Annotated in this window: 100 protein-coding genes and 1 pseudogene (2 of these 101 only partly in view); 62 read left to right on the top strand and 39 right to left on the bottom strand. The window is 68.4% G+C overall.

Features of this window, described 5'->3' with window-relative positions; all coding sequences use genetic code 11:
* Positions 1–445 carry the 5' portion of a nuclear transport factor 2 family protein gene (locus ACJMK0_RS11460; protein ID WP_405238524.1) on the bottom strand. It extends 17 nt beyond the left edge of the window, so the window shows 445 of its 462 coding nt (coding positions 1–445); the start codon lies at positions 443–445; the stop codon falls past the left edge of the window.
* A gap of 180 nt (positions 446–625) precedes the next feature.
* Here ACJMK0_RS11460 and ACJMK0_RS11455 point away from each other — a divergent pair, with 180 nt between their 5' ends.
* On the top strand, positions 626–1,996 hold the full coding sequence (locus ACJMK0_RS11455; RefSeq protein WP_405238522.1) for a spinster family MFS transporter: 1,371 nt from the start codon (positions 626–628) through the stop codon (positions 1,994–1,996).
* Between the two features lie 13 nt (positions 1,997–2,009).
* On the opposite strand, the gene ACJMK0_RS11450 is transcribed toward ACJMK0_RS11455, so the two are convergent.
* Positions 2,010–2,330, bottom strand: coding sequence for a winged helix-turn-helix transcriptional regulator (locus ACJMK0_RS11450; RefSeq protein WP_405238520.1), 321 nt, complete (start codon positions 2,328–2,330; stop codon positions 2,010–2,012).
* A 61-nt stretch (positions 2,331–2,391) separates the two neighbouring features.
* On the opposite strand from ACJMK0_RS11450, the gene ACJMK0_RS11445 reads away from it, so the two are divergent.
* The 3 genes from ACJMK0_RS11445 to ACJMK0_RS11435 are packed head-to-tail and all read left to right on the top strand — an operon-like array spanning position 2,392 to position 5,015.
* Complete coding sequence (locus ACJMK0_RS11445) at positions 2,392–2,961, top strand: carboxymuconolactone decarboxylase family protein (RefSeq protein WP_405238518.1); 570 nt, start codon at positions 2,392–2,394, stop codon at positions 2,959–2,961.
* Positions 2,962–3,009: 48 nt separating this feature from the next.
* The gene (locus tag ACJMK0_RS11440) at positions 3,010–3,276 is read left to right on the top strand and encodes a DksA/TraR family C4-type zinc finger protein (protein ID WP_405238516.1); all 267 of its coding nucleotides are present in this window, start codon (positions 3,010–3,012) and stop codon (positions 3,274–3,276) included.
* Positions 3,273–5,015 (top strand): 1-acyl-sn-glycerol-3-phosphate acyltransferase, encoded by a 1,743-nt coding sequence (locus ACJMK0_RS11435; RefSeq protein WP_405238514.1) that lies wholly within the window; start codon positions 3,273–3,275, stop codon positions 5,013–5,015. Before ACJMK0_RS11440 ends, ACJMK0_RS11435 begins: the two co-directional genes overlap by 4 nt.
* A gap of 109 nt (positions 5,016–5,124) precedes the next feature.
* Here ACJMK0_RS11435 and ACJMK0_RS11430 read toward each other — a convergent pair whose 3' ends face one another.
* Complete coding sequence (locus ACJMK0_RS11430) at positions 5,125–7,455, bottom strand: TonB-dependent receptor (protein WP_405238512.1); 2,331 nt, start codon at positions 7,453–7,455, stop codon at positions 5,125–5,127.
* 454 nt (positions 7,456–7,909) lie between these two features.
* Between ACJMK0_RS11430 and ACJMK0_RS11425 the strand changes: the two genes are divergently transcribed.
* Together ACJMK0_RS11425 and ACJMK0_RS11420 are read left to right on the top strand one after the other, a co-directional pair.
* Complete coding sequence (locus tag ACJMK0_RS11425; RefSeq protein WP_405238510.1) at positions 7,910–8,929, top strand: efflux RND transporter periplasmic adaptor subunit; 1,020 nt, start codon at positions 7,910–7,912, stop codon at positions 8,927–8,929.
* Positions 8,926–11,973 carry an efflux RND transporter permease subunit gene (locus tag ACJMK0_RS11420; protein ID WP_405238508.1) on the top strand — a complete coding sequence of 1,016 codons (3,048 nt, stop codon included), beginning with the start codon at positions 8,926–8,928 and terminating at the stop codon, positions 11,971–11,973. The genes ACJMK0_RS11425 and ACJMK0_RS11420 overlap by 4 nt, the downstream gene beginning before the upstream one ends.
* A 103-nt stretch (positions 11,974–12,076) precedes the next feature.
* Here ACJMK0_RS11420 and ACJMK0_RS11415 read toward each other — a convergent pair whose 3' ends face one another.
* From ACJMK0_RS11415 to ACJMK0_RS11405, 3 genes are read right to left on the bottom strand one after another with little or no spacing between them, the layout of a single operon-like run.
* Positions 12,077–12,463, bottom strand: a complete 387-nt coding sequence (locus ACJMK0_RS11415) for a nuclear transport factor 2 family protein (protein WP_405238506.1) — start codon at positions 12,461–12,463, stop codon at positions 12,077–12,079.
* On the bottom strand, positions 12,463–12,843 hold the full coding sequence (locus ACJMK0_RS11410) for a nuclear transport factor 2 family protein (protein WP_405238504.1): 381 nt from the start codon (positions 12,841–12,843) through the stop codon (positions 12,463–12,465). The genes ACJMK0_RS11415 and ACJMK0_RS11410 overlap by 1 nt, the downstream gene beginning before the upstream one ends.
* 42 nt (positions 12,844–12,885) lie before the next feature.
* Positions 12,886–14,070: an acyl-CoA dehydrogenase family protein gene (locus ACJMK0_RS11405; protein ID WP_405238502.1), complete on the bottom strand. Its 1,185-nt coding sequence runs from the start codon at positions 14,068–14,070 to the stop codon at positions 12,886–12,888.
* A 165-nt stretch (positions 14,071–14,235) separates the two neighbouring features.
* On the opposite strand from ACJMK0_RS11405, the gene ACJMK0_RS11400 reads away from it, so the two are divergent.
* The 3 genes from ACJMK0_RS11400 to ACJMK0_RS11390 are packed head-to-tail and all read left to right on the top strand — an operon-like array spanning position 14,236 to position 15,979.
* On the top strand, positions 14,236–15,030 hold the full coding sequence (locus tag ACJMK0_RS11400; RefSeq protein ID WP_405238500.1) for a DUF1295 domain-containing protein: 795 nt from the start codon (positions 14,236–14,238) through the stop codon (positions 15,028–15,030).
* A 35-nt stretch (positions 15,031–15,065) separates the two neighbouring features.
* On the top strand, positions 15,066–15,599 hold the full coding sequence (locus ACJMK0_RS11395) for a nuclear transport factor 2 family protein (RefSeq protein ID WP_405238498.1): 534 nt from the start codon (positions 15,066–15,068) through the stop codon (positions 15,597–15,599).
* An 11-nt stretch (positions 15,600–15,610) separates the two neighbouring features.
* Positions 15,611–15,979 (top strand): nuclear transport factor 2 family protein, encoded by a 369-nt coding sequence (locus ACJMK0_RS11390; RefSeq protein ID WP_405238496.1) that lies wholly within the window; start codon positions 15,611–15,613, stop codon positions 15,977–15,979.
* Between the two features lie 254 nt (positions 15,980–16,233).
* On the opposite strand, the gene ACJMK0_RS11385 is transcribed toward ACJMK0_RS11390, so the two are convergent.
* Entirely contained in the window at positions 16,234–17,925 is a 1,692-nt protein-coding gene (locus tag ACJMK0_RS11385; RefSeq protein ID WP_405238494.1) for a class I adenylate-forming enzyme family protein, read from the bottom strand.
* Positions 17,926–18,122: 197 nt separating this feature from the next.
* Between ACJMK0_RS11385 and ACJMK0_RS11380 the strand changes: the two genes are divergently transcribed.
* From ACJMK0_RS11380 to ACJMK0_RS11330, 11 genes are all read left to right on the top strand, one after another.
* Positions 18,123–19,973, top strand: a complete 1,851-nt coding sequence (locus ACJMK0_RS11380; protein WP_405238492.1) for a feruloyl-CoA synthase — start codon at positions 18,123–18,125, stop codon at positions 19,971–19,973.
* A gap of 79 nt (positions 19,974–20,052) precedes the next feature.
* Positions 20,053–20,811 (top strand): SDR family oxidoreductase, encoded by a 759-nt coding sequence (locus ACJMK0_RS11375; RefSeq protein ID WP_405238490.1) that lies wholly within the window; start codon positions 20,053–20,055, stop codon positions 20,809–20,811.
* A 251-nt stretch (positions 20,812–21,062) separates the two neighbouring features.
* On the top strand, positions 21,063–22,157 hold the full coding sequence (locus ACJMK0_RS11370; RefSeq protein WP_405238488.1) for a hydrogenase small subunit: 1,095 nt from the start codon (positions 21,063–21,065) through the stop codon (positions 22,155–22,157).
* Entirely contained in the window at positions 22,150–23,946 is a 1,797-nt protein-coding gene (locus ACJMK0_RS11365) for a nickel-dependent hydrogenase large subunit (RefSeq protein WP_405238486.1), read from the top strand. Before ACJMK0_RS11370 ends, ACJMK0_RS11365 begins: the two co-directional genes overlap by 8 nt.
* 39 nt (positions 23,947–23,985) lie before the next feature.
* Complete coding sequence (cybH, locus tag ACJMK0_RS11360) at positions 23,986–24,711, top strand: Ni/Fe-hydrogenase, b-type cytochrome subunit (protein WP_405238484.1); 726 nt, start codon at positions 23,986–23,988, stop codon at positions 24,709–24,711.
* On the top strand, positions 24,708–25,334 hold the full coding sequence (hybD, locus tag ACJMK0_RS11355) for a HyaD/HybD family hydrogenase maturation endopeptidase (RefSeq protein WP_405238482.1): 627 nt from the start codon (positions 24,708–24,710) through the stop codon (positions 25,332–25,334). Before cybH ends, hybD begins: the two co-directional genes overlap by 4 nt.
* Positions 25,335–25,337: 3 nt before the next feature.
* Complete coding sequence (locus ACJMK0_RS11350; protein ID WP_405238480.1) at positions 25,338–25,760, top strand: thioredoxin domain-containing protein; 423 nt, start codon at positions 25,338–25,340, stop codon at positions 25,758–25,760.
* Between the two features lie 31 nt (positions 25,761–25,791).
* Positions 25,792–26,658: a hydrogenase expression/formation protein gene (locus ACJMK0_RS11345; RefSeq protein ID WP_405238478.1), complete on the top strand. Its 867-nt coding sequence runs from the start codon at positions 25,792–25,794 to the stop codon at positions 26,656–26,658.
* Between the two features lie 27 nt (positions 26,659–26,685).
* On the top strand, positions 26,686–26,883 hold the full coding sequence (locus tag ACJMK0_RS11340; RefSeq protein ID WP_405238476.1) for a rubredoxin: 198 nt from the start codon (positions 26,686–26,688) through the stop codon (positions 26,881–26,883).
* Positions 26,884–26,895: 12 nt separating this feature from the next.
* On the top strand, positions 26,896–27,381 hold the full coding sequence (gene hybE / locus ACJMK0_RS11335) for a [NiFe]-hydrogenase assembly chaperone HybE (protein WP_405238475.1): 486 nt from the start codon (positions 26,896–26,898) through the stop codon (positions 27,379–27,381).
* A gap of 177 nt (positions 27,382–27,558) precedes the next feature.
* A complete protein-coding gene (locus tag ACJMK0_RS11330) occupies positions 27,559–28,068 on the top strand; it encodes an Hsp20/alpha crystallin family protein (protein ID WP_405238473.1) in 510 nt (169 codons plus the stop codon).
* A 50-nt stretch (positions 28,069–28,118) separates the two neighbouring features.
* On the opposite strand, the gene ACJMK0_RS11325 is transcribed toward ACJMK0_RS11330, so the two are convergent.
* The 4 genes from ACJMK0_RS11325 to ACJMK0_RS11310 form a co-directional block, all read right to left on the bottom strand.
* Complete coding sequence (locus ACJMK0_RS11325; protein ID WP_405238471.1) at positions 28,119–29,747, bottom strand: alkaline phosphatase family protein; 1,629 nt, start codon at positions 29,745–29,747, stop codon at positions 28,119–28,121.
* 109 nt (positions 29,748–29,856) lie between these two features.
* Positions 29,857–30,858, bottom strand: a complete 1,002-nt coding sequence (locus ACJMK0_RS11320; protein ID WP_405238469.1) for a dihydroorotate dehydrogenase-like protein — start codon at positions 30,856–30,858, stop codon at positions 29,857–29,859.
* Complete coding sequence (nifJ, locus tag ACJMK0_RS11315) at positions 30,855–34,475, bottom strand: pyruvate:ferredoxin (flavodoxin) oxidoreductase (RefSeq protein ID WP_405238467.1); 3,621 nt, start codon at positions 34,473–34,475, stop codon at positions 30,855–30,857. The genes ACJMK0_RS11320 and nifJ overlap by 4 nt, the downstream gene beginning before the upstream one ends.
* Positions 34,465–36,105 carry an NAD(P)-binding protein gene (locus tag ACJMK0_RS11310; protein ID WP_405238465.1) on the bottom strand — a complete coding sequence of 547 codons (1,641 nt, stop codon included), beginning with the start codon at positions 36,103–36,105 and terminating at the stop codon, positions 34,465–34,467. Before ACJMK0_RS11310 ends, nifJ begins: the two co-directional genes overlap by 11 nt.
* Before the next feature lie 207 nt (positions 36,106–36,312).
* Here ACJMK0_RS11310 and ACJMK0_RS11305 point away from each other — a divergent pair, with 207 nt between their 5' ends.
* From ACJMK0_RS11305 to ACJMK0_RS11290, 4 genes are all read left to right on the top strand, one after another.
* A complete protein-coding gene (locus tag ACJMK0_RS11305) occupies positions 36,313–38,487 on the top strand; it encodes a putative bifunctional diguanylate cyclase/phosphodiesterase (RefSeq protein ID WP_405238463.1) in 2,175 nt (724 codons plus the stop codon).
* Positions 38,488–38,510: 23 nt separating this feature from the next.
* Positions 38,511–39,434 carry a GGDEF domain-containing protein gene (locus tag ACJMK0_RS11300; RefSeq protein WP_405238461.1) on the top strand — a complete coding sequence of 308 codons (924 nt, stop codon included), beginning with the start codon at positions 38,511–38,513 and terminating at the stop codon, positions 39,432–39,434.
* A 78-nt stretch (positions 39,435–39,512) separates the two neighbouring features.
* A complete protein-coding gene (locus tag ACJMK0_RS11295; RefSeq protein ID WP_405238459.1) occupies positions 39,513–40,445 on the top strand; it encodes a cation diffusion facilitator family transporter in 933 nt (310 codons plus the stop codon).
* 318 nt (positions 40,446–40,763) lie between these two features.
* Positions 40,764–41,408 (top strand): hypothetical protein, encoded by a 645-nt coding sequence (locus ACJMK0_RS11290; RefSeq protein WP_405238457.1) that lies wholly within the window; start codon positions 40,764–40,766, stop codon positions 41,406–41,408.
* A gap of 54 nt (positions 41,409–41,462) precedes the next feature.
* Here the strand turns inward: ACJMK0_RS11290 and fghA are convergent, their stop codons facing one another.
* Complete coding sequence (gene fghA / locus ACJMK0_RS11285; protein ID WP_405238455.1) at positions 41,463–42,317, bottom strand: S-formylglutathione hydrolase; 855 nt, start codon at positions 42,315–42,317, stop codon at positions 41,463–41,465.
* Positions 42,318–42,470: 153 nt separating this feature from the next.
* Here fghA and ACJMK0_RS11280 point away from each other — a divergent pair, with 153 nt between their 5' ends.
* The gene (locus ACJMK0_RS11280) at positions 42,471–43,391 is read left to right on the top strand and encodes a calcium/sodium antiporter (protein ID WP_405238453.1); all 921 of its coding nucleotides are present in this window, start codon (positions 42,471–42,473) and stop codon (positions 43,389–43,391) included.
* 24 nt (positions 43,392–43,415) lie between these two features.
* Here the strand turns inward: ACJMK0_RS11280 and ACJMK0_RS11275 are convergent, their stop codons facing one another.
* Complete coding sequence (locus ACJMK0_RS11275; protein ID WP_405238451.1) at positions 43,416–44,921, bottom strand: DUF3336 domain-containing protein; 1,506 nt, start codon at positions 44,919–44,921, stop codon at positions 43,416–43,418.
* 253 nt (positions 44,922–45,174) lie between these two features.
* On the opposite strand from ACJMK0_RS11275, the gene ACJMK0_RS11270 reads away from it, so the two are divergent.
* The 4 genes from ACJMK0_RS11270 to ACJMK0_RS11255 are packed head-to-tail and all read left to right on the top strand — an operon-like array spanning position 45,175 to position 50,322.
* Positions 45,175–46,575, top strand: coding sequence for an MBL fold metallo-hydrolase RNA specificity domain-containing protein (locus tag ACJMK0_RS11270; protein ID WP_405238449.1), 1,401 nt, complete (start codon positions 45,175–45,177; stop codon positions 46,573–46,575).
* Complete coding sequence (locus ACJMK0_RS11265) at positions 46,572–48,092, top strand: thymidine phosphorylase family protein (RefSeq protein ID WP_405238447.1); 1,521 nt, start codon at positions 46,572–46,574, stop codon at positions 48,090–48,092. The genes ACJMK0_RS11270 and ACJMK0_RS11265 overlap by 4 nt, the downstream gene beginning before the upstream one ends.
* Positions 48,089–49,048: a ribose-phosphate diphosphokinase gene (locus ACJMK0_RS11260; RefSeq protein ID WP_405238445.1), complete on the top strand. Its 960-nt coding sequence runs from the start codon at positions 48,089–48,091 to the stop codon at positions 49,046–49,048. The genes ACJMK0_RS11265 and ACJMK0_RS11260 overlap by 4 nt, the downstream gene beginning before the upstream one ends.
* A complete protein-coding gene (locus tag ACJMK0_RS11255) occupies positions 49,045–50,322 on the top strand; it encodes an MFS transporter (protein WP_405238443.1) in 1,278 nt (425 codons plus the stop codon). The genes ACJMK0_RS11260 and ACJMK0_RS11255 overlap by 4 nt, the downstream gene beginning before the upstream one ends.
* 35 nt (positions 50,323–50,357) lie before the next feature.
* On the opposite strand, the gene ACJMK0_RS11250 is transcribed toward ACJMK0_RS11255, so the two are convergent.
* From ACJMK0_RS11250 to ccoN, 10 genes are all read right to left on the bottom strand, one after another.
* A complete protein-coding gene (locus ACJMK0_RS11250) occupies positions 50,358–51,107 on the bottom strand; it encodes a sulfite exporter TauE/SafE family protein (protein ID WP_405238441.1) in 750 nt (249 codons plus the stop codon).
* Entirely contained in the window at positions 51,097–51,279 is a 183-nt protein-coding gene (gene ccoS / locus ACJMK0_RS11245; RefSeq protein ID WP_405238439.1) for a cbb3-type cytochrome oxidase assembly protein CcoS, read from the bottom strand. The genes ACJMK0_RS11250 and ccoS overlap by 11 nt, the downstream gene beginning before the upstream one ends.
* Positions 51,276–53,807: a heavy metal translocating P-type ATPase gene (locus ACJMK0_RS11240; protein WP_405238437.1), complete on the bottom strand. Its 2,532-nt coding sequence runs from the start codon at positions 53,805–53,807 to the stop codon at positions 51,276–51,278. The genes ccoS and ACJMK0_RS11240 overlap by 4 nt, the downstream gene beginning before the upstream one ends.
* The gene (locus tag ACJMK0_RS11235) at positions 53,800–54,369 is read right to left on the bottom strand and encodes a FixH family protein (protein ID WP_405238435.1); all 570 of its coding nucleotides are present in this window, start codon (positions 54,367–54,369) and stop codon (positions 53,800–53,802) included. The genes ACJMK0_RS11240 and ACJMK0_RS11235 overlap by 8 nt, the downstream gene beginning before the upstream one ends.
* Positions 54,370–54,444: 75 nt before the next feature.
* Positions 54,445–55,839, bottom strand: coding sequence for a cytochrome c oxidase accessory protein CcoG (ccoG, locus tag ACJMK0_RS11230; protein ID WP_405238433.1), 1,395 nt, complete (start codon positions 55,837–55,839; stop codon positions 54,445–54,447).
* Positions 55,839–56,162, bottom strand: a complete 324-nt coding sequence (locus ACJMK0_RS11225; protein ID WP_405238431.1) for a hypothetical protein — start codon at positions 56,160–56,162, stop codon at positions 55,839–55,841. Before ACJMK0_RS11225 ends, ccoG begins: the two co-directional genes overlap by 1 nt.
* Positions 56,159–57,079, bottom strand: coding sequence for a cytochrome-c oxidase, cbb3-type subunit III (gene ccoP, locus ACJMK0_RS11220; protein ID WP_405238429.1), 921 nt, complete (start codon positions 57,077–57,079; stop codon positions 56,159–56,161). Before ccoP ends, ACJMK0_RS11225 begins: the two co-directional genes overlap by 4 nt.
* Positions 57,079–57,249: a cbb3-type cytochrome oxidase subunit 3 gene (locus tag ACJMK0_RS11215; protein ID WP_405238427.1), complete on the bottom strand. Its 171-nt coding sequence runs from the start codon at positions 57,247–57,249 to the stop codon at positions 57,079–57,081. The genes ccoP and ACJMK0_RS11215 overlap by 1 nt, the downstream gene beginning before the upstream one ends.
* A 34-nt stretch (positions 57,250–57,283) precedes the next feature.
* A complete protein-coding gene (ccoO, locus tag ACJMK0_RS11210; RefSeq protein ID WP_405238425.1) occupies positions 57,284–57,895 on the bottom strand; it encodes a cytochrome-c oxidase, cbb3-type subunit II in 612 nt (203 codons plus the stop codon).
* An 18-nt stretch (positions 57,896–57,913) separates the two neighbouring features.
* Positions 57,914–59,329, bottom strand: a complete 1,416-nt coding sequence (gene ccoN / locus ACJMK0_RS11205; RefSeq protein WP_405238423.1) for a cytochrome-c oxidase, cbb3-type subunit I — start codon at positions 59,327–59,329, stop codon at positions 57,914–57,916.
* 382 nt (positions 59,330–59,711) lie between these two features.
* Here ccoN and ACJMK0_RS11200 point away from each other — a divergent pair, with 382 nt between their 5' ends.
* Both ACJMK0_RS11200 and ACJMK0_RS11195 read left to right on the top strand, forming a co-directional pair.
* Positions 59,712–60,674 (top strand): universal stress protein, encoded by a 963-nt coding sequence (locus tag ACJMK0_RS11200; RefSeq protein ID WP_405238421.1) that lies wholly within the window; start codon positions 59,712–59,714, stop codon positions 60,672–60,674.
* 371 nt (positions 60,675–61,045) lie between these two features.
* Complete coding sequence (locus tag ACJMK0_RS11195; protein WP_405238419.1) at positions 61,046–61,519, top strand: host attachment protein; 474 nt, start codon at positions 61,046–61,048, stop codon at positions 61,517–61,519.
* Between the two features lie 19 nt (positions 61,520–61,538).
* Here the strand turns inward: ACJMK0_RS11195 and ACJMK0_RS11190 are convergent, their stop codons facing one another.
* Both ACJMK0_RS11190 and ACJMK0_RS11185 read right to left on the bottom strand, forming a co-directional pair.
* The gene (locus ACJMK0_RS11190) at positions 61,539–61,904 is read right to left on the bottom strand and encodes a TraR/DksA family transcriptional regulator (protein ID WP_405238417.1); all 366 of its coding nucleotides are present in this window, start codon (positions 61,902–61,904) and stop codon (positions 61,539–61,541) included.
* Between the two features lie 163 nt (positions 61,905–62,067).
* Positions 62,068–62,982: a cation diffusion facilitator family transporter gene (locus ACJMK0_RS11185; RefSeq protein ID WP_405238415.1), complete on the bottom strand. Its 915-nt coding sequence runs from the start codon at positions 62,980–62,982 to the stop codon at positions 62,068–62,070.
* Positions 62,983–63,244: 262 nt separating this feature from the next.
* On the opposite strand from ACJMK0_RS11185, the gene ACJMK0_RS11180 reads away from it, so the two are divergent.
* From ACJMK0_RS11180 to ACJMK0_RS11130, 11 genes are all read left to right on the top strand, one after another.
* Entirely contained in the window at positions 63,245–64,213 is a 969-nt protein-coding gene (locus ACJMK0_RS11180) for a universal stress protein (RefSeq protein ID WP_405238413.1), read from the top strand.
* A gap of 90 nt (positions 64,214–64,303) precedes the next feature.
* On the top strand, positions 64,304–64,756 hold the full coding sequence (locus ACJMK0_RS11175) for a CBS domain-containing protein (protein ID WP_405238411.1): 453 nt from the start codon (positions 64,304–64,306) through the stop codon (positions 64,754–64,756).
* A gap of 111 nt (positions 64,757–64,867) precedes the next feature.
* Positions 64,868–66,592, top strand: coding sequence for a PAS domain-containing sensor histidine kinase (locus tag ACJMK0_RS11170; RefSeq protein ID WP_405238409.1), 1,725 nt, complete (start codon positions 64,868–64,870; stop codon positions 66,590–66,592).
* The gene (gene fixJ / locus ACJMK0_RS11165) at positions 66,576–67,226 is read left to right on the top strand and encodes a response regulator FixJ (protein ID WP_405238407.1); all 651 of its coding nucleotides are present in this window, start codon (positions 66,576–66,578) and stop codon (positions 67,224–67,226) included. Before ACJMK0_RS11170 ends, fixJ begins: the two co-directional genes overlap by 17 nt.
* A 258-nt stretch (positions 67,227–67,484) precedes the next feature.
* Positions 67,485–67,838, top strand: a complete 354-nt coding sequence (locus ACJMK0_RS11160) for a response regulator transcription factor (RefSeq protein ID WP_405238405.1) — start codon at positions 67,485–67,487, stop codon at positions 67,836–67,838.
* A gap of 63 nt (positions 67,839–67,901) precedes the next feature.
* Positions 67,902–68,672, top strand: a complete 771-nt coding sequence (locus ACJMK0_RS11155) for an ABC transporter ATP-binding protein (protein WP_405238403.1) — start codon at positions 67,902–67,904, stop codon at positions 68,670–68,672.
* 4 nt (positions 68,673–68,676) lie between these two features.
* Positions 68,677–71,043 carry an ABC transporter permease gene (locus ACJMK0_RS11150; RefSeq protein ID WP_405238401.1) on the top strand — a complete coding sequence of 789 codons (2,367 nt, stop codon included), beginning with the start codon at positions 68,677–68,679 and terminating at the stop codon, positions 71,041–71,043.
* A gap of 3 nt (positions 71,044–71,046) precedes the next feature.
* Positions 71,047–72,240 carry an efflux RND transporter periplasmic adaptor subunit gene (locus ACJMK0_RS11145; protein WP_405238399.1) on the top strand — a complete coding sequence of 398 codons (1,194 nt, stop codon included), beginning with the start codon at positions 71,047–71,049 and terminating at the stop codon, positions 72,238–72,240.
* Between the two features lie 73 nt (positions 72,241–72,313).
* A complete protein-coding gene (locus ACJMK0_RS11140) occupies positions 72,314–73,762 on the top strand; it encodes a circularly permuted type 2 ATP-grasp protein (protein WP_405238397.1) in 1,449 nt (482 codons plus the stop codon).
* Positions 73,762–74,697, top strand: coding sequence for an alpha-E domain-containing protein (locus tag ACJMK0_RS11135; RefSeq protein ID WP_405238395.1), 936 nt, complete (start codon positions 73,762–73,764; stop codon positions 74,695–74,697). The genes ACJMK0_RS11140 and ACJMK0_RS11135 overlap by 1 nt, the downstream gene beginning before the upstream one ends.
* A complete protein-coding gene (locus tag ACJMK0_RS11130) occupies positions 74,694–75,698 on the top strand; it encodes a zinc-binding metallopeptidase family protein (protein WP_405238394.1) in 1,005 nt (334 codons plus the stop codon). Before ACJMK0_RS11135 ends, ACJMK0_RS11130 begins: the two co-directional genes overlap by 4 nt.
* Here the strand turns inward: ACJMK0_RS11130 and ACJMK0_RS11125 are convergent.
* Positions 75,658–76,413, bottom strand: coding sequence for a peptidase (locus tag ACJMK0_RS11125; protein WP_405238392.1), 756 nt, complete (start codon positions 76,411–76,413; stop codon positions 75,658–75,660). The two genes, ACJMK0_RS11130 and ACJMK0_RS11125, sit on opposite strands and share 41 nt — an antisense overlap.
* Before the next feature lie 91 nt (positions 76,414–76,504).
* On the bottom strand, positions 76,505–77,524 hold the full coding sequence (locus ACJMK0_RS11120; RefSeq protein ID WP_405238391.1) for a helix-turn-helix domain-containing protein: 1,020 nt from the start codon (positions 77,522–77,524) through the stop codon (positions 76,505–76,507).
* Between the two features lie 146 nt (positions 77,525–77,670).
* On the opposite strand from ACJMK0_RS11120, the gene ACJMK0_RS11115 reads away from it, so the two are divergent.
* The 7 genes and pseudogenes from ACJMK0_RS11115 (at position 77,671) to ACJMK0_RS11085 (ending at position 82,592) form a co-directional block, all read left to right on the top strand.
* Positions 77,671–78,870: an alkane 1-monooxygenase gene (locus ACJMK0_RS11115; RefSeq protein ID WP_405238389.1), complete on the top strand. Its 1,200-nt coding sequence runs from the start codon at positions 77,671–77,673 to the stop codon at positions 78,868–78,870.
* Positions 78,867–79,052 (top strand): rubredoxin, encoded by a 186-nt coding sequence (locus tag ACJMK0_RS11110; protein WP_405238387.1) that lies wholly within the window; start codon positions 78,867–78,869, stop codon positions 79,050–79,052. Before ACJMK0_RS11115 ends, ACJMK0_RS11110 begins: the two co-directional genes overlap by 4 nt.
* Positions 79,053–79,124: 72 nt before the next feature.
* Positions 79,125–80,030, top strand: a complete 906-nt coding sequence (locus tag ACJMK0_RS11105; RefSeq protein ID WP_405238385.1) for a DUF3014 domain-containing protein — start codon at positions 79,125–79,127, stop codon at positions 80,028–80,030.
* 149 nt (positions 80,031–80,179) lie between these two features.
* The gene (locus ACJMK0_RS11100) at positions 80,180–81,253 is read left to right on the top strand and encodes an MBL fold metallo-hydrolase (RefSeq protein WP_405238383.1); all 1,074 of its coding nucleotides are present in this window, start codon (positions 80,180–80,182) and stop codon (positions 81,251–81,253) included.
* A gap of 19 nt (positions 81,254–81,272) precedes the next feature.
* Complete coding sequence (locus ACJMK0_RS11095; protein ID WP_405238381.1) at positions 81,273–81,740, top strand: methyltransferase family protein; 468 nt, start codon at positions 81,273–81,275, stop codon at positions 81,738–81,740.
* A gap of 12 nt (positions 81,741–81,752) precedes the next feature.
* Positions 81,753–82,097: pseudogene (locus ACJMK0_RS11090) on the top strand (GFA family protein); the annotation flags it as partial.
* Between the two features lie 129 nt (positions 82,098–82,226).
* Entirely contained in the window at positions 82,227–82,592 is a 366-nt protein-coding gene (locus ACJMK0_RS11085) for a nuclear transport factor 2 family protein (RefSeq protein ID WP_405238538.1), read from the top strand.
* 16 nt (positions 82,593–82,608) lie between these two features.
* Here ACJMK0_RS11085 and ACJMK0_RS11080 read toward each other — a convergent pair whose 3' ends face one another.
* The gene (locus tag ACJMK0_RS11080; RefSeq protein ID WP_405238379.1) at positions 82,609–82,809 is read right to left on the bottom strand and encodes a DUF2905 domain-containing protein; all 201 of its coding nucleotides are present in this window, start codon (positions 82,807–82,809) and stop codon (positions 82,609–82,611) included.
* 75 nt (positions 82,810–82,884) lie between these two features.
* Between ACJMK0_RS11080 and ACJMK0_RS11075 the strand changes: the two genes are divergently transcribed.
* Positions 82,885–83,730: an amidohydrolase family protein gene (locus ACJMK0_RS11075; protein ID WP_405238377.1), complete on the top strand. Its 846-nt coding sequence runs from the start codon at positions 82,885–82,887 to the stop codon at positions 83,728–83,730.
* 37 nt (positions 83,731–83,767) lie between these two features.
* Here the strand turns inward: ACJMK0_RS11075 and ACJMK0_RS11070 are convergent, their stop codons facing one another.
* The 9 genes from ACJMK0_RS11070 to ACJMK0_RS11030 are packed head-to-tail and all read right to left on the bottom strand — an operon-like array spanning position 83,768 to position 96,949.
* Complete coding sequence (locus ACJMK0_RS11070; protein ID WP_405238375.1) at positions 83,768–84,682, bottom strand: PhzF family phenazine biosynthesis protein; 915 nt, start codon at positions 84,680–84,682, stop codon at positions 83,768–83,770.
* Between the two features lie 11 nt (positions 84,683–84,693).
* On the bottom strand, positions 84,694–85,881 hold the full coding sequence (locus ACJMK0_RS11065) for an aminomethyltransferase family protein (protein ID WP_405238373.1): 1,188 nt from the start codon (positions 85,879–85,881) through the stop codon (positions 84,694–84,696).
* Entirely contained in the window at positions 85,878–87,452 is a 1,575-nt protein-coding gene (locus ACJMK0_RS11060) for a phytoene desaturase family protein (protein ID WP_405238372.1), read from the bottom strand. Before ACJMK0_RS11060 ends, ACJMK0_RS11065 begins: the two co-directional genes overlap by 4 nt.
* Positions 87,445–89,061 (bottom strand): phytoene desaturase family protein, encoded by a 1,617-nt coding sequence (locus tag ACJMK0_RS11055; protein ID WP_405238370.1) that lies wholly within the window; start codon positions 89,059–89,061, stop codon positions 87,445–87,447. The genes ACJMK0_RS11060 and ACJMK0_RS11055 overlap by 8 nt, the downstream gene beginning before the upstream one ends.
* 30 nt (positions 89,062–89,091) lie before the next feature.
* Entirely contained in the window at positions 89,092–90,492 is a 1,401-nt protein-coding gene (locus ACJMK0_RS11050; protein WP_405238368.1) for an MATE family efflux transporter, read from the bottom strand.
* A 24-nt stretch (positions 90,493–90,516) separates the two neighbouring features.
* Positions 90,517–91,893, bottom strand: a complete 1,377-nt coding sequence (locus ACJMK0_RS11045) for a glutamine synthetase family protein (protein WP_405238366.1) — start codon at positions 91,891–91,893, stop codon at positions 90,517–90,519.
* A gap of 41 nt (positions 91,894–91,934) precedes the next feature.
* Entirely contained in the window at positions 91,935–93,455 is a 1,521-nt protein-coding gene (locus tag ACJMK0_RS11040) for an aldehyde dehydrogenase (RefSeq protein ID WP_405238364.1), read from the bottom strand.
* A complete protein-coding gene (locus tag ACJMK0_RS11035) occupies positions 93,452–95,587 on the bottom strand; it encodes an acetate--CoA ligase family protein (protein WP_405238362.1) in 2,136 nt (711 codons plus the stop codon). Before ACJMK0_RS11035 ends, ACJMK0_RS11040 begins: the two co-directional genes overlap by 4 nt.
* Positions 95,588–95,605: 18 nt before the next feature.
* On the bottom strand, positions 95,606–96,949 hold the full coding sequence (locus ACJMK0_RS11030) for an aspartate aminotransferase family protein (RefSeq protein ID WP_405238360.1): 1,344 nt from the start codon (positions 96,947–96,949) through the stop codon (positions 95,606–95,608).
* An 89-nt stretch (positions 96,950–97,038) separates the two neighbouring features.
* Here ACJMK0_RS11030 and betI point away from each other — a divergent pair, with 89 nt between their 5' ends.
* The 6 genes from betI to ACJMK0_RS11000 all read left to right on the top strand — a co-directional run bounded on the left by betI (position 97,039) and on the right by ACJMK0_RS11000 (position 102,945).
* Positions 97,039–97,671: a transcriptional regulator BetI gene (gene betI / locus ACJMK0_RS11025; protein WP_405238358.1), complete on the top strand. Its 633-nt coding sequence runs from the start codon at positions 97,039–97,041 to the stop codon at positions 97,669–97,671.
* Positions 97,672–97,697: 26 nt separating this feature from the next.
* Positions 97,698–98,858 (top strand): acyl-CoA dehydrogenase family protein, encoded by a 1,161-nt coding sequence (locus ACJMK0_RS11020; RefSeq protein ID WP_405238356.1) that lies wholly within the window; start codon positions 97,698–97,700, stop codon positions 98,856–98,858.
* Between the two features lie 70 nt (positions 98,859–98,928).
* On the top strand, positions 98,929–100,071 hold the full coding sequence (locus ACJMK0_RS11015; RefSeq protein WP_405238354.1) for a polyamine ABC transporter substrate-binding protein: 1,143 nt from the start codon (positions 98,929–98,931) through the stop codon (positions 100,069–100,071).
* Complete coding sequence (locus tag ACJMK0_RS11010) at positions 100,071–101,234, top strand: ABC transporter ATP-binding protein (protein ID WP_405238352.1); 1,164 nt, start codon at positions 100,071–100,073, stop codon at positions 101,232–101,234. Before ACJMK0_RS11015 ends, ACJMK0_RS11010 begins: the two co-directional genes overlap by 1 nt.
* 5 nt (positions 101,235–101,239) lie before the next feature.
* Positions 101,240–102,136: an ABC transporter permease subunit gene (locus tag ACJMK0_RS11005; protein ID WP_405238350.1), complete on the top strand. Its 897-nt coding sequence runs from the start codon at positions 101,240–101,242 to the stop codon at positions 102,134–102,136.
* A complete protein-coding gene (locus tag ACJMK0_RS11000) occupies positions 102,133–102,945 on the top strand; it encodes an ABC transporter permease subunit (protein WP_405238349.1) in 813 nt (270 codons plus the stop codon). The genes ACJMK0_RS11005 and ACJMK0_RS11000 overlap by 4 nt, the downstream gene beginning before the upstream one ends.
* A 5-nt stretch (positions 102,946–102,950) precedes the next feature.
* Here the strand turns inward: ACJMK0_RS11000 and ACJMK0_RS10995 are convergent, their stop codons facing one another.
* Positions 102,951–103,985, bottom strand: coding sequence for a sodium:calcium antiporter (locus ACJMK0_RS10995; RefSeq protein ID WP_405238347.1), 1,035 nt, complete (start codon positions 103,983–103,985; stop codon positions 102,951–102,953).
* Positions 103,986–104,181: 196 nt separating this feature from the next.
* Between ACJMK0_RS10995 and ACJMK0_RS10990 the strand changes: the two genes are divergently transcribed.
* Positions 104,182–105,759 carry a long-chain-fatty-acid--CoA ligase gene (locus tag ACJMK0_RS10990; RefSeq protein ID WP_405238345.1) on the top strand — a complete coding sequence of 526 codons (1,578 nt, stop codon included), beginning with the start codon at positions 104,182–104,184 and terminating at the stop codon, positions 105,757–105,759.
* A gap of 41 nt (positions 105,760–105,800) precedes the next feature.
* Here ACJMK0_RS10990 and ald read toward each other — a convergent pair whose 3' ends face one another.
* Positions 105,801–106,922: an alanine dehydrogenase gene (gene ald, locus ACJMK0_RS10985; RefSeq protein ID WP_405238343.1), complete on the bottom strand. Its 1,122-nt coding sequence runs from the start codon at positions 106,920–106,922 to the stop codon at positions 105,801–105,803.
* Positions 106,923–107,064: 142 nt separating this feature from the next.
* Between ald and ACJMK0_RS10980 the strand changes: the two genes are divergently transcribed.
* From ACJMK0_RS10980 to ACJMK0_RS10960, 5 genes are all read left to right on the top strand, one after another.
* The gene (locus tag ACJMK0_RS10980; protein ID WP_405238341.1) at positions 107,065–107,526 is read left to right on the top strand and encodes an Lrp/AsnC family transcriptional regulator; all 462 of its coding nucleotides are present in this window, start codon (positions 107,065–107,067) and stop codon (positions 107,524–107,526) included.
* A 146-nt stretch (positions 107,527–107,672) separates the two neighbouring features.
* A complete protein-coding gene (locus tag ACJMK0_RS10975) occupies positions 107,673–108,281 on the top strand; it encodes a flavin reductase family protein (protein ID WP_405238339.1) in 609 nt (202 codons plus the stop codon).
* 3 nt (positions 108,282–108,284) lie between these two features.
* On the top strand, positions 108,285–109,460 hold the full coding sequence (locus ACJMK0_RS10970; protein ID WP_405238337.1) for a M20 family metallopeptidase: 1,176 nt from the start codon (positions 108,285–108,287) through the stop codon (positions 109,458–109,460).
* On the top strand, positions 109,457–110,473 hold the full coding sequence (locus tag ACJMK0_RS10965; protein WP_405238335.1) for a hypothetical protein: 1,017 nt from the start codon (positions 109,457–109,459) through the stop codon (positions 110,471–110,473). Before ACJMK0_RS10970 ends, ACJMK0_RS10965 begins: the two co-directional genes overlap by 4 nt.
* Positions 110,474–110,564: 91 nt before the next feature.
* On the top strand, positions 110,565–113,720 hold the 5' portion of the coding sequence (locus tag ACJMK0_RS10960) for a VPS10 domain-containing protein (protein ID WP_452233286.1). Its footprint extends 135 nt past the window's final position; only the first 3,156 of its 3,291 coding nucleotides appear in the window; its start codon is at positions 110,565–110,567; its stop codon lies off the right edge, out of view.

The following is a 113,720-nucleotide window of genomic DNA, read 5'->3' as shown; positions in this document are numbered from 1 at the left end:
GCGCCTCCTCGAGCTGCGCCCAGTCGTAGTAGTCGCGCCACGCCTGCACCTCGCCGTCGGCGATCTCCAGCACGCCGACGACGGGGATACGCGAATGCTTGCCCTTGTAGACGAAGTCGTCGACCCGCTCGAGGAACACGACGTTGCCGTTGATCGCCATATTGCGGATCTGCAGCTCGATGCGCTCTATCCCGTCCACCAGCGCGAGGAAGCGCGGGCGGATGGTCTCGCGGCCGACCACCGGTTCCTTCATCATGCTCTGGAACACGGCGTCCTCGGCGAAGAGGCCGATCATGCGATCCCATTCCATGGTGTTCCAGGCGTCGACCATCTTCATCGCGACCGCCTCCGCTTCGGCTTCGACAGGGTCGGTGCCGGCATGATCGTCTGCCTGCGGGGCCAGCGGAACAAGCAGCAGCGACAGCAGTAGAACGTGCATTCTCATAGGACGAGTCTCCCCCTGAAAGTGAATCTCACGTGCCCGCCCGATACGCCGGAGCCGGGCGGAAGCACAAACTTGCGTAATTAGACTAGGACAGTCTAAGCTAGCCGTCGGTCGCAGGCAATCCGGTCACCGGCGGGGTGCGCGGGTGCCGCAACCGGGCAGCAGCGGGGGAGAGAACGCATGCAGCAGACGCAGACCGTCGGCGCGGACGCTCACGACGAAGACGGCGAATGGCCGAATCCGGTCTACTCCTGGTACGTGGTCGGCGTGCTCATGCTCGCCTACACCAACTCCTTCATCGACCGCCAGATCCTGAGCCTGCTCATCGAGCCGATCCGGGCGGATCTCGCCATCAGCGATACCCAGGTGAGCCTGCTCGCCGGCCTCGCCTTCTCCATCTTCTACACGCTGATGGGCGTGCCGATCGCGCGGCTCGCCGATCAGAAGAACCGCAAGGTCATCATCGCCTTCGGCGTCGCCTTCTGGAGTGCGATGACGGCGCTGTGCGGCGCGGCGCGCAACTTCTGGCAGCTGTTCGCCGCCCGGGTCGGGGTGGGCGTCGGCGAGGCCACGCTGTCGCCGGCCGCCTTCTCGATCATGGCGGACTACTTCCCGAAGCATAAGCTCGCCCGTGCCTTCAGCGTCTATTCCATGGGCGTCTATTTCGGCGCGGGACTGGCGATGATCATCGGCGGCATCGTCGTGCGCATGGTGATGAACGCCGGCGTGGTGACGATGCCGGTGCTGGGCGACGTCCGTCCCTGGCAGATGACGTTCTTTTTCGTCGGCGTCCTCGGCCTGCCGATATTCCTGCTCGTGCTGACGATCCGGGAACCGGTGCGCCGCGGTCTGAAGGCGGCAGGCGTGCCGCAGGAAGGGAATGCGAGTTCGCTGCCGGTGCTGCTGGCCTTCCTGAAGGTGAACGCCCTCACGGTGGCGTTCCACTTCCTCGCCTTCTCGATGATCGGCATCGCCATCGCGGGCTACATGGTCTGGACGCCGACCCTGTTCATCCGCACCTGGGGCTGGGAAGCCTCCACGATAGGACTCGCCTACGGCGGCATCATGTTCGTGCTCGGCACGGCGGGCGTCTACGCGGGCGGTTACGTGGCCGACTGGCTGGAGCGGCGGGGACGCCGCGACGCCATCCTGCGCGCGGCCTTCTATGGCGGTGTGATCACGGTACCGTTCGCGGTGGCGACGCCGCTGATGCCGAACGGCGGCCTCGCGCTGGCCTGCCTGGCAGTGACCAGCTTCTTGCTGGCCTTCCCCCAGGGTCTGCCCGCCGCCGCACTGCAGGTGATCACGCCCAATCCCCTGCGCGCCCAGATGACGGCGCTGTACTTCCTGGTAGGCAACCTGATCGCGCTCGGCTTCGGTCCCACCCTCGTGGCGCTGGTGACGGACTTCGGCTTCGACGACCCGATGAAGCTCCGGTACTCGATGGCCGTGGTGAGCGCCACGGTGATACCGGTGGGTGTTCTCCTGAGCTACCTGGCGCTGCGGCCCTATCGGGCCAGCCGGCAGCGCGCGGAGGTGCCGCAGGGCTAGCCCCGCGCGGCCGTCAGGTGCGTTCGGCGTGCCACGCCCGCGACCACTCGCTGAGGTCCATCAGGCGCTCGCCCAATTCGCGGCCCCGCTGCGTATAACCGTAACCCTCGTTCTCCAGGTCCACGAGGCCGGCCTCGCGCAGTTCGCGGAGTCTGCGGTTGAGACTGGTCGGCGAGACGTTGTCGCACCGCTCGCGCAGCTGCCGGAAAGACAGCCGCTCGTCGCGAAGCTCCCAGAGTATGCGGAGGGTCCAGCGCCGGCCCAGCAGGTCCAGGAGCGCCATGATGGGCCGTCGGGCTGACCCGCGGCTCTTGTCGCCTGTATTCGTAGTCATGTTGACACTACAGTTTCTGTAGCAGTAAGCTGTGCTACAAATACTGTAGCACAGGAGCCGCATGATGAGAGAGGTTCTCGCCCCCGTGGAGTCGCCGTGGCCGGAGGACGTGGCCGCCGCGTTCGAGTCGTACCCGAAGCGGGACGGCTACGTCCTGAAGTTATTCCGCGTGTTCGCCAACAGCCTGCGCTTCCTGCGGGGCAAGGGTGTGGTGAACCTGCTGGATCGGGACGGTCCGCTGTCGCTCAGGGAACGTGAACTCGTGATTCTGCGCACCTGCGCGCAACGCAATTGCGAGTACGAGTGGGGCGTGCACGCCGCCGCATTCGGCGCCGCGGCGGCGCTGGGCCCGGAGCAGATCCGGGCGACCCGGCTGTCGCCGCCCGACGCTCCTTGCTGGACGGACGCCGAGGCGGTTCTGCTGCGGGTGGTCGACGGACTCTGCGCCGACGGCCGTCCGGACCCGGCCACGCTCGATGCGTTCCGCGAACTCTGGGACCGCGAGCAGCAACTCGAGATTCTTGCACTGTGCGGCAACTACCATACCGTCAGTTTCGTCGCCAATGCGAGCGCCCTGGAACCCGAGGCGTTCGCGATCGCTTTTCCGGGCGACGGCCGAAGCGCGTGCTGATTTGCTATGCTCGTCCCCATTGGCGCAGACCCCTAATCGGAGGATGCCATGGCCGGTGGCTGGGCCCGCGACGGGGCCGTCCAGGAACAGATAGATGCCAGCGTCGAAGACGCCGTGCAACGCGCCCGTGGCCGGTTGCCCCGGGGCCCTTCCCTGACCCATTGCGAGGAATGCGGCGACGAGATCCCGGCCGCGCGGCGCGAGGCCGTCCCCGGCGTGCGCCGCTGCCTCGGCTGCCAGGCCGAGCTGGACGAGAAAGGGCGGGGCGAAGCCCTCTACAACCGCCGCGGCAGCAAGGACAGCCAGCTGCGGTGACGCGTTCCCGCCAGCGGCTCGAGCAGGCGCTGCGGGAGCTGGCGCCGACGATCGGCCGCGATCCGGCCCGGTTGGCCGGGGAGGCCGAGGGCTATCTGGCGGAACTGGACAGCCGGCGCAGCGGCACGGGCGTGGGCCTGTTCGCGGCGCTGAGCCGGTTCATCTGCCGGCGCGGCTATGCGCGGGACATCGTCTGCGACGACGGGGAGTTCGCCCGCGTCGCGGAGCTGGCGCGGCGCGGCCCGGTGGTCTATCTGATCACCCACAAGACCTATCTGGACATCTTCGCGCTCTATCATGCCCTGCACGAGCGCGGCATCGACACGCCTTACGTCTTCGGCGGCATCAACATGGACTTCCTGGGGCTCGGCTGGCTCTCCCGGCGGGCGGGCGGCATCTTCATCCGGCGCGGCATCCGCGACAACCCCGTGTACCGGGCGGCGCTGAAGACCGCCATCGGCGATCTGCTCTCGGCGGGCGCCTCGTTCATGTGGGCGATCGAGGGAACGCGATCCCGCACGGGCAAGCTCGTCATGCCGAAGCTCGGCCTGCTCAAGTACGTGGTGGAGGCGAGCCGCGAACTCGACGGAGACCCGGTCCGGTATCTGCCCGTTTCCATCGCCTACGACCAGATTCCCGACGTCCCGGAGATGACGGCGCAGCAGACGGGCTCGGGCAAGTCGCCGGAGTCGCTGTCCTGGTTCCTGCGCTACATCCGCGGCCTCAGGCAGCCCCTCGGGCGCATCTACGTCCGCTTAGGCGAGCCCGTCTCCCTGCACGATACGCCGGACGCGCCCGCCCTGGCGTCGGCGAGCGCGGAGTCGGTGGAGGTGCAGAAGCTGGCGTTCGAGGTCTGCTACCGGATCAACCGGGTGACGCCGCCCACCACCGTCTCGCTGGTCATGATGGCGCTGCTCTGCGAGGAGGGGCTCGGCCGCGCGCGGCTGCGCGACGACGTGATCGCCCTCTTCGGGCACGTGCAGCGCCACGACCCGGAGGCGGTGAAAGCGTTGCCCGGCGAACCGGATGCCGAGCTCGAACGGGTGGTGGCGGAGCTGGCCGCCACCGGGATGGTGGCTGAATCGACCGGCCGGCTGACGGTGCCGCGCGAGCGGCACCTGGCTGCGCTGTACTACAGCAACATGGCCGCCCATCACTTCGTGATCGCCGCCTTCGTCGAGCTTGCGCTGCTGCGCGCCGCCGAGGCCGGCGGGGCGGAGCCGCGGCGGGTATTCGAGCACGAGATCGACCGGTTGCGGGACCTGTTCAAGATGGAGTTCTTCTTCGCCCGCCGCCCCGAGTATCGGGCGGCGGTGCGGGCGGAACTGCACGCACTCGCGCCGGACTGGCAGAGCCGGCTGGAGGCGGGCGGCGCGGGCATCGCCGAGCTGGTCGCGCGCAAGCCGCTGTGCGTCGCCCAGGCGGTGCTGCGCCCTTATGTGGAGGCCTATCGGGTGGTCGCCCGGGCGCTCCTGAGCGGCGCCGCGGACCCCGACCCGGGCGACGACGCGCTGGTCGAGACCTGCCTGGGCCTCGGCCGCCGCATGGCCGACCGCCGCGACATCCTATGGGCGGATTCCGCCTCCCGCGCGCTCGTGGCCGGCGGTCTGCTGCTGGTCCGCAACCGGGGGCTGATCGGTGACGGCGACGGCGACGGTGAGGTGGAAAGGCGCCGACGCGAATTCGACGTGCGGCTGGCCGACCTCTACCGCCGCCTGGAACACCTCGCCAACCTGTAGGAGGGCCTTCAGGCCCGACCCCGACCCCGACCCAAAAAGAAAAGGCGGCACGCATGACACGTGCCGCCCTTCCGTCAGTGGCCGGGGCATCGCGCCCGGCGCTCCCCTGTTAGTTGAAATTATAGGCGAAATCGACGCCGTAGGTACGGGGCGCCCCGTACTGTCCGACCTCTTCGCCGAAGAAGGGGATGATGTTGGTGCGGTATTCCTCGTCCGCCAGGTTCTTGCCCCAGACGCCGAAGCTCCAGTTGCCGTCCATCGGCGCGTAGCTGATGCGCCCGTCCACCAGGCCGTAGCCATCCTCCTGGTTGAGGTTGGCCGGTTGCCAGTAGAGCTCGTCCTGATAGGTGTAGTTCAGGCGGAAGGTGAGGTTGCTCGCCCAGCCGGCAGCGTTGACCGGCGTGTAGTCGAAGCCCACGTTGTACTGCAGCTCGGGCGTGCGCTGCAGCTGGTTGCCGGAGCTGTCGAAACCGCTCGACTCGATGAACTCGATGTACTCCGTATCCACGAACGAGCCCGAGGCGTACAGCAGCAGTCCGTCGACCGGCGTGTACTGGAACTCGGCTTCCACGCCCTTGATCTCGGCGTCGGACGCGTTGTCCGTCAGGTTGCAGAGGCAGTCCTCGTTGGTCTGCTGCACCTGCAGGTCCGTGTAGTCCATGAAGAAGAACGACGCGTTCAGCCGTGCGCGGCCCTCGGCGAAGTCGGTCTTGAAGCCCACCTCGTAGTTGGTGACCTCCTCCGGGTCGAAGGCGAAGGTGGCCGCGGCCGGGTTCGCGGGCGTGTCCTCGTAGCCGCCGCCCTTGAAGCCGTCCGCGATACTGGCGTACAGGAACAGGGTGTCGGTCGCCTGCCATTCGAGGATGGCCTGGGGCGTGACCTTGCTCCAGTCGTCGCCGTAGTCGGTGGTAAAGCCGCCGCCCTCGACGAAGGTGGCGCCCAGGGGCGTCAGCGGCACCGTGTCGCCGGGATTGAAGCGGTCGCCGGTGGCCACCGCGATGCCCTGTACCGTGCCTTCCTTCTCGTCCTTCGTCCAGCGCACGCCGACGGAGAGTTTCAGGGTGTCGGTGATATCGAAGCCGATCTGGCCGAACGCCGCCATGGAGTCCATCTCGCCGTCGTTGATCCAGTGGCTCTCGCCGCTGAGGGTGGGCAGTGCGCCGGTGATGTTCTCGCCGAAGAAGCGGTCGAACTTGTCGATCTCGTCGTGCTTGAAGTAGACGCCGGCGATCCAGTCCCAGCGGCCCTCGGTCGTCGAGGTCAGACGGAACTCCTGGCTGAACTGCATGATGTCGGCCTGCTCGTTCACCGGTGAGGAGAAAAGCAGAACGGCACCCAGCGAGCGTGGATCGGTGGGGTCCGGGAAGCGGTTCGCCACGTAGGCCGCGTAGTCCGCGAAGTCCGCCACCTGGTCGAACACGTCCGGCCCGGCGCCCGTCTGGTCATAGAGCTGCTTGGACTGCGCGTCCCGGTAACCGGTGATCGACGTGAGGGAGAAGCCGTCGAAGTCCTTCTCGACGTTCAGCATGAGGCCGATGCCTTCCCGGCTCATGTGATTGTTCTGCTCCCACTGCTCGCCGGCATAGAGGTTGTCCTCGGGCGTGCTCTGGCGGATGTCCGTCAGGCCGAGGAAATCGCGCAGCGTGCTCCACGGCCGGAAACCGTTCGGCCCGCCCGCCTCGGCGACCACGTTGATGCCGTTGGTCCAGTCGTCGTTGTAGTCGAGCGAGAGCCGGGCCCGCAGGTCGCTGTCGTTGTCGTAGAGCAGCTGGGCACGGAGCTGCCGGGACGTGAGGTTCTCCAGCTCCCGGTCGTGCAGCACGTCGTGGGCGTAGCCGTCCCGGTCACGGGTCTGGAACGAGATGCGGCCGGCCCAGCGATCCGCCAGCGGCCCCGTGACATAGCCGGTGGTATGCAGGGCGTTGTAGTTGCCCGCCGACACCAGGATGCGGCCCGAGGGCTCGAACTGCGGTGCCGCGGTGATGATGCTGAGCGCACCGCCCACCACGTTCTTGCCGAGCAGCACGCCCTGGGGTCCGCGGATGACCTCGATGCGCTCCAGATCGAAGAAGTCGGTGTTCAGCCCGCCGGTGCGGCCGATGTAGACCTCGTCGAGGAACAGGCCGACCGAGGGATCCGCCGTCGGCGAGTCCAGCCGGGTGTTGGTCACGCCGCGGATGTTCAGCTCGAGGTCGAGCGGCGTATTCATGGTCAGCGAGAACGCCGGCACGCTGTTGGCGAGATCCATCACGTCATAGATCTTGTTCTCCTCCAGATTCGCGCCGGAGTAGGCCGTGATGGCCACCGGGGCCGTCTGCAGGCCCACCTCGCGTTTCTGCGCCGTGACGACGATCTCCTCGAGCTCCTGCGCGATCGCGGTGCCGGCCGTGGCCAGCAGTCCCGCGGCCAGCACCGTCGTGTAAAGGCGGTCGCGGAGCACGCGAAACCTGGTTTTCTGTCGTGGTTGCATTTGTCTCCCCCTCTCGGTTTTCAATTTGGACCCGGTACATTTCTCCGGATCCTGTAGCGGCGACCGATTTGCCCGAACGTTGTTATAACGGGCGCCCCGCGGTATCTCCCCATGCGTTGCTTGACCGCAACACACTTGCATAAGAAGATTTATGGATATTAGTCCGAATCCCCGATGGCTGCAACCGGGCCCTGGACGGGGCGCCTGGCACCGGTGCGGGGAACTCTTTGCCGACACCCATTGCCGGAAAACGACACTGCGGTGAAAGGCCGGCATTCGTTACACTACGCCGTCCCGCCGGGCCGGAGCCCGCGGCGCCATCCATTGATTACCAGAGACACGAGGCGTTCCCCTGATCAAGAGACTCATCATCGTCGTCGCGCTCACGGGAGCACTGTTCGGTTCCCTTTTCGCCTGGAAATACATGCAGTCGCAGGGCGGTGAGGGGCGCGGCCAGCCGCCCGCCGTCGTCACCACGGTGGAGGTGACGCGCGAGACCTGGATTCCGGCGCTCACCGCCGTGGGCAGCGCGGTGCCCACCAGCGGCATCATGGTGGCCGCCGAGGTGCCGGGGAAAGTCAGCGACATCTTCTTCATCACCGGCGACCGCGTGGAGGAGGGCGCGCGCATCGTCCAGCTCGACGACGAGGTGGACCGCGCGGAACTGGACACGCTGCTGGCCGACCGCAAGCTGGCCGCGATCACGCTGGAGCGCACGCGCAAGCTGGTGGCGGACAAGCTGGCCTCCGCGTCGGAACTGGACGAGGCCGAAGCGCGGCTGGAGAGCCTGGAAGCCCAGGTCGCCGCGAAACGGGCCATTATCCGCAAGAAGGACGTCCGGGCGCCGTTCGCCGGCGAGCTCGGCATACGGCGCGTCAGCCCCGGCCGCTACGTGGCCGCCGGCGAGGAGATCGTCAGCCTCGTCTCACTGTCGCCGATATTCATCGAGTTCTCACTGCCGGAGCGCTATCTGGGCCGCATCGCCCGCGACCAGCAGGTGGAGGCCGAGGTGCCGGCGCATCCCGAGCGCACGTTCACCGGACGCATCCATGCCATTACCCCGGGCATCGACGAAGGCACCCGCAGCGTGCGCGTCCGCGGCATCTTCAGCAACGACGACCGGGCGCTGAGGCCCGGTATGTTCGCCGAGGTGCGCATCCTGGAAGAACGCCGGCGCGAGGTGCTGACACTCCCTTACCGGGCCGTGACCTACGATCCCTACGGCAGCTCCGTGTTCCTGCTGGAGGAAGGCGAGGGCGGCCTGGTCGCGACCCGCCGCCAGGTGGCCACCGGCGAGGTACGTGACGGCCGGGTGGAGATACTGAGCGGTCTCGCGCTCGGCGACCGCGTCGTCGGCGCCGGCCAGAACAAGCTGAGGACGGGCCAGCCGGTCACCGTGGACAATTCGGTCGAGCTGGAAGAGCGCCGGCCGGGCGGCGCATGAAGTTCACCGACATCTTCATCCGCCGGCCGGTCCTGGCCAGCGTGGTCAGCCTGCTGATCCTGGTGCTGGGGCTGCGCTCCATCACGGCGCTGGAGGTCAGGCAGTACCCGGAGACGAAGAACACGGTGGTGACCGTCACCACCAGCTATCCGGGCGCGAGCAGCGAGCTCATCAAGGGCTTCATCACCACGCCGCTGCAGCAGGCCATCGCCGAGGCCGAGGGCATCGATTACCTCTTCTCCCGCAGCCTGCAGGGGCGCTCGGTGATCGAGGCCCACATGGTGCTGAACTACGACCCGAACGCGGCGGTGGCGGAGATCCAGGCCAAGGTGGCGAGCCAGCGCAACGTGCTGCCCGCCGAGGCGGAGGACCCGGTGATCGAGGCGACGGTCGGCGGCCGAACCTCGCTCATGTACCTGGTCTTCTACGGCGGCGAGATGAGCGCCTCGGAGACCACCGATTACCTGCTGCGCGTCGTCCAGCCACGATTGCAGGCCGTGCAGGGGGTGGCCTCGGCCGATCTCTTCGGCGGCAAGACCTTCGCCATGCGCATCTGGCTCGACCCGGACCGGATGGCCGCGCTGAATGTTTCTGCGGCGGAGGTCCGCGACGTGCTGGTCGAGAACAACTACCTGGCGGCGGTGGGCAGCACGAAGGGGCAGTACGTTGCCATCGACCTCTCCGCCGACACCGACATCAGCGATGCCGACGCCTTCCGCGATCTGGTGGTGCGCAGGGGAGACGACACGCTCGTGCGCCTGGGCGACATCGCCGACGTGGAGCTCGGCGCCGAGAACTACGACTCGGTGAGCTGGTACAACGGCGAGCCTTCCGTGGTGATCGCCATCGACCCGGCTCCCGGCGCCAACCCGCTCGACGTCTCCCGGCGGGTGCGCGTCGCTATGGAGGAGATCTCCCGGCAACTGCCGGCCGGGCTCGCCGGCGAGGTCTCGTTCGACGCCAGCCGCTTCATCGAGGATTCCATCGACGAGGTATTCCGCACGCTGGCGGAAGCCGTGCTGATCGTGTTGACGGTGATCTTCCTGTCGCTGGGTTCCATCCGCGCCGCCCTGATCCCGGCGGTGGCCGTGCCGCTGTCGCTGATCGGCGGTGCCTTCGTGATGCTGCTGCTCGGCTTCTCCATCAACCTGCTGACGCTGCTCGCCATGGTGCTCGCCATCGGCCTGGTGGTGGACGATGCCATCATTGTCGTGGAGAACGTCCACCGCCATGTCGAGGAGGGACTCTCCCGCCGTGAGGCGGCGATCATCGGGGCGCGGGAGATCGGGCTGCCCATCATCGCCATGACCACGACCCTGATCGCCGTGTACGCGCCGATCGGTTTCATGGGCGGGCTGGTGGGTACCCTGTTCACGGAGTTCGCCTTCGCGCTGGCGGGCGCGGTGCTGATCTCGGGCATCGTCGCCCTGACCCTCTCGCCCATGCTCTCCGCCCGCGCACTGACCCGCTACGGCGAGCCCGGCCGGTTCGAGCAGCGGGTGGAGCACTTCTTCCAGTGGCTGGCGGAGCGCTACCGGCGCCTGCTGCATGCATCGCTGGATACCGTGCCGGTGACCGTTGTCTTCGCGCTGATCGTGCTGGGCAGCATCTGGTTCATGTTCACGAACGTGCCCGAGGAGCTGGCGCCGGTGGAGGACCAGAGCATCCTGTTCGTCCAGGCGCGCGGACCCCAGACGGCGACGCCGGAGTACAACGAGATCTGGGCACGGCGGATGGTGGACCTGTTCCAGGAGGTGCCGGAGTACGAGGACAGTTTCCTGTTCCTGGGCATGGGCGGCGACAACAGTACCGTCTTCGGTGGCTTCAAGATGGCGCCGGGCGCCGAGCGGGAACGCACCCAGATGGAAGTGCAGCCGGAGCTGCAGCAGGCCATCTCGAAGATCGCCGGCCTGCAGGCGGCCGTGTTCCCGCGGCCGGATCTGCCGGGTTCCGCCGGCGGGCTGCCGGTGCAGTTCGTGGTGACCTCGGCGGCGGATTACGAGCGCGTGGACGGCGTGGTCGACGGCCTGATGGGCGAAGCCATGCAGAGCGGGCTGTTCGCCTTCGTGCGCAAGTCCATCGATTTCTCGCGGCCGCGCATCACCCTGCACATCGATCGCGACCGGGCGGGCATCCTCGGCATCTCCATGCAGGATATCGGCCGCACGCTGTCCACGCTGGTGGGCGAGGGTTACATCAACCGCTTCAATCTGGAGGGCCGCAGCTACCGGGTCATCCCCCAGGTGGGACGCGAGTTCCGGCTGGACGCCGCCATGCTGGAGGACTACTACGTGCCGGCGGCGGGCGGCGAGATGGTGCCGCTGTCCGCGCTGGTGAGTTTCGAGCGCACGGTGGAACCCGCCGAGCGCACCCAGTTCCAGCAGCTGAACTCCATCGCCGTCGAGGGTGCCATGGCGCCCGGCGTGACGCTGGGCGATGCGCTGGCGTTCCTGGAGGAGCGCGCGCAGGCGTCCTTCCCGGTGGGCTTCAGCTGGGACTACAGCGGCGAGTCACGGCAGTACAAGCAGCAGTCGAGCGCCCTGGTGATCACGTTCTTTATCTCGCTGCTGGTCATCTACCTGGTGCTGGCCGCCCAGTTCGAGAGCTGGCGCGACCCCTTCATCATCCTGGTCTCCGTGCCGATGTCCGTCGCCGGCGCGCTCATCTTCATGACGCTGGGTCTGGCGACCATCAACATCTACACCCAGGTGGGGCTGATCACACTGATCGGGCTGGTGGCCAAGAACGGCATCCTGATGGTGGAGTTCGCCAACCAGGTCCGGGCGCGCGAGGGGCTGGACAAGCGTGCCGCCGTGGAGAAGGCGGCGGCGGTGCGGCTGCGGCCCATCCTGATGACCACCGCGGCCATGATCTTCGCCATGGTGCCGCTGCTGACCGCCTCCGGTGCGGGTGCCGTGAGCCGCTTCAACATCGGCCTGGTCATCGCCAGCGGGCTCGGCATCGGCACCCTGTTCACGCTGTTCGTGGTGCCGGCGTTCTATCTGTTGCTGACCGGCGAAATCGAGCACCAGCCAGAGCCGTAGGAGGGCCTTCAGGCCCGATTCCGCAGCAGGCCCGATTCCGCAATGGGCATGTAGGAGGGGCTTTAGCCCCGATTCGTTATCCTGATCGGGCCTGAAGGCCCTCCTACATTTGTTTGCGCAGCGGTTTCGTATGCGCCGTGTCCAGATACTCGTCCAGCGACACGATGCGCCCGCTCTCCACCTTGACGATGGCGCAGGCGGGCATGGCGAAGCGCTCGCCGGACGGCAGCGTGCCGCGCAGCACGTGTTGCTGGTACCAGCCGCCGGGGATCGGCTCCCGGCGCACGATGTCGTACTCGAGATCGGTCAGCTTGCGATGCATCCACTGCATCGACTTGATGTTCTCCTCCACCGGCTGCAGTGCCTGGTCGAAGTTGTGCCAGATCCGTGCATCCGGGGCGTAGAGTTCGCGCACGGTGTCGACGTCGCAGGCCTCCAGCGCCGCCATGAAGCGCTCGGCCAGCTCCAGATTGTCGTCCGCCTCCGTCATCACGCGGCCCCCTCTGCTTTCTTGTTGTCCATCTCGAAGTAGTCGCGCCAGCGGGCTATACGGCCGTCGCGGAACTCGAAGATGCCCATGTAAGGATGCGCGATGCGGTCGCCGGTGCGCAGGTCCGTGTACTCCTCGTAGCCCTCGACGAACAGGCAGTCGTCCGTCTCCGCCCAGCGGTCGATGCGCCAGTCGGGGTCGGCGCAGATCTCGCCGTATTTGTTCAGGAACTTGCGCACCCACTCCTTGCCGATCAGCGGTCGCGAACCCACGTGGTAGTGGTACTCGATGTCGTCGGTCAGGTAGTCCAGGAACTTCTCCCGCTCGCCGTCGATATTGGCCTGCATCAGCGCCTTGATGGTCTCCATCTTCTCGGACATGTCGCTCTCCCCCTTGTCGCCCTGGTTGCAATTGTTCGGTTGTCAGAAGCCGAGCTGCCGCCCGGCCAGGTCGTTCAGTATCTCCTCGGTGCCGCCGCCCAGCGCGAAGATGCGCGCCTCGCGCTGGATGCGCTGCACCCGGGTGTTACCCCGGTAGGCCTCGCCGCCCAGCACCTGCATGGCCTCGCGGGCGCAGTGCTCCAGCGTGGTGGTGGCCTGAACCTTCAGCATGCACAGATCCGCGACGGGCACCTCGCCGCGCTCGAAGCGCCACACGCACTGGTCCAGGAACGCGTAGCCGGCACGGATGGCACGCACCATGGTCACCAGCTTCTGGCGGACGGCCTGGTGGTCGATCAGCCGCTTGCCGAATGTCTCGCGCCGCTGCGCCCAGGCGATGGCGTCGGCGGTGGCGACGCGCGCCATCGCCAGTGTCGCGCCGACGCCGCTGAAGCGCTCCGTGTTGAACTGGTGGGTGAGACTCGCGAACGCGCGGCCCTCGGGGCCTATGAGGCGGTCGCGAGGCACGCGGACGCCGTCGAACCGGATGGTGCCGTTGGCGGCGCTGTACCAGGCCAGTCCGGGTACCGGCTCCATGCTCACGCCCGGGCTGTTCGCATCGATCAGCATCAGGGACAGCCCGCCGAGCCCCTCGCCGGCCGTGCGCACCACGGTCAGCAGATAGTCGGCGCGCAGCGCACCGGAGATCAGGGTTTTCTCGCCGTTCACCACGTAGTGGTCGCCGTCCGCCTCGGCAGACGTCACGAAGCGGGACACGTCCGAGCCGCCCACCGGCTCGGTGACCGCGAAGGCGGTACGCTTCTCCCCGGCGAGTACCGGGCGGACCACCTCGTCGTGCAGTTCGGGGCTGCCGTATTCGACCACCGGCGGCAGCGCGATCCAGTGGGTGGCCAGGTCCGCGAAGACGACACCGGAGCCGAGACGATGGAACTCCTCGGCGAAGATCACCCGATGATAGAGGTCGGCGGCGTCCTGCCAGCCGCCGAATTCGGCCGGAAAGCCCATGCCCATGAGGCCGGCCTCGGCCGCCTGCCGGTAGAGGTCGTCCGGGAAGGTGCCGGCGGCGTTCCAGGCGTCGATGTGGGGCTCGATGTGCGCGGACACGAAGTCGCGCAGCTGCTGCCGCCAGGCCTCGTGGTCGGCGGTCAGGCCGGGCGCGGGCGGCCTGAGGCCGTCGAAGTCGATGGCGGGCTTCTTTGCTGACACGACCTTGCTCCCCCCGGCAGGTCTCCGCTGCTTCCCGCCCGGCGGAAGTGACGCCGGGCTTGCATCGGACTCGCTTGCTTAGTAAGACTTAGTCATAATAGCACAGACCCGGGACGCCGCCAGCCGGGTCGCCGACAAATGGGAACCGACCGAGGGGAGAGAGCCGTGCCACAAGAATTCCTGTCGCTGGCGCTGATGAATGCGTCACTCGTACTGGTGCTGATGACGGGCCTGTGGGGCCTCAGTCTCGCGCTGCGCGATTCCAGCATCGCCGATATCTTCTGGGGCTTCGGCTTCGTGATCATCGTCTGGTTCACCTGGACGATCTCCGACGGCGTCGAAGCGAGGCGCCTGCTGGTGGCCGTGCTGACCACGCTCTGGGGCCTGCGCCTGGGGCTCTATCTCGGCTGGCGCAACTGGGGCAGGGAGGATCCGCGCTACGCGCGCCTCCGCAAGCACGTGGAATCACAGGGCGGCAACTATGCGCTGCACAGCTTCGTGAACATCTACCTGATGCAGGGCTTCTTCATGTGGCTGGTCTCGCTCGTGCTGATCTTCGGCCTGTCCATGGACACGCCGGCCGCGCTCGGCTGGCTGGCCTGGGCGGGCGTCGCGCTGTGGGCGGTGGGCATGTTCTTCGAGGTGGTCGGCGACATCCAGCTCACCCGCTTCCGCGCCGACCCGGCCAACGAGGGCAAGGTCATGGACCGGGGACTGTGGCGCTACACCCGCCACCCGAACTACTTCGGCGAGGCCTGCGTCTGGGTGGGCTTCTTCCTGATCGCGGCCGAGAACCCGTGGGGGCTGGTCACCATCGTCAGCCCGGCCACCATCCTGTGGGTGCTGACCGGGTCGCTGGGCAAGGGGCTGCTGGAACGCCGCATGGCGAAGAAGCGTCCCGACTTCGAGGACTACAAGCGGCGCACCAGCGGTTTCTTCCCGCTGCCGCCGAAGAAATGAGCCGTGAGGCCGGACCGGGAGCAGAGGGAGACACCATGACCACAGAACAGCGAGACGAACGCATGCAGCGCATGCTGGATTACTACGAGATCCGCGACGTGCTGGCGCGCTACGCCCGCGGCATCGACCGCGCCGACGGCGAGCTGCTGAAGAGCTGCTACCACCCGGACGCCATCGAGGAACACGCCGGACGCTACGACGGCAACGCCCATCAGTACGTGGACGAGGCCATGCCGCGGGTCATGAAGATGGGCGCCATGCAGCATCTCCTGGGCTCGAGCCACGTCGACGTCGACGGCGATATCGCGTACGTGGAGACCTACGTCTGGACCTTCATGCGCCAGCACCGGGAGGACGGCGACTGGGACACCCTGACCGGCGGTCGCCTGGTCGACCGCTTCGAGCGTCGGGACGGCGAGTGGAAGATCGCCCACCGCTGGACGGTGTTCGACTTCAACCGGGACATGCCCACCGCCGAGGGCTGGTGCGGCGGCATGTTCGACTTCAGCCAGAAGGGCGCGCGCCTCGGCCGGAAAGGCCGCGAGGACCCGTCCTACGAACGATTCTGAGGAGACCGGACATGCTGATAGACAAAGTGCACGAGTTGATCGAGACCTGGAAGCGCCAGGACGTCGACGGCGTGCTGGCGATGCTGGACGAAGACGTCGTCTACCACTACCACGTGGGCTCGCCGCCGCTGGAGGGCAGGGAGAAGGTGCGCAAGTTCCTGGAGCGTTTCGGCAAGGGCCAGGAAGACATCCGCTGGCGCATCGACAACCATGCCGAGAACGGCGATCTGCTGCTGGTGGAGGGGCGCGACATCTACCGCAAGGGCGGCGTCGAGATCGACCTGCCCTACATGGGCATCTTCCGCTTCCGCGACGGCAGGATCCTGGAGTGGCGCGACCACTTCGACATGGGCGAGCTGAAGAAGCAGATGGACGGCTAACGTGTAGGAGGGCCTTCAGGCCCGACCGGGCGTTCTCTTGACGTTGGCCCGCCATCGGGTGGGTGAGGGTCGCGGGGACGCTCATGTAGGAGGGGCTTCAGCCCCGATCTACGCCTGAGGCGGCCGAGCGCTGATCGGGGCTGAAGCCCCTCCTACATGCCCATCGAGGCTTGCAGCGCGTTCCGGACGACCCCCGCAGGGCGGCCGTAAAAGAACGGGGGTCTGGCAGCGGCGGGTCGGGCCTGAAGGCCCTCCTACGTGGATAGTTCGCGCCTCAGCACCTTGCCCAGCGGGTTGCGCGGCAGCGCCTCCATGACCACCATCTCCTGCGGCCACTTGTAGGAGGCCACCTGCAGGCTCTTCAGGTGTTCGACGACGTCGTCCAGGGTGATGCTCCCGCCCGGTTTCGGAACGACGGCGGCGCAGACCTTCTCGCCCAGCACCTCGTCGGGGATGCCGAAGACGGCCGCTTCCTGCAGGGCCGGGTGGCTCTCCACCAGAGAGTCCAGCTCCGCCGGCGAGATATTCATGCCGCCGCGGATGATCAGTTCCTTGACCCGGCCGATGAATCGGTAGCGCCGCGGAATCGGCTCGCCGTCGTCCACGAGCTCGAACAGGTCGCCGGAGTGGTAGAACCCATCCGCGTCGATCACCTCGGCGTTCAGCTCGTCGTCCTGCCAGTAGCCGTCGAAGCGCATCGCGCCGTCGAAACACAGTTCGCCCGGCCGCTCCGGCTCGGTGATGACCTCGCCGGTTTCCGGGTCCTTCAGGCAGGTAATGATCTTTTTCTGGAACCGCGACGGCCACTCCAGCCCTTCCACGCCGAAGCGGGGGAAGTACAGCGCGCGGTCTTCCGGGTCCGGGAAATCCTCGCCCGTGCTGAACAGCGAGCAGCCCTCGTTGGAGCCGAAGATGTTCACCACCACGATGCCGTGCTGTTCCTGCCAGCCCTTCACCATCCACGGCGCGAGCGGCGCGGAGCCCGAGCCGATGCAGCGCAGATGGCTGATGTCGGTCTTCGCCAGCAGATCATCGTTCTTCAGCAGCAGGTTCAGGATGGCCGGCGGCGCCACGGTGTAGTTGATCTTCTCCTCCGCCATCTGGCACAGGAACACCGGCAGGTCGAAGGGGTGATGCTGCACCAGCTTGCCCCGGGTCATGAGCCAGGGCATGACCATGCCGCCGAGCGAGGCGATGTTCACCATCGGGAAGGGGTTGAGGATGTTCTCGCCCTCCTGCAGCTGGCCGCACTCGCTGCAGGACTCCCCGTTGACCACCCAGTGCGCGTGGTGGCGGGGCACGCCCTTCGGCCGCGACTCGGTGCCCGACGTCCAGCACAGGGTCAGGGTCTCGTGGGGATCGATCTCCAGTTGCTCGAGATAGGCCCGCAGCGGTTCCGGGTCGGCGCCGGCGAGCCGCTCCAGGGAGAGATCCGTGGGGTCGGCCTCCTGCTCGCGCCATACCAGCAGGTGACGCAGCCGGTCGAACTCCGGCACCAGTGCCTCCGCGCGTGCGGCGGGCTCCGTGTCCTTGAAGCGGGGCACGGTCATGAAGGCGCTGGCGCCGGACTTGCCCAGGATGTAGCGCAGTTCATGCTCCCGGAACTGCATCGCGACCGGGCAGAACACGAGGCCGAGGCGTGCGCAGGCGAGGAACGTCACCACGCCCTCCACCGTATTCGGCAGCTGCGTGGCCAGAACGTCGTCCTTGCGCAGGCCCAGCGCCAGCAGCCGGCTGGCCAGTCCGTCCACCAGCCGGTCCAGCTCGGCGAACGTATAGCGCTGCTGGGCGGCGCCCGTCAGCTCCTCCTTGTTCGGCGGGTCCACGACGGCTTCCTCGCCGCCGGCCCGGGACACGGCGTCGCGGAATACGTCGTCCACGGTGGTCTGTCCCCACCATCCCCGCTGCTGGTACTCGGCGATCCGCTCCGGTGAACTCTGGATCATCTGCTTGCGCCTCTCTCCGATGTGGCTTTCGACAACCGTACCAAGTATAGAGTCATGTTATGCAAGCGACCATAGCCGTCGCGGTCGCCGCCTGTCGCGATACCGGTCCTTCGCAGACCTCCACTGTCACTTGCATTATTCGACTGAGTCGGTAAGGATCGGGGCCATCGACGGACAGCGCCGAGGACACCGTTTTCATGACCGATTTCCGCACCGCTCCGTTCCGGGAAGTCGCGTTCCCATCCGCCAGCATGGCAGTGGAGGAACGCGCCGACGGCACGCTGATCGTGACGCCGGAGACCGGGCTCGAACCCTACGTGCCGAACCTGCTGCTCGAGCTGGAGCGCCAGGCGGGGGAGCGCCCCGACCAGCCCTACCTGATGGAGAGGGAGGGCGGCGACGGGGAGTGGGTGGCCCAGACCTACCAGGAGACCCGCCGCGACGCCCACGCGGTGGCCCAGTGGCTGCTGGACAACGGCGTCGGCCCCGACCGCTCCCTGCTGATCCTGTCCGGCAATTCCATCCGCCACGCGGTGTTCAAGTACGGCGCCATGGCCGTGGGCGTCCCGGTCTGCCCGGTGAGCGTGAATTATGCGCTCATGGGTGGCGACTACGGACGGCTGAAGCACGTGCTGGAGCTGGTCAGGCCGGCGGTCGTATTCGCCGAGCAGACGCCGCTGTACAAGGCCGCTCTGGAGGCGGTGGATTTCGGCGACGCCATCGTCGTCACCGAGGAGCCGGAGCTGCTGGAGCGGCCCGCCGTCGCCGTTACCGAGGTGCTGGCGCTGCGGGCGGGCCCGGAAGTGAAGGAGGCCATCGAAGGGCTGGACCCGGATGCGCCGGCCGTCTACATGCTCACCTCCGGCTCCACCAGCCTGCCAAAGGCGGTCGTGCAGACCCAGCGCATGCTGGGGGCCAACCTGGCCCAGGCGAAACAGGTCCTCGGCGAGACGGCCGGCTGGAAGGACGTGATGCTCGACTGGCTGCCCTGGAACCACGTCTCCGGCACGTCGAGCAAGTTCGGGGTGATGATCGCCGGCGGCACCTTATATATAGACGGCGGGCGCCCGCTGCCGGGACAGTTCGACCTGACCATCCGCAACCTGAAGGAAGTGCCGGTCAGCTTCTTCACCAACGTGCCGGCCGGCTACGCCATGCTGGCCGACGCGCTGGAGCGCGACGACGAGCTCCGCGAGACCTTCTTCTCGAAGCTGAGGCTGGCGTTGTACGGCGGGGCCGGGCTGCCTCAGGCACTGTACGACCGGCTGCAGGCGCTCGCCGTGCGCACCACCGGCAAGCGAGTCTTCTTCACGACCGGCTACGGCGCCACCGAGACGACCTCCGGCTGCATGGCCATTTATTTCGATACGGAAGAGGTGGGCATCGGCCTGCCGATGCCGGGGCTGACCATCAAGCTGGTGCCCCAGGACGAGCGCTACGAGATCCGCATGAAGGGCCCGATGATCACGCCGGGCTACCTGCACATGCCGGAGAAGAACGCCGAGATCTTCGATGACGAGGGGTATTTCCGGATCGGCGATGCCGCACAGTTCAACGAATCCGGCGATATCGAGCGCGGGCTTAAGTTCGCCGGCCGCCTGGCCGAGGAGTTCAAGCTCGCCAACGGTACCTGGGTCTCCGCCGGCAACCTGCGGGCGGCCGTGGTGCAGGCTTGCTCGCCGCTGGTGAGCGACGTGCTGGTATGCGGGCTCAACCGGGACTACGTGGCCGTGCTGGCCTGGCCCAACCGGGCCGGCGTCGAGCAGGTGCTGGGCGCAGAGCCGCCGGCCAGCGCCCGGGAGCTGACCGGCGAGCCCGTCGTGCGCGAGCGTATCGTGCAGGCGCTGGAGACGCACAACCGGGCCAATCCGGGCTCCAGCACCCGCATCCGCCGTTTCGCCTTCCTGGACGAGCCGCCGAGCATCGACGGGCACGAGCTGTCGGACAAGGGCACGGTGAACCAGTCCGTGGCGCTGCGCCGACGGGCGGCCGACGTGGAACGTCTGTACGCGGCATCGCCCGGCGAGGACGTGATCGTCGCCCAATAACGCCGGCGGCTGCCGCGGGTCGCCGACCGGCCTGGCAGCCTGCTGCGACTTCCGAGCGCGACAGAGAGGGGGAGAGACTATGGATATCGAGGGTGCGGCTGCGATCGTCACCGGCGGCAACCGGGGCATCGGCGAGGGTTTCGTGCGGGCGCTGCTGGAGGCGGGCGCGGCCAGGGTCTACGTGGGTGCCCGCGACCCTGCCGCGGCGCAGCATCTGGCGGACGAATTCGCCGACCGGGCGGTGCCGGTGGCCCTGGACGTCACTGACGAAGCACAGGTGGCGGCGGCTGCCGCGAAATGTGCGGATGTCTCCATCGTCGTCAACAACGCCGGCGTTTTCACGAATCGGCTCCTGATCGGGGCCGACGACATGAGCGGCGCCCGCCAGGAGATGGAGGTCAACTACTTCGGCACGCTGTCCATGTGCCGCGCGTTCGCCCCGGTGCTCGCCGCGAACGGGGGCGGCGCCATCGTCAATGTGCTGTCGGCGGCGGCACTCACGAATATCCCGAATATGGGCGGCTACGGGCCGTCCAAGAGCGCGACGCGCTTCCTGTCGGCCGGCGTGCGGGCCGAGCTGGCCGACCAGGGCACCCAGGTCACGGCGCTGATCGTCGGCTCGGTGGATACCCGCATGGCCGCCCACGTGGCGGGACAGAAGGAGCAGCCCGTCGACATCGGCCGGGCCGGGGTCAGGGCCATCCGGAAGAACATCGACGAGATGGACACCGACTGGATGGCGACCAGCGTCCGGGCCCGGATCGCGATGGATCCGAAGGGCTACGAACGCGGCCTCGCGAAGCTGCTGAAAGCCGATCGGCTCAGTACCGGCAAGTAGGCCGCCCCCACCCGTCCCGCGCCGGCTGCGACTTGGCGTGACCTGCGTAAGTATCTACCAGTATGGAGTCGAGGCGGCCGTACTCCAACAATAGACGCGGATGGGGGACTAGCGCCTGGAACAAGAAGCAGAACGCTACGTGTCGAACCCGTCCGCGCTGGTGACGGCCAGCCGTGTTGCGGCCTTTCGATGGTGGCGCGCGCCGGCTGGCCGATTCAGCGACGAACATAGCAGCAGAAGAGGACGTCGCCATGGCAGCCCGAGAAACCTTATACGAGGTCATGCGCCAGCATGGCATTACCCGCCGCAGCTTTCTTAAGTTCTGCAGCCTGACCGCAGCCGGCCTCGGCCTCGGTCCGGAGTTCGCGGGCAAGATTGCGTACGCGCTCGAAACCAAGCCACGCACGCCGGTGATCTGGCTGCACGGCCTGGAGTGCACTTGCTGCACCGAGTCTTTCATCCGGTCGGGCAACCCGCTCGCCAGTGACGTCGTCCTGTCCATGATATCCCTGGACTACGACGACACGCTGATGGCGGCTGCCGGTCATCAGGCCGAGGAGATCCTCGAGCAGACCATCGAGAAATACGACGGCGAATACATCCTGGCCTGCGAGGGCAATCCCCCGCTGAACGAGGACGGCGTGTACTGCATGCAGGCCGGCATCCCGTACGTTGAGAAACTTCGGCACATGGCCGCTCACTGCAAGGCCATCGTGGCCTGGGGCTCCTGCGCTTCCTGGGGTTGCGTGCAGGCCGCCAAGCCGAATCCGACCCGCGCCGTCCCGATCCACAAGGTGATCAAGGACAAGCCCATCGTGAAAGTGCCGGGTTGCCCGCCCATCGCCGAGGTGATGACGGGTGTGCTGACCTACATGATCGCCTTCGACGAGTTGCCCGAGCTGGATCGCCAGGGCCGGCCGAAGATGTTCTACGGCCAGCGCCTGCACGACAAGTGCTATCGGCGCCCGCACTTCGACGCCGGCCAGTTCGTCGAGAAATTCGACGACGAAGGCGCGAAGAAGGGTTACTGCCTGTACAAGGTCGGCTGCAAGGGCCCGACCACGTACAACGCCTGCTCCACCGTGGAGTGGAACGACGGCCTGTCCTGGCCGGTGAAGTCGGGCCACGGCTGCCTCGGCTGCGCCGAAGACGATTTCTGGGACAAGGGCAGCTTCTACAGTGCGATCGGCAAGCTCGACGTCTCCCCGCGTGGAGCCGAGGCCACGGCCGATCAGATCGGCGGCGTGCTCGCCGGTGCAGCGGCGATTGGTGTGGCGGCCCACGCGGTCGGCTCCGCCATCAGCCACATGACGCGCAAACAGCCTGAGGAGACCAGTAATGGCTAGTATCACCACGCCGAATGGCTTCAACCTTGACGACAGCGGTCAGCGCGTGGTCGTGGACCCGGTCACCCGGATCGAGGGCCACCTGCGCATCGAGGTCAATGTCGACGAGAACAACGTCATCCAGAACGCGGTCTCCACGGGCAACATGTGGCGCGGACTGGAGGTGATCCTGAAGGGCCGCGATCCCCGCGACGCCTGGGCCTTCGTCGAGCGCATCTGCGGCGTCTGCACCGGTGTGCACGCCATCCAGTCGGTGCGCACCGTCGAAGACGCGCTGGGCATCGAGATCCCGGCCAACGCCAATCACATCAGAAACCTGATGATGCTGGCGCAGTACACCCAGGACCATCTCGTGCACTTCTATCACCTGCATGCCCTGGACTGGGTGGACGTGGTCAGCGCGCTCAGCGCCGATCCGAAGGCCACCTCCCAGCTGCAGCAGTCCATCAGCAACTGGCCGAAGTCCTCGCCGGGCTACTTCAGTGACGTGCAGAACAAGCTGAAGCGATTCGTGGAATCCGGTCAGCTGGGTATCTTCGCAAACGCCTACTGGGGCAGCCCGGCCTACAAGCTGCCGCCCGAGGCGAACCTGATGGCCGTGACTCATTATCTGGAGGCGCTCGACTTCCAGAAGGAGATCGTCAAGGTCCATACGGTCTTCGGCGGCCGCAACCCGCACCCGAACTGGCTGGTGGGCGGTGCACCCTGCTCGATCAACGTGAACGACACCGGCGCCGTCGGTGCGATCAACATGTACTGGCTGAACCTGGTGTCCGACATCATCAACCAGTCCATCCAGTTCGTCGATCAGGTCTATATCCCCGACCTGAAGGCCATCGCGTCCTTCTACAAGGACTGGGGCTTCGGCGGCGGTCTGTCGGGCAAGAACGTCATGTCCTACGGCGACTTCCCCGAGTTCGCGAACCAGTTCGACAACGACAGCTTCATGATGCCCCAGGGAGCGATCCTGAACGGCGACCTGTCGAAGGTCTACGACGTCGATCCGCGGGATCCCGAACAGGTGCAGGAATTCGTCACCCACTCCTGGTACGACTATCCCGGCGACCCGAACGCAGGGCTCCATCCCTGGGACGGCATCACCGAGCCGAAGTTCGAGCTCGGACCGAATGCCAAGGGTACGAAGACGAACATCCAGGCACACGACGAGGGCGGCAAGTACTCCTGGCTGAAGGCGCCGCGCTGGCGCGGCAACGCGATGGAAGTCGGCCCGCTGGCCCGCTACATCGTCGCCTATGCCCGCGGCCACGAGGAGATCAAGGATCAGGTCGACGGCCTGCTCAGCGATCTCGATCTGCCGATCACCGCTCTGTTCTCGACGCTGGGTCGCACGGCTGCTCGCGGTCTGGAGACCTCCTGGGCGGCGCACAAGATGCGCTACGTGTTCGACAACATGATGGCCAACATCAAGGCCGGCGATTCGGCGACCGCCAATATGGACAAGTGGGAGCCGGACACGTGGCCCAAGGACACCAAGGGTGTCGGCTACGGCGAGGCGCCCCGTGGCTCGCTCGGCCACTGGATCCACATCAAGGACGGCCAGATCGAGAACTACCAGTGCGTCGTACCGTCCACCTGGAACGCCTCGCCGCGTGATCACCAGGGCAATATCGGTGCCTACGAGGCCGCGTTGCTCGGCACGCCCATGGCGGACCCGAAAAAGCCGCTGGAGATCCTGCGTACGATCCACAGCTTCGATCCCTGCCTGGCCTGCGCCACGCACGTGATCTCGCCCGACGGTGAAGATCTGACGACGGTGAAGATCCGTTAGGGGGCTCTGGCCAACCGAGGAATCGATTAGGAGACGATCATGGCAACGAGCACAGAGGCGATGGGTGGGCGCAGTCCTGCGAACCTGAAGCCCGAGTACATCTACGAGGCGCCGGTCCGCATCTGGCACTGGGTTCACGCTATCAGCATCGTGGTGCTGTGCGTCACCGGCTATCTGATCGGGAACCCGCTACCGAGTGTGCCCGGGGAGGCGAGTGAATCCTTCCTGATGGGCAACATCCGGATGATCCACTTCATCGCGGGCTACGTGTTCACGATCGGTTTGCTGGTGCGGATCTACTGGGGCTTCGTCGGCAACAAGTACTCCCGGGAACTATTCTACCTGCCCATCTGGAAAGGGAGCTGGTGGAAGGAGCTGTTCCACGAGATCAAGTACTACAGCTTCCTGACCCGCAAGACCTACAAGACGAAGGCGCACAACCCGCTGGCCCAGAGCGCGATGTGGTTCTTCAACTTCATCCTGGGTCTGTTCCTGGTGATCACGGGTTTCGCGTTGTACTCGGAGGGTCTGGGTGACGGCAGCTGGGCGGACGTGCTGTTCGGCTGGGTATTCGTGCTCTTCCCGAACTCCATGGGCGTGAAGACCTGGCACAACTTCGGCATGTGGCTGATCATCGTCTTCGCGATCATCCATACGTACATGGCGATCCGCGCTGACGTCATGGGCCGGCAGTCGAGTGTGAGCACGATCATGTCCGGCTGGCGGTACTACAAGGACGACTACCCGGGCGACGATCCGCGGTGACGGAAGGCATCGTTCCAAGCCGGCCCGAGGGAGACCCCGTCGGCTTCGAAACCCTCATCCTCGGAATCGGGAATCCGCTCTGGGCAGATGAGGGTTTCGGGGTACGGGCCGCCGAGCAGCTGAACGCGGAGTACTTGTTCCCGCCGGAAGTCCGCGTGATGGACGGCGGGACGCTCGGTCTCATGCTGCTGCCCTACGTGCGTTCGGCGAAGAACCTGCTGATCTTCGACGCCATCGACTTCGGTCTGGAGCCCGCCGAGATGAAGGTCATCGTCGGCGACGACGTGCCCAGGTTCATGGGCGTCAAGAAGATGAGCATGCACCAGACCGGCTTCCAGGAGGTGCTGATGTCCGCCGAGATGTTCGGCCAGGCACCGGACAAGCTCGCACTGGTGGGCGTGCAGCCGGAACTGCTGAACGACTACGGCGGCAGCCTGCGCGAATCGGTGAAGGCCCGCCTGCCGGAGGCAGTGGAGGCCGGCCTCGCCGTCCTTCGCGACTGGGGCATCGAGTACCGGAAACGCGACACGCCCCTGGAGAATACGGAACTGACCGGGCCCGACGCCATCAATATGGATGAGTACGAGGCCGGGAGGCCGGACACCAAAGAAACCTGGAGATAGTCAGTGGGAGAGACCCTGAACCATCCGCTGATCCAGCGGTTGATCGACGAGTTCGGCTACCCGACCGTCGGCCTCGAGGACCACGACGCGTTCGTGGCCGATCCTGCCGTGAGCGTCCTGTTCTTCGCGGGCGAGCCGAAGAAGTTCGGCGAGACCGTCGACGTGGCCGTGGTGCTGCCGGAGATCGTCTCGGCCTACGACGGCAGGCTGCGGCCGGCCGTCGTGGAGAAGGAGGCGGAGAAGGAGCTGCAGCGGAAATACGGTTTCCGCGAGTGGCCTTCGCTGGTCTTCGTCCGTGAGGGCGGCTGGCTCGGCACCATCTCGCGCATCCGCAACTGGCAGGAGTATCTCGACGAGATCAACGAGATACTGCGCTCCGAGCCGCGGCGTCCGCCGGGATTCAAGATCCCGGTCGTGACGGCCTGAACCGCACGCAGATCGACTGGGGGAATTACAGATGAATATCAGAGACATACCTGTCGTGGCGATCGGCCCCGGCAGCCAGCCGACCGAGAGCGACGGTGCCGAGCTCCAGTACATCGACCTGCCCCGCGGCATGGCCATGTACGAGCCGCCCTCCATACCCGACCCCGAGTCGGTGGAGAACCTCACCGGCGCGCGCGCGACGATGGACTGGCTGCAGCGCACGCTGGACGACTGGGAGCCGGGCAAGGCGGCTCTGGCCGACATCTCCGCCCTGGACCCCGAGAACCGTGAACTGGTCAACCAGGTTCTCGGCGAGGGTGAGGTCGCGGTGAAATTCACCGGCGATTTCCTGTCCCAGACCCAGGAGTCGGTGCTGGCCGGCGTCTGGCGCACTTTCTATCTGAACGAGGAAGGCAAGGTCACCCACGACCTGCTGGAAGTGGCCGAGGCGCCTTTCCTCGCTCGCCTGGGCGAACTCGGCCGCGACAGGGCGCCCGAGGACATCGCCGGCGGGGAGGCGCCGCCGGGCGCGCTGAACGCCCCGGCAATCCTCACGGAGATCGCCGACCGGGTCGCCAGCCGCACGCCCGGCGACGAGACCCACGTCATCAACCTCTCGCTGCTGCCCATGTCGGACGAGGATCTCGTGTTCCTGGACGAGACCCTCGGCAAGGGGCCCGTGGACATCCTGTCCCGCGGCTACGGCCACTGCATCATCTCGGCAACGCGGGTACGCGACGTCTGGTGGGTGCGCTATTTCAACTCGATGGCCAAGATGATCCTGAACTCGCTCGAGATCACCGACCTGCCCCACGTGGTTGCGGCGGCGCCGGAAGATATCCGCGACTCGAGCAAGCGCCTGGCGCAGCTGCTCGAGGCCTACTGGACCGACGACTGAGCGCGGCAGACTGCCGCAGGGAGAGACATGGGAGAGGCGATGGAAGGCCGCATCGGCGCCGACACCCGCATGGAGTGTCGTATCTGCTGGTACATCTACGATCCCGCGGAGGGCGACGACGTGGAACAGATCCCGCCCGGCACGCCCTTCACCGCGCTGCCAGACCATTGGTGCTGTCCCCAGTGCGAGACGGAGCGGGACAAGTTTCTGCCCGTGAGCGAGTGAGGCGGGTCGGCCGTGACTGATCCGGCGCTCGAGCGGCTGATCGATCGTTTCCGCGAGGCGGAGCCGCGCATGCGCGATCTGCCGTTCTACAACGAGCGGCTGTCCACGGAGGCGGTAGGCTTCCGGGACTGGGAAGGCCATCGCCTGGGCATCCTCATCACCCCCTGGTTCATCAACCTGATCCTGCTGCCCGGCGAGGAGGACGACTGGTCGGGCGTGGACCAGGGCGACCAGAGCGACTGGCATCTGCCCGCCGAGACCATCCGCTTCACGGCCAACCGGCCGGAAGATGAGGAGACGGGGGAGGACGAAGTCTTCCTGGCGGCCCCCGTGTTCACCAACGTCATCGGCGTGCCCGATCACGAGGCGGCGAAGAACATCGCCGAGCAGGTGCTGGAGAGTCTGCTGGCGAAACCCGGCAGCGAGAAGGCGGCGCCCGGCCACGCCGTCAGCCGGCGCGACCTGTTGCGCGGCAAGGTCAGCAGAAACTCCGGCTGACCGTTCGGTCTGCGGGTCCGGTCTGCCCATTTACAGGCCGACAGCTGTTCCAATCTAGTCCTTAGCGGTCCGGTCGACAATCCGGAAACTCACGGATTTGGTCGCCGTCGGCACCGTCCCATATTCATGGATGACCGGGCAGGAACGCCCGGCAACAACGAATACAGGAGGTGAACAATGGCCAACGTACGTGATATCAAACCGCGCAAAGACACCGAGCAGGGCACTGCACGGGCAGTCCGGCCGTTCACCCACGGCATGGACGAGTTCTTCGAGAACCTGTTCCCCCGCCGCTGGATGGAAGGGTTCATGGAGCCCCATGCCTGGAGACGGCCGTTCTGGAGCGAGTTGGAGACGGCCTTCGAGGGTTTCCCGAGAGTGGACGTCGTCGACAAGGGCGAGACCCTGCGGGTCCGCGCCGAACTGCCCGGCGTGGAGAAAGACGACCTCGACATCACGATCAACGGCGATCGCCTGACGATCGAGGCCAGGCGCGAGTACAAGGAAGAGGAGAAAGAGGAAGCCTACTTCCGCAACGAGATGGCCTACGGCCGGATCGCCCGTACCATCTACCTGCCGGTAGAAGTGGAGGGCGACAAGGCGAAGGCCGATCTGAAGAAGGGCATCCTCGAGATCACCCTGCCGAAGGTGAAGGCCACTAAGCCCCACACCGTCAAGGTCGCCTGATCTCCGGATTCGGAACGAGGCGGGAGGGGCGGCTGCGGCCGCCCCTTCCTTTATCTGGCGGCGCCGTCCCTGACGCCGGCCAGCGGTGGCTGTGCCGCGCCCTCCGGGGCGGGAACGCCGAGAATGGCGGTGAGCGTGGCCGCCACCCGGCGGGCGTCCGCCACCTCGTCGCCGGCTACCCGCTCGATGCCGTGGCCCCACATCAGCACGGGCACCCGGCGGTCGTAGTCCCAGGGCGTGCCGTGGTTGGCGCCGCCGCCGGGGACGTCGTAGACCGCATTGAACCAGCCGGTGGCGGGTACCACCAGCAGGTCGGCGTCCACGCCTTCGGGCATGGAGGCCGCGGCCAGCCGGTCGACCGTGCTCTCGCTTGTCGCCAGTGCCGCGCGGTCGCGGAATGCATAGACCCGCTCGATGCCCGGCAGATCCGCGAGCGCTGCGGCCACGGCCGCGGAGAGCTCGGCGCCACGGGCGTCGCCGGCGGCGGTGAAATAGAGGCTGGAAGACTGGTAACCGGCGATCCAGTCGCCCTCGCCCAGCGCCGCCCGGGCGGCCTCACGGGCGGTGGCGATGATCGTCTCGCTGGGTAGACGCCCGCCGGGTTCGCCGGTCTGCTCCGGCAGCCGCGCGACGCCGTGGTCGGCCGTGATGACGAAGGTCACCCGCATCTCCTCGGGCAGGGAGCGGGCCAGCGCGGTGAGTTCCCTGTCCGTGCGCAGCAGGTTGTCCACGTACTCGCAGGAGGTGGCGCCCCACACGTGGCCGATGCGGTCGGTGCCGGAGACGCCCAGCACGAGCAGGTCCGGGACGTCGTCCTCGCCCATCCCCTCGGCCCCGATCGCAGCCCGCGCCGCCGCGAAGAACCAGGGGGTGGAGGCCGCGGAGTAACCGAAGGCCTTGTCGGGTTTCTGTGAATCGGCGGGGTCGTAGGGAAATACGTTGTTCCAGCCGACGAACGGCCCCTCGCCGGGCGCGTCGTCCTGCGCGCAGGGGCTGTCGGCCTGCCGCTGCCAGGTGGTGAAGGTACGCTCCACGGGCTGGTCGGCGTTGAACGCCGCGAGCCAGTCCGGGAGGCTGCCGTCCGGCCGGTACCAGGCGGACGTGGTCATCGCCGGGATGTCGTCGTCGTAGAAGACGGCGAGATCGGCAGAGCGGCCGGTGGCGAGGATGGCGGCCCGCGCCTTCATGGAGACGCCGACGATCACGGCTTCCCCGCCGGTAGCCTCGTGCAGCCGGTCGCCGGCGGTGTCGACCCTGAGCGCCGCCGGGCTGGCGTGGCTCTCCGGGTTGCCGATCACCCGATGCACGCCGTCGTCGACGATGGGCAGGCGGCCCCGGACGGGGTGGTGTACCGCATTGGCGAAGGCGCCGTGCACCGCCGGGGCGACTCCCGTGACCAGGGTGGCATGCCCGGCCGCGGTGGCCGTGTTGGCGTAGCGCAGGTCCACCGAGTGGCGGGCTCCCTCGGCCCAGGCGCGCCGCAGCAGGCTGTCCGGCGGCAGCAGCGGCAGGTGCTCGGCCAGCACCCAGTCGCCGAACTGGTCCAGCACCACGAGGATCACCAGCTGCGGCGGTTGCGCGCCGGCGTCCTGCCCGGCATCGGAGGGTCGGTCGGGGCTCGTGGCGCAACCGGCAACAAGCGCGATCAGTGCGGCGGCGAGGAGGGTGGCGAGTCTCACGGTCCGGAGTCCTTCTGTCAGCCATCGGCAAGCGCAGGAGGATACCGCAGCCCGCGCCGTCATCAAGACTGCCCGGCCGATGTTGCAGCCCGATGACCGGGCCGGCGGCTCAGCCCCAGCGGTTCTGGTAGCTGTCCAGCACCCGCAGGTAGTTGGCCCGCTCGAAGGCGGCCGGTTCGGCCACGCGCCCGTGGCTCATGGCGCCGCGCACCTGCTCCACGTCCTCGTACCCCCGGGCCTCCATCCAGTCCGCCAGGCCGTCGCGGAGACTGGCGAGATAGGGCGGGCCGAGGCGCAGCAGTGCCGAGGCGGTCATGACCACGTGAGCGCCGGCGAGCAGGTACTTCGCCACCTCGGCCGCGCTGGTCACCCCGCTGGTGGCGGCAAGCGATCCCTGCAGCCGGCCGTGCAGCAGGGCCAGCCAGAACAGGCCCTGGCGGATCTCGCCGGAGCGGCTCAGCTCCAGCGTGGGCTCCACCTCCAGCTTCTCGATGTCGAAGTCCGGCTGATAGAAGCGGTTGAACAGCACCAGGCCGTCCGCGCCGGCGGATTCCAGCTGCAGCGCCATGTGTCCGAACGAGCTGAACCAGGGGCCCACCTTCACCGCCAGCGGGATCGAGACCGCCTCGCGCACCAGGTGCACCGTCTGCAGATAGCGGCGCTCCACGTCGGCCCCGCATTCCGCCGGATCGGCCGGCAGATAGTAGAGATTCAGTTCCAGCGCATGCGCGCCGGCGTCCTCGATGAGCCGCGCGTAGTCGGTCCAGCCCTCGGGGCTCGCGCCGTTCAGGCTGGCGATGATCGGGATGCCGGTGGCCTCGCGGCAGCGGCGGATGTGCTCGAGGTACTGCTGCGGCCCGATCTCGGCGCCGCCCAGGTCGGGGAAATAGCTGAGCGCCTCGCCGAAGCTCTCGCTGCCGGCATCCATCAGATGGGCCTGGGCCGCCGCCTCGTGGCGGATCTGCTCCTCGAACAGGGAGTGGATGACGACCGCGGCGGCGCCGGCGTCCTCGAGACGACGGACGCCGTCGAGTGTCTGCGACAGCGGCGAGGCCGACGCGACGACGGGGTGTTCGAGTTCGAGGCCGAGATAGGTCGTTCTGAGTTTCATGCCGGTTTCCCTCCGGGGCTGTCGCCGGCGGCGAGGTGGCGATACGGGTTGGCCTCGGTGCCGCGGCCGGCCATCTCCTCGTAGATGCGCCAGTGCCGGTCGATGTGTTCCTGCGCCCGGGTCATCAGCCACTCGGCGCGGTCCGGGTCGCTGGCCTCCAGCACCCGGTAGCGCATCTCCCGGCTGGCGTAGTCGCGGAAGCGCTTCGTCGGCCTGGGCGAGTCCAGCAGGAAGGGCTCCTGGCCCTGCTCGGCCAGTAGCGGGTTGTAGCGCATCAGCGGCCAGTGCCCGCAGCTGACCGCGAGCTTCTGCTGCCTGAGGCCGTGCTCCATGTTGATACCGTGGGCGATGCAGTGGCTGTAGGCGAGTATCAGGGAGGGCCCCGGATAGCGTTCCGCCTCGCGGAAGGCGAGCAGCGTCTGCTGCGGGTTGGCGCCGAGGGCGACGCGGGCAACGTAGACGTGGCCGTAGGCGATGGCCTGCAGCGCCAGGTCCTTCTTCGCCACGCTCTTGCCGCCGGCGGCGAACTTCGCCACCGCGGCCGTCGGCGTGGATTTCGACGCCTGGCCGCCGGTGTTGGAGTAGACCTCGGTGTCGAGCACCAGCACGTTCACGTCGCGCTCCAGCGAGAGCACGTGGTCGAGGCCGCCGTAGCCGATGTCGTAGGCCCAGCCGTCGCCGCCGACGAGCCAGATGCTGTGCCTGACCAGATGGCGGGCCAGCGAGGCAAGGCGCGTCGCGCGGGGGTCGTCCATGCGGCCCAGGGCTTCCCGCAGCGCGGCCACGCGGTGGCGCTGTTCGCGGATCTCGGACTCCTCGTCCTGCACCGCGTCGAGTAGCCCGTCCACCAGGTCCGGCTCCAGCCGGGGGGCCAGTTTGCGCAGCAGCAGCTCCGCGTGACGGCGGTGCTGGTCCGCGCTCAGCCGGAACCCGAGGCCGAACTCCGCATTGTCCTCGAACAGCGAGTTCGACCAGGCGGGCCCGCGGCCTTCGTGATTCTTCGCCCAGGGCGTGGTCGGCAGATTGCCGCCGTAGATGGACGAGCAGCCGGTGGCATTGGCGATCACCGCCCGGTCGCCGAACAGCTGGGACAGCAGTTTCAGGTAGGGCGTCTCGCCGCAGCCGGCGCAGGCGCCGGAGAACTCGAACAGGGGCGGCAGATACTGCACGCCGCGGATGTTGGAGAAGTCCACATGGCCCCGGTCCACGTCGGGCAGCCGTTCGAACCAGGCGAGGTGTGCGCGCACCGGCTCGAGGTCCGCTGGCTTCGGGCGCATGTTGATGGCGCGCTCGGCGGGACGCTCGATATTCCGCGCCGGGCAGGCATCCACGCACAGCGCACACCCGGTGCAGTCCTCGGCGTAGACCTGCAGCGTATAGCGGGTGTCCGGGAAGCCCCGCGCGGAGACCGGTGCGCTGGGGAAGCCGTCCGGTGCGTCAGCCAGTCCCTCGTCGTCGAAGAACTTCGCCCGGATGACGCCGTGGGGGCAGACGACGCCGCACTGGCCGCACTGGATGCAGATCTCCGGGTCCCACTCAGGTACGAAATCGGCGATGTTGCGTTTCTCCCAGGCGGCGGTGCCGGTCGGCCAGGTGCCGTCCGCGGGCAGGGCGCTCACGGGCAGCGCGTCGCCGCGGCCGGCGAGCAGCGGGCCGGTGACGCGGCGCACGAACTCCGGCGCATCTTCCGGCACGGGCGGCCGCCGGTCGGACGTGGCCGTGACGTCGCCGGGCGGCACCGGCGCCAGGTTGGCGATGGCCCGGTCCACCGCCGCGTAGTTCTGCTCGACCACATCCGGGCCCTTGCGGCGGTAACTCCTGCCGATGGCCTCCTTGATCTGCGCGATGGCCTCCTCCGCGGGCATGATGCCCATGAGCTGGAAGAAACACGTCTGCATGATCGTGTTGATGCGCCGCCCCAGCCCGGCCTCCCGGGCCACCCGGTAGGCGTCGATCGCCCACACGTCCAGGTCCTTGTCGAGGATCTCCCGCTGTACCGAGCGGGGCAGCTGCGCCCAGATCCCGTCAGCGGGCCCCGGGGCGTTCAGCAGCACCCTGGCCCGGCGCCGGGCCAGCGCCAGCACGTCGCCGGTACGCAGGAAATCGAACTGGTGGCAGGCGACGAAATCCGCCTCCTCGATCAGGCAGGTAGAGCGGATGGGGTGCGGCCCGAAGCGCAGATGGGACACGGTCCGCGAGCCGGCCTTCTTGGAGTCGTAGACGAAGTAACCCTGGGCGTAGGTGCCCGGCCGGCTGCCGATGATCTTGATGGTGTTCTTGTTCGCGCTGACGGTGCCGTCGGCGCCGAGTCCGTGGAACACCGCCTGGAATGTCTCGCCGCGCTCGAGACGGAAGTCCGCCGGCACGGGCAGACTCGTGCCGCTCACGTCGTCGTTGATGCCGACCGTGAAACCCCGCTTCGGCTCGTCGGCGGCCAGGTTGTCGAAGACGGCCCGGACCATGGCGGGCGTGAACTCCTTCGACGACAGGCCGTAGCGCCCGCCGATCACCAGCGGCCCGTTGCCGGCGCCAGGGTGAGCGCCGACGCAGCCGTTGCTCAGCGCGGCGGTGACGTCGAGGCACAGCGGTTCCGCCAGCGAGCCAGGCTCCTTGGTGCGGTCCAGTACGGCGATCCGGCGCACGGTGGGCGGCAGCGCCGAGCGCATGGCTGCGGCGTCGAAGGGCCGGAACAGGCGGACCTGCAGCAGCCCCACCTTCTCGCCGCGGGCGTTCAGGTGCTCCACCGTCTCGGCCGCCGTGCCGGCGCCCGAGCCCATCAGGACGATCACCCGTTCGGCCTCCGGGTCGCCCGTGTAGTCGAACAGGCGGTAGTGGCGGCCCGTCAGCGCCGCGAAGCGTTCCATGGCCCCGGCGACGGCGGCCGGGACGGCCGCGTACCAGGGGTTCGCCGCCTCCCGGGCCTGGAAGTAGACGTCCGGATTCTGGGCGGTGCCGCGCAGCACCGGGGCGTCCGGATCGAGGGCCCGCCCGCGGTGGGCCATCACGAGTTCCTCCGGCACCATGGCGGACAGCACGGCGTCGGGCAGCAGCGCGAGCGTGTTCATCTCGTGGGAGGTGCGGAAGCCGTCGAAGAAGTGCAGGAACGGCACCCGGGTCTCCAGCGTCGCGGCATGGGCGATCAGCGCGAGATCCTGGGCCTCCTGCACCGAGGCGGAGGCGAGCTGGGCGAATCCGGTCGGGCGGGTCGCCATAACGTCCTGGTGGTCGCCGAAGATCGACAACGCCTGACCGGCCACCGAGCGCGCCGCCACGTGGAAGACGGTGGGCGTCAGTTCGCCGGCGATCTTGTACATGTTGGGGATCATCAGCAGCAGGCCCTGGGAGGCCGTGAACGTGGTCGCCAGGGCGCCGGTCTGCAGCACGCCGTGCACGGCGCCGGCCGCCCCCGCCTCGCTCTGCATCTCCACCACCGAGGGCACGTCGCCCCAGATGTTCTGAAGGCCGGCATTCGACCACTGGTCGGCCAGCTCGCCCATGGGCGAGGAGGGCGTGATGGGATAGATCACGCAGATCTCGCTGAGGCGATAGGCGATGCGCGCGCAGGCCTCGTTGCCGTCGAGGGTGGTCACCGCCTGCTGTCCGTTTTCAGCGCTCAAGGCCGGGCTCCGGGATCATCTCGATGGCGTGGCAGGGACACTGTTCGAAGCAGGTGGCGCAGCCGGTACACAGGGTGTAGTCGAAGCGGTAGCGCTTGCCGGGCCCGAGCTTGATGACGGCGTCCTCGGGGCAGGCGGCGAGGCAGCCGTCGCACTCGTAACAGTTGCCGCAGGACAGGCAGCGCGCCGCCTCGTGCCTGGCCTCCGGTTCCGTGATGGTGGAGACGACCTCGCCGAAATCCTCCGCCCGGGTCGCCGCCGCGCGCTTCGGTTCCGGCTGCGCGAAGGTACCCTGGTAGAGGCTCAGGCGGAGCATGTCCCGCGTCACCACCGGGTGCTTCGGTGCCGGTTCGTGGCGCTCGCCGCGCAGCCATGCGTCTATGTGGCGGGCCGCTTTCTTGCCGTGCCCCACGCCCACGGTGACGGTGCGCTCGGAGGGCACCATGTCGCCGCCGGCGAAAATGCCCTCGTGGCCGGTCATCATCCGTTCGTCCACCACGACGGTGCCGTCCTTGTGGAATTCGATACCTTCCACGGCACGCAGGAAGCCCGTATCGGTGTCCTGCCCGAGGGCGAGGATGAGGCTGTCCGCCTCGAGGGTCTCCGTCTCGCCGGTGGGGCGCGGACGGCCGTTCTCATCCAGTTCCATCACCTCCACCGTCATGTGGGTGGACTCCAGCTCGCGGATGGAGCGCAGCCAGTTGATGCGGATGCCTTCCTCCTCGGCGTCCGCCGCCTCGAAGGCATGCGCCGGCATGTGCTCGCGGTCGCGCCGGTAGACGATCAGCGCCTCGTCCGCGCCCAGTCGGCGCGCCACCCGGGCCGCGTCCATCGCGGTATTGCCGCCGCCGTAGACCGCGATGCGCCGGCCCAGCCGCGGCGCGCGGCCGCTGTCGACGTCGCGCAGGAAGGTCACGGCGTCCATGACCCTGCCGGCGTCCCGGGCCGGTATGTCGATGCGTTTGCTGAGGTGGGCGCCTACCGCGACGAAGACGGCGTCGAAGCCGCCCTCGGCCCGTTCCCGTTCCAGGTCCTCCACCTTGTGGTCCAGGGTGATGACGACGCCCACGGCCTCGATCCGCGCGATCTCGGCCTCCAGCACGTCGCGTGGCAGCCGGTAGGCCGGGATGCCGACGTGCATCATGCCCCCGGCTACGGGCCCCGCGTCACGGATCTCCACCGCATGACCGGCGCGGCGCAGGTGCCAGGCAGCGGACAGACCGCTCGGTCCGGCACCCACGACCAGCACCCGCCGGCCCGTTTCCCCGGCGTGCGCTGCCGCCTGCCAGCCCTCCGCCAGCGCCCGGTCGCCCAGGTAACGCTCCACGGCATGGATGCTCACCGCCTGGTCGATGGGCGTGCGGTTGCAGTGGTCCTCGCAGGGGTGGTAGCACACCCGGCCGTGCACCGCCGGCAGCGGGTTGTCCGCCACCAGGGTCCGCCACGCGGACTCGTAGTCGCCGGCCTGGGCGGCCCCCAGCCAGGCCTGGATGTTCTCCCCGGCCGGGCAGGCGGCATTGCACGGCGGCAGCAGATCCACGTACACCGGGCGGCGCTCCCGCCTCGGCCCGGTCAGGGCGTCGTGGCGAAGATCCGCCGGGCGGGTCAGATCGCGGCTGCTTTCGTTCATCGGGGATTCTGCGGGCCCACGGGGAGGAATGCTGCCCCCTCAGAACCCTACATACCGGGTCCCCGAGGCGCAGGGATATCGGGGGATTCCACGACCCCGGCGGCGCGTCGCCCAATCGTGAACTGGCTCAACAATGTAGCCGTTGCGAAGCGCTAGTCTCTGTCTCGATACCAGTTCAATACGCGGGAGCCGCAGCGGCTTTACATAATGCAATCCTGGACCCGGGAAAACGGATACGCGACCGGCGGCGACGACTGCCAGGCGCTGGTGATCGCCTCGCGGGGCGAGACCCGGGACCTCGTCATGGCGGCGCTCGAAGAAGAGGGCTTCCACGTCGTCGAGATCCCTGCGGCGTCGACACGGGCCGGCCGTTTCCCGGAAGAGCCGCCCGCGCTGATCGTCGTGGATGCGGGCGAGCGCACGGAAGACTGGTGCCGGCGTGTCCGCAGCCGCGTGCGGCTGGAACACGTGCCACTGATCGCCCTGACGGATGGCGACGGCCGCGAGGCGCTGCACCGCCTCTACGCCGCCGGCGCCACCGCGGTGTTCATCAAGCCCGTCGATCACGTCTTCCTGCGGGAACGGTTCCGTTCCCACGGCGACACCGGACGCACCCTGACCGGCATGCAGCCCGCGCTCATGGCCGATGCGCGCATCCTGCACGCGGTACCGGACACGTTCTTCGTGCTGGGCGAGGACGGAATGGTGCGGGAGTATCTCGGCGGCGGCGAGAAGGACCCGCTGCTCCGGCCGGAGCGGCTCGCCCGACGCCGGCTTTCCGAGGTGCTGCCCCGGGATGTGGCGGCGCTGATCGTGCGCAATATCCGGCGCACGCTGTCGAGCCGCGGACCGTGCAACTTCGAATTCGAGCTCGGCAGCGCCGGCGAGAAACAGCGCTACGAGATGCGCCTGCTGACCCAGGGCCGCGACCGGGTGATGGCGATCACGCGCAACGTGACCGACATGGCCGTCGCGGGCCGCGCCGCCGGGGGCGGGCCGGATACGCTGACCGGCCTGCCCGGGCGGACGGCTTTCCTCGGCCGGCTGGACGCGATGATCGAAGACGCGGGCCGCCTCGGGCGCGGTCTGGCGGTGATGAGCGTCGATCTCGACCGCTTCACGCGCATCAACGAGACCCTGGGGCGGGCGGTCGGCGACGCCATCCTGCGGGTCGTCGGCAGCCGCCTCGAGCGCTGCCTGCGCGACGCCGACGCCGTGCAGCGGACCCGGCCGGGAGAGGGCGGTGCCACGGAGCTTGCGCGCATCGGCGGCGACGAATTCGTCGTCGTGCTGCGCGACGTGGACGACCGCGGCACGGTGGCACAGGTCGCCGGCCGCATACGCGCAGCGTTCGCCGACCCGGTCAGCTATCAGGGGCATCAGCTCGAGGTCACGCCCAGCATCGGCATCGCCCTCTACCCGGCGGACGGCAGCGACGCGCAGGGGCTGTTGCACAGTGCCCGGGCGGCGCTGGACGAGGCGCGCATGGGCGGCGACGCGGGCCAGGAGTTCTACTCCGACACCATGCGCCAGCGTGCGCTGCGCCGGCTGGATCTGAAGGACGAGCTTCGCCTCGCCATCGAGCGGGACCAGCTGGAATTGCGATACCTGCCGCGCATCGATCTCGAGACGGGTCGGGTGGCCGGTCTGGAGGCGCTGCTGCGCTGGCAGCATCCGGTGCGGGGCGCGGTGTCCCTGCGGGAACTCATCCCGCTCGCCGAGGCGACCGGCCTGATGCGGCCCATCGGCAAATGGGTGCTGCACGCCGCCTGCGCCCATGCCGCTTACTGGGCCGAGACGTGGGAGACGATGCCGCCGGTATCGGTCAACCTCTCCGAGCAGGAGTTCTGCCGCGAGGACCTGCCCCGGGTGGTCCACGGCGCGCTGGAGGCGTCCGGACTCGCGCCCGCGCAGCTCGAGCTGGAGCTCACCGAGACCATGCTGATGCGCGAGAAGCAGGCCGCCGTGATGCTGCAGAAGCTCAAGGCGCTGGGCGTCGGCATCGTGATCGACGACTTCGGCGTCGGGCATTCCTCCCTCGGCCGGCTGATCCAGTATCCGGTCAAGGCCATCAAGATCGACCGTTCCTTCGTGGAGCAGTGCCAGGCCGACACGGCCCAGCGCTCGGTGTGCTCGGCCATCATCGCCATGTCCCGTGAGCTCGGCCTCGCCGTCATCGCCGAAGGCGTTGAGACGGTGGAGCAGATCGATTTCCTGCGCGAGCGCGGCTGCCACGCGCTGCAGGGGTTCTTCTTCGCCGAGCCGCTGCGCGTGGACGACGTGCCCGCCTTCCTGGCGGCCCATCTCGGCCGCACACCGGAGGGCGCCGTGATCGATCTCGCCACCATCCGCAGCCGCTTCGCGCTGCGTAACACCGGCTGATTGCGGTGCGCCGGACCGCGACGATGACTCTGCTGGGGCTGGCCGCGGCGCTGCCGCTGCTGCTGGCCGACGCGCCCTGGTTCGGCTGGGAGCTGCGGCTGCCCTGGCTCGCCTGCCTGGTCGCGGCCGGTGTCTGGGTGCACCGCGTGCGGGAGCGGGAACTCTACCAGGAGACCGAGTACTGCCGCCGGCTGGAGGCGCAGGTGCGCAGCCGCACCCGCGACCTGGCCGACCGGAACGCAGAGCTGCAGCTGGCGAACGCCAAACTGCACGAGGCGAGTCATACCGATGCGCTCACCGGCCTCAGGAACCGCCGTTATCTGTTCGAGCAGATCTCGGACGACATCGACCTGGTGCAGCGCCAGCACGACGGCGGCAGCCGCGGCGGCGGCCTCGACCGGAACAACGACATCGTCTTCCTGATGGTCGACCTGGACCACTTCAAGCCCGTAAACGATGCCCACGGGCACGTGGCCGGCGACCGCATGTTGCTCGAGGTGCGCGACGTGCTCATCGGTGCCTGCCGGTCGTCGGATGTCGTCATCCGCTGGGGCGGCGACGAGTTCCTGGTGATCGGCCGGGAAGCGACCAGCAGCGAGGTCTCGTCCCTCGCCGAGCGGATCCGCTCTCGCATCGAGAGCCACGTGTTCGAACTCGGCAACGGCGAGGTGGCCCATACCACGTGCTCGGTGGGCTTCGCGAGCTACCCGTTCCTGGGCGCGCAGCCGGATCTCGTGAGCTGGGAGCAGGTGCTCGGCATCGCCGACATCGCGATGTACCGGGCCAAGGAACTGCGTAACTCCTGGTTCGGCATCCATGGCGAGCACTGGGCGGGGAGCGCGGACGCGTTGTTCCAGGGTCTGCAGGAAGGGGTGCACGCGCTGGCCGCCGTCGGCCACGTCCGCCTCGAGCAGCCGGGACCGGATCTGGCCCGCAAGCTGGCCTGAGCAGGGCCGGATGCTATAACGTCCTCCCCGCGGCGGCCCGGTTCGTGGCACGCTGCGCCGCGGAGCGATACGGATCCCATGCACACGCACAGTCACACCCACGCCGGTGACGCACACCGGGAAGAGAAGTCCGACTCCAGGCGGCTGGCCCTCGCGCTCGCGCTGACCGGCGGTTTCGCGGTGGTCGAACTGGTCGGCGGCATCGCAGCGGGTTCGCTGGCGCTGATCGCCGATGCCGGCCACATGGTCACCGATGCCATGGCACTCGCCCTCGCGTGGATGGCGGCGCGGATGGCGGCGCGGCCGGCCGATGCCAAACGCAGCTTCGGCTATCACCGCTTCCAGATCGTGGCCGCCCTCGTCAACGGACTCACGCTGATCGGCATCGTCGGCTGGATCGTGGTGGAGGCCTTCGAGCGCCTGTTCACCCCGGTCGACGTCACTGCCGGCCTGATGCTGGTGATCGCCGCCATCGGCCTGGCCGTGAACCTGCTCGTATTCTTCGTGCTGCACGGCGGCAGCCGGGAAAACCTGAATATGCAGGGGGCGCTGCTGCACGTGCTGGGAGACCTGCTGGGTTCCGTGGCCGCCATCATTGCCGGTGTGGTCATTCTCGGCACGGGCTGGATGCCCATCGATCCGCTGTTGTCGCTGGTGGTGGCGGCACTGATACTGCGCAGCGCCTGGAGCCTGGTGAAGCGCTCGGCCCACATCCTGCTGGAGGGCACGCCGGAGTGGCTCGACGTCCCGCGGATGCGCCGGGAACTTGCGGACTCCGTGCCGGGCGTGTGCGACGTCCACCACCTCCACGTGTGGAGCCTCACGCCGGCCCGCCTCATGCTGACGATGCACGTGACGCTGGAGGACGACAACGGCGATCCCGCGGCAGTCATACGCGTCATCAAGCGCCGGCTGCACCAGCAATACGGCATCGACCACTCCACCATCGAGATCGAGTACGGGGACTGCGCGGACGATTTCCCGGCCACGACGGATCCGCCGGTCACCTGACACGGCACACCTGACACGGCACATGGCTCGTCGCGAGCCGGCTTATTTGCGCGGATTCCGGCTTGCTGCCGATCCGTGGCCGCCGTGAGCGGTCGTGCAGTCGCAACGGACTCATCCCGGCGATACCGGCCCTGCGATGGTTCCCTCCCTTCGAAGATCAGTGCCTTGTGACAAATATCGGAAGCGCAGCGTGAGCCATGAGCGGTCACCGGCGGCGACCGGCGATGCCGTTAACGGGCGTTTCGCTTGCCTGACGGCAGCTGGAGAGTATCTTTATGGGTCAAGGAGGCCCATAAGAGTCTCCAGGAGATTTGCAGGATGCTCGTCTACCGTACCCGTCTCCATCGCCGGCTCATGGAGGAGTCGGAAAAGGGACTGTTTGCTGCGATAGCGTCGCGGGACGGGCGGTGGGGCCATGTCGCGGAGGCAGTCGCCTACGACTGCCGCAAGTTCTCCGCGTGGGAAGCAAGCCACGCGAGACTGCTTGAGCCCGTTGCAGCGGCGGGCCGGTGGGGGCCTGCCATCGGAGTCCTGCGCCGTGCCGAGATGGATCTCGTTCATCGGCGCGCGCTGTTCGAGACGCTGCGCGAAAAACGTGTCCGGGGCCCGGCGAGAGAACGTCTTTTCCAGCTTTTCTACGGTCCCAGGGACTTCCGCAATTGCGTGCTCACGGAGCACTTCCGGTATCAACTCGCGGCCACGAGCAGCGTTACGGCAGTCAGACTCAGCACCTTTTGCAATGATCCCGCCGGCAGTCACCTGCTGGCCAGATACGAGAATGCCTACCGAAGGTATTTCTGGGCGTACTGCGAGTGGCAGCTGAACGAGGACGCGCTGGTGTCCGACATGCTGCGGCTGACGATGGAGAGTACGAAGTTCCTGGCCGACAGGCTGAAGCAGCAACTCGTCGCCGGACGGGACTTGCAGATTGGCAGGGAGCGGCCGATGTATCTGCAGAGCTAGGGAGTCGGGCGCCACGGTCGGGATCGACGAGGGATCCCGACGGAGGTGCCGTGTTCAGCTGCGCTTCAGTGCGTCGGCGTGATATTCCAGATGCTCGCCGATGAAGGTGGAGACGAAGAAGTAGCCGTGGTCGTAGCCGGGCTGCAGGCGCAGCGTCAGCGGATGCCCGGCCGCCTCACAGGCCTCCTGCAGCAGGCCGGGCTTCAGCTGCTCGTCGAGGAAGTCGTCGGCGTCGCCCTGATCCACCAGCAGGGGGATGTCGTTGCCGCCCCGCCGGATCAGCCGGGTAGCATCCCAGGGCTCCCAGGTGCTCCGGTCCTCGCCCAGGTAGTGACCGAAGGCCTTCCGGCCCCAGGGGCAGTCCATCGGCGCGCAGATGGGCGCGAAGGCCGACACCGAGCGGAACATGCCGGGGTTCTTCAGCGCCACGATCAGGGCGCCGTGGCCGCCCATGGAATGGCCGCTGACGGAGCGGCGATCCGGGATCACGGGGAAGGCTGATTCGACCAGTGCCGGCAGCTCGCAGGCGACATAGTCGTACATGTTGTAGTGGCCGGCCCACGGCGCCTCGGTGGCGTTCACGTAGAAACCGGCGCCTGTGCCCAGGTCCCAGTCGGTGTCCTCGCCCGGCAGCCCGAGCCCGCGGGGGCTGGTATCGGGCGCCACCAGCGCGAGTCCGAGTTCCGCGGCGTAGCGCTGCGCGCCTGACTTGATGGTGAAGTTCTCCTCCGTGCAGGTCAGGCCGGAGAGCCAGTAGAGCACGGGCACGGGTTCGGATTCCGCCTGCGGCGGCAGGTAGAGCGTGAACCGCATGGGGCAGCCGCACGCCTCGGAGGCATGCCGGTAGGTGTTGGTGTAGCCGCCGAACAGTCTGCTGCGGTCGATCAGTTCGGGCGCTTTTGTGCTCATCGGCTTCTCCTGGCCTGCCTGGTTCTGCCGGGTCACTCCCCGGGAGGCCAGAGCTTAGCCCGCGCGTCCGGAGGGCGAAAGCCCGACGGCGGATCCGCGACGGATCGGTTATGGTGGTGCGGCATTCTTGCGAAGGAGCTTCACGCTATCACGATGTTGCTGCAGCTCGGAGGAGGCCTGCTCCTCCTGGTCGCCGGCGCCGAGATGCTGATCAAGGGCGCCGTCTCTCTCGGCGAGCGCTTCGGTCTCTCGTCCCTGGTCATCGGCCTCACGGTGGTGGCCTTCGGCACCAGCGCGCCGGAACTCGTGGTCTCCGTCGACGCGGCGCTGGCCGGCTACGGCGGCATCGCCGTGGGCAACGTCGTGGGCTCGAACATCTGCAACCTGGCGCTGATCCTCGGCGCCGTGGCCGTCCTGCGGCCGGCCGGCGTCGACCGCGGGCTGATCCGGGGCGCGGGCCCGGTGATGATCGCGGCCGCCGTGGCTCTGGTGGTGCTGCTGGCGAATGGCCGGCTGTCACGACTGGACGGGCTGCTGCTCACCGCCGCCATCGTGATTTACACCGTGGCCTCGCTGCGCTCGCGCCACGTGGCGGCGGGACTCGCGGACGATATCCAGGGGGCCGTGCGCTCCACGGCCGTGGCCGTCGTGCTGTTCGCCGCCGGACTCGCACTGCTGCTCGCCGGCGGCTCGCTGTTCGTGAAAGGCGGTGCGGCGCTGGCGCTGACGCTCGGCGTTGCGCCGGCCGTGGTCGGGCTGACGGTGATGGCTGCCGGCACCAGCATGCCCGAGCTGGCCACCTCCGTGGTGGGGGCCGTCCGCGGTCAGGCGGCGATGGCCACCGGCAACATCATCGGCTCCAACATTTTCAACGCCCTGGCCATCCCGGGCATCGCGGCACTGGTGACGCCGATCGAGCGGGGCGGCGTGGGTGCCGTTGATCTCGGCATCATGCTGGTGGTGTCCGTCGTCGCGCTCGGCTTCATGTACACGGGCTCGCGCCTGACCCGTGCCGAAGGCGCAATGCTCCTGGCCGGCTACGTCGGCTATTGCGCGTGGCTGTTCGTCGGTTGAGGCGGCCGGCCGGGAGAGCGGCGGTCAGGCCGCGCTGATCCTCCGCTCGCCGAAGGGCACGGACGCGTTTCTGGCGCTGATCCGGTGCGCTTCGCGCAGCGCGCGGCGCTCGTAGCGGTTGAGGATCTGGTCCAGCGCCCGGCTGATCTTGGACGCCGTGCGCAGACGCTCGATCTTCGGGAACGTGGCCCGCTCGCCCTCCTTGATGTAGAACATCAGCTCCTTCTCCGTGGGCGGCGTCAGCAGCTTGGTCGGATTGAAGGTGCGATAGCGGGGCATGATGTTGATGTCGCCGGTGTAGGTCTGGGTGGCCACCGAGTAGAACATGTTGGCCAGGATCTGCAGGCGCGGCACCGGTTTGGTCAGGCGCTGGGTGATCCAGTGGGTGGAGCGCAGCCACTCCTGGTAGGTCCGGAAACCGAGATGCAGGCCCGTGGACAGCAGGCTCTGCTCCTCCTTCGGGTCCTGGATGAACCACAGCACCACCGGATTGGTCTGGCTCGCCACGTAGTGGTTCACGCCGTACAGGCGGGCCAGGCGCTTCGCCGGCAGGTCCTCGCTCACGGAGCCGTCCACCCAGCGCCGCTGGGGCAGATAGGGCTGGCGGCGGCCGTTCTTGTTCTTCGCCTCGAGGATCACGGGCGGATAGATTCCGGGCACGGCACAGGAGGCCATCACGGCCTTGCGGATGTAGACGTTCGGCGAGGTGATCGCGTTCAGCAGGCGGGAGGTCTGATGCACCTCGGCCGGCGCCACGGAGATGTTGATCTTGCGCCCGGTGAGCTCGTAGGCTTCCTGGAAGGTGAGATCGGGGATCAGCCGGTCGACGGTGTCCTCGACGTCGTGCACGTCCATGTTCGGCGTGGTGGGCGACATCAGGCGACCGAGCCAGCTCACCTCCTGGCGCGCCTCCATCAGCAGGTTGCGCGGGTCGAACATCTCGTGCAGCTCGGCGGTGGAGTGGGTGCCGAGCACGCCGGCGATCAGCGAACCGGCGCTGGAGCCGGAGACCACGGAGGGCAGCACATCCTCCTCCAGCATGGCCTTGACCACGCCCACGTGGAAGTGGCCGAGTACGGCGCCGCCCGAGAGCATGAGCGCCGAGCGGCCGAAGCAGTGATCCGCCCGACGGAAGAAATCCAGCCGTTCCTCGAAGCTGATCTTGTTGGAGCGCAGCTTGGACAGATAGTGGAGCGCATCCACGATCTCGTCGACGTATTCCTCGATGAGCTGCTTGGTGCCGAACTTCGCGCGCTTGTACAGCGCCGTCTTGCCCATCCCGGCCATGTTGCCGTGGATGCCCTCGTTCAGGGTGAACAGCAGGCCGTGGTCGTCCTTGCTGGCGCGCAACTCGCGCAGCGTGTCGAGCCGCTGACGGATGGAGTGGTAGTCGTACAGGCTGGTCTTCTCCACCGCCCGCCACTGATCCATGCCCGTCAGTTTGTCGTGGCTGATCGCGGCCTCGCGCCAGTCGGCGTAGCTGTTGGCCTCGTCCATCGCCCGCTCGAGCAGTCTGCGGCTGGCTGCCATGTTCCCCTACCTTCAGTCAGTCTCGTTGAACAACCATCATACCCCGGCCGTGGGGCGCATGTCGCCGCACGGGTCACGATTTCGGCATCGCCTGCTACCGTAAGTCATTGAAATACTGTCATCCAGGCGGGTAAATCGTGGAAAGCGGCTATAGCCGGGGAGCGTCGCCGGAGCCGCTGCGGCAATCCCCGATGCGGCCCGCCGCCGGGATGACCTGTAATAGGCGAAGAGAACGGGAACGCAAGGATTCGGCATGCACATCGAGTTCTGCGGCGCGGCGCGTGAGGTCACCGGTTCCTGCCATCTCGTGCACGTGGGCGGACGGCGGATATTGCTGGACTGCGGGCTGATCCAGGGGCGGCGCGCCGACGAGGATCGCAACCGGGAGCCGTTCCCCTTCGTGCCCGCCGAGATCGACGCGGTCGTCCTGAGTCATGCCCACATCGATCATTCGGGACGCCTGCCGCTGCTCGCCCGGCAGGGCTTCGACGGGCCCGTCTACACCCACCGCGCCACCCGGGACCTGTGCCGCATCATGCTCCGCGACAGCGCCTTCATCAGCGAGAAGGACACGGAGTGGGAGAACCGGCGCCGGGCGCGCGCCGGCCTGCCGCCCCGGGAGCCGCTGTACACGCAGGACGATGCCGAGGCGGTGATGAAACAGTTCCGCGACGTCGCCTACGGGCAGCCGGCCGATATCTGTCCCGGCGTCCGGCTGACCCTGCACGACGCCGGACACATCCTCGGCTCCGCCGTCGTCTCGCTGGAGCTCGAGGAGGGCGGCGAACGCAGTCGGGTGGTCTTCAGCGGCGACCTCGGGCACCGGGACGCGCCGATCCTGCGCGACCCGGAGCGGCTGGACGAGGCCGACCTGGTGATCCTCGAATCGACCTACGGCGATCGCCGCCACCGCACCTGGGACGACACCCGGGACGAGATCATCGACATCGTGGCCAGCGCCAGCGAGCGGGAGGGCAACATTCTGATCCCCGCCTTCGCCGTGGGGCGCAGCCAGCTCATACTCTACTGGCTCGCGCGCCATTTCGAGGAGGCGAAGCTCGAGCGCTGGCGCATCTTCCTGGACAGCCCGCTCGCGATCCGCGCCACCGCCATCTACGGCCGTTACCCCGAGCTCTACGATCGGGAAGCCGGCCGCTTCTGGAGCGGCCGGGACCACGAGTCCGCACTGCCCAACCTGGCGTTCTCCCGCACGGCGGACGACTCCCGGGCACTGAACTCGATGCGCTCCGGGGCGATCATCATCGCCGGCAGCGGCATGTGCACCGGTGGGCGCATCCGCCACCACCTGCTGCACAACCTGTGGCGCGAGGAGTGCCACGTGATCATCGTCGGCTTCCAGGCCGCGGGCACCACCGGCCGCCTGCTCGTCGACGGTGCCCGGCGCGTGAAGCTGCTGGGGCAGAGCGTACGGGTGGCCGCGACCGTCCACACCGTCGGCGGACTCTCGGCCCATGCCGACCAAAGGGGGCTGGCCGACTGGTACGGCGCTTTCCGGGGCCGGCCGCCGGTCGCCCTGGTACACGGTGAGCCGGATGCCATGGACGCCCTCGCCGGCGAGCTGGAGACGCATTTCGGCGCGGCGGTCACGTGCGTCCAGCGCGGGCAGAAGATCGAGCTCGGTGGCCGCGGGTGAGCGGCGGCGGGGAGCATGGTGTCCGGCTGCAGGCCGTGCGCCTGGGCGTCGATACCCGGCACGAGCCGGTGCTGTTCCTGCGCCGGGACTCCGAAGTGGCCCGCTCCGAGGGCTTCCAGGCCATGTCCCAGGTGCGCGTGGACACCGGCACGGCGTCCATCATCGCCACGCTCATGATCGTGGAGTCCGGGCTGCTGAGGGCCGGCCAGGCCGGACTGTCGGAAGCGGCGTGGCGGCGTCTCGGCCTGGCCGACGGTGAGACGCTGGTCCTGCACCACCCGCGGCCGGTGGAGTCTCTCGCGCACGTGCGGGCCAAGGTCTACGGCGCCGAGCTGGACGCCGGGCAGTTCGAGCGCATCATCGACGACGTGGTCGCCGGCCGCTACATGGACGTGCAGCTCGCCGCCTTCGTCGCCGCCTGCTCCGGCGAACGGCTGACCCGCGAGGAGATCGTGCACCTCACCCGGGCCATGGTCAGGGCCGGCGAGCGCCTGACCTGGCCCGGATCACCGATCATGGACAAGCACAGCGTCGGCGGCCTGCCCGGCAACCGCACCACGCCCATCGTGGTGGCGATCGCGGCCGAGGCGGGACTCACGATGCCGAAGACGTCGTCCCGGGCCATCACCTCGCCCGCGGGCACGGCGGACACGATGGAGACGCTGACCCGGGTCGACCTCGGACTGGACGAGATGCGCCGGGTCGTGGAAAGCGAGGGCGCCTGCCTTGCGTGGGGCGGTTCCGCCAGCCTCAGCCCGGCGGACGACATCCTGATCCGGGTGGAGCGGGCCCTCGACCTCGACAGCGAGGGCCAGCTGGTGGCCTCCGTCCTCTCCAAGAAGGTGGCCGCGGGTTCCACCCACGTGGTGATCGACATGCCGGTGGGACCGACGGCGAAGGTGCGCAGCCTCGCCGCCGCCGAGCGGCTCTCCGGCCACTTCCACGCCGTCGCCGGGACCCTCGGCCTCGCCCTGCACATCGACGTGGGCGACGGCAGCCAGCCGATCGGACGCGGCATCGGCCCCGCCCTGGAGGCGCGCGACGTGCTCTCGGTGCTGCGCGGCGAGCCCGACGCGCCCGCCGATCTCCGTCAGCGGGCGCTGCAACTCGCGGCCGGCATCCTGCGGCTGTCCGGCCGGGCCCGCGCGGAGGACGCGGTGGCGCGGGCAACGGAGCTGCTGGACTCCGGCCGCGCCTGGACGCGCTTCCAGCGCATCTGCGAGAGGCAGGGCGGGCTGCGCGAGCCGCCGCGGGCGGCTTATCATTACGATGTCTTCAGCGAGCATGAGGGTGTCGTCGACGCCATCGACAACCGCAAGGCGGCCCGGCTGGCGAAGCTGGCCGGCGCGCCGGCGGACAAGGCGGCAGGCCTCGGGCTGTGTGCGCGGATCGGCGACCGGGTGCGCCGCGGCGACGTGCTCATGACGGTGCATGCGGAGAGCCCGGGGGAACTGGAATATGCGCTGGAGTACTTTCGTGCGCATCCGGATGTGATTACGCTGTCGGCTGACCCATGAACACCCTCGTATTCAATCTTGGCGGGAGCCGCCCCCACGCCGACGAGGCTGACGAAACCGTCGAGACGGCGGTCGAGGCAATGGTCGCCGCGATCGTCGCGGCCACCGGTGCCACGAGGGGAGAACTCGACACCCGGCGCTTCCCGGACGGCGAGGCCTACCTGCGGGTGGCCACCCCCTGCGCCGGCGCCGACGTCATCCTGTGCGCCGGCCTGCAGCCGCCGGACGAGGCGACCCTGCGGACCCTGCTCACGGCCGCGACGCTGCGCGATCTGGGCGCCGCCCGCGTCCTGCTGGTGGCGCCGTACCTGCCGTACATGCGCCAGGACAGCCGCTTCCGCGAAGGCGAGGGCGTCACGTCGCGCTACTACGCCGCTCTGCTCTCCGCGCATTTCGACGGCCTGGTCACCGTGGACCCCCACCTGCACCGTTACGCCGCCCTCGCGGAGCTCTACACCATACCGGCGGTCTGCGTGCACGCCGCGCCGGCCATCGGCGCCTGGGTGCGGGAGAATGTGGCGGAACCCGTGCTCATCGGTCCGGACAGCGAGAGCCGCCAGTGGGTGGAGGCGGTGGCCGCGGTGGCAGGCGCGCCCTTCATCGTCCTGGAGAAGGTGCGGCGCGGCGACCGGGACGTCTCGGTGAGCGAGCCCGAGCTCCTCGCTCACGACGGCCGTCAGCCCGTGATCCTGGACGACATCATCTCCAGCGGCCGCACCATGGCGGAGGCGGTCGCGCGGGTGAACGGCCACGGCGGGCCGCAGCCGGTCTGCATCGCCATCCACCCGGTCTTCGCCGACGGCGCGGTGGCGGACCTGCGTGCGGCAGGCGCCGGCCGGGTGGTCTCGTGCAATACGATCGCGCACGACACGAATGCCATCGACGTGTCGTCGCTGATCGGGGCAGCCTGCCGTGGCTTCCTCGGCGACACCGTCCGGCGCGCCATCGGTTCATGAGACATACCCTCGCACCGCTGGCGGCGCTGCTGCTCGGCGTCGCCCTCATGCTCGTCGGCAACGGGCTGCAGGCGGTGCTGGTCCCGTTCCGGGCCGGCGCCGAGGCCTTCACCCAGCTGTCGGTGGGCCTGATCGGCGCCAGCTATTTCCTCGGCTTCACCGTCGGCTGTCTGCAGGGCGGCAGCCTGATCCGCATGGTGGGCCATGTGCGTGCGTTCGCGGCGATGACCGCGATGGCCTCGGCCGTGCCCCTCCTCCAGGCGCTGTGGGTCGATCCGGTCGCCTGGTTCTTCTTCCGTGCCGCCACGGGATTCTGTTTCGCCGTGCTCTACATCGTGATCGAGAGCTGGCTGAACGAGCGCGCGAGCAACGAGAACCGGGGGATCGTCTTCTCCACCTATATTTTCATCAGCTTCGGCGCCATGGCGCTGGGTCAGGAGCTGCTCCGTGCCTACGACCCGTCCGGCGTGGAGCTGTTCGCCGTCATCGCCACGCTGGTGTCGCTGGCCGCGATCCCGGTGGCGCTGACCCGATCGCCGACACCGCGGCTGCCCGAAGTCACTGTGATCAATCTGCGCGGCCTGTGGCGCGTGTCGCCTTCCGGTGTCGCGGGCACGCTGGCCTCGGGGCTCGGCAACGGCGCCTTCTGGTCGCTCGCGCCGCTGGTGGCGGCGGGCGATGCGCTGGACGTCTCGCGCACGGCCACCTTCATGAGTGCGGCACTCATCGGCGGCGCAGCCGGCCAGTTTCCTTTCGGCGGCCTGTCGGACCGGATCGATCGGCGCCGTGTCATCGCCGGCGTCGCGGCCTTCGGCGCGGCCGTCAGCGTCGTCATCTGGCTGGCGACCGGCGCCGGTGCCGGCAACCTGCTGCTCTACTTCCTCAGTTTCCTGTGGGGCAGCGCTTCGTTCACCATCTATCCGATCTCGGTGGCCCACTCCAACGATCACGCGGACCCGGACGATTTCGTGGCCGTCTCGGCCGGCCTGCTGCTGGCCTACGGCGCCGGCGCGACGGTGGGGCCCGTCGTCGCGTCGCTGCTGATGTCGGCGACCAGCGCGCCGACACTGTATCTGTTCATCGCGCTGATGTACCTGCCGCTGGCCGTGTTCGCCGTGAGCCGCACGTTCCGGACGGAGCAGGTACCGGAGGCCGAGCAGGTCGCCTTCGCCGATGCGCTCAGCGCATCCGGTACGGCCTCCCATGCCTACGAGGAGGAATGGAGCGACCAGGTGCTGGAGGAACAGGCGGAGGCGGCCGCCGAGGCGCAGTGATGCATCACTGATGCATCAGCAATACTCAGCAATGCTCAGTGACCGGCGTGCTCCGCCGGCACGGCCGCGTCGTTCTCCATGCTCCCGTGACCACCGTGGTCCGCGGACATGTGCATGACCGGCATCGCCATGGTCCACAGGCCGGCCAGTACCACCAGCGCGCCCGCCGCCCGGCGCACGCCGGTGCGGCGGGTCAGCGCGGCCAGCCGCGCCGCGCCGGCGGTGGCCAGCACCATCGCCGGCAGCGTGCCGAGACCGAAAGCCGCCATCACGAGCGCGCCCTCTGCCGCACCGCCGGAGACCGCGGCCGCCAGCAACACCGAGTAGACCAGCCCGCAGGGGATCCAGCCCCACAGCACGCCGAGGGCGACCGCGTGCAGCGGGGTGCGGGCGGGCAGGAGGCGACCGGTGAGCGGCGCGAGTTTCTGCCAGCCCCGGGCTCCCCACGCCTCCAGTGGCCGCAGCGGGTTCCAGCCGAAGGCGAGCTGCAGGCCGATCAGAATGATGACCACGCCGAATGCGAGGCGCAGCGCAGGGCCCCATTCGCGCAGACCGAATACGGAGCCGCCGGTGGCGCCGAGGAAACCGACCAGCGCGCCCAGCGCCACGTAGCCGCCGATGCGCCCGGTGTTGTAGGCGAGCGCGAAGCCGGATCGCCCGGCCGCACCGCGCACCGCGGTATTGAGCCCGAGCCAGCCGGCGATGCCGCCGCACATGCCCAGGCAATGAGTGGAACCCAGCAGGCCGGCCACCAGTGCCGCCAGCAGGCCGCCTTCAGCGGTCATCCTCTTTCTCCTCCTCGCGCGCCGGCGGCGCCCGGTCGTCGTCCATGACCACCCGCCATGCGGGCGTGTCCATGTCGTCGAACTGACCGCTGCCGACGGCCCAGAAGAAGGCCCAGACGGCCAGGCCGAGCAGCACCAGACCGAGCGGTATCAGGAAATAGAGCACGCTCACGGCGAGGCCTCCAGCACGCCCGGCGAGGGAGCGCGCGCGGCCTCGACGGCGGGGCGGCGTACCCGTGCCGCGGCACCGCCCCGGCGCAGCCGCAGCGCGTTCAGCACGACCAGCAGTGAACTCGCCGACATGCCGATGGCCGCCATCCACGGCGCCAGCGCGCCCGAGGCGGCGAGGGGAACGGCCAGCACGTTGTAGCCGATGGCCCAGCTGATGTTCTGCCGGATGATGCGGCGGGTCCGGCGCGACAGTTCCACCGCCTCGAGCAGCGGCGCGAGCGAGTCGCCGAGCAGGACCGCATCGGCGCTCGACTGCGCCAGCGTCGTGCCCGCGCCCATGGCGACGGAGACGTCGGCGCCCGCCAGGACCGGTGCGTCATTGATGCCGTCGCCGACGAGGGCGACCTTCTCCCCGGCGGCCTGCAGCTGCCGCACCCAGGCGAGCTTGTCCTCGGCGCGCAGGCCTCCGCGGGCGTCGTCGATACCGAGCCGGCCGGCGATTTCCCGCACCGTGCGGGAGCGGTCGCCGCTGGCAATGGCGGTGGCGATGCCGGCGTCGCGGAGCGTGCGGACCACCTCGGCCGCATCGTCGCGGAGCGCGTCGCGCAGCTCGAAGGCGGCCAGCACGCGGCCGTTAGCCTCGCCGAGGAAGACCACGGTGGACGCAGCGCCGGTTTCGATCCGCGCGAGCGCCGCGCCTGCGGCCTCGCCGACGAATTCCGCCGAGCCGATGCGGTAGCGTTCGCCGTCGACGGTACCCTCGATCCCGCGCCCCGGCACCGGGCGCAGGTCCGCGGGAGTATAGCCACCAGTATCACCACCAGTATCACCATCACTGTTGCCCCGGCGCGGGAACGCGCGTGCCAGCGCGTGCTCCGAGCCGCTCTCCAGCCGGGCGGCGATGCCGAGGCACCGCCCGGCATCGATATCCTCGCTCAGCGGCAGCACACGTTCCAGCTCCGGCCGCCCGCGGGTCAGCGTGCCGGTCTTGTCGAATACGATGCGGTCGAAACTGGCGAGTCCCTCGAGGGCGCGGGAGCGGGTGACGAGGATGCCCCGGTCCGCCAGCGCCGTGTTCGCGGCCGCCAGGGCGGCAGGCGTGGCCAGCGACAGGGCGCAAGGGCAGGTGACCACCAGCACCGCCAGCGCGGCGGGGAACGCGACGCCCGGGTCGGTCCACCACCAGGCGGCGCCGACGGTCGCCGCGATGGCGAGCACGGCGACGACGAACCAGCTCGCCACCCGGTCGGCCAGCACGGCGACCGCCGGCCGTTCCGCCTGGGCCCGTTCCAGCAGCCGGGAGATGGAAGCGAGCATCGTGTCCTGACCCACGCGCTCGGCCGCGAGCGTGAGGGCCCCGTCCAGGTTGATGCTCCCGGCCGTGACTTCGTCGCCCGGTGCCCGCGGCACCGGGTCCGATTCGCCGGTGATCAGCGACTCGTCCATGGATGCCTGTCCGTTGAGGATGCGGGCGTCGGCCGGCACGCGCTCGCCGGGACGCAGCACGAACCGGTCGCCCGCGCGCAGCCGGGCGACGGCGATGATCTCCTCGCCGCCGTCACTCCCGTCGGCGATGCGCCGCACCGTGTCCGGCAGCAGCTGGCCGATGGCCGCCGAGCGCTCGGTGGCGCCGTGGCGGGCGCTCATCTCCAGGAAGCGGCCCAGCGACAGGAAGAACACGAACATGGTGGCGGAATCGAAATACACCTCGCCGTGGCCGGTGAACGCCGCATACAGCGAAGCGGCGTAGGCGCCGCCGACGGCGATGGAGACGGGCAGGTCCATGCCGGGCCGCCCGGAACGAAGTCCGCGCCAGGCCGACTGGAAGAACGGCCGACCGGCATAGAACACCACCGGCGTTGTGACCAGCGCGCTCACCCAGACCAGGAAGCGGCGCATCTCCGGGTCGATACCCTGGAAGGCGCCGGCATACAGCCCGACCGCGAACATCATTACCTGCATCATGCCCACGCCGGCGACGAGCAGACGCTTCAGCGCCTGACGCCGCTCCCGGTGCCGCGGCGAGAACGACTCGGTCAGGCTCTGCGGATGCGGGCGGTAGCCCAGTCGCTCGATGGTGCCCAGGATGGCACTGAAGCGGGTATCTCCCGGTCGCCAGATGACGTGCAGGCGGGAGGAGGCCGTGTTGACGGTGATCTCGTCGACGCCGGGCAGACGGCGCAGCACGTTCTCCAGCAACCAGCTGCAGGCGCTGCAATAGAGTCCCTCGACGTGCAGCACGGCCTCGATACGGCCGTCCGCCCGCGTGGCGGCAAACAGCGGCAGCGTCTCCGGGTCGTCGAATCCGCGCCAGTGATCGTCGTCTCCCGGCGGCGGCGCGGGCGCCTCGCCCGGCGGCAGCTCACGGAAGCGGTAGTAGGCATCGAAACCCGAGGCGCCGATGAGTTCGGCCACCGCCTTGCAGCCGTGGCAGCACATCGGCCGGTCCTCGCCGTCGATGCGGGCGGTCAGGTCGAGGCCTGCCGGCACGGGCAGGCCGCAGTGGAAACAGCGGCGAGCGTCAGCCATCGTCGCGGGAGCCGGCGGGCGTCAGCGTGCCGCGGCCGTCCCGCTGTGAGACCTCGCCCGTGAGCCGCCAGCCTGCGGCCGCCTCTCCCAGCGATTCCACCGCCGCGTACCAGCGCTCCGCCGTCATGGGCGTGAGACGCGCCCGGTAGGTCGCCTCGCCGGCGGCCGGCGCGCGGGTGAGCAGGATGTCCATGTCTTTTGCCGGCACGGTCGGATGCGACAGCTCGAGCAGCAATGTCTCGGGCCAGGCGAGATGGTCCGTGCCGGTGCCGCCGTTCTGCGCGAGCCGAACCTCCACCGCGCCCTGTCCCGCGGCCACCTGCAGCAGGCCTTCCAGCCCCAGCTCGGAGGCCGCGTCAGCCATGCGGAAGCGACGCTCCGTGGTCTCCGCGATGCGGCTGTAGTCATCCACCACCAGCGAATCCGGCCGGGTGATCGCCAGGAAAATGGTGAACATGCAGCCGATCACGGTGGCGGCCGGGACCGAGATGACGAACCAGGGCCAGAACTGGCGATACCAGGGTTCGATCTCGGCAGTATTGTGTACGTTGCGCTGATCCATGGTGCTTTGCCTCTCGGGCTTCGAGGGTGATCCGTCGCCAGTTGCCGGGCCGTCACCGGTCGGTTGTCGGGTCATTCAGCGGCCGACGGGCGCGACGAACTTCGTCTCCCGCGACTGAGTGATTGTAGCGTCATCCTCGGCCTGCAGCGTGAAGGTGACCTCGCTGACGCCGCGCACCGCTTCCCGCGGGGCGCGGACGATCACCGGCACGCCCAGCACCTCGCCCGACGGGATGCGGATGTCGCCGTTCGGCACCTCCACGCTCGCGCCCTCGATGCCGGCGACACCGATGTCGTAGCTGTGGGCGCGGTCGGTCTTGTTGATGAGCTTCAGCTGGTAGGAATTCTCGATGAAACCGTCGCCCACCTCGCGGTACAGCGCGTTGCGGTCGCGGATCACGTCCACGGTGAGCGCCGAACGCTGGGAGAGGGCATAGACGAAGGCGCCCATCAGAATGGTGAGCAGGACGGCGTAGACGATCACCCGCGGACGCACCACGCGCGTCGTCTCGCCGTCCATCGCGTGCTGGGTGGAGTACTTGATGAGCTTCTTCGGGTAGCCCATCCGTTCCATGACGTCGTCGCAGGCGTCGATGCAGGCGGCGCAGGCGATGCACTCGTACTGCAGCCCCTCGCGGATGTCGATGCCGGTGGGGCAGACCTGTACGCACATCGTGCAGTCGATGCAGTCGCCCAGGCCGACCTCCTGCGGGTCCACGCCCCGGCGGCGGCTGCCGCGCGGCTCGCCCCGGTCGGCGTCGTAGGTGATGATCAGCGTGTCCCGGTCGAACATGGCGCTCTGGAAGCGCGCGTAGGGGCACATGTACTTGCACACCTGCTCGCGCATGTAGCCGGCGTTGCCGTAGGTGGCGAAGCCGTAGAAGAGCACCCAGAAGGTCTCCCACGGGCCAAGGGAGAAGGTGGCGGAGCTCACCAGGAGTTCGCGGATCGGGGTGAAGTAGCCGACGAAGGTCAGGCCGGTGAACAGGGCGAAGGTGATCCACAGGAACTGCTTCGAGCCCTTGCGCAGGAATTTCTCCGTGGTCCAGGGGGCCTTGTCGAGTTTCTTGCGCTGGGAATACTTGCCCTCGGTCCACTGCTCCATCCAGACGAAGACCTCGGTCCACACGGTCTGCGGGCAGGCAAAGCCGCACCAGAGCCTGCCCGCCAGCGCCGTGAAGAAGAACAGCGACAGCGCGGCGATGATCAGCAGCAGGGCGAGGAAGATGAAGTCCTGGGGCCAGAGCGTCAGGTCGAACAGATGGAACTTGCGCGCCGGCAGATCGAACAGGATGGCCTGACGGCCCTGCCAGGTGATCCAGGGCAGGCCGTAGAAGATGCCGAGCAGCACGAAGACGGCGATCTTGCGCAGGCGGGCGAAAGTGCCGTCCACCTCCCGGGCGTGAATCTTCTCCTCACTGCGGTAGAGCGCCGTCTCTGCCGCGGCGCCCGCGTTGCTTCCTGCTGCCATCAGTCCTTGTCCGTCGTGGTCCCGTGCGCACCGTCCCGGCGGTCGCGACGCATGAGGACCAGTGTGATGCCCGCCGCTCCGATGCCGATCGCCCAGAAGAAAAAGAAGAGCAGCGCATAGCCGCCCATCCGCGAAAGCTCCAGGGGCCAGTCCGCGGCCTCTGCGAGCCGCGCGGGGTCGAACACGGCGAAGAACAGCACGCTCGCTATGCAGGCCGTCAGGAACGACGCCCAGCCGGTAGACATGACCTTGCGCAGTCCGCGGCTCCAGGCCGGTGACCGGGGAGTGTCCTCTTCCGCCGCTCGACCGCCGTGCAGGCTCATGGGGCGCCGGCACCTCCGCCGCCGTCCCCGCCCTGCGACAGGCTGTAGACGTAAGCGGCCAGGATATGCACCCGGTCCTCGCCCAGCAGATCCTTGTGCGCCGGCATCACGCCCTGACGCCCCTGGGTGATCGACGTCATGATGGCCTCGCGGCTGCCGCCGTAGAGCCAGGTGTCGTCGGCCAGGTTCGGCGCTCCCAGTGCCTGGTTGCCGCGGCCGTTGGGCCCGTGGCAGGACGCGCACAGCATCTGGTACTTCTGCCCGGCCGCCGTCTCCAGCGCGCTCGTCTCCGAGGGCGTGCCGAACTGGCGGATCAGGCCCACCATCGCATCGAGTTCGTCCTCGGTGAAGTTCGCGGCCCAGCCGGGCATTACGGCCTGGCGGCCGTTCAGGATGCTCACCTTGATGCTTTGCGGGTCGCCGCCCCACTGCCAGTCGTCGTCGGTCAGGTTCGGGAAGCTCGCCGCGCCGCGGGCGGCAGAGCCGTGGCACATGGCGCAATGATTGGCGTAGAGGTTGCGGCCGATCTGCAGCGCCTCGGAGTCCTTCGCCAGCTGCGGGATCGGTTGCGCCGCGAACGATTCGAAGATCGGCGCGTAGCGGGCCTCTGCCGCCTGGACCTCCTGCTCGTACTGTCCCTCCTGGCTCCAGCCGAGGATGCCGTCGGTGACGACCAGTCCCGGATACAGCGCGAGATACACGCCGGCGAACAGGATCGTGAGATAGAACAGCATCAGCCACCAGCGCGGCAGGGGCCGGTTCATCTCCTGGAGGTCACCGTCCCACGTGTGGTGGGTGGTCTCCGTCTCGGCCGCTTCGCCGGGGCGGCGTTTCATGGTCCAGGCGATCAGCCAGATGCAGGCTGCCAGGCTCAGAATGGTCGTGATGGCGACAAACCAACCCATCGGTGCAGACATCAGTTCGACTCCTTCTTCTCCACCGGCGGCTGCTCGTCGTCCCCCAGCGGTATGTTCGCGGCTTCCTCGAAATCCTTCTTGCGCCTCGAGCTAAAGACCCAGACGACCAGTACGAGGAACAGGATCATCAGCACCAGCGTGATGAGTCCCCGGAAAGTGTTTATATCCATAGTCTATCCACGCCTGGTCTACCCACGCCTGCGGCTAGCGCCTCGTCTGCAGGTTCGTGCCGAGGCCCTGCAGGTAGGCGATCATCGCCTCCATCTCGGTCTTGCCTTCCACCGCGGCGGCGGCGCCGGCGATCTGCTCCTCGGTGTAGGGGTCGCCGGCGATGTTCTTCAGCATGCGCATCTTGCGCTCCACCAGCGCCCCGTCGACCATGCGGTCCGCCAGCCAGGGGTAACCCGGCATGTTGGATTCCGGCACGACGTTGCGCGGGTTGATGAGGTGCAGCTCGTGCCACTCGTCGCTGTAGCGGCCGCCGACCCGGGCCAGGTCCGGTCCGGTGCGCTTGGAGCCGAACTGGAACGGCCGGTCGTAGACGCTCTCCCCTGCCAGCGAATAATGGCCGTAGCGCTCGGTCTCGCTGCGGAACGGCCGCACCTGCTGGGAGTGGCAGACGTAGCAGCCCTCGCGCACGTAGATGTCGCGGCCCGCCAGTTCCAGGGCCGGGTAGGGCTCCACTCCTTCGGCCGGCTCGCCGCTGGACTTGGACATCATCAGCGGGACGATCTCGACCAGCCCGCCGATGCTGATCACTACGACGATCAGCACGGCCATCAGGGTGATGTTTATCTCGACTTTCTCGTGGGACACGTCGGATCTCCTCCTGGCTCAGGCGGGCTGGCGGACGGGCACCGGGCGGGGTTTCTCGCTCGCGACCGTCTTCCAGATGTTGTAGACCATGATCAGCATGCCGCTGAAGAACAGCAGGCCGCCCAGCAGGCGCAGACCATAGTACGGGTAGGTGGCTTCCAGGCTCTCCACGAACGTGTACGTGAGCGTCCCGTCGTCGTTGACCGCGCGCCACATCAGGCCCTGCATCACGCCGGCGATCCACATGGACACCGTGTACAGCACCACGCCGATGGTGGAGGTCCAGAAGTGCACGTCGATGAGTTTCGTGGAGTACATCGCCTCCCGGTTGAACAGCCGCGGTATCAGGTGATACAGCGAGCCGATGGTCATCATCGCGACCCAGCCCAGCGCGCCGGAGTGTACGTGGCCGATCGTCCAGTCCGTGTAGTGAGACAGCGAATTCACCGTCTTGATCGACATCATCGGCCCTTCGAAGGTGGACATTCCATAGAAGGACAGGGAGACGATCATGAACTTGATGATCGGGTCGGTGCGCAGTTTGTGCCAGGCACCGGACAGGGTCATGATGCCATTGATCATGCCGCCCCAGGACGGCGCCAGCAGCACCAGCGAGAACACCATGCCGAGCGACTGGGCCCAGTCGGGCAGGGAGGTGTAATGCAGGTGATGGGGCCCGGCCCACATGTAGATGGCGATCAGCGCCCAGAAGTGCACCACCGACAGCCGGTAGGAGTAGATGGGGCGCTCCGCCTGCTTCGGCACGAAGTAGTACATCATCCCCAGGAACCCGGCCGTGAGGAAGAAGCCCACGGCGTTGTGGCCGTACCACCACTGCATCATCGCGTCGATGACGCCGCTGTAGATGGGGTAGGACTTCGTCAGCGAGACCGGGATGCTGAGATTGTTGAAGATGTGCAGCACCGCCACGGTGATGATGAACGCGGCGTAGAACCAGTTGGCCACGTAGATGTGCTTCACCCGCCGTCGGCCGATGGTGGCCAGGAAGACGATGCCGTACGCCACCCAGACCACGGCGATCAGCAGGTCGATGGGCCACTCGAGTTCCGCGTATTCCTTGGACTGGGTGATGCCCAGCGGCAGCGTGATGGCCGCCAGCAGGATGACCAGCTGCCAGCCCCAGAACGTGAATCCGGCCAGCTTGTCGAAGGCCAGGCGCACGTGGCAGGTGCGCTGTACGACGTAGTAGGAGGTGCCGATGAGCGCCGAGCCGCCGAACGCGAAGATCACCGCATTGGTATGCAGCGGCCGCAGGCGGCTGTAGGTCAGCCAGGGCAGGTCGAAGTTCAGAGCCGGCCACATCAGCTGTGCGGCGATGAACACGCCGACGAGCATGCCCACCACGCCCCAGACGACGGTCATGATCGTGAACTGCCGCACGACCCTGTCGTTGTAGGTTTCCTGGATTTCCATAGCGCTGTTCCTGTACGTGAGCCTGACGCGGGCGCGTGCTGATGCCGCCTGCAGGCCCTCCGGAGGGGGCGCGCACCCGTCCTGCCCGCCGTGCCCGGTTCGTGGCTGCGGGTGGATGGTCGGCATTGTCGGTCGGCGGGGTCCCGTTGGGATCGCCAACGGGATCGGGCGTGTGACCTGCCGGCGGGCGGCCGGCGTGACCCTCCCCGTCACGCACCTGCGTCCCCGGATGATCCGGGAGTCGCCGGACACGCTCCATCTGTATTTGTACTTACTAATATAAGCCTGTCGCAGCCGTGTCTTGAAAGGCCCGCCGGCAGGGTTCTAAATGGAGGCCACCGGACGCGGACCGGCGGTTTCCGGGGCACGAGGGGAGCGAGGGATGGAGCTACGAAACAGGCTGTTGGTGATCGTCGAGACGGGCGATGAGCGGCATGCGGCGCTCGAGCGGGCGCGCTGGCTGGCGCGGCGGCTGGATGCGCCCGTCGATCTGCGGGTCTACTACCAGGCGGTGCCCGGGCTGGGCGAGCAGTTCATCGACTCCCGGGTGCTCGAGATGGCGGTGGAGCAGATGCGCCGGGAGAAGCTCGCCTGCCTGGAGGAGCTGGCGCAGCCGCTGCGCGGCGAAGGGCTGACCGTGACGGTGGACGCGGTGGCGGGCAGTCCGGTCGCCGAGTCGATACTGGCCGACATCATCCGGCTGCAGCCCCGCCTGGTGCTGAAAGCGGCCGACCACCACGTGCCGCTCAGCCGCACGTTCTTCTCGGAGACCGACTGGCAGCTGATGCGCACCTCCCCGGTGCCAGTGCTGATGGTGCGGCGCGAGCACGAGATGCCCGGGCGGCCGGTGTTCATCGCGGCGGTGGATCCGCTGCACGAGCACGACAAGCCGGCGGCGCTGGACGAGAAGATACTCGCGACCGCGGGCGAGCTGGCGCGGTTGACGGAGTCTCGGCTGGAGGTCGTGCACTGCTACGACGTGACGCCGCTAGTGACGGGGATGTCGGCCAGCCCCATGCTGCCGGCACCGCTGCAGACGGAGGAGCTGGCGGAGAGCCTGGAGACCCATCATCGCCGGGCCCTGGACGACCTGGTGGCGGGCCACGAGCTGCCGGCCGACGCGGTCCACCTGCTGGAGGGCGCGCCGCGCTGGCGGCTGCCGGAGTTCTGCGCCGAGGCGGGTGCCGACGTGGTCGTCATGGGCGCCGTATCCCGGTCCGCCCTCGAGCGGGTGTTCATCGGCGGCCTGGCCGAGAAGGTGCTCGACCGCCTGCCCTGCGATCTGCTGATCGTGAAGCCGGACGGATTCGTCTGCCCGGAGATCGTCGAGCTCGAATCGATGTAGGAGGGCCTTCAGGCCCGATTCGATTAAATGGATCGGGCCTGAAGGCCCTCCTACGCGCTGGCGGGGGTACGCGTTGGCGGGGGGGGCGGATGTTCGGGATGCAGAAAAAGCCGGGGGCCTCTTGCGAGGCCCCCATTCGGTTTCGCTGAGGGAGAGAGATCAGCTAACCGGATTCTTTGCGACGGTCGGTCCCGTCCTGTTGGCGAGTATGAGACACCGCTTGCCCTGCCAGCGTCTACTGTGGCTTACCACTAGTCGCATTACGCAAATTCGCAGCCGGCCGCTGCCGCGCCTTAGGTAGATTTCGCGATTGCCGGTGCCGGCGCGGCGGCGGAGCATGAGAAAGGCCCCAACAGTAAGAGGGGACGGCAATGACAGAGACCGGACAGAGAGCCGCGCTGGTAGTCGTCGCAGACCGCCGGTGCGCGGAGTTCTACACCCAGGAGCAGCGATTCTCCGAACCGAAACCCCTGTTCACACTGCAGGCATCAGCGGTGGAGGGGGCGGTGCCCGCCGAAGCGTCCGACCAGCCGGGCAAGTCCTTCGACAGCCACGGTCAGGGTCGTCACAAGATGGAGCCACCCACCACGCTGCGCGAAGGTGCGGCGAGGGTATTCGCGAACGCGATTGCCGGGCGCATGGAGGAGACCATGACCCGGGAGCGTCTGGACGGGTTCATCGTCGTCGCGGAGCCGAAACTGCTCGGCCTGCTGCGCGAGGAGATCGGCGAGGAGTCCATCGCCAGGCGCGACCGGCTGGAGATCGACAAGGATCTCGTCGGGCGCAGCGCCGCGACCCTGGCGAGCGCGATCGAGGATGCCGGCGGGCTGCCGCGGCTCGACTGACCGGCCCTGGTGACGGGCCTCAGCGCCGGGCGGCCTCCCGGGCGCCGGCGCAACGCAGGCAGTACTGCGCGTGCGGATAGGCCTTCAGCCGCGCGGGCTCGATCGGTTCCTCGCAGTCCACGCAGAGACCGTAGCTGCCGTCCTCGATGCGGTGCAGCGCCTTGCGGATGAGCGTGAGTTCTCGCCGCGCCTCGTTGCCGAGCGCGTCGAGTACCTCGGCGTTCTCCATTTCGGTGGCTCGCTCGGACGAATCCGGATGGAAGCCGGAGAGACGGTTCTCCTTGATGCGGTCGAGCCGGGTCTGCAGGAGCTGTTCCTTCTCCTTCAGCGCCTGCCGCGCTGCCGCTATCTGCTCTTCGCTGAGCCTGTTGCCTGGCCAGTTCATAACGGTTCCCGGATCGACCACCGAATCGACTCCCGGTTAGACAATCGGTTCGATAATCGGGCGAATCGCGGCACGCGCCCCGCTGCCCGGTCTCCCGGCCGGTCGACTGGTCAATTTCCGGCTCAAGTTATCGGCAGGGCCGCTCCCCAGGTAATGCGTATTCCTACCTAGAGTCCCGGTAGATGGGGTCGATGACTTCTTCCTCGGACGGATTGTCCGGACCGGCGGGGTCCAGGTGCACGGTGACGTCCACCGGCGAGAATCTCTCCTCGATCCGTCGCCGCAGCCTGTCGCCGGCCGCGTGGGCAGTGGAGAGGTCGGTCGTGCCGGGCAGCTCGAGGTGGAGCTGGACGATCCGCCGCGCGCCGGAGCGCCGCGTGCGCAGCCCGTGCACGCCGGTGACGCCTTCGGCTGACCGGGCGAGCTCCATGATGTGCTCGCGCTCCGAGGCAGGCAGTTCCCGGTCCATGAGCACGTGGGCGGCCTCGCGGGCCACGGACCAGGCGCTCCAGGCGATCATCAGGCTGATGCCGAGGGCGATGGCGCCGTCGGCGCGCAGCCAGCCGAGCTCGGCCAGCACGATGGCCGCGATGACCCCCACGTTGGCCAGCCAGTCGGAGAGGTAATGCAGCGAATCCGCCTGGATCACCAGCGAGCCCGTGCGGCGGATGACCCGGCGCTGGTACCAGATCAGCAGTCCGGTCACCGCGATGCTGAAGACCATTACCGCCAGGCCGACGCCGGCCAGCGCGATCTCCTGCGGCTCGATGAGGCGGGTGACGGCGTAGGCCCCGGTGCCGACCGCCGAGGCGCCGATGAACAGCGCCTGACCCAGCCCGGCCAGCGACTCTGCCTTGCCGTGGCCGAAGCGGTGATCGGTATCGGCGGGGCGCAGCGCGATGCGCAGGGCGGCGAAATTGGCGCCCGACGAGACGACGTCCAGCGCGGAGTCGGCCATCGAGGCGAACAGGCTGGCCGACCCGGTGGCGAGCCAGGTGACGAATTTGACCACAGTCAGCAGCAGCGCCGTCAGGAGTGAGACGGCGCTCGCCTGGCGCAGAAGTCGCTCGTCCTTCAAAATACCGTGAGCCTCGAGATGGTCGCCGTATCCGGGGTCGGTTGCGCGGAAGCTTAAACCGCTCCACCGGCGCTTGCCAGGCGTCCGCGGCACCCCCGCGGCGCGCGGTCAGGGCGCCGCTAGGTAGTGCCCGCAGAGCGCTACGCAGCTTGGCGTATTCTAGCCCCGGAGGGGGCGGACTATGCTGATTTCAGGCTCTTCGGTTTACCGCAATACCCGGAGGCGCCGGCCCGGTCAAATCGTCGTTGAAGGAGTCACCACCATGGCCGAATTCCGCAAACTCCTGGCAGTGATCGACCCCACCAGCGAGCAGCAGCCCGCCATGGAGCGCGCGGCCTGGCTCGCGGGCCAGACCGGCGCCCGTCTGGAGCTGTTCGTCTGCTACTACAACCAGTACCTGTCCGGCGACCGCTTCTTCGATTCACGCGGCCTTAAGGAGGCCCGGGAGGAGACGCTGGAGCATTTCCGCTCCAGGCTCGAGGAGTTCGCCGGAAAACTGCGCGGCGACGGACTCGAGGTGACCACCGACGCCGCCTGGGACAACCCGCTGCACGAGGGCATCGTGCGCAAGGCGGTGGCTACCGGCGCCGACGTCGTGTTCAAGGACACCCACTACCACAAGCCGGCGGCACGGGTGATCTTCACCAATACCGACTGGAACCTCATCCGCACCTGCCCGGTGCCCCTCTGGCTGGTGAAGCCCGGCGGCCACTGGGAGGACGATATCCGCTATCTGGCCGCGGTCGACCCGCTGCACGAGCACGAGAAGCCGGCGGCCCTTGATGACCAGATCATCAACGCGGCGAAGCGGCTGGCCGGCGCCACCGGCGGCGAGGTGCACACGTTCCATTCCTACGATCCCATCATCGCCGTGGCGGATGCCGCCAACAGCACCTTCGTGCCGGTGACCCTGCCGGTGGAGGAGCTGGAGGCGAAGATGCACGAGCGTCATCGGGAGCACTTCAACGAGCTGCTCGAGTTTCACGGGCTGAGCGGCAAGACCGCCCATCTGATGCCCGGCCGCACGCAGGAGGTGCTACCGGCCCTGGCGCGCGACGTGGAGGCCTCGGTGGTGATCATGGGCGCGGTGGCGCGCAACCGGCTGAAACGCATCTTCATCGGCAGCACGGCGGAGCAGGTGATGGACAATCTGCCGTGCGATCTGCTGGTGCTGAAGCCGGCCTGGTTCGAGACCCCGGTGCACCTGGACAGGAAGCGGAGCACGGACTGAGCGGCCCCCGGCCGATACGGCCATCGGGCCATCGGGCCATCGGGCCAGCAAGTCACGGAGCCACGAAGTCACGGACAGAGGAGGTGAGTCATGCGCGTCGGCGATATCTGCGCCCGGCGTGTGGTCACGGTGGAGCGGCGGACGTCCATCCGGGATGCCATCGCGCTCATGCGTGACGAGCACGTCGGCGACGTGGTCGTGACCGAGCCGCACCCGTCCGGTGAAGCGCCGGTCGGGATACTGACGGACCGGGACATCGTTCTGGAGCTGCTGGCCCGGGACGTAAATCTCGACGCGGTGACCTGCGGCGACGTGATGAGCTACGAGCTCGCGACGGTCGAGGCGGAGGACGAGATACTGGACGCGATCGAGGTCATGCAGACCCGCGCGGTCCGGCGGCTGCCCGTGCTGGGCGGTAACGGCGAGCTGGCCGGCGTGCTGAGTCTGGACGACCTGGTGGCGGCGCTGTCCGAAGCCATCGGCGGGCTGTGGCCCGTGGTACGGCGCCAGCAGCGCATCGAGCGCAAGCGCCGCTCCGACTGACATAGCCGCCCCCGGCGCCCCGGCGCTGCGGCGCCCCGGCGAGCGCCGGCGTGGGCATCGGCGAGCCGAGCGGGTAGAATCCCGCTCTGGCCAGTATTCCTGCGTATCCGCGTGGCTCATATCTTCCGACGGCTCTCCCGACGGCGCCCTGCCGCTTTTGCTCCAGCGCTCTGGTTCGCCGTCCTTGCGGCCGCCCCGCCGGCGGTCGCCGGGGCGCCGCCCGGGCCGGCGCCGGCGCAATGGCTGCCCTGGCTGGTGGCCGGCGTGGCCCTCTGCCTGCTCGGATTCGTGCTCTGGCAGGGCCGGCGGCGCGGCCTGCTCGCCTCCGTGCGGCTGGAGGACTCCCAGAAGCTGATGCACTCGGTGGTGGAGACGGCGGCCGAGGCTATCATCACCATGGCCGCGGACGGGCGCATCCGCACCTTCAACCGGGCCGCCGAGGCCATGTTCGGCTACACCCGCGACGAGATTATCGGCGAGGACGTGAGCACCCTCATGCCGGCTCCCCACGCGCAGCGGCATCACCGTTACGTGGCCCGCTACATGGAGACCGGGGAGGCGCGCATCATCGGCATCGGCCGCTACGTGGAGGCGAAGCGCCGCGACGGCACCATCTTCCCCGTGCACCTGGCGATCAGCGAATTCCAGGACGGCGAGAAGATCTTCACCGGCATCCTGCGAGACATGACCCAGGTGCGCGAGCTGGAGAGCGCGCTGCGGGACAAGGAGAAATCGCTGAAGATGGCCCTGCGTGCGGCCAACCTGAACGTCTGGGAATGGGAGCCGGCCACGGACGTCTTCCGCACGCTGGAAGGCGATTCGGCGGTGATGCCCGGGCTGGCGACCGGTGAGTCCATCCAGGGCGCCGATCTGCGCGACCGGGTCCTGCCCGAGGACCGGCGCCGCATCGAGCGGGTCATCGGGCGCGTTCACGAGGGCGATTCCCAGGCGTTCGAATACCGCGTCAAGCAGGACGACGGCACCCTGCGCTGGTTCCGCTCCCACACCACCCCCGTGTTCGGTCCCGACCACCGGGTCGAGCGCGTGCTCGGCGTTACCCGGGACATCACCGAGTCAAAGGACCGCGAGGCCGAGCTGGCCTCCCAGCGCGAGCGCCTCACCCACGTGGCGCGCCTGAGCACCATGGGCGAGATGGCGGCCGGCATCGCGCACGAGATCAATCAGCCGCTGACCGCGATCACCACCTACGCGCAAGGCAGCAAGCGCATGATCGCGGCGGGCGATCCCGACACCGCCAAGCTCACCCGGGCGCTCGGCAACATCAGCGACCAGGCGCTCCGGGCCGGCGAGGTCATCCGCCGTCTCCGCGCGCTCATCCGCAAGACCGACCAGACCCGGGAGGTGCGCAACATCAACGAGCTGATCTCGGAGCTGGAGCCGCTGGTCAGCATCGACGTGCGCGGCAACGACATACCGGTCATCTACGATTTCGACCAGCCGCAGATCCCGGTGAAGGTCGATCCCGTCCAGATCCAGCAGGTGATGCTGAACCTGCTGCGCAACGCCTTCGACGCCTCCGAGGAGCGGCGCACTGGCGACATCATCGTGCAGACCCGCCTGAACGGCGACGACGAGGTCATGGTGCGCGTCACCGACCACGGCACCGGCATGTCGGAAGAGGTGAAGAACAACGTCAGCAACCCGTTTTTCACCACCAAGAAGAACGGCATGGGCCTCGGCGTGTCCATCTGCATGTCCATCATCCGCAGCCACGGCGGAGACGTAACCTACGAAGACAACCCAAAGGGCGGTACCATAGTTACTTTGACGCTGCCGACGGTAGAGGGAGGGGTCCGCGATGGCGGGAACAGCTGAATCGCATCAGCCTACGGTATTCCTGGTGGACGACGACGAGGCGATACGCGATTCGCTGTCGTTCCTGCTGCAGTCCGTGGGGATACCGTGCGAGACGTTCGCCTCGGCCCGCGACTTCCTGAACGCCTACAACGACGACCGGCCCGGCTGTCTGGTGCTGGACGTGCGCATGCCGGGCATGAGCGGGCTGGAGCTGCAGGAGGCCCTGAACGAGCGTCATTCCATCCTGCCCATCATCTTCATCACCGGCCACGGCGACGTGCCCATGGCGGTGGAGGCCATGCAGGGCGGCGCCGCCGACTTCCTGCAGAAGCCCTTCCGCGATCAGGACCTGCTGGACCGCATCAACGAGGCGCTGGCGAAAGACGCCGAGAACCGCCAGGCGCTGGAGGAGCACCACGACCTGCAGAAGCGCTGGAACTCGCTCACCAACCGGGAGCAGGAAGTCATGGAGCTGGTCGTCGACGGCAAGCCCAACAAGGTCGTCGCCTACGAACTCGGAGTGAGCCAGCGCACGATAGAGATACACCGCGCCCGCGTCATGGAGAAGATGCAGGCGAATTCCCTGGCGCACCTGGTGCGCATGGCCGTCATGCTCCGCGCCGATACCGGCGAGGAACCCGAACACCACTGATTCCGCTGCCGTCCCGCGGCAACCCTGAGCCATTCCCGAGCGATCCCTGAACGACCTGCCGGCGGCCCCTCGCCGACCCCGCGGCGAGCCCGTCTGCCGCTAAGTAGAAGCCCGTATGTTTAGGGTGGTTTGATTTCCCGATCATGCCACTGTCGCCAAATAGCATTCTTATTTCGAGCTGTGATGATTTCTGGGGACGGCCAGTCCGCTGCGGGGGCAAATAATCACCAGGGCACCAAGGCATCGTGCGTTGCCGTCGTGGACCCGGATCCGACAGTCCGCGATGGGCTGGACGCGCTGCTGGGCGACCTCGCGACCGAGATCTGTCACTACGATTCCGCCGAGGAGTTCCTGCGGGCGACGGCGGATCACGTACCGGACTGCCTCATCACCGAGGTCTGGCTCCCCGGCATCTCCGGCGTCGAACTCCTGGAGCAGCTCAACGAGGCCGGCCACCACGTTCCCACCATCCTGCTCGCCCGGGACGGCGACGTGGCGATGGCGGTGCGCGGCATACGGGCCGGCGCCGCGGAATACATCGAGAAGCCGTGGGTCGACAGCCGTCTGCGCCAGTCGATCCGTTCGATACTCGCCCGCCACGAGATCCACTGACGGACCGGTTGCCGGGAATCGCCGCGGCCCGTGGCCGGACCGGTTGCGTCGGGAGTGTCAGGGATGAGCACCGAGTCCGGGAACGACAGTTCCAGCAAAAAGAACAGCAATAGCGAGAGCAATAGCAGCGGCCGTGCCATCTTCGTCGCCCGGGGGCTGACCAAGGTCTACCGGGTCGGGGAAGTCGAGGTCCATGCCCTGCGCGGCGTGGACGTGGAGCTCTACACGGGCGAGTTCATGGTGCTGCTCGGGGCTTCCGGCAGCGGCAAGTCGACCCTGCTGAACATCCTCGGCGGCCTGGACACGCCCACCGACGGCACGGTGCGGTTCGACGACATCGATCTCACCGGCGCGAGCGAATCCGAGCTCACCGAATACCGCCGCCATGCGGTCGGTTTCGTCTTCCAGTTCTACAATCTGATCCCGAGTCTGACCGCCCGGGAGAACGTCTCCATCGTCACGGAGATCGCCCGCAATCCGATGACGCCGGAAGAGGCGCTGGAGATGGTGAACCTGGGGCCGCGGATGGACCACTTTCCGGCCCAGCTGTCCGGCGGCGAGCAGCAGCGCGTGGCCATCGCCCGGGCCATCGCCAAGCGCCCCGAGGTACTGCTCTGCGACGAGCCCACCGGCGCACTCGATTCGAAGACGGGCGTGCACGTGCTCGAGGCCCTGGCGCGGGTGAACGAGGAGTACGGCACGGCCACGGCGGTGATCACCCACAACGCCAGCATCGCCGACATGGCCGACCGGGTGCTGTTCATGAGCGACGGCCGCATCTCCGGCGAGCGGCGCAACGAGATCCGCAAGCCGCCCTCGGAGATCAGCTGGTAGGCCGATGCGCGCACTCGACCGCAAGCGCTGGCGGGAGCTCTGGCAGATGCGCAGCCAGGCCGCCGCCATCGCCATGATCATCGCGAGCGGCGTGGCCACCTACATCATCTCGCTGAGCACCCTCGATTCGCTGACGCTGACCCAGAGCAACTACTACCAGGCTTACCGTTTCGCGGAGGTGTTCGCCTCGCTGAAGCGCGCGCCGCTCTCCCTGGTGGAGCGGGTGCGTGACATCGAAGGCGTGCGCGAGGCGGAGGCGCGGGTCAAGGCGCAGATCAACGTGGAGGTGCCGGGATTCGAGGATCCCGTGACCGGCCTGCTGGTCTCCCTGCCCGACGACCGCGCGCCCCTGCTGAACCAGCTGCACCAGGTCCGCGGTCGCACGCCGGCCTCCGACCGGCCCTGGGAGGTGGTCATCAACGAGGCGTTCGCCGACGCCCAGAATCTCGCGCCGGGCGACACGATCATCGGCATCATCAACGGCCGGCGGGAGGATCTCGCCATCGTCGGCGTCGCGCTATCGCCGGAGTTCATCTACCAGATCCGCCCGGGCGACATCTTCCCGGACTACGAGCGCTACGCGATCATGTGGATGGGCTACCGGGGGCTCAGCGTCGCCTACGACATGGACGGCGCGTTCAATGACCTGGTCCTGACGCTGGAACCCGGGGCCCGGGCCGAGGCGGTGATCGAGCGGCTCGACGCGCTGCTGGAGCCCTACGGCGGCCAGGGGGCCTACACCCGGGAAGACCAGCTCTCCCACCGCTACATCACCCAGGAGATCGTCAGCCTGGAAGCCATGGCGAAGATCTTCCCGGTGATCTTCCTCGCCTTCGCCGCCTTCCTGATCAATTTCGTCACCAACCGGCTGATACGGGCGGAGCGGGACCAGATCGGGGTGCTGAAGGCGTTCGGTTACGACAACCTCACCGTCGGCTGGCACTACGTCAGCGTCATTCTGATCATCGTGCTCGCCGGCGCGGCCGTGGGCATCGGCTTCGGGGCGTGGGCGGCGCGCGGCCTCACCGGCATCTACATCGAGTTCTTCCGTTTCCCGCGCCTGGACTACGTGCTGAGGCCCGACGTGCTCCTGACGGGCGTGCTGGTCACCCTGGCCGCCGGCCTGGCGGGTACGCTGCATGCCTTCCACTCGGCGGTGCGTCTGTCGCCGGCGGAGGCAATGCGTCCCGACACGCCGCTCGTCTACCGGCAGAGTCTCGTGGAGCGGCTGTTCGGCCACGCCTTCCTCGATCAGCCCACCCGCATGATCCTGCGCCACATCGGCCGCGCGCCCCTGAAGAGTGCACTGACGGTGCTGGGTGTGGCCCTGTCCACCGGTCTGGTGATGTCCGGCAATTTCCAGGAGGACGCCGTCGACTACATGATGTGGAGCCACTTCAACCTGGCGGCCAGGGAAGACGTCACGGTCACCTTCAACGAGCTCGCCGGCAACGAGGCGGAGTACGAGCTGGCCGCGCTGCCCGGCGTGCTGCAGGCGGAGGGGATGCGCGCGGTGCCGGTGCGCTTCCGCTACGGCAACCGCTCCTACCGCTCGGCCATACAGGGGTTCCGGCCCGACGCGGAACTCCACCGTCTCGTGGATACGTCGCTCGCGCCGGTGCCGCCGCCGCCGGAGGGCCTGCTGCTCACCAGCTACCTGGGCGAGGAGATCCTCGGCGTGCGTCCCGGCGACACGGTAACCGTGGAGGTGCTCACCGGCCGGCGGCCCGTCATCGACCTGCCCGTGGCCGGTTTCGTGGAGGAGTACATCGGCATCTCCGGCTATATGGAGCTCGCGACCCTCAACCGTCTGATGCGCGACGGCCACGTGCTGACCGGCAGCTTCCTCGCCATCGACCCGGCCGATCAGGCGCGGGTATTCGACGAGCTGATGCGCCGTCCCGGCGTCGGCGCCATCGCCCAGCGCAGTCAGTCCATCGCGAGCTTCTACGAGTCCTTCGCGGAGACCATCCTCGTGTTCACCTTCGTCAACACGCTGCTGGCGGCGAGCATCGCCTTCGGGGCGGTGTACAACAGCGCACGCATCGCGCTCGCCGAGCGCAGCCGCGAGCTTGCCAGCCTGCGCGTGCTCGGATTCACCCGGGCCGAGATTGCCTATATCCTGATCGGCGAGCTGATGCTGCTCGTCATCGTCGGCGTCGGTTTCGGTTTCCTGGTGGGACGCGGCATCTGCGCGCTGTTCGCGCAGGCCATCTCCTCGGACATCTACCGGGTGCCGCTGGTGCTGGAGCCGAGCACCTACGCGTTCGGCGCCGCCGTCGTGCTCGGCTCGGGACTGATCTCCTCGGCCGTCATCAAGCGTCGGCTGGACAGTCTGGATCTGGTGGCAGTGCTGAAGACGACGGAGTAGGCCGTGGCGAGTCGCAGGAACATCATCATCGGCATCGTGGCGGCCGTCGCGGCGGTACTTCTGTACCTGGGCTTCCGCCCGCAGCCCCTGCCCGTGGAGACCGGCATGGCGAGTCGCGGCGCGCTCAGCGTTACCGTCACCGAGGAGGGCAAGACCCGCATCAGGGAGCGCTATGTCATCACCTCGCCGGTGGCCGGTTTCGCCGCCCGCATCGAGCTGGAGGAGGGTGATACGGTGTCGGCGGACGCGCCCCTGGTCGTCATCGAGCCGGTAGCGCCCACGGTGCTGGACCGGCGCAGCCGCGCCGAGGCGCGCGCCGGCGTGTCGGCGGCGGAAGCCGCGCTGGAGGCGGCCGAGACCCGCGTGCGCGCGGCCGAGGCGGAGGCCGAGCTCGCCGAGGCCGAGCGCGAGCGCATCGAGCGGCTGTACGAAACCAATGCCGTCTCGCGCGCGGAATACGACCGCGTGATCTCCGCCGCCCGGCGCACCGCCGCCGGCCTCAGGGCGGCGATGGCGGAGGCCGAGGTGGCCCGCTACGAGCTGCAGGCGGCTCGGGACGTGCTGCGCTACTCGGCGGCGGAGCCGGACGGCGAACCGCCTGAAGAGGTGGTGGTGCGCTCGCCCATCGACGGCAGCGTGCTGGACGTCATCCACGAGAGCGAGGGGGTGGTGGCCGCCGGCGCGCACCTGCTGACGCTGGGGGATCCGTCCAACCTGGAAGTCGAGGTCGAATTACTGTCGGCGGATGCCGTCCGGCTGGCGCCGGGAATGCCCGTGCGGCTTCTGCGCTGGGGTGGCGACGGCGCGCTGGAGGGCGAGGTGCGGGTGGTCGAGCCGTCCGGCTTCACGAAGATCTCCGCGCTCGGCGTGGAGGAGCAGCGCGTGATCGTGCTGGTGGACCTCCTGTCCCCGCCGGCGCGCTGGGCGCGCCTGGGTGACGGCTACCGGGTGGAGGCGGAGTTCGTGCTCTGGTCCGGCGAAGACGTGCTGCAGGTGCCTTCCAGCGCGGCCTTCCGTCGCGGCGACCAATGGGCCGTATTCGTGGTCGAGGACGGGCGCGCCGTCTTCCGGCCCATCAGCGTCGGGCGCCGGGGCGAGTTCCGAGTGCAGGTGCTCGACGGCCTCGCCGAGGGCGAGACCATCGTGCTCTATCCGGACGACGAGATCGTGGACGGTCGGAGACTGAAGACGCGCTGAGGTGTATGCCGCGCGATCGGCGACGCGACCGCACGAACCGGGTCTGCGCGGGCGTTTCGGGTAGTATGGTCCGATGCCACCGAGACTGACACGCTACGATCCGCGCGCCTTCCACGATGAACTCGTCACCGCGGAGGGGGATGCGCGTCCCGGCACGGAGCGCCTGATCGATCTGCTGAACACGCTGACGCCGGCCGCGCTGTCGGACAGGCAGGCCGCTGCGGATCGTGCCATCGCGGAGATGGGCATCACCTTCACGGTCTACTCCGAGGGCCGCAATATCGATCGCGCCTGGCCCTTCGACATCGTGCCCCGGGTGATCCCCGCCAGCGAGTGGGCGCGGATCGACGAAGGTCTCCGGCAGCGGCTGACGGCGCTGAATCTCTTCATCGACGATCTCTACAACGAGCAGAATGTCGTGCGCGACGGCGTCTTCCCGGCGGACGTGCTCGGCACCTCGCGCAATTATCTGCCCGAGTGCGCGGGGGTGAGCCCCCGCTTCGGCGTCTGGGCCCATATCTGCGGCAGCGACCTGGTTCGCGACGGCGACGGCACGGTGTACGTGCTCGAGGACAATCTGCGTGTCCCCTCCGGTGTCTCCTACATGCTGGAGAACCGCAGTGTCACGAAACGGGTCTTCCCGGATCTGTTCGAGGACCAGACCATCCTGCCCGTCGACGACTACCCTTCGGATCTGTTCGACCTCTTGACGGCCATCGCACCCACCGACGAGCGCGAGCCGGAGGTGGTGGTACTGACGCCGGGAATCTACAACTCCGCCTATTTCGAGCATTCCTATCTGGCGCAGCGCATGGGCGCGGAACTCGTCGAAGGCGGCGACCTCGTCGTGGGTGACGACGACTGCGTCTACATGCGCACCATCGAGGGGCTGACACGCGTCCATTCCATCTACCGTCGCATCGACGACACTTTTCTGGATCCACAGGTGTTCAGGCCGGACTCCATGCTCGGAGTGCCGGGCCTCATGCGTGCCTGGCGCAAGGGCAACGTGGCGCTGGCGAATGCACCGGGCTCGGGCGTTGCCGACGACAAGATGGTCTATACCTACGTGCCGGAGCTGATCCGCTACTATCTGGATCAGGACCCCATCATCCCGAACGTGCCCACCTGGCGCTGCGCCGAGCGGGACCAGCGCGAGCACGTGCTGGCCAATCTGGCCGAGCTGGTGGTGAAGCCCGCCAACGAATCCGGCGGCTACGGCATGCTGATCGGGCCGCGTGCCAGCCGTGCCGAGCTCGCGCGCTTCCGGGAGCTGATCGAGGCGGACCCGCGCAACTACATCGCGCAACCGACGCTGGCGCTCTCCACCACGCCCACGGTACGGGGCGAGGCGCTGGCGCCGCGGCACGTGGATCTGAGGCCGTTCATCCTGCAATCGGACCGGCTCGCGGTGACCGCCGGCGGACTGACGCGCGTGGCGCTGGTCGAAGGCTCGCTGGTGGTCAATTCGTCCCAGGGCGGCGGCAGCAAGGACACCTGGATCGTGGAGGACCGGGACTGATGCTCTCCCGCGTCGCCGAGCGCATGTACTGGGCGGGCCGCTATATCGAGCGCGCGGAGAATACGGCGCGGCTCGTGCGCGTGCACGGCAACATGCTGCTGGACCTGCCGGCCCGTGCCGGGCGCACCTGGGAGCAGCTCCTTACCATCTTCTCGAGTCAGGACGAATTCGCGCGCCGCTACGAGCGTGCCGACGAGTCCGCGGTGGTCGGCTTCTTCATCGCCGATGCCGACAATCCGGACTCCGTGCTGTCGTCACTGGCACTCCTGCGCGAGAACATACGCACCACCCGGGACATCGTGCCGACGGAGGGCTGGGAGTCGGTCAACGAACTCTACCTGTACGCGAGACGGGAGCTGCCGCGGGCGGGCAGCGAACGCACCCGCCACCGGATCCTGAGCGAGGTCATCACCGCGTGCCAGCAGGTAACCGGACTGCTGGCAGGCACCATGAGCCATGGCCCCGGCTATCAGTTTCTGCGGCTCGGCCGCAACCTCGAACGCGCCGACATGACGACCCGGGTGCTGGACGTCCCCGCCGCCTCCCTGCTGAATCTGCCGGAGGAGGTCACCCCCTACCGCTACACTCTCTGGATGAACGTCCTGAAATCGCTGTCGGCCTATCAGATGTACTGCCAGTACGTGCGCCGCCGCATCGTCGGCGAGGACGTCATCGATTTCCTCCTGCTCGACTCGCGCTTCCCCCGTTCTTTCCGGCACTGCCTGGGCGAGATCACCTCGTCACTCGAGAGTCTGCCGCGGCACGAGGAGGCGCTGGCCGAGTCGACGGCGCTGCTGGCCGAACTCGAGGATGCCGATGGCGCGAATCTGGATGCCGCGGCACTGCACGAGTGCCTCGACCGGCTGCAGCGGCAGCTGGGAGGACTCCACCATCGCATAGCCGACACCTGGTTCCTGCCGGTGGACCAGCAGTGAAGAAGTTCCACTGCATCTGCGGCAACCGGCTGTATTTCGACAATTCCCGCTGCCTCGCCTGCGGGCGGGAGGCCGGCTTCGATCCCGCGAGTCTGCAACTCGTGGCGGTGGAGTCGGGAGAAGGTGATAACGAGTGGCATCTGGCCGGCGGCTCGCAGCGTTATCGTTTCTGTCTAAACCGCGAGTGGCACTGCAACTGGCTGCTCGATGCGGGCGACTCTTCGGGCTACTGCGCGTCCTGCCGCCTGACCCGGACGCTGCCGAATCTTGCGCGGGACGACAACCTGATGCTGTGGACCCGGCTCGAGGGGGCAAAGCGGAGACTGCTCTATGACCTCCTGTCGCTGGGCCTGTCCATCGACGAGCAGCGGCTGCGCTTCGAATTCCTGGAGGACAAACGCACGAACCCGATGGTGCGGGAGATGCACGTGTACACGGGCCACCGTGACGGCGTGATCACGATCAACGTCGCCGAGGCGGACGATGCGGCGCGAGAGGCCATCCGCGAGGCGATGGGGGAATCCTATCGCACGCTGCTCGGCCACTTGCGCCACGAGAGCGGGCACTACTACTGGTCGGTGGTGGTCGACACCGAAGAATCCCTCGCCGAGTGCCGCAGCCTGTTCGGCGACGAACGCGAGGACTACCAGGCCGCTCTGCAGCGTTATCACGGGCGCGGCCCGGCCGCCGGCGGGGCCTCCGCTTATGTCAGCGACTACGCGTCGTCCCATCCCACGGAAGACTGGGCGGAATGCTGGGCGCACTTCCTGCATATCGCGGACACGCTGGAGACGGCGGCGAATGCGGGCCTCTTACCGGCCGACGTCAGTGTCCGCGACGAACACTGGCTGGATCACTGGACCGAGGTTGTGGTGGCGCTGAACGAGTTGAACCGCAGTCTCGGACTGCGCGACGCCTATCCCTTCAGCCTGTCGCCCGTCGTCCGCGACAAGCTGGCATTCATCCGTCGACGAGTCTTATATTCTTCGTCTCCACCCTGAACCGCGGTAGCTCCTCGAAGGCTCTGCGCAGGCTCTCCTGCCAGGCCGAACGGATCTGCGCGAGATACTCGCTGTCTTCCTCGAACAGTAGACGCTGGCCCTCCGCCTGGCTGTCACGGCGATACAGCAGCACCTCCACCGGTGGGCCGACGGTGGCGTTGCTGCGCATCGTCGAGTCCATGGAGACCAGCGCGCAGCGGGCCGCCGTTTCCAGGTCCGTGGTCCGGGCGACTATCCGGTCCAGTATCGGCTTGCCATACTTCGTCTCGCCGATCTGAAGATAGGGCGTCCGGTCCGTGGTGTGGACGTAATTGCCCTCGGGATACACCAGGTACAGACGCTGGGGCTGATTACGAATCTGTCCGCCGAGTATGAAGCTGGCTTCGGGGCTGAAGCCCGATTCCTCGTCCTTGCCGGCATGGCGCGACTGGATGGAGCGGCTCGCCGCGCCGACGTAGTCGGCCACCTCCGCCATGGTTGCGAGCGACGCAAGACTGGTTTCCTCGCCGTTACGGATATCGCGGGCCAGCTTGGCGACCACCGCCTGGGTGGTGGCCAGATTGCCAGCGCTGAGGAGGACGAAAAAGCGCTCCCCGTCACCGCAGAACGTGTGCATCTTGGAGAACGTGCTGATCTGGTCGACGCCCGCATTGGTGCGCGAGTCCGAGACGAAGACCATTCCTTCGTCGAGATTGGCGGCGAGGCAATAGGTCATTGGCCGATCGGGGTCGAGATCATCGCTGCAGTTTCGGCCCGGCCGGAGGCTTAGTCAAGGAGCCGCCCGGCGGGTCCGCAGCGGCCGCGGTTCACGGGTTCTCCGTCTGCTGCGTGCGCCGCCGGTATTCGCCGGGTGCCACGCCGTACCAGCGCCTGAACGCACGGCCGAAGTTCGCCGCGTCCTGGTAACCCAGCTGGTAGCCGATCTCCGCCACGCCCCACCGCGTGCTCACCAGATACTCATGGGCGAGGCTGCGATGCACCTCGTCAAGGATGCGCCGGTAGGAGGTGCCCTCGCGCTTCAGCCGCCGGATCAGCGTGCGGCGCGAGACGTTCAGCCGCCGCGCCACGTGCTCGAGGCCCGGCGAGCGGCCGCCGGCCATGAGCAGACACTGGCGCACCTCCACCTCGAGGGCCGAGCGCTCCGCCACCTGCTGCAGCAGCTCCTCGCAGCGGGCCAGCGACACCTTGTGCATGGCCTCGTCGTAGAGCAGGCAGGGCGCCGCGAGCCAGGCGGCCGGCAGGGTGGTCGTGTACTGGTCGCCGTGGAAGCGCAGCGTGCCTTCGAAGCGGGCCGCGAACTCGGTCCGCAGATCCGCCCTGTCGGCGGGGAGGTGCCATACGAGGCCGGGGCCCTTGCGGCCCGCGGCATGGCCGACCACGTGGGCGATCACCTGCAGCCCGGTCAGTTGCATGATCTCCATCAGGATGGGGCGCAGCGCGCCGAGATCCTCGCGCTCGTGGTAGCGGATCTGCACCGTGTCGCCCGTCTCGCGGATCTCGCCCCAGGCGAATGGTGCACGGATCTCACCGAACTTGGTCATGATCTTCAGCGCGTCGCCCAGCGTCGGCGAGGTGATGGCCGCGATGCCGAGGGGGCCGTGGTGGGCCACGTCCATCCGCGCCGCCATCTCGAGATGCCAGCCCGGATCGAGGCGACGGTCGATCGCCTGCAGCAACCGCTGCACCGCGGCGAACGGGACGTAGTGGTCGGTGCCCTCGATTTCCCGCGGCCGGATGCGTGCGGCCCGCAGGATCTCGCGCCGGTCGGGGCCGTCCAGCTCGAGCGCGCCGATAAAGGTCCTGATATAGGTGACGGGAAGATGCATATTCTGGCACTTAATAACCAGTCACTGGCATTTCTAGCACTGTTATCCCGCGCGGGTCAAAGCACAATGGGGCACATGGCGCGACGAGCGCGTCAGCGGATTGGTCGATCCGGGATCGACACCCGGCTCCGCAACAGGGGGAAAACATGAAGACCTTCACCTACAGCACGCCCGACGGCGTGGCCATGGCCTACACCGACCGCAAGCGCACCTGGTGGTCGTTGTCCGTCCTCTGGGCGCTCTATCCGCTGGTCGGCATCGGGCTGCATGCCTGGACCGGCATCGAGGCGATGCTGCTGGTGCCGCTGTTCACGAGCTACGTCGTGGCGCCCGCCATGGACTGGCTCATGGGCGAGGACGAGAGCAATCCACCAGAGCGCATCGTGCGCGAGCTGGAGGACGACCCCTACTACCGCGTCCTCACCTACATCACCGTGCCCATGCACTTCGTCTCCCTGATCGCTGCGGCCTGGTGGGCCGGCACCCAGGACCTGTCCTGGTGGGGCTACCTGGTGCTGGCGATGACGGCGGGCATGGCGAGCGGCCTCGGCATCAATACCGGCCACGAACTCGGCCACAAGAAGTCGAAGCTCGAACGCTGGCTGGCAAAGATCGTGCTGGCGGTGCCCTTCTACGGCCACTTCTGGATCGAGCACAACAAGGGCCATCACCGGGACGTGGCCACGCCGGAGGACCCGGCCAGCGCCCGCATGGGCGAGAGCATCTACAAATTCGCGCTGCGCGAGATCCCGGGCGCCATGAAGCGGGGCTGGCACGAGGAGCGCGTACGCCTCGAGCGCAAGGGCAAGTCGGTGTGGAGTCTCGACAACGAGATCCTGCAGTCCTATCTCATCTCCATCGCGCTGCAGGCGGGGCTCATCATCGCCTTCGGCTGGATCATGGTCCCGTTCCTCGCCATCCATAACGTGCTCGCCTGGTGGCAGCTCACCAGCGCCAACTACATCGAGCACTACGGACTGCTGCGGCAGAAGCAGGAGAACGGCCGCTACGAGCGCTGCCAGCCGCATCACTCCTGGAACTCGAACCACGTCTACTCGAACCTGCTGCTGTTCCACCTGGAGCGCCACTCGGACCACCACGCGCACCCGACCCGGCGCTACCAGTCGCTCAGGCACTTCGAGGATCTGCCCCAGCTGCCCAACGGCTACTTCGGCATGTACCTGATCGCCTACATCCCCTCGCTCTGGTACCGGGTGATGGACAAGCGGGTGCTCGCGCTGCCGCACATCGACGGCGATCTGTCGAAGGTGAATATCGACCCGGACCGGCGCGAAGAGATCCTTGCCCGCTACGGCCGTCCCGACGCGGAGCCGGCCGCGGCATGAGCGAGGCGGAGCCCCTCGCCCGGTACGAATGCCCGGACTGCGGCTACGTCTACGACGAGGCCAGCGGGGACGATCACGAAGGCTATCCGCCGCGCATGAAGTTCCGGGACCTGCCCGAGGAATTCGTGTGTCCGGATTGTGCGGTGCGATACAAGGAGGATTTCGTCCGTATCGGCGAATGACGCCCTCGTCCCCGGGCGCCGCCACGTCTATACTGGCTGCACCACGGCGGAGCAGCGAATAGGGACGTTCTGATGCGCGAACAATCCTGGGGACTGGTCATCGCGGTAGCCGCGACGCTGGTCCTGCTCGTCTTCACCGGCTACCAGCTGTTGCAGCGCGAGGAGCTAGAGGAGGCGCCGGCGGAACCGGTGCCGGCGGCGGAGACCGCCGAACCGGCGCCCCCGCCCGAGCCGCGCTACCCCATCGAGGAGCCGGAGCCCGAACCGGCTCCCGCCGAGCCGGAATCGCAGGCCGCCGAGACGCCTGCCCGGCCGGCAGGGCCGGCGCTGCCGCCGCTGGATGAGAGCGACGAGCCTTTCACCGAGTCGGTGGAGGAGCTCCTGCCGGCAGCCGGCGACCCGGCGCTGGAGCTGCGCGATAGGCTCATCCGCAAGATCGTGGCCACCGTCGACGGTCTCGAACGCGAGGGGCTGCCGGAGCGTGTCCGTCCCATGGAGCCGGTGCCCGGCTCGTTCCGGGTCTCCGGCAAGGTGGACGGCGACCTCTACATCCTGAGCCCCGCGAACTACGAGCGTTACGACGGGCTGGTGAATGCAGCGGCGGAGATCGACCTGTCCCGCGCCGCTGACCTTTACCGGCGCTACTACTCCCTCTTCCAGCAGGCCTGGGCCGAGCTCGGCTACCCGGACAGCTACTTCAACGATCGCCTGGTGGTGGTGATCGACCAGCTGCTGGCCACCCCGGACGTGGCGGACCCCGTGCGGCTGGTCCGGCCCCATGTCCTGTACCGTTACGAGAACCCGGTGCTGGAGGGCCTGTCCAGCGGCCAGAAGTTGCTGATACGCATGGGCCCGGACAACCGGGCCACCGTGAAGACCCTGCTGCGTCAGTTCCGGGCGGAGATCACCGGCATGGCGGAGATTGCCGGGGAGCCGTCAGACTCCGACAATACGGGCGGAACTACCGATACGGAGTAAGCGGATGGAGTACCTGCTCATCGGCCTCGCCATCGCCGGTTTCGCCATGGCGGTCAGCGCCTACGTGCGCGTCGAGCGGCTCGAGAGGATACTGAAGGAAAAGAACATCGTCGACGACGGCTGAGCCACGAGCGCTGCGGGGGAGGCAGATGAAGCGACTGTTCGTCACCATGGCCCTCGCGGCGGGCGTCCTGCTGGCTGTGGCCTATGCCTTCCGCACCGAGCTCGCCACCCGTGCCATGCGCGACGTCGTGGCTTCGAACCTGCAGACCGACCTGATCAGTGAGCTGCCGGACGGGCTGCACGTTGCGCTGTGCGGAGCCGGCTCGCCGCTGCCCGATCCGCTGCGTTCGGGACCGTGCACGGCCGTGATGGCCGGCGAGCGGCTCTACATCGTCGACGCCGGCGGCGGCGCCTCGCGCACGCTGTCGCGGCTGCGTATCCCCCAGGGTGCCATCGACGCCATCCTGCTCACCCATTTCCATTCGGATCACATAGACGGCCTGGGCGAGCTGCTGATGCAGCGCTGGGCGAACGGGACTGCCGTCGCCCCGACGCCGGTCATCGGTCCGGCCGGGGTGGAGGAGGTGGTGCGCGGTTTCGGGCTGGCCTACGCGGCGGACGAGGGCTACCGGATCGCCCATCATGGTGAGGCCGTCATGCCGTCGGCGGGCGCCGGCGCCGTCGCCAGGCCTTTCCCGCCGCCGCGCGCCGGGGAGCCGGTGGTCGTGCTCGACGACGGTGACCTGCGCATCACCGCGTTCCGGGTCGAGCACGCGCCGGTGGAACCCGCGGTGGGGTACCGGTTCGACTATGCCGGCCGCTCGGTGGTGATCAGCGGCGACACCAGTCCCTCGGAGGAGGTGCGGCGACAGGCGGCCGGGGTCGACCTGCTGGTGCACGAGGCGCTCGCGCCTCATCTGGTCGCGCTGCTGACCGAGGGCGCCAGGGAGGCCGGCCGCGACAACCTGGTGACCATCACCGAGGACATCCTCGACTACCACACCACGCCGGTGGAGGCCGCCCGTATCGCGGCGGAAGCCGAGGTGGGCTTCCTGCTCTACAACCACATCGTGCCGCCGCTGCCGCTGGTCCCTCTCGAGGACGCCTTCACCGAAGGCGTCGATGCGGTCTACGCCGGTCCGTTCCGTGTGGGTCGCGACGGCACGCTCGTCGTCCTGCCGGCCGGCGGCGACGCGATCGAGGTCGACGAGTTGCTGTGATCCGCCGGAGGACCCCGCAATGCAGGCGCTGGAACTGAAGATACCGCCGGCCGCCGTCACCGTGCTGACGGGTATCGGGATGTGGGCGACGGCGGAGGCCTTCCCGGTGCTGGACGTGCCCCTGCCGCCGCTGTGGCGCGCCGGGCTCGGCGTGCTGCTGGTGGCGGCCGGCGTCTTCATAGCGCTGGCGGGCGTGGGCGAATTCAGGCGTGCGGCCACCACCGTGAATCCGCTGTCGCCGGAGACGAGCTCGCGGCTGGTGACCGGCGGTGTCTACCGCTACACCCGCAATCCCATGTATCTGGGCATGCTGCTCGCCCTGGCCGGCTGGGCGGTCGCGCTTTCCCATCTCTCGGCACCGCTCTGGCTCATGGGCTACGCGGCGTATATGAATCGGTTCCAGATCCTGCCGGAGGAGCGCGCGCTTTCGGCGCGCTTCGGTGCGGTCTTCGGCGAGTACCGGCGGCGCGTGCGCCGCTGGCTGTGAGGGAGGAGGGGAATGACCGGGGCTGAACCGATGTGGGAAGGCGGCTGCCAGTGCGGTGCGGTGAGATACCGGGTGCGCGGCGAACCGCTCACGTCATACGCCTGCCACTGCACCGAGTGCCAGGCAGCGACGGGTGCCGCTTTCAGTCTCTCGCTGATTGTCCCCCGGGAAGCGCTGGAGACGATCGGCGGCGAAGCGGCCGCGACGACATACTCGATGGGCGGCGGCGACCGGCAACGGGCCGGCTGCTCGGACTGCGGCAGCGTCCTGTGGTTCGCGAGTGCGGAGATGCCGGAGATCGTGGCGCTCAAGACCGGCACCCTGGACGACCCGGGCGCCTTCCCGCCCGTGGCCCACGTCTGGACGCGCAGCGCACAGCCCTGGTTCCGACTGCCCGCCGATGTGCCCGCCTGGGCCGAGCAGCCGGAAATGGAGGCCCTGATCGCGCTGTGGCGCGACCGGGCGGACGAACCGGCACCTGACGCTGTGCCAGCCGGGCCCCGGCAGGTCGTCGCGGCCTGGGTGGAGGCTTTCAATCGTGGCGATGCCGACGCAGTGGCCGCCTTCTACGCGGCCGAGGCGGTGAATCACCAGGTGACCCAGGCTCCGGTGGAAGGACGCGATGCCATCAGGGCGATGTTCGCCCGGGAATTCGCGGACGCGGAGATGACCTGCATCGTCGAGAATCTGTTCGAGGACGGTGATTGGGCCATGCTGGAGTGGCGCGACCCGCTCGGGCTGCGCGGCTGCGGGTTCTTTCACGTCGTCGACGGGCTGATCCGCTTTCAGCGCGGCTACTGGGACCGGCTCTCGTTTCTGCGTCAGCACGGACTGCCGCTGCCGCGCGAGTGACTGTCACCCGCCGGGATTAGTGGCGGAACAGCCAGAGGACGAGCGAGAGCACCAGGCTCGCCAAAATCATCGTCGTGATCGGCAGGTAGAAGGTGAAGCCCTCGCGCCGGATCACGATGTCGCCGGGCAGGCGGCCCAGCGGCAGTGTACTCAGCCACGGCCAGAGCAAGCCGACGAGCACGATGGCGATGCCGATGATGATGAGCGCCTTCTGCATGGGTGTCCTCCTGCGGCCGCGTTATGATAGCGGCAGCCCGGGCGGGACTCGATCCGGGACGAACAAGGAGGCGAGATGAGCGCAGCCCGCAGCGGCATCGTCGATGCCTGGATACAGCATCCCACGCAGCGTTTCCTGGCCCAGCCGATGTTCGCGTCGTTGCGGCGCTGGACCGGCCAGGACGAGGTGCCGGACGTGCCGCTGTCCGCCACCATCGCGGCCATGGACCAGGCGGGCGTCGCCACGGCGCTGGTCTCGGCGTGGTGGGGCCCCCAGGGCGCGCTGATCGACAACGACGAGGTGGCCGCGCTGGTTAGCGAGCACCCGGACCGGCTGGTCGGCGTCGCCTCGGCGGACATCACGCGGCCGATGGAGGGGGTGCGTGAACTCCGGCGCGCGGTGCGCGAGTTCGGCTTCCGGGGGCTCCGGTTCCTGCCCTGGATGTGGGGACTGCCGCCGGACGACCGGCGCTACTATCCCTTCTACGCGGAGTGCGTCGAGCTGGGCATCCCGTTCTGCCTGCAGGTGGGGCACACCGGGCCGCTGCTGCCGTCCGAGCCCGGCCGGCCGATCCCCTATCTGGAGCACGTGGCGCTGGAGTTCCCGGAGCTGGTGATCGTGGCCGGCCACATCGGCGCACCCTGGACCCAGGAGATCATCTCGCTGGCCACCAAGTTCCCCAACGTCTACATCGATACCTCCGCCTACAAGGCGAATCGCTATCCGCCGGACTTCGTCGAGTTTCTGCGCGGGCGCGGCGCGAAGAAGGTGCTGTTCGGCAGCAACTACCCCATGCTGACGCCGGGGCAGTGCCTGGAGGACTTCGACGCCCTCGGGCTGGACGCCGAGGCGGAGGAGCGCTTCCTGCGCGGTAACGCACGCAAGGTGTTCGGCCTCGGCGACGTCGACCAGTCCGGCTAGGTCGACGAGACCGGCCCAGGTCGGCCAGGCCTGCGCTTCAGCCGATATCGAGCCAGCCTTCGGCGAACATCACGGCGCCGCCGCCGATCCAGGCGCCGGTCACGCGTCCGTCCCGTTTCACCGCACGGGCCTCGAGCACGCTCGGGCGCCCCATCTCCGCACCCTGCAGGATGCGCCAGCTCAGATCGCAGTCCTCGCCGGGCGCGTAGTGAGCCAGCAGGGCCGCCAGCGCGCAATTGGCGCTGCCGGTAGCGGGATCTTCCGGCACGCCGTCCAGCGGCGCGAACATGCGCGCGCGGATGTCGTACTCGTCGTCGCTGCGGACGTACATGTGGATATCGGGCGGCAACCCCGCCTCGGCGATCACCTCGAACATCTCCGCGTCGATCCGCGCGCGGGCGAGGGTGGCCGCGTCCGGCAGCTCGACCATCAGGAACGGCAGGCCGACCGAGGCCGCCTGCGGCAGATGGGTCTCCGTGACGAGATCGTCGGGCTCCAGGGAGAGCGCGCCGGCGAGCAGCTCGGCGGATGCGGGCTCGGAGAGCTGCAGCGGCTCCGGCGCCGCCAGCTCGCAGCGTATGCGGCCCTCGCCCTCGCCCTCGCCCTCGCCATTAGCGCCGCGATCGATGCTGACGCGCACTTCCCCTGCGGCTTCCTCGAACAGTACCGAATCGCGGCCGTCCAGCTCGCCGCTTGTGGCCAGCACGAACGCCGTGCCGATGTTCGGGTGGCCGGCGAAAGGCACCTCCACCTTCGGGGTGAATATCCTCACCCGGCGGTCGCCGCCGGACTCCGGCGGGAAGACGAAGCTCGTCTCCGAGAAGTTGAACTCGCGGGCGATTCGCTGCATGCGGCCGGTGTCCAGACCGCTCGCATCCGGCAGGACGGCCAGCGGGTTGCCGCCGAACAGCGTATCGGTGAAGACGTCGCAGATGAAGTAGCGATAGCGCACGGCGCGGCCGCTCAGTAATCGGCGGGCGGCGTCTGGCGCCGGCGCGGCGGGTCCCAGAAGGGCTTCTCCACCACCGTGGCGGCAGCCATCTTGCGCGACCAGTGCATCTCGCGCTGGTAATAGATCTCCGCGAACAGCCGGCCGCCCGGCTCGCCGGCCGGCCGCCGGACGCTCGCGAGCGCGATATTCGCCTTCGCCACCGGCGACCAGGCCGCGGACGTCACGAAACCCGCCTGTTTCTTGCGCGAGTCGTAGATGTAGGAGTGGTGGGCGGGCTTGTTGCCCTCGATGTCCAGCTTCACCAGCCGCCAGGTGGAGCCGCGGCGCAGCTCCGCCGCCAGCGCCCTGCGCCCGTTGAAGTTCGGTTTGGTGAAATCCACCAGCCAGTCGAGCCCCAGTTCGAACGGCGAGCGGGCACGGCCGGGCCGCACGATCCCGTCGGCAGGCAGGAAGTCGACCCCGGCCTGGATGAAACCGGCCTCGACGCGGCAGAGCTCTAGCGCCTCGCTGCCGATCGCCCTTATGCCGCGGTACTTGCCGGCGAGAAACAGGCGGTCCCAGAGGATCTCGGCGTGGTCCGGGTCGATCCAGAGTTCGTAGCCGAGGTCGCCGGTGAAACCGGTGCGCGATACGGTGAGCTCGGTGCCCTCGAAACGGAAACGGGTCAGTCCGAACGGTTTCAGCTGCTCGACGTCGGTGAGCCCCATCTCCTTCAGCACGGCGCACGAGGTCGGGCCCTGCAGGGCGAGGGCGGCCACCTCCGCGGTCTCCTCCGTGACGGTGACGTCGAAACCGTCGGCCGCATCGAGCATCCATTCGAGGTGGCGCTCCTGGGAGCACAGCCGGTACTCGCCCTCGCGCAGGTGGAAGATGGTGCCGTCGTCGATCACCTTGCCGGCGTCGTTGCACCACACGGCGTACGCGACACGGCCGGGCTTCAGCTTCGTCATGTCGCGGGTCACCAGGCGGTCGAGGTAGGGCAGCGCCTCGGGCCCGGTGATGCGGTACTTGGTCATGGGGCAGAGATCGAACACGCCCGCGGCGTTGCGCACCGCGAAGTACTCGAGGTCCGCGGCCGTGTACTCGGCGGCGGTCGTGTAGCCTTTCCAGTCCTGCCAGGCGTTGCGGTGATTCGCGGCGGCGGTGCGCGTATGGAAATGGGTGCGCAGGACGCGCTCGCTGACTCCCCGGGCGCTCATGACCGTCCCTCCCGTTTCAGTATCTCGGCCGCGGCATTGCGGCCCGCCGCGCCGGTGATGCTGCCGCCCGGGTGCGCGCCGGCGCCGCAGAGGTAGAGCCCTTCCACCGACAGCGCATACTGCGCCGCGCCGGGCACGGGCCGCGTGAACAGGAACTGATCCAGCGCGAGTTCCCCGTGGTGCCAGTGGCCGCCGCCCATTCGGTAGATGCGCTCGATGTCGGCCGGGCTCAGCAGTTCCGCCGCAACGATCCGGTCACGCAGCCCCGGTGCATACGCGGCGATGGTATCGATCACGAGGTCGCGGAATACGCCGGTCTGCGTCTCGTCCCAGCCGCCGTCCAGCCGATAGGGCGCGTATTGCACCACGGCCGAGAGAACGTGCTTGCCCGGCGGCGCCAGCGACGGATCGCCGACGCTCGGGACCGTGATCTCGATCACCGGCTCCGCCGACCACTGCCCGTACTTGGCGGGGTTGAAGGCGCGCTCGACGTAGTCCATGTCCGGCGCGATCACGAGCCGGCCGTCCAGCCCGGACGGATCGACACCCGCGAATTCGGGCAGCCCGTCGAGCGCGAGATGCAGCTTCGCCGCATTGCCCCGCATGCGCAGGTTGCGGATGCGCCGGGTGAAGCCCGTCTCGACGTGTCGCGCCCCGAGCAATCCCAGCACCGTGGTCTTCGGGTCGGCGTTGGAGACGACGGTGAGTGCGTCGATGGTCTCCCCGTCCTCCAGCTCGACGCCGACCACGCGGCCGTTGTCCACCCGGATGCGTCGCACCGGGGCGTCGCAGCGGATGTCGACCCCCGCGGCTCGCGCGGCGCCGGCAAAAGCCTCACCTACGCCGCCCATGCCGCCCTTCGGCAAGGCAATAGCGCCGGGGTTGCCGTCGATCTCGCCGGTGAGCCGATGGATGTAGGTGAGCAGGCTGTTCGGAGAGCGCGGCCCCAGATGGGTGCCGAGCACGCCGTCGAGTGCCAGGGCGCCCTGCACGAGTTCAGTGTCGAAATGCTCGTGCAGAACGTCGTAGATATTGATGGCGATCAGACGCAGGAATTCCTGCATCTCTTTCCGGCCCAGGCGGCGGATGTCGAGTCCGAGCCGGCCGATCGTCATCTTGTCCGCCGTGTCGTTGTTCACGAGCAGCGGCGGGCGGCGATTCAGATACGGGCCGAGCAGCTTCGCGAAGCGCAGCATGCGCTCGCGGAATTCGTTCAGACCGGCGCGATCGCGCTCGGTCACGCGGCCTTCGAGGTCCCCGCCCCGGATGCGCACGTGGTGTCCGTCGGGCGACAGGGCCGTGGTCGCCGCATCGGCCACGGCCATCTCGAGACCGAAACGGGCGAGCTCGAGTTCACCGGCCACCTGAGGTTGCAGCTGGCAGAGGAGGTGAGCGCAGCCGGAGACGCGGAAGCCGTCGGCGAAACTCCGCGTGGCGGCGGCGCCGCCGACGCCGTCGGCTGCCTCCAGCACAAGCACGTCGCGTCCTGCGCGGGCAAGATAGGCCGCGCAGGCGAGGCCATTGTGCCCGGCACCGATCACGATCACCTCGGCCGTCTTCTTGTCAGTCATCGCCGAAGTTCTCCGGTACTGTCGAGGGCTTCCTGATGTCGCGCAGGATCTCCCGCGCCGCGTTGGCCCCCGGCGCGGCCATCACGCCGCCGCCGGGGTGGGTGCTGGAGGAGCACATGTAGAGTCCCTTCACCGGCCCGCGGTACTGCGCGAAGCCGGGCACGGGCCGGTTGAACAGGAGCTGGTCCATGGTGAGTTCGCCCTGGAAGATGTTGCCCTCGGTGAGGCCGACCTCGGCTTCGAGTTCCCGCGGCGTGCGGATCTCGACGTGCAGGATCAGATCCTTGAAATCCGGGCTGTACTCGGCGATCTGGTCGATCACCGTCTGGCCGAAGGCGTCGCGGTCGGCGTCGGTCCATTCGCCGGTGTCCAGCTCCGGCGGGCAGTACTGCACGAAACAGCTCATGAAGTGCTTGCCGGGCGGGGCCATGGTGGGGTCGGAGACCGTGGGGATTACCAGGTCGATGTAGGGGTCCTTCGACCAGGTCTTCGCCTTCCAGTCGTCGTAGGCCCGTTCCATGCGCTCCAGCGAGTCGATGAAGTGCATGTCCGCGTTCATGAGCTGGCTCGACTCCGGCAGTGCGGGGAAGGTGGGCAGGCCGTCGAGCGCGATGTTGAGCTTGCCGGAGGAGCCGCGGATGTGGAAGTTCTCCACCCGGCGGACGAACTCGTCGTCCAGATCGCCGCGGTCCATCACGTTCAGGAAGGTCCGCTTGAAGTCCAGGTTCGATACGACCCGGTGACCGCGGATCTCGTCGCCGTTCGCCAGTGCCACGCCGGCCACCCGGCCGTTGCGCACGATGATGCGGCTCACCTCGGCGTTGGTGCGTATCTCGCCGCCGAAGGAGCGTAGCGCACCCGCGATGGAGTTGCTGACCGCGCCCATGCCGCCGCGCGCGAAGCCCCATGCCCCGATGTTGCCGTCCACCTCGCCCATGTAATGATGCAGCAGCACGTAGGCCGTGCCCGGCGAGTACGGCCCGAGCGCCGTGCCGATGATGCCGCTGCCGGCGAGATGGGCCTTGATGACGTCGGTCTCGAAGAACTCCTCGAGATACTCGCCGATGCTCATGGTCCAGAAGCGGATCGTGTCGTAGATGGCATCCTCGTCCATCTCGAGCAGCCGGCCGCCGATCAGGGCGAGTTCGCGCAGGTCGCGTGGGCGGAACGAAGTGGGGTCCGGGGGAGTGCGCAGCAGGAAGTCGCGGATGAAGCGGGTCTGGCGCATCACCTCGGCGGAGTAGCGCTGGTACGCGTCGGCATCGCGCTTGGAATGCCGGGCCATCTCCCGGTGGGCGACCTCGTGGTCCCAGTAGCTGCCGAGATAATCGCCGTCACGGGTGAAGGTGACGCTGCCTCCGTAGGGCGTGACTTGCAGGCCGTGCCGGGAGAGGTCCAGCGCGCGGTAGATCTCGGGCCGCAGCAGGCTGCAGACGTAGGAGCAGTTGGAGTAGATCCAGTCGTCGTAGAGATTGCGGCTCACCGCGGCGCCGCCGATGTAGTCGTTTTTCTCGACGACCACCACGTCGAGACCGGCTTTCGCCAGGAAGGCCGCGGTGGTCAGGCCGTTGTGGCCTGCGCCGACGACGATGGCATCGTAAGTCTTCAAGTTATCCCTGCCCCGTCCGGTTTGCCCGGTTCATGAAGTGAGCGCCACGGGCTGCATGCCCGAGGCCCTGCGGAAAAAGGCGAGTGTCATGAGCGTCGAGGAGACGGCCACACCACCCGTCATGCCCCACCACAGGCCGACGCCGCCCAGCCCGAAGGCGAAGCAGACGATCGTGCCGCTGCCGAGCCCGAGCAGCCAGTAGCCCAGCACCGCGTAGAGCATCGGTGTGCGGGTGTCGCCGAGCCCGCGCATGGCGTTGGCGGCGATGATCTGCAGCCCGATCAGCAGCTGGAACAGGCCGGCCGCGAAGGCGAAGGAGGCCGCCGCCTCGCGCACCGCGAGCGCATCCGGCTGCGCCGGGTCGAGGAACAGCCCTACGATGGCCGCCGGAAAGAACCACAGCACCGCCGCGGCGAGGCCGAGCACCGCCAGTCCCATGCGCAGCGTGATGGCCGCGGCCTGCCGGGCCGCCGGCGGACTGCCCTTGCCCGTGCCGAACGCGACGCGCACCCGCACGGCATCGCCGAGGCCGGCCGCGATGCTGAGCGAGACGTAGACGACCGTGTAGACGATCTGCTGCGCCGCCAGCTGGACGGCGCCCAGCAGGCCCACCAGCACGGCCGCCACCGTGAACATGCCGCCGGAGAGCAGCTGGGCCCCGGCCACCGGCAGGCCGAGCGAGACGAGCCTGCCGGCCAGCGGCCGATCCGGAGGCCCTATCGCGATTGCGCGCGACCAGCGTACGCGCAGGCCGTCCCGTCCGCCCACGTGGACGGCCAGCGCCACGAACATGAGCCAGCTGACGATGGTCGTGCCGAGCCCGGCGCCGAACACGCCCAGCGCCGGGAAGCCGAAATGGCCGAACACCAGGGTGTAGTTCAGCCCGGCGTTCAGTACCAGCGCCGCGACCGACAGCACGAAGATCACCATCGGCTTCTCGACCGCGGTGACGTAATTCCTGAGGACCGTGAACCACAGGATCGGCAGCACGGCGAACGCCAGTGCATGGGTATAGGGAGCGACGGCCGCCACCACCCGCGGGTCCTGGCCGGCCAGCGCGAGCAGCGGGGCCAGATACCAGGTGGCGATCATCACCGGCAGCGAGAACACGGTGGCGACGAGCAGACCCTGCTCCACCACCCGGCCGGCCGCCTGCATGTCCCCGCGGCCCCGGGCGTGGGCCACCAGCACCGCCACCATCGAGACCGTGCCCATGCCGATCAGCAGCAACACGTAGAACCAGTCGCCGGCCAGGCCCACCGCGGCGAGTTCGATACTGCCGAGGTGGCCGACGATGATCATGTCGATGATCAACATCGCCATCTCGACCAGGTAGGCGGCGATCAGCGGGCCGCTGATAGCCGCCAGACTGGCCCGCTCGCCCGCGCGGGTCGGCAGCCAGTCGTGTGTTCCGCCGGATTCCGACTTCATCTTCCGGCTCCCCCGGCGCGTCGTTCAGACGTTCCTCAGATACCATTGGTAATCACGATCGGTTATCTCGTTGTGGATGCGCTGGTTCTCGGCCCGTCGCGCATGCTCGTAGACCCGGCAGTACTCGTCGCCCAGGTACTCGCGCAGGAAACGGCTGGCGCCGAAGCGCGCGAGCGCCGCCTCCCAGCGTATCGGCAGGTTCACCTCCGGTTCGATGCTCGCGCCCTCGGCCACCATCTCGCCCGGCTCGATGCCGCGGCTGATGCCATGGTGGATGCCGGCGAGCACGGCGGCCGCCACCAGATAGGGATTCGCGTCCGCGCCCGCCGTGCGGTGTTCGATGCGCAGGTTGTTCGGTCCCGACAGCGGGATACGCAGCGATACGCCGCGATGGTTCACGCCCCAGTTCGGCGTCACCGGGGCGAAGAAATCCGGCCGCAGCCGGCGGTAGGAATTGGCGTTCGGCGCGAAGATGGCCATGCCGTCCGCCATGGTCTCCTGCAGTCCGCCGATGGCATGGCGCAGCGCGGCGTCGAAGGGCGGTTCGGCGAGAGCCGGATCGCCGCCGGAGAAGAAATTGGTGCCGTCCGCGCGCACCAGGCTCACGTGCAGGTGCAGGCCGTTGCCGGTGTATTCCGCGAAGGGCTTGGCCATGAAACAGGCGGCCGTGCCATGGCGGCGCGCGACGGCACGGATGACCCGTTTCAGCAGCACCGCGTGGTCGCAGGCCGCCAGCGGGTCCGCGACGTGGTGGAGGTTCACCTCGAACTGCCCCGGCGCGAACTCCGAGATGGTGGTGCCGACCGGCAGCGACTGCGTCTGGCACATCGCCATGAGCTCGTCCAGGAACTCCTCGATGTCCCACAGATCCTGCGGGTGATAGACCTGCTCGCCGCGCTGGCCGTGGCCGGTGCCGATGATCGCCGGCATGCGAGGCGCGACGCCGGTATGTGCCGCGTCGAGGAGGTAGAACTCGAGCTCGACCGCCATGACGATCGTGAGTCCCATCTCTCGGAGAGGCAGCGCGGCGCGTTCGAGTACGTGGCGGGGATCGGCGAAATAGGGGCTGCCGTCCCGTTCGTACAGGGAGAAGAGCACCTGGGCGCAGTCCTGCCGCGCCCAGGGGATCGGCGCCAGGGTCTCCGGGATCGGGCGGGCGTAGACATCCGGGTCGCCGTCGTCGGCACCGTAGGGCAGGCCGTCGATCACGGCGCCCATGGAGTCGAGCATGACCACGCTGCCCGGGATGTTGAAGCCCTTCGAGAAGACCTTCGCGAACTCCTCCGGCAGCACGCGCTTGCCGCGCAGCACGCCCACCATATCGGCGATCAGCAGCTCCATCATGCCGCAGTCGGGGTGCGCGGCGAGGTACTCCTCCAGCCTTCCGTCCGGCGCTGCCATTCTTCTCCCTCCTCCCCTGCCTGCGGCTGCCGACGCCCGCCTCAGGCGAGGCTGATCCAGGCCGATTTGGTCTGGGTGTATTCCAGCAGGCTGTCGAAGCACTTGTCGCGGGCGTTGCCGGACTGTTTGTAGCCGCCGAACGGCTGGGTCATGTCCGCCTCGTCGTAGGTATTCACCCAGATGATGCCGGCCTCGAATTCCCGGATGAAGCGGTGGGCGGTGCGTATGTCCCGGGTCCAGATGCTGGCGGCCAGGCCGTAGATGGTGTCGTTGGCCACGCGGATGGCCTCGTCGGCCCCGTCGAAGGGAATCACGCTCGCCACCGGCCCGAAGATTTCCTCGCGGGCGATGGTCATCTCGTTGTTCACATCGACGAACAGCGTGGGATCCACGTAGGCGCCTTTCGGATACTGCTCAGAGGCGGTGCCGCCGAACATCAGCTTCGCGCCTTCCTTCCTGCCGGTCTCGATCATGCCGAGCACCCGCTTCTGATCCTGGTGCGTCACGAGCGGACCCAGATTCGTCGCGGGGTCGAGCGGATCGCCGGCCTTGTAGGCCTCCCTGCCCTCGGCGACGAAACGCTCCACGAATTCGTCGTAGATCTTGCGGTCCACCATGATGCGAGAACCGGCGTTGCACACCTCGCCCATGTTGGCGTAGATGGCGTGGTAGGCGGTCTCCACGGCCCGGCCGAGGTCGGGCAGGTCGTCCATGAACACCTGCGGGGACTTGCCGCCGCATTCCAGTCCCACCTTCTTCATATTGGACTGTCCGGCGTACTGCAGGATCAGCTTGCCGACCGCGGTGGAGCCGGTGAAGGAGATCTTGGCCACGTCGTTGTGCAGCGCCAGGGCCTTGCCGGCGGTCTCGCCCATGCCGTTGACCACGTTGAACACGCCCGGCGGCCCGCCGGCCTCGACGAACAGCTGGGCGATGCGCAGATTGGACAGCGGCGACTGTTCGGCGGGCTTCAGCACGACGGTGTTGCCGGCCGCCAGCGCCGGCGCGTATTTCCACGCCGCCATCAGCAGCGGATAGTTCCAGGGCGAGATGGCTCCCACCACGCCCAGCGGCTCGCGCAACACGAGGTTCATCGCGTCGCTGGCCGTGTTGGTGATGGCGCCCTCGATCTTGTCGATGCTCTCGCTCATGAAGCGGATGGTGTCGGCCACCAGCGGCACGTCCACGGAGAGCATGTCGGCAATGGGCTTGCCCATGTCCAGCGTGTCCATGAGCGCCAGTTCCTCGGCGTTCTCCAGCACGAGATCGGCGAAGCGATACAGGATATCCATGCGCTTGCGCGGCGCCATCTTCGACCACACGCCCGAGCGGAAGGCGGCCTTCGCCGCGGCGACGGCGGCATCGATGTCCTTCGCCGTGCCCTCGGACATCTCGGCGAGTAGCTCTCCGGTGGCGGGATTCACGGTCTCGAAGCGCCCGCCGTCGATGGCGTCCACGAATTCTCCGTTGATGAACAGGCGGGTCTCCAGCCGCTTCTTCAGCCGGTCCGCAGCCTGGTGCCAGCGCGGGGCGTCGTATTCTGCCAGTGCTTCCAGTGTCATGCTGTTTGCCTCTCTGGGGTCTTGTCGTCGTGCAATACCGTGAGCGCGTCGACGGCGACGCAGCCCCCGGCATGGACGAGGATGGGGTTGACGTCGATCTCACGGACGACGTCGCCGAGTTCGGCTGCCATTACCGAGAATCTTGCGGCCGCGTCGCACAGGGCGTCAACATCGGCCGGCCGCCGGCCCCGCGCGCCGTCCAGCAGCGGGCGCAGCCGCAGCCGCTCGATCAGCCGTCGCGCCCAGGCCGCGTCGAAGGGCGGCAGGGCGAAGGCGACATCGGCGTGGAGTTCGGTATGGATGCCGCCCATGCCGATGGCAACCACCGGCCCGAGATCCGGATCCGTGCTCATGCCCAGCAGCACCTCGACGCCGGCGGGCTGCATGGCCGAGACCTCCACGGCGGGGCCGAAGCGGCCGGCCAGCTCCCGCCAGGTCTGCTCCACCCGGGTGCGCTCGTTCAGTGCGAGCCGCACGCCGTCGACCTCGCTGCGATGGGCGACGCCCGGGGCTGCGGTCTTCAGCGCCACCGGGCCGCCGAAGCGCCGCCAGGCGGCCACGGCGTCTGCCTCGGAACGCGCGATTTCGCTCGCCGTGGTCGGAATGCCGAAATCCCGCAGCATCGCGAGCGCGGTCGCGCTGTCCGGCGGGCCGCCGCCCGCCAGTCGTTCGCGCCAGCGCGGGCCGGCATCGGCCGGGGCGGGCGGTGCGGCGGGTTCGGCCCGTTCGCGGCTATCCCGCCAGGCGAGCAGGCAGCGCACCGCCGCCAGGGCGGCCGGGACGCCGTCGAGTACCGGGAAGCCGAGGTCCCGGGTGGCGCTGATCACCAGCGGGTCGCTGCCGGTGCCCTGGCGCGAGCCGATCAGCACCACCGGTTTGCCGCTGGCGGCGTGCGCCCCGCGCATGTAGTCCACGTAACTCTCGTAGATCCGGCCGTACGGCGCGCGATCGTGCACCAGCAGCCCGATGGCGGCGCCCGGGTCGCTCATCAGGATGCCGAGGGCCTCCGCCATCCGTTCTTCGGCCTCCACGCCGCCCCGGCTCCAGCCGTCGAGCGGGTTCACGGCGGGCAGCTCCGGGTCCAGCACGGCTTCCAGCCGGCGTACCGTGGCGGGGGCGAGCGCGGTCAGTTCCACGCCGGCGTCTGCGGCAAGATCCACCATGAGCTGCCGTTCGCCGCCCGAATCGTGCAGGGAGACGACGGTGCCGGCGGCGGGCCGATGGGGCTGGGCGAACAGGATGAGGGCGTTGGCGAGTTCGTCGAGGTCGCGTACGCGCTGTACGCCGTAGCGCTCGAACAGGGCCTCATAGGCCGCGTCGTCGCCGGCCAGCATGCCGCAGTGGGAGACGGCCAGCTCGGCCGCCCACGCCGTGCGGCCGGTCTTGACCACGACGATAGGGATGCCGCGCTCTCTCGCCTTGGCGAAGCCGGCGGCGAGAGCTGCCGCATTGCGCGCGCGCTCCAGGAACAGCCCCACCGCCCGCGTCTCGGGCAGCTCCAGCGCGAAATCGAGATACTCGTCGATGCCGGTCGTGAGCTCCTGGCCCGTGGACACGGCGAGGTTGAAGGCCAGCCGCTCGTCGCAGTCGACGATGCCGCACATGCCGGCGCCGGATTGCGAGAGCAGCGCGACGTTGCCCGGCGGCTCGTGATGGCGGGCATCGAAGCCGGTGGCCCAGACCCGGTCCCGGACGTTGTAGAAACCCATGCCGTTGCCGCCGCAACACAGCACGCCGGCTTCCGCGAGCCGCGCCGCGATACGCTCGCGCAGCACCGGCCGGCCGGCCGCCCGTGCCGCGGCGTCGTCAGGGGTCGCGAGCGCGGACATGATCGTGACGGCGGCCGTCCCCGCCTGCAGCGCATCCTCCAGCGCGGCCTCGATACGCTGGTCGGAGACCGCGAAGATCACCATCTCCGGGATTTCCGGCAGCGAGGCCAGGCTCGGCAGGCATTCCAGGCCGGCCAGCTCGGTGTAGCGCGGGTTGACCGGATAGATGCGCCCGCCGTAGCCGCTGGCGAGCAGGTTGGCCAGCGCGAGCTGCCCCATGCTCGGCTGCCGCGCCGAGGCGCCGACCAGCGCGATGGAGCGCGGCCTGAGCAGGGGGTCGAGGCGGTGAGCCGGTGCGTTCAAACTGCGCCGATCGTGTCGTCAGGAGGCGGTGCTGCGCCGTGCCGCGGACCGATCGGCGTCATGGGCCAGCTTGCGTTCCAGCGCCGCCTCGAAGCGCTCCAGGGTCTCGCCGAGGCAGTCACCGGTCTCGTGCGCCTCGCAGATGAACCACGGCTCACGGGAGTCCGGCTCGACCAGCACGCCGAGGTCGTGCAGGTGAGGCGCGAGGCTGTCGTAGAACTCGTAGTCGGTGTTGACCCAGTCGCGGTAATCTCGCGGCGGCTCCTCGCGGAAGAACAGTCCGCCCATCGACGGGTGGCCGACGAAGCAATGGGGTATCGACCGGCGGTCCAGTATCTCGCCGATGCCGGCCTGCAGGCGCCGGCCGTAGTCCTCGATGGTGGCGAGCGCGTCGGTCTCCTCGAGGATCTCGAGCGTCTTCTCGGCCGCCGCCAGCGCCACCGAATGGGCGGTGAACGTGCCGCCGTGGACGACGCCGTCCTCGATCTTGCGCATGAACTCCTCACGGCCGGCCAGCACCGCCAGCGGGTAGCCGTTGGCGACGGCCTTGGCGAAGGTGCAGAGATCCGCCTCGATGCCGAACAGTTCCTGCACGCCGCCCTTCGCCACCCGGAAGCCGGTCTTCACCTCGTCCACGATCATCAGCACGCCGTAGCGGCTGCACAGCTCCCGCACGTCCGCGAGGTACTGCGCTTCCGCGGTGATCGAGCAGCAGTTGCCCATGATGGGCTCGATCAGGAATGCGGCGATGTCGTCGCCGTGGCGGCGCAGCACGTCCTCCAGCGCCTGGGCGTCGTTCAGCGGCACCGTGTGATAGAGCTTCTTCATCAGGTTCGGCACGCCCTCGCTGTAGGGCATGATTTCCGGCTTGCCATCTCCTGGCTCCCACTCCTCCACGTCGGAGTACCACAGCACCGAGTCGAACACGCCGTGGTAGCCGCCCTCAACCACCACGTAGGAGTCCTTGCCGGTATAGCCGCGGGCCAGGCGCAGCGCGGCCATGACCGCCTCGGTGCCGGAGTTGGAGTAGCGCACCAGTTCGGCGGAGGGGACCATGCGGGCGATCTTCTCGGCCACCTCGTACTCGCGTTCGGTCGCGAGCGCGAAGACGCCGCCGACGTCCATGCCGTCCCGGGCCGCGGCATCGACGCGGGGGTCGGCATAGCCGAGGATGCAGGGCCCGTAGCCCAGCCGGTAATCCACGTAGACGTTGCCGTCGATGTCGGTCAGGCGTGCGCCCCGGCCCTCGCGGATGTAGATGGTGCGGTCCTCCCCCCAGTAGCGGAAGTTCGACGCCACGCCGAGTGGCAGTCGGGTGGAGGCCTTGCGGAAATGCTCGTTGGATCTCGTCAGGTCACGCATGGTCCGTTCCTCGGCCGCGGCTGTCGGCGGCGCATGCAGTGTGGTAAAAAGTGAATGAACAGTCATTCATTAAGCGTTATCATAGACCAATGACGAGACAGCGCGCCACCCGCGTCGCACCGGAGGTCCGACGGCGCCAGCTGATCGATGCCACGCTCGTATGCATCGAGCGCTCGGGCATCAGCGGACTCACGCTCGGCGAGGTGGCGACGGAGGCCGGCCTGGCGCAGGGCATCGTGAACCTGCATTTCCAGAGCAAGGACAACCTGCTGAACGAGACGCTGCGCAGCCTGGCGGACCAGTACGAGGCCACCGTGGCCGAGGCCCTGGCGGGTGCCGGGCCCGAGCCGGCCGACAGACTGGCCGCAGTGGTGGCGGCCGATTTCAGCCCGGCGGTCTGCAACCGGCGCAGCCTGGCCGTCTGGTTCGCTTTCTACGGCGAGGCCAAGTCCCGGCCCACCTACCGGCGCATCTGCCGTGCGCGGGATGCCGCCAACGCGCGGCGGCTGACCGCCGTGGTGGAGGACTTGCTGGCACAGGGCGGCGGCGGGGGCATGGACGCGCGCACCATCGCGGATTCCCTGGCGGCGCTGACCGACGGGTTGTGGCTGAATTGCCTCATGAGTCCCAACGAGTGGAGCCGGCGGCGGGCCCGGGACACCACCTTCGCCGTGCTGGAAAGCCTGTTTCCGCAACATCTGGCGGGACTGGTGCAGGGCTGAACGCAGCGGCCGGGAGAACGGGAAGAATGGACATACAGCTGGACGGCGCGAGCCGGGAATGGCAGGAGAGGGCGCGGCGCTTCGCCGAGGATTATCTGCAGCCGCACGAGATCGAGGCCGAGCTCAACGAGGGCCGGTTGCCGCCCGAGACGGCGGCGCGCAACAAGGCACGAGCGCTGGAACTCGGTTTCAGCGCCATGGACGTCCCACGGGAGTACGGCGGCCTCGGGCTGCCGATCGTGACCCAGGCCGCCGTCTGGGAGCAGCTCGGGCGCACCACCAATGCGCTGTCCTGGTGCTTCGCCGAGCCGCAGAGCTGGATGTTCGAGGCCTGCAGCGAGGAGCAGATCGAGCGCTACATCCTGCCGCTGATGCGCGGCGAGCGGCACGACTGCTATGCCATCACCGAGGCCGGCCCCGGTTCGGACGTGGCCGCCCTGACGGCGACCGCCGCCCGCGACGGCGACGACTATCTGCTGAACGGCGAGAAGTGGTACGTCACGAGCGCCAACCTCGCAGACTTCTTCTGGTTCCAGGGCCGTGTCGACGGGGGCGAGGAGCAGGCGCTGTTCTTCGTCGACCAGGATACGCCCGGCATCGAGATGATCGACTGCCCTCATTTCAGCCATACCTTCGCCGCGCATCATCCCACTTACCGGTTCGCCGACGTCCGCGTACCGGCCGCGGCGCGGGTCGGGCGGGCCGGGGACGGCATGACCTACACGCGGGCCTGGTTCCGGCGCGAGCGGCTGATGATCGGGGCGCGCTGCTGCGGGGCGGCGGCGCGGCTGATCGAGGAGGCCACGGCTTTCGCGGCCGGCCGCGAGGTCGGCGGCGAACCGCTGGCGGAGAAACAGGCGATACAGGCGCTCCTCGCCGACAGCGTCACCGAGCTGTGGGCGGCGCGGCTCATGACCTACGAGGCAGCGGCGGCCCAGGACCGGGGCGAGGACGTGAAGACGCTGCATGCCCGTTGCTCGCTGGTGAAGCTGTACGCCTCGGAGATGGCCAACCGCGTTGCCGACCGGGCCGTGCAGATCTTCGGCGGCCGCGGCTACATGCGCGAGAACGTGGCCGAGCGTTTCTTCCGCGAACTGCGCGTCGACCGCATCTGGGAGGGCACCAGCGAGATCCAGCGCCAGATCATCGCCGGCTGCCTGCTGAAGCGCGGACTCGATGGCATGTGAGGCCGATCCGCGGCGGGATCGACCCGCGCCGTCGCTTTACATCCCGCCGTATTTTGCGCATAAGGAGCCCATGCGAAGCGTACCGGCCGTATCGACTCCATCGTCTGTCTGGGCGTTCGTCCTCGTCGCCTGCCTCGTGCTCGTGGGCGCAGGCTGCGGCGGCCGCAGCGATACGGACGCCGATGGCGGCGCGAAGGTGGTGAACGTGTTCAACTGGTCCGACTACATCGGCCCGGACACCATCGAGCGCTTCGAGCGCGAGACCGGCATCGAGGTCAACTACGACACCTACGATTCCTCCGAGATCGTCGACGCGAAACTGCTCGCGGGCAGCACCGGCTATGACGTCGTCGTGCATTCGGGGCAGTTCTCGGCCCGGCTGATCCCCATCGGCATCTACCAGCCGCTGGACCGCTCCAGGCTGCCGAACTGGAAGCACATGGATCCGAAGATCATCGAGCAGGTGGAGGGCTACCCCGGCGCCAACGAACACTCCGCCGTGTACATGTGGGGCACGACCGGTTTTGCCTATAACGTGGACCTGGTGCGCGAACGCATGCCCGATGCGCCGGTGCACAGCGCGAGGATGCTCTTCGACCCGGAGATCGTCAGGCGCTTCGCCGATTGCGGCGTGACGCTGCTGGACTCGCCCACCGACGTCTTTCCGATGGTGCAGGCTTATCTGGGTCTGCCGCCCGGCAGCCTCGAGCCGGCGCATCTGCAGGCGGCGGAGGAGCAGCTGATGCGCGTCCGGCCCTATATCCGCTACTTCAGCTCCACGAAGATGATCAGCGATCTGCCGAATCGCGAGGTCTGCATCGCGATGAGCTGGTCCGGCGACTACGCGCAGGCGGCGGCGCGCGCGGCCGAGACGGCGGCGCCCGTGCACCTCGAGTACACGGTGCCGGCCGAGGGCACGATGCTCTGGTACGACGGGCTGTACATCCCGGCGGACGCGCCGCACCCGGACAATGCATACCGCTTCATCAACTTCCTGTTGCGCCCCGAGGTCATCGCCGACATCTCCAACTACGTCTACTACGCGAACGGCAACCGCTCCTCGCTGCCGCTGCTCGACCCGGCGGTCGTGAACGACCCCGGCATCTATCCCGACGATGCCGTCTGGGAGCGTGCCCATCTCGCGCCGGTGGCGCCGCCGAAGATGGAGCGCCCGCGCACGCGGGCCTGGGCCCGGGTCAAGAGCGGCATCTGATGCAGGAGGCGGTGCCGGGCGCGCGGACGCCGGAGCAGAAGGCGGCGGAACGCCCCTGGGAGGAGCCCGGCGCGCGCCCGTTCATCGAGCTGCAGGGCATCGGCAAGCGCTTCGGCGATTTCGTGGCGGTGGACGGCGTGGATCTCGCCATCTACCGCGGTGAACTGTTCTCCATTCTCGGCGCCTCCGGCTGCGGCAAGACGACGCTGCTCAGGATCATGGCGGGCTTCGAGACGCCCAGCACAGGCCGCGTGATCATCGACGGCGCCGACGTGACCGACCAGCCGCCCTACCGGCGTCCGGTCAACATGATGTTCCAGTCCTACGCGCTGTTCCCGCACATGAGCGTGCGGGACAACATCGCTTACGGCCTGAAGAAGGAGCGCCGGCCCCGCGGCGAGATCGACGACCGGGTGGCCGCCATGCTGGAACTCGTGAAGCTGACGGAGTTCGCCGGGCGCCGGCCCGGGCAGCTCTCCGGGGGGCAGTGCCAGCGGGTGGCGCTGGCTCGCTCGCTCGTGAAACAGCCGAAGGTGTTGCTGCTGGACGAGCCGCTGGCCGCCCTCGACCGCAAGCTGCGGGAGCACACCCAGTTCGAGCTCGCCAATCTCCAGGACGAGCTCGGTATCACCTTCGTCGTGGTCACCCATGACCAGGAGGAGGCGATGATGCTCTCCACCCGCATCGCGGTGATGGAGGCGGGGCGGCTGCGCCAGGTGGATACGCCCAAGCGCATCTACGAGTATCCCGCCTCCCGTTTCGTCGCGGAGTTCATCGGCAACATCAATATCTTCGAGGGCCGGGTGACGGAGGCGGAGCGCGGCCGCGTGGCCGTCGAATGCGCCGACGCCGGCACCGTCCTGCAGGCGGAGACGTCGCAGGACCTCGCCCCCGGCCGGCAGGCGAGTATCGCGATTCGCCCGGAGAAGATCTTCATCGACAAGGAGCCGCCGTCCGGAGACGGGCAGACGACGCTGCGCGGCGTGGTCTGGGACTTCGGCTATTTCGGCAATCTGTCCCTCTATCAGGTGCGGCTCGCCAGCGGCAAGGTGGTGCTGGTGAGCGCGCAGAACCGGCGCCGCTCGGCCGATCGCCCGATCGACTGGGAAGACGAGGTCTACCTGTCCTGGGACGCGGCGAGCACGATACTGCTCGAGGACTGAACGGCGTGCATCATCCGGTCGGACAACGCCACCGCGACGCGCTCTGGGAGCGCATCGTGGTGGCGGCGCCCTACCTCTGGCTGCTGGCGTTCTTCCTGGCCCCGTTCGCGATCGTCCTGAAGATCAGCCTGGCCGATCCGGTGATCGCGCAGCCGCCGTTCACGCCGGTGCTGGATCCGGTCACCGGCGAACTGCAGGCGAGCGCGGACAATTATCTGTTCCTGCTGCAGGACAAGCTCTATCTCTACACCTATCTCCGCTCGGTGCTGCTGGCCGCGAGCGCGACGGTGCTCTGTCTCCTGCTCGGCTACCCGATGGCACTCGCGATAGCGCGCGCGGGCGAGCGGGTCCGCGGCTACCTGCTCCTCGCCATCATCCTGCCTTTCTGGATCTCGTTCCTGCTGCGGGTGTATGCCTGGATCGGGCTGCTGAACAACCACGGCTTCATCAACCAGCTGCTGCTCTGGCTGGGCGTCATCGATCAGCCGCTCGCGCTCCTCTACACGGATCTGGCGATCTACATCGGCATCGTCTACTCCTATCTGCCGTTCATGGTACTGCCCCTGTACGCCACCCTGGAACGGCTGGACCCAGACACCGTGGAGGCTGCCGCGGATCTCGGCGCGCGGCCCTGGGAGGCATTCCGCGACGTCACCTGGCCCATGTCGCGGCCGGGCGTCATAGCCGGTTGCCTGCTGGTCTTCATCCCGGCCATGGGCGAATACGTCATCCCCTATCTTCTGGGCGGTCCGGAGAGCCTGATGATCGGCCGCGTGCTGTTCGACGAGTTCTTCGTCAATCGCGACTGGCCTCTGGCGTCGAGTGTCGCAGTGGTGCTGTTGCTGCTGCTGGTCGCGCCGATCATGCTGCTGCAGCGCTACCAGGCGGGGACGGAGCGATGAGGCGCCGGTCGCATTTCCTGCTGAGCGTGCTCGCCTTCGGCTATGCGTTCCTCTACCTGCCGATTGTGCTGGTCGTGATCTACTCGTTCAACGACTCGCGGCTGGTCACCGTGTGGGGCGGCTTCTCCACGCGCTGGTACGGGGAACTCCTGCGCAACGAGCAGGTGCTCGATGCGGCGTTGCTCAGTCTGCGCGTCGCGCTCGTCACAGCGACCGTCGCGACCGTGCTCGGGACCATGGCCGGGCTCGCCCTGGCGCGCTTCCACCGCTTCCGCGGCAGGACGCTGTTCACCGGCATGATCACCGCGCCGCTGGTGATGCCGGAGGTGATCACCGGCCTGTCGCTGCTGCTCCTGTTCGTGACGCTGCAGGGCCTCATCGGCTGGCCGGGAGGCCGGGGCGCCACGACCATCACCATCGCCCACATCACCTTCGCCATGGCGTACGTGGCCGTCGTCGTCCGCTCCCGGGTCGTCGTGCTCGATACCTCGCTGGAGGAGGCGGCCATGGACCTTGGCGGCAGGCCGCACCGGGTGCTGTTCGACATCACGCTGCCCCTGATCGCCCCTTCCATGGCGGCCGGCTGGCTGCTCGCGTTCACGCTCTCGCTGGACGATCTCGTCATCGCGAGTTTCGTCTCCGGCCCGGGTGCGAGCACGCTGCCGATGCTGATCTTCTCGAAGGTGAAGCTCGGCGTGACGCCGGACATCAATGCGCTCGCCACCCTGATCATCGCCGTCGTCTCCGTGGGCGTCCTGATCGCGTTCGCCGTCACCCGTCGCCGCGCCACGGAGCCGCCGCCGGGCTGAGGGCGTCAGCTGGCGAGTCCGACGAGGCCGGCGCCCGCCAGATAGACGAGCAGCAGCAGAACGCTCTCGAAGCCGATGTTGCCCACCCCGTGGCGTTCGCGGAACAGCAGCCCGGCCATCAGGACGGCGGTCATCAGCAGGGTCACGGCCAGCCAGAGCAGCTCGGCGCCCGCGACGGCCGCATAGATGGAACCCTCCCGGTAGGCGAAGTCGGAGATGGCCACGAACAGCGTATCGAAGGCGTTGCCGCCGACGATGTCGCCGACCGCCAGCGTGAGCGCGCCCATGCGCACCGCCGTGACCGCGATGACCAGTTCCGGCAGCGAGGTGGCGACCGCGGTAAGCGTGCCGCCGACGAAACTCTCCGACAGTCCCGTGCGGGCGGCGAGCGGCACGGCGACCCGCGCGAGGACCCAGCCCGAGGCGGCCACCACGGCGGCGCAGCCGACGAAAGTCAGCCACAGCGACGAGAGTGCGAGCCGGGTGCGCAGGGGTAGGGCGCTGCCGTCCGGGCGCGTGTCCGCCGTGCGCTTCGGCAGCCACATGGGGCTCTTGTGGGTGCGCATCAGCAGCGACAGGCCCAGGAGATAGGCGCCGATCAGCACCGCACTGCCGGGGTGTACGCCGAGCACGGCGAGCCCGGGTACGGCGAAGGCGACCATCTGCAGGGCGAGCAGGATCATCAGGAAAGCGCACATCATCAGGTTCTCGACCGACGCCGCCGCATGTTCCAGGTTGGCCCGGCGATAGAAGATGTCCGCAATGGCGAGGAACGCCGTCTGGGCCGCAATGCCGCCGAGGGCATTGCTCACCGCCAGTTCCGCGTGCCCGTTCCAGGCGGCGGTCACCGACGTGGTGATGCCGGACAGGGACGTGGCGCCGCCGATCAGCACGGCGCCCGTGAGCGCCTCGCCGAAACCGGTGCGGTGGGCGAGGTCGCGCGCCGCCCGGGTCATGATCACGCCGAACACGCCGATCAGCACCGCCGCCGCGCCGAACGCGGCCACCAGCGCCGTCAGCGGCCAGCCCGACGGGTCCATGCCGATGCCCAGGAGTCCTGCTCGCAGCCCGTGATCATGCCGCCAGCCTACGCGAGAGCGCCGGCCGCTGTCTGCCGTGGCCGACCGCAGCGCGGCCGCAGCAGGTGATTCCCGCGCCGGGAGTGCGCATAATCGGTGGAGTCGCAGCGTCGCGCGGTGACATCGACAACGAGAAACCGGAAAGGGGGGATGCCGCATGCAGGTACCGCTGCTCGTCGACGATTTCCTGGAGCGCCCCGTGCGCCTGTACCCCGGCAAGACCGCGGTCGTGGACGGCGACCGGCGCTATAAGTACGCCGAATACGCGGAACGGGTCTGGCGGCTGGCCAACGCGCTGGCGGGGCTCGGCATCGGGCAGGGAGACCGGGTCTGCATCCTCAGTCCGAACTCCCACTTCTTCCTGGAGAGTTTCTACGCCACCGCCCGCATCGGCGCGATCCTGGTGCCGCTGAACTACCGCCTGACGCCGGAGGACCATGCCTACATCATCGACCACGCCGGCGTGAAGGCGGTGCTGGTCGACTACGAGTACACCGGCATGGTGGACGCCATCCGCGACCGGCTGGTCACGGTGGAGCACTGGGTGGTGGCCGCCCACGACGGCGCCGATCGGGATGGCTGGACGGACTGGGAGACGCTGATCGCCGCGGCCTCGCCGGAGCCGCCGACGCCCCCGGAGAGGGACGAGAACGACATCGTCTCGATCAACTATACCTCCGGCACGACGGCGCGCCCGAAGGGCGTCATGCTCACGCACCGCAACTGCTACCTCAACGCCTACAGCCTGATCGCCCATCTGCGCGTGGCCCACGACGACGTGGAGCTGTGGACGCTGCCGCTGTTCCACGTCAACGGCTGGGGCGGCGTCTACGCGCTGACCGGCATGGGCGGCACCCACGTGATCTTGCGCGCGGTGGAGGGCCGGCGCATCTACGAGTTGATGGCTGAGGAGGGCGTGACCTTCGCCTGCATGGCGCCGGCGGTGCTGCGCACGATCCTCGATTACCCGGACAAGGACGCCCACGACATCGCCGTGAAGCCGCGATTCACGGTGGCCGGCGCGCCGCCGCCCGCCGCCTTCATCGAGCGGCTGGAGCGCGAGCTCGGCTGGGAGTTCATCCAGCTCTACGGCCTCACCGAGACGTCACCGTTCCTGACCTACTCGAGCCCGGACTTCGCGACGGCCGGGGACGACTGGCAGCGCCGGGCGCGTGCCGGCGTGCCGGGCATCGGCGTCGATATCCGGCTGCTGGACGGCGACGGCAACGAGGTGCCGAAGGACGGCGAGTCGGTGGGCGAGGTCTGCGCCCGCTCCAACGTGGTGTTCGAGGGTTACTGGGAGCAGCCCGAGGAGACGGACCGGGCCATCCGCGACGGCTACTTCCACACCGGCGATCTCGCCGTGTGGGACGCCGTCGGCAACATCCACATCGTGGACCGCAAGAAGGACGTGATCATCTCCGGCGGCGAGAACATCAGCTCGCCGGACATCGAGGACACGCTGTACAGGCACCCCGCGGTGCTGGAGTGCGCCGTCATCGGCGTGCCCCACGAGAAGTGGGGCGAGACGCCGAAGGCGCTGGTGGTGCTGCGCGACGGTCACGACGTGGGCGAGGAGGAGCTGATCGCCTTCTGCCGGGACAACATGGCGCACTTCAAGTGCCCCACGTCGGTGGAGTTCATCGAGGAACTGCCCCGCACCGCCACGGGCAAGCTGCAGAAGTTCAAACTGCGCGACCGCTACTGGCAGGGCGGCCGGCGGGTGTCCGGCTAGCGCGGCGGCCGGAGCGGCGGCCAGAGCGGCGGCGAGGGCGGCTAGGCCGCGCGGACCGCTTCCTCCGGCGGCATGTACCTGTAGCCGAGATCCTCCGCCACGGCCTCGTGGGTGACGTGGCCGGCGTGCACGTTCAGCCCGCGGGCCAGGTGCTCGTCGGCCGCCAGCGCCTTGCGCCAGCCGTGGTCCGCCAGCGCGCGTACGAAGGGCAGCGTCACGTTGGTCAGCGCGAACGTGGAGGTGCGCGGTACCGCCCCCGGCATGTTGGTGACGCAGTAGTGCACCACGTCGTCCACGATGTAGGTGGGCTCCGCGTGGGTGGTCGGCCGGCTGGTCTCGAAGCAGCCGCCCTGGTCGATGGAGATATCGACCAGCACCGAACCGGGCCACATCGCCTTCACGTGTTCCTTCGTCACCAGCTTGGGCGCGGCGTGGCCGGTGATGAGCACCGAGCCGATCACGAGATCCGCCCGCGGCACCAGGGTGTCGATGGAATGCTGGGTGGAAAACTCCGTCTTCAGGCGACCGCCGAAGATGTCGTTCAGCTGCCGCAGCCGGGGCACGGAGCGGTCGATCACCGTCACCTCGGCGCCGAGGCCCATGGCCATCTCCGCCGCATTCGTGCCGGCGACGCCGCCGCCCAGCACGACGACCCGGGCGGGCCGCACGCCGGGCACGCCGCCGAGCAGGATGCCGCGGCCGCCGCCGGCCTTCTGCAGCGCGAAGGCGCCGGCCTGGATGGACATGCGTCCGGCCACCTCGCTCATGGGCGTCAGCAGCGGCAGTGAGCCGCCGGGGCCGGTGACCGTCTCGTAGGCGATGGCCGTGCAGCCGGACTTCACCAGGCCCTCCGCCTGCTGCGGGTCGGCCGCGAGATGCAGGTAGGTGAACAGCACCTGCCCCTCGCGCAGCATCTCGCATTCCTTCAGCTGGGGCTCCTTCACCTTGACGATGAGCTCGCCCTGCTCGAACACCTCGGCGGCGTCCGCTGCGATGCTGGCACCGGCCGCGCGGTAGTCGTCGTCGCTCATGTTGATGGCGAGCCCGGCACCGGTCTCGACGATCACCTCGTGGCCCGCCTGCACCATCTCCTTCACGCCGGCCGGCACCATGCCGACCCGGTACTCGTGGACCTTGATCTCTTTCGGTACGCCGATACGCATGATGTTCCCCCTGTCTCGCCGGCAGTCTCAGATACCCACAGCTTAGCGCCGGGCGCCGGCGGCCGTTGCGAATCACGGGCATGGCGACTCACTTTCGTGGCAGAATCTGCGATAAATAATTCTTAACAGGCAATTTCCTGCGATGAATTTGGACCGTTACGACAGAGCCATACTGCACGCCCTGCAGCGCGACGGGCGCATCAGCAACGTGGAGCTTGCCGCGCGCGTGAATCTCTCCGAATCGGCCTGCCTGCGCCGGGTGCGCGCACTGGAGCGGGCCGGGCTCATCCAGCGCTATGCGGCGCTGCTCGACCAGAACCGCGTCGGCCTGCCGGGCAACGTCTTCGTGAGCATCACCCTGCAGCGCGAGGAGCAGAGCGACCTCGACGCCTTCGAGGCGGCCGTGCGCGAGCTGCCGGAGGTGATGGAGTGCTATCTGATGACCGGCGAGTTCGATTACCTGCTGCGTCTGGTGGTCGCCGACATGGCGGACTTCGAGCGCATCCATCGCCAGCACCTCGCCACGCTGCCCGGCGTCGCCAGGGTGCACTCCAGCGTCGCCCTGCGCACGGTGCGGCGCACGACGGAGCTGCCCATTCCCTGACCTTCCCGGCGGGCCCGACGTGCCGGCGACATCTACTTATTGGTCCGGCCCGGGACCGGCGGTAGCGTGGAAGCGAGGCCCGCAGGCGGTCCGTCGCAGACAGCCTCTTGCAGGCAGCCTCTTGCGGACACCCGAGGGAGGTCGGGATGACAGACGCACCCCGCAGCCGGCTCGTGACGCTGGACGTGTCGCGCCCCGTCTGGGAACGTTGCTTCACGGTGGCGCCGCTGGTGCTGGTGGGCACCCGGGACGAGGACGGCAGCCCGGATCTCGCGCCAAAGCACATGGTCAGCCCCATGGGCTGGGAGAACTACTTCGGCTTCGTCTGCACGCCGTCCCACAGCACGTATCGCAACATCCGCCGCACGGGCGTCTTTACGGTCAGCTACCCGCGACCGTCCCAGGTCCTGTTCGCCGGCCTGGCCGCCTCGCCCCGGTGCGACTCCGGGGACAAGCCGGTGCTGGATGCGTTCACCACGTTTCCGGCGGAGAAGGTCGACGGCGTGTTCATCGAGGATGCGTATCTGTTCCTGGAATGCGAGCACCACCGCACCTACGACGACTTCGGCGTCAACAGCCTGGTCACCGGCCGCATCGTCGCCGCCCGGATCGACGCCGCCGCGCTGCGCGCCTCCGACCGCGACGACCAGGAGCTGATCCGCGACGCGCCCCTGTTCGCCTATCTCCACCCCGGGCGCTTCGCGAGCATCGACGCTTCGAACGCCTTCCCGTTCCCGGCCGACATGAAGAAATAGGCGATGGACCGGCTGCGTGGACCCGAGATCCTGGCGCAGCTCGAGACCGAGCGGAACCGGCTCATCGCTTTCCTGCGCGACCTGGTCGAGGCGGAGTCCCCCTCGTCCGTGCCCGAGACCCAGCGGCGGGTGCGCTCCCTGCTCGCCGCCGGCCTTGAAGAACTCGGTTACCGCACGCAGCCGCTGCACGGCCGGCAGACCGGAGGGCATCTCTACGCGCGGCCGCGCCACCGGCGGCGCAGCGCCGGAGTGCAGTTGCTGATCGGTCACTACGATACGGTCTGGCCCGTCGGCACGCTGGCCGAGCGGCCGTTCGAGGTGGACGGCAACGTCATCCGCGGGCCCGGCGTATTCGACATGAAGGGCGGGCTCGCGCAGATCGTCTTCGCGCTGGCGGCCCTGCGCGCCCTCGGTCTCGAGCCGCCGTTGACGCCGGTGGTGTTCGTGAATGCCGACGAGGAGATCGGCAGCCGCGATTCCGGCCGCCACGTCCGCCGGCTCGCGCGCATCGCCCGGCGCGCCTACGTGCTGGAGCCCTCGCTGGGCGCGGAGGGGCAGCTGAAGACGGCGCGCAAGGGAGTGGCGCGCTACACCGTGACCGTTCACGGCAAGGCGGCCCACGCGGGACTGGATCCGGAGGGCGGTGCCAGCGCCATCCTGGAACTCTCCCACGTCATCCAGAAACTGTTCGCGCTGAACGATGCGCAGCGGGGCGTCACCGTGAACGTGGGTACCGTCGACGGCGGCATGCGGCCCAACGTGATCGCGCCGCTCAGTCAGGCGGTGATCGACGTCCGCGTGCCGACCCATGACGATGCGCAACGGATCGATGCGGCCATTCGGAGTCTGGAGCCGGTGACGCCGGGCGTGCGCATCCGCGCCGAGGGCGGCTTCGGCCGGCCGGCGCTGGAGCCGACGCCGCGCAACCGTGCCCTGTGGGAGACGGCCCGGGCCCACGGCGAGGCGCTCGGACTCCATCTCACCGAGGCCCGCGCCGGCGGCGGCTCCGACGGCAATACCACCAGTCTGTACACCGCCACCCTGGACGGACTCGGCCCGGTCGGCGACGGCGCCCATGCCGAGCACGAGTTCCTGTACCTCGACCGCACGCTGGAGCGCACCGCACTGCTGGGCTCCCTGCTCCTCGCACCGGACATCGCCGGGGGAGACGCGGCATGACCGGCCTGTTCCTCGGCAGCCTGACCCGCATCGCGGACCTCGACGTGGAGCCGTTCGCCATCGAACGTCTCCCGCATACGGCCTGGGCGGGAGGCGACTACGTGGTGGGCGCCGTCACCGGCACGCCCGGCCCGCTGTACGAGATCGAGACCGCCACGGGCCGGCACGTGCGGGTGCTGCCGGGCGATCTCGTGGTGGGCGCCTTCGGCAACCGGGAGGCCACGCTGGAAGGAGTCGGCAGCTGGCGCGACATCGAGGGCGACGAGATGCATGCGATGACCGGCGCCGGCCTGTTCGGACGCTTCGTCTCGCTCTCGCTCATGCTGCCCCGGCCGCTCTCGCTGGAGTACCGGGGACACGTGCTGCGGGACGGCCGCAAGCTCGCGATGGGGGACTTCGTCGAACCGGCCGAGCCGCAGCCCCTCGAGTGCCCGGTGGTGCTGCTCTACGGCACGTCCATGTCGGCCGGCAAGACGACCGCGGGACGCGTCATCGTCCACGAACTGGCGAATACCGGCCGCGACGTGGTCGGCGTGAAGCTCACGGGAGCGGGCCGCTACCGCGACGTGCTGAGTTTCCAGGACGCAGGTGCCGATGCGGTGTTCGACTTCGTCGACGCCGGCCTGCCTTCCACCGTGGTGCCGGAGGACGTATTCCTGGCGGCCATCCGGCCGCTGCTCGGGCGGATCGCGCGGCGCCGGCCCGACGTGGTGGTGGTGGAAGCCGGCGCCTCGCCGCTGGAGCCCTACAACGGCGCGGCAGCGATCGACGAGCTCGGCGAGCGGATTCGCTGCGCCGTCCTGTGCGCCTCCGATCCCTATGCGGTCACCGGCGTCGAGCATGCGTTCGGCCTGCGCCCGGACGTGGTCATGGGGCCCGCCACGAGCACCAGCGCGGCGATAGCGCTGGTGCACAAGCTGAGCGGTGTGCCGGCCATCAACGTGCTGGACCCGGGCTCGTTGCCGGCGCTGCGCCGCGTGCTCGCGGAGTGCCTGGACATCCGCTTCCGCTGAACCGGCGCCGCCGGTTATGGCATAGTGTTTCACCCAGTCCGTCCGGCCTTCCGCCGGGCGGAAATCCGGCCCAGCCACCGAAGGATGGATGATGAAGATGTCCGCCAGACTGCTGTTTGCTTCCCTCTTGCTCCCACTCGCCGTCTTCGCGGCGGACGCCTCCGACGAGGAGGTCGAGCCGGGACTCAACGCGCCGACCCTGGAAGGTCTGGAGCTGCGCAATATCGGACCCGCCTTCATGTCCGGGCGCATTGCGGACATCGTGCTGCACCCCGAGGACCCGAGCATCTGGTATGTGGCGGTGGGCAGCGGCGGCGTGTGGAAGACGACCAACGCGGGCACCACCTGGGAGCCGATCTTCGACGACCAGCCATCCTATTCCATCGGCTGCATCACTCTCGATCCCAACGATCCGGACACGCTCTGGGTGGGCACGGGCGAGAACGTGAGCGGACGCCACGTGGGCTACGGCGACGGGTTGTACCGCAGCCGGGACGGCGGCGAGACCTGGGAGCGCATGGGTCTGGAGCGCTCCGAGCACATCGGCATGATCCGCATCGACCCGCGGGACTCGAACGTCATCTGGGTGGCCGCCCAGGGGCCGCTGTGGTCGGCCGGCGGCCAGCGGGGCCTGTACAAGTCCGTCGACGGCGGCGAGACCTGGGAGCGGCTGCTGGGCGACGACGAGTATACGGGCGCGAACGAGGTGCATCTCGACCCGCGCGACCCGGATGTGGTCTACGCGGTCACCTGGCAGCGCTATCGCAACGTGGCCGCGCTCATGAACGGGGGCCCGGGCAGCGGCATCCACAAGTCCGAAGACGGCGGCGAGACCTGGCGGGAACTCACCGAGGGCCTGCCCGAGGAGGACATGGGCAAGATCGGGCTGGCCATCTCGCCCCAGGACCCGGACGTGGTCTACGCCACCATCGAACTCGCGCGCCGCACGGGCGGCTTCTGGCGTTCCGGGGACGGCGGCGAGACCTGGGAGAAGCGCAACGACTATCTCTCCAGCGGCACCGGCCCTCACTACTACCAGGAACTGTTCGCGAGTCCCCACGCCTTCGACCGGGTCTACCAGATGGACGTGTTCTTGCACGTCACCCACGACGGCGGCGAGAACTTCACGAAGATGGGCTTCGACGCCAAGCACGTCGATCATCATGCCATGGCCTTCCGGCCCGACGACCCCGACTATCTCATCGTGGGCACGGACGGGGGCATCTACGAGAGCTTCGACCTGGGTGAGAACTGGCGTTACGCGGCGAACCTGCCGATCACCCAGTTCTACAAGGTCTCCGTGGACTACGACGAGCCCTTCTATAACATCTACGGCGGCACCCAGGACAACTCCACCCAGGGCGGCCCGGCGCGCACCGCGAACGTCCACGGCATTACCAACTCCGACTGGTTCGTCGCGCTCGGCGGCGACGGCCACGAGCCGGAGGCCGACCCCACCAACCCCGACATCGTCTACGTGCAGTGGCAGCAGGGGAACCTGAACCGCTACGACCGGCGCACGGGCGAGACGGTCTACATCCAGCCCCAGCCCGCGCGCGGCGAGCCGGAGGAGCGTTTCAACTGGGATGCCCCCATCCTGATCAGTCCCCACGATCCGGCCCGGCTGTATGTCGGCAGCCAGCGGCTCTGGCGCAGCGACAGCCGCGGCGACGAGTGGCAGGCCCTGAGCGGCGACCTCACCCGCGACATCGACCGGCTGCGCCAGCCGATGATGGGCACGCGCTGGAGTTTCGATGCGCCCTGGGATCTGTACGCCATGTCGAAGTACAGCACCATCGCCAATCTGGACGAGTCGCCGCTGGTCGAGGGACTGATCTACGTGGGCACCGACGACGGGCTCATCCAGGTGACCGAGGACGGCGGTGAGACCTGGCGCGAGATCGACTCGCTGCCCGGCGTCCCCGACTACTTCTACGTGAACGACATCAAGGCCGACCTGCACGACCCGGACACCGTCTACGTGGCGGTGGACAATCACAAGGCCGGCGACTTCCAGCCCTATATCCTGAAGAGCACCAACCGGGGCCGCAGCTGGCGCAGCATCGCCGACGGCCTGCCTGACCGTCACATCGTCTGGCGGGTGATCCAGGATCACGTGGACCCGGACCTGCTGTTCGCGGCCACGGAGCTCGGGCTGTTCTTCACCGTGGACGGCGGCGGCAACTGGACCGAGCTGGACGGCGGCATCCCCACGATCTCCTTCCGTGATCTCGAGATCCAGCGGCGGGAGAACGACCTGGTGGCCGCCAGCTTCGGCCGCGGCTTCTTCGTGCTCGACGACTACTCACCGCTGCGCGAGCTGAGCGGGGAGACGCTCGCCGAAGAGACGGTGTTGTTCCCCGTGCGCGACGCCGCCTGGTACGTGCCCCGCGACCCCCTCGGCTGCGGCACCCCGGGCTGCCAGGCCTTCCAGGGCGCCAGCTTCTTCGTGGCGCCGAATCCTCCGTTCGGCGCGGTGTTCACCTACTACCTGCCGGAGAAGATCCGCAGCCGGGAGGAGCAACGTCAGGAGCGGGAGAAGGAACTGAAGCTGGAGGGAGCGCCGATCCCGTTCCCGGACTGGGATGCGGTGCTGGACGAGGAACTGGAGGAGCCGCCGGCCGTGTGGCTGACGGTACGCGACGCGGCGGGCGAAGTCGTGCGTCATATCGAGGCGCCGGCCGAGGCGGGATTCCACCGGGTGGCCTGGGACCTGCGCTACCCGGATCTCAGCCGCTGGGAGCCGCAGAGCGACGAGGAGCCTGCCCCCTGGGAGATCCGCCACGGCGTGCTGGCGGAGCCGGGCGAGTACTCGGTGACCCTGGCCCGGCGCGTCAACGGCCGCGTCGAGACCCTGGGTGAACCGCAGGGCTTCCGCGTCAATTCCATCCGCGAGCCCGTGCTCGAGGGTCCGGCCCAGAGCGAGCGTGTGCGCTTCGACCGCCGCGTCGCCGAACTGGGCCGTGCGGTCAGTGCCGCCGTGGCCGCCGTGGAGGCGCTGACCACCGAGACCGGCGCCATCAAGGACGTGCTGACCCGTTCCACGGCGGATCCGGCGCTCTACGCCACGGCCCAGGGCATCGAGGAACGCGCCCGGCGCCTTGGCGTGCGTCTCAGCGGTCACGGCGAACGCGCCGAGATGGGTGATGCGCAACCGGTCTCCATCGCGCGCCGCCTGAACGTGGCCGGCTTCGGTAATACCAGGAATGCCTACGGCCCGACCGGCACCCAGCGCACGAGTCTGGAG

The organism is Lentisalinibacter orientalis (genome assembly GCF_040706535.1).
Lineage (GTDB): Bacteria > Pseudomonadota > Gammaproteobacteria > Steroidobacterales > Woeseiaceae > Lentisalinibacter > Lentisalinibacter orientalis.
Note: the sequence above shows the minus strand (reverse complement) of the source record. Positions and strands in the feature narration are given on the sequence as shown.

What these genes read in the sequence shown, in the direction of transcription:
- ACJMK0_RS11455 (WP_405238522.1), top strand. Translation starts at nt 626, where the DNA reads ATGCAGCAGACGCAGACCGTCGGCGCGGACGCTCACGACGAAGACGGC.
- ACJMK0_RS11450 (WP_405238520.1), bottom strand. Translation starts at nt 2,330, where the DNA reads ATGACTACGAATACAGGCGACAAGAGCCGCGGGTCAGCCCGACGGCCC.
- ACJMK0_RS11445 (WP_405238518.1), top strand. Translation starts at nt 2,392, where the DNA reads ATGATGAGAGAGGTTCTCGCCCCCGTGGAGTCGCCGTGGCCGGAGGAC.
- ACJMK0_RS11440 (WP_405238516.1), top strand. Translation starts at nt 3,010, where the DNA reads ATGGCCGGTGGCTGGGCCCGCGACGGGGCCGTCCAGGAACAGATAGAT.
- ACJMK0_RS11425 (WP_405238510.1), top strand. Translation starts at nt 7,910, where the DNA reads ATGCAGTCGCAGGGCGGTGAGGGGCGCGGCCAGCCGCCCGCCGTCGTC.
- ACJMK0_RS11420 (WP_405238508.1), top strand. Translation starts at nt 8,926, where the DNA reads ATGAAGTTCACCGACATCTTCATCCGCCGGCCGGTCCTGGCCAGCGTG.
- ACJMK0_RS11415 (WP_405238506.1), bottom strand. Translation starts at nt 12,463, where the DNA reads ATGACGGAGGCGGACGACAATCTGGAGCTGGCCGAGCGCTTCATGGCG.
- ACJMK0_RS11410 (WP_405238504.1), bottom strand. Translation starts at nt 12,843, where the DNA reads ATGTCCGAGAAGATGGAGACCATCAAGGCGCTGATGCAGGCCAATATC.
- ACJMK0_RS11395 (WP_405238498.1), top strand. Translation starts at nt 15,066, where the DNA reads ATGACCACAGAACAGCGAGACGAACGCATGCAGCGCATGCTGGATTAC.
- ACJMK0_RS11390 (WP_405238496.1), top strand. Translation starts at nt 15,611, where the DNA reads ATGCTGATAGACAAAGTGCACGAGTTGATCGAGACCTGGAAGCGCCAG.
- ACJMK0_RS11385 (WP_405238494.1), bottom strand. Translation starts at nt 17,925, where the DNA reads ATGATCCAGAGTTCACCGGAGCGGATCGCCGAGTACCAGCAGCGGGGA.
- ACJMK0_RS11380 (WP_405238492.1), top strand. Translation starts at nt 18,123, where the DNA reads ATGACCGATTTCCGCACCGCTCCGTTCCGGGAAGTCGCGTTCCCATCC.
- ACJMK0_RS11375 (WP_405238490.1), top strand. Translation starts at nt 20,053, where the DNA reads ATGGATATCGAGGGTGCGGCTGCGATCGTCACCGGCGGCAACCGGGGC.
- ACJMK0_RS11370 (WP_405238488.1), top strand. Translation starts at nt 21,063, where the DNA reads ATGGCAGCCCGAGAAACCTTATACGAGGTCATGCGCCAGCATGGCATT.
- ACJMK0_RS11365 (WP_405238486.1), top strand. Translation starts at nt 22,150, where the DNA reads ATGGCTAGTATCACCACGCCGAATGGCTTCAACCTTGACGACAGCGGT.
- cybH (WP_405238484.1), top strand. Translation starts at nt 23,986, where the DNA reads ATGGCAACGAGCACAGAGGCGATGGGTGGGCGCAGTCCTGCGAACCTG.
- ACJMK0_RS11345 (WP_405238478.1), top strand. Translation starts at nt 25,792, where the DNA reads ATGAATATCAGAGACATACCTGTCGTGGCGATCGGCCCCGGCAGCCAG.
- ACJMK0_RS11340 (WP_405238476.1), top strand. Translation starts at nt 26,686, where the DNA reads ATGGGAGAGGCGATGGAAGGCCGCATCGGCGCCGACACCCGCATGGAG.
- ACJMK0_RS11330 (WP_405238473.1), top strand. Translation starts at nt 27,559, where the DNA reads ATGGCCAACGTACGTGATATCAAACCGCGCAAAGACACCGAGCAGGGC.
- ACJMK0_RS11320 (WP_405238469.1), bottom strand. Translation starts at nt 30,858, where the DNA reads ATGAAACTCAGAACGACCTATCTCGGCCTCGAACTCGAACACCCCGTC.
- ACJMK0_RS11310 (WP_405238465.1), bottom strand. Translation starts at nt 36,105, where the DNA reads ATGAACGAAAGCAGCCGCGATCTGACCCGCCCGGCGGATCTTCGCCAC.
- ACJMK0_RS11305 (WP_405238463.1), top strand. Translation starts at nt 36,313, where the DNA reads ATGCAATCCTGGACCCGGGAAAACGGATACGCGACCGGCGGCGACGAC.
- ACJMK0_RS11300 (WP_405238461.1), top strand. Translation starts at nt 38,511, where the DNA reads ATGACTCTGCTGGGGCTGGCCGCGGCGCTGCCGCTGCTGCTGGCCGAC.
- ACJMK0_RS11295 (WP_405238459.1), top strand. Translation starts at nt 39,513, where the DNA reads ATGCACACGCACAGTCACACCCACGCCGGTGACGCACACCGGGAAGAG.
- ACJMK0_RS11290 (WP_405238457.1), top strand. Translation starts at nt 40,764, where the DNA reads ATGCTCGTCTACCGTACCCGTCTCCATCGCCGGCTCATGGAGGAGTCG.
- fghA (WP_405238455.1), bottom strand. Translation starts at nt 42,317, where the DNA reads ATGAGCACAAAAGCGCCCGAACTGATCGACCGCAGCAGACTGTTCGGC.
- ACJMK0_RS11280 (WP_405238453.1), top strand. Translation starts at nt 42,471, where the DNA reads ATGTTGCTGCAGCTCGGAGGAGGCCTGCTCCTCCTGGTCGCCGGCGCC.
- ACJMK0_RS11275 (WP_405238451.1), bottom strand. Translation starts at nt 44,921, where the DNA reads ATGGCAGCCAGCCGCAGACTGCTCGAGCGGGCGATGGACGAGGCCAAC.
- ACJMK0_RS11270 (WP_405238449.1), top strand. Translation starts at nt 45,175, where the DNA reads ATGCACATCGAGTTCTGCGGCGCGGCGCGTGAGGTCACCGGTTCCTGC.
- ACJMK0_RS11260 (WP_405238445.1), top strand. Translation starts at nt 48,089, where the DNA reads ATGAACACCCTCGTATTCAATCTTGGCGGGAGCCGCCCCCACGCCGAC.
- ACJMK0_RS11255 (WP_405238443.1), top strand. Translation starts at nt 49,045, where the DNA reads ATGAGACATACCCTCGCACCGCTGGCGGCGCTGCTGCTCGGCGTCGCC.
- ACJMK0_RS11250 (WP_405238441.1), bottom strand. Translation starts at nt 51,107, where the DNA reads ATGACCGCTGAAGGCGGCCTGCTGGCGGCACTGGTGGCCGGCCTGCTG.
- ACJMK0_RS11240 (WP_405238437.1), bottom strand. Translation starts at nt 53,807, where the DNA reads ATGGCTGACGCTCGCCGCTGTTTCCACTGCGGCCTGCCCGTGCCGGCA.
- ACJMK0_RS11235 (WP_405238435.1), bottom strand. Translation starts at nt 54,369, where the DNA reads ATGGATCAGCGCAACGTACACAATACTGCCGAGATCGAACCCTGGTAT.
- ccoG (WP_405238433.1), bottom strand. Translation starts at nt 55,839, where the DNA reads ATGGCAGCAGGAAGCAACGCGGGCGCCGCGGCAGAGACGGCGCTCTAC.
- ACJMK0_RS11225 (WP_405238431.1), bottom strand. Translation starts at nt 56,162, where the DNA reads ATGAGCCTGCACGGCGGTCGAGCGGCGGAAGAGGACACTCCCCGGTCA.
- ccoP (WP_405238429.1), bottom strand. Translation starts at nt 57,079, where the DNA reads ATGTCTGCACCGATGGGTTGGTTTGTCGCCATCACGACCATTCTGAGC.
- ACJMK0_RS11215 (WP_405238427.1), bottom strand. Translation starts at nt 57,249, where the DNA reads ATGGATATAAACACTTTCCGGGGACTCATCACGCTGGTGCTGATGATC.
- ccoN (WP_405238423.1), bottom strand. Translation starts at nt 59,329, where the DNA reads ATGGAAATCCAGGAAACCTACAACGACAGGGTCGTGCGGCAGTTCACG.
- ACJMK0_RS11200 (WP_405238421.1), top strand. Translation starts at nt 59,712, where the DNA reads ATGGAGCTACGAAACAGGCTGTTGGTGATCGTCGAGACGGGCGATGAG.
- ACJMK0_RS11195 (WP_405238419.1), top strand. Translation starts at nt 61,046, where the DNA reads ATGACAGAGACCGGACAGAGAGCCGCGCTGGTAGTCGTCGCAGACCGC.
- ACJMK0_RS11190 (WP_405238417.1), bottom strand. Translation starts at nt 61,904, where the DNA reads ATGAACTGGCCAGGCAACAGGCTCAGCGAAGAGCAGATAGCGGCAGCG.
- ACJMK0_RS11180 (WP_405238413.1), top strand. Translation starts at nt 63,245, where the DNA reads ATGGCCGAATTCCGCAAACTCCTGGCAGTGATCGACCCCACCAGCGAG.
- ACJMK0_RS11175 (WP_405238411.1), top strand. Translation starts at nt 64,304, where the DNA reads ATGCGCGTCGGCGATATCTGCGCCCGGCGTGTGGTCACGGTGGAGCGG.
- fixJ (WP_405238407.1), top strand. Translation starts at nt 66,576, where the DNA reads ATGGCGGGAACAGCTGAATCGCATCAGCCTACGGTATTCCTGGTGGAC.
- ACJMK0_RS11155 (WP_405238403.1), top strand. Translation starts at nt 67,902, where the DNA reads ATGAGCACCGAGTCCGGGAACGACAGTTCCAGCAAAAAGAACAGCAAT.
- ACJMK0_RS11150 (WP_405238401.1), top strand. Translation starts at nt 68,677, where the DNA reads ATGCGCGCACTCGACCGCAAGCGCTGGCGGGAGCTCTGGCAGATGCGC.
- ACJMK0_RS11140 (WP_405238397.1), top strand. Translation starts at nt 72,314, where the DNA reads ATGCCACCGAGACTGACACGCTACGATCCGCGCGCCTTCCACGATGAA.
- ACJMK0_RS11135 (WP_405238395.1), top strand. Translation starts at nt 73,762, where the DNA reads ATGCTCTCCCGCGTCGCCGAGCGCATGTACTGGGCGGGCCGCTATATC.
- ACJMK0_RS11125 (WP_405238392.1), bottom strand. Translation starts at nt 76,413, where the DNA reads ATGACCTATTGCCTCGCCGCCAATCTCGACGAAGGAATGGTCTTCGTC.
- ACJMK0_RS11120 (WP_405238391.1), bottom strand. Translation starts at nt 77,524, where the DNA reads ATGCATCTTCCCGTCACCTATATCAGGACCTTTATCGGCGCGCTCGAG.
- ACJMK0_RS11115 (WP_405238389.1), top strand. Translation starts at nt 77,671, where the DNA reads ATGAAGACCTTCACCTACAGCACGCCCGACGGCGTGGCCATGGCCTAC.
- ACJMK0_RS11110 (WP_405238387.1), top strand. Translation starts at nt 78,867, where the DNA reads ATGAGCGAGGCGGAGCCCCTCGCCCGGTACGAATGCCCGGACTGCGGC.
- ACJMK0_RS11105 (WP_405238385.1), top strand. Translation starts at nt 79,125, where the DNA reads ATGCGCGAACAATCCTGGGGACTGGTCATCGCGGTAGCCGCGACGCTG.
- ACJMK0_RS11100 (WP_405238383.1), top strand. Translation starts at nt 80,180, where the DNA reads ATGAAGCGACTGTTCGTCACCATGGCCCTCGCGGCGGGCGTCCTGCTG.
- ACJMK0_RS11095 (WP_405238381.1), top strand. Translation starts at nt 81,273, where the DNA reads ATGCAGGCGCTGGAACTGAAGATACCGCCGGCCGCCGTCACCGTGCTG.
- ACJMK0_RS11080 (WP_405238379.1), bottom strand. Translation starts at nt 82,809, where the DNA reads ATGCAGAAGGCGCTCATCATCATCGGCATCGCCATCGTGCTCGTCGGC.
- ACJMK0_RS11075 (WP_405238377.1), top strand. Translation starts at nt 82,885, where the DNA reads ATGAGCGCAGCCCGCAGCGGCATCGTCGATGCCTGGATACAGCATCCC.
- ACJMK0_RS11065 (WP_405238373.1), bottom strand. Translation starts at nt 85,881, where the DNA reads ATGAGCGCCCGGGGAGTCAGCGAGCGCGTCCTGCGCACCCATTTCCAT.
- ACJMK0_RS11060 (WP_405238372.1), bottom strand. Translation starts at nt 87,452, where the DNA reads ATGACTGACAAGAAGACGGCCGAGGTGATCGTGATCGGTGCCGGGCAC.
- ACJMK0_RS11050 (WP_405238368.1), bottom strand. Translation starts at nt 90,492, where the DNA reads ATGAAGTCGGAATCCGGCGGAACACACGACTGGCTGCCGACCCGCGCG.
- ACJMK0_RS11045 (WP_405238366.1), bottom strand. Translation starts at nt 91,893, where the DNA reads ATGGCAGCGCCGGACGGAAGGCTGGAGGAGTACCTCGCCGCGCACCCC.
- ACJMK0_RS11040 (WP_405238364.1), bottom strand. Translation starts at nt 93,455, where the DNA reads ATGACACTGGAAGCACTGGCAGAATACGACGCCCCGCGCTGGCACCAG.
- ACJMK0_RS11030 (WP_405238360.1), bottom strand. Translation starts at nt 96,949, where the DNA reads ATGCGTGACCTGACGAGATCCAACGAGCATTTCCGCAAGGCCTCCACC.
- betI (WP_405238358.1), top strand. Translation starts at nt 97,039, where the DNA reads ATGACGAGACAGCGCGCCACCCGCGTCGCACCGGAGGTCCGACGGCGC.
- ACJMK0_RS11020 (WP_405238356.1), top strand. Translation starts at nt 97,698, where the DNA reads ATGGACATACAGCTGGACGGCGCGAGCCGGGAATGGCAGGAGAGGGCG.
- ACJMK0_RS11015 (WP_405238354.1), top strand. Translation starts at nt 98,929, where the DNA reads ATGCGAAGCGTACCGGCCGTATCGACTCCATCGTCTGTCTGGGCGTTC.
- ACJMK0_RS11010 (WP_405238352.1), top strand. Translation starts at nt 100,071, where the DNA reads ATGCAGGAGGCGGTGCCGGGCGCGCGGACGCCGGAGCAGAAGGCGGCG.
- ACJMK0_RS11000 (WP_405238349.1), top strand. Translation starts at nt 102,133, where the DNA reads ATGAGGCGCCGGTCGCATTTCCTGCTGAGCGTGCTCGCCTTCGGCTAT.
- ACJMK0_RS10995 (WP_405238347.1), bottom strand. Translation starts at nt 103,985, where the DNA reads ATGGACCCGTCGGGCTGGCCGCTGACGGCGCTGGTGGCCGCGTTCGGC.
- ACJMK0_RS10990 (WP_405238345.1), top strand. Translation starts at nt 104,182, where the DNA reads ATGCAGGTACCGCTGCTCGTCGACGATTTCCTGGAGCGCCCCGTGCGC.
- ald (WP_405238343.1), bottom strand. Translation starts at nt 106,922, where the DNA reads ATGCGTATCGGCGTACCGAAAGAGATCAAGGTCCACGAGTACCGGGTC.
- ACJMK0_RS10980 (WP_405238341.1), top strand. Translation starts at nt 107,065, where the DNA reads ATGAATTTGGACCGTTACGACAGAGCCATACTGCACGCCCTGCAGCGC.
- ACJMK0_RS10975 (WP_405238339.1), top strand. Translation starts at nt 107,673, where the DNA reads ATGACAGACGCACCCCGCAGCCGGCTCGTGACGCTGGACGTGTCGCGC.
- ACJMK0_RS10970 (WP_405238337.1), top strand. Translation starts at nt 108,285, where the DNA reads ATGGACCGGCTGCGTGGACCCGAGATCCTGGCGCAGCTCGAGACCGAG.
- ACJMK0_RS10965 (WP_405238335.1), top strand. Translation starts at nt 109,457, where the DNA reads ATGACCGGCCTGTTCCTCGGCAGCCTGACCCGCATCGCGGACCTCGAC.